Here is a 115,343-nt window from a genome sequence, read left to right on the forward strand (position 1 = left end):
CGTTGAAGATCAGCTCCCAGGCATCCGGATTGTGCGCGATATTCCAGTCGCCGGTCTGCCAGTTGCCGTCCATGGCGCAGTTCTCGAACGCGATCTTCACGCCCTTGTCGGCGGCACGCTTGGCAAGTTCGCTCCAGATCTCGCGGTAGCGCGGCAGGCTTTCCGTCAGGGGACGGTTGCGGATACGCCCGGTGAAACCGGCAACGCAGGTGGCGCCGAAGTGATGGGCATTGTCGATGCAGTCCTTCCATCCCTGCAGGGTCTGCAGGTCCATGTCGGTTTCTTCCAGCGGATTGCCGAACATGCCGAGCGTAGAGATGGTGATGTCGCGATCACCGATCGCCTCGACGCAGCGCTTGCCGAGATCGGCCAGATCCTGACCGTTCGTTGTTTGCCAGAAAAAGGGCTCGAAGCTCTCGAAGCCCATGTCGCCGATCTGGCCGATCCGCTCTGCCGCCTTGCCGCCGCTGGCGCTGACCATGGTACCGATACGAATGGATTTTGCTGGATTACTCACGGGTTCAATGTCCTTCGGATGAAATGCTGACGGGAAGGCCGGTGCGGGCGCTTTCGATCGCGCCGAACACCATGGAAAGGCTTTTGATATTGTCGTCGCTCGCGGTTTCCGGCCGGCGCCCTGTTTCGACCGCATCGACGAACTCCACGAGCACGCTCTCATGCCCATGGGTTTGATCCTCGTCGGGCGCCGGGGGGATGGAGACGTTCCGGTGACCGCGCAGCAGGCCGGGCTCATCACCCGCGACCGTCGCCTCGAACGCGTCTTCACCGTCCCAGGTGATCATGCCCTTGGAGCCAACGAGCCTCCAGGCACTCTCCCAGCTCGTGCGACGCCCCTCGGCGCACCAGGAGCCGCGATAGGTGAAGACGGCATCCCCCGAGAGCCGGAAAATCGCGTTTGCCGAAGCGCCATGGGCATACCAGGAGCCGGACGGATTGGTCTCGACACAGTAGGCGGAAAGCGGCTGCTTTCCGGAGACGAAGCGCGCGGCATCGAAGGTGTGGATTGCCATGTCCAGCAGGAGGACATTGTCCATCGCCTCACGAAAGCCGCCGAAATGCGGCCCGAGGAAGAAGTCGCAGTGGATGCCACTGAGGTCGCCGATCAGCCCCTCTTCCACGGCGCGGCGCAGGCGCCGGATGCCGGAGATGAAGCGGCGGTTCTGCACGACGGCATGCACCCGACCAGCTTCCTCGGCGAGCTTCAGCAAGGTGTTCGCTTCTTCCATGGTGGCCGCCAGCGGCTTTTCGGAAAGCACGTCGCAGCCAAGTTTGAGAGCGGTAGAGACGACGTTGAAGCGCGCGGCCGGGACCACCACGTCGAACACCATGTTGGCCTTGGTCGCCTCAATCATGGAAGCGAGATCCGTCCCGATGCGGGCGTCACCGAGACCGAACTCGGCAGCAAGCGCCTCCGCCACAGCCGGATCAAGATCGACCAGACCGACGATTTCCACCTCGTCCCGCAAGCGGGAGGCAGACTGAAGCGCTCGGAGCCAGCCTTTGGCCATAGCTCCGCACCCGCACAAAACGGCTCTTGATGTCACTGATATCCTCCTAAGGGATAAGCGAAACTCCTCTTCCGCAAATCCCGTAAACGTTTACGACACTATGAACGAGACGGCCCATGTGTCAATAGAGATTTCGTAAACGATTACGGCATGCGTTTCAGCGGAGGGGTTGATGAAGGGCATCCGGCAACTGGCCGAACATCTCGACATATCGATCGGGACCGTCTCCCGCGCCCTGAACGGCAAGCCGGACGTGAACGAGGAAACCCGCAGACGCGTGCTGGAAGCCGCCGAAAAGCTCGGCTATGTGGCAAACCAGGCGGGCCGCTCCCTGCGCAAGGGCGCTACCGGCATCATCGGCTTCATGATGCAGACCGGCCATGATATCACCGGTCAGGGTGACACCTTCTTCATGCGCGTTTTCGATGGCATGCAAACGGTCCTGGCCCGGCATAAACTCGATCTGGTCGCCCTGCTCTGCTCGTCCGAGGAAGATCCCGATGCCTATCTGAAGCGCATCGTCGCGCGCGGCTTTGCCGACGGGATCATCCTGTCGGCGACCCGTTATCAGGATCCCCGCTTCGAGCTCCTGCACAAGACCAAGATCCCCTTCATCACCCTTGGCCGAAGCCAGACGGATGTCGGCCAGCCCTGGTACGATCTGGATTTCGAGGGCATGGCGGAAGACGCGATCGAGCGTCTGGTGACGCGCGGTCACACGCGTATCGCGATCAGCAGGCCGCATGGCGACATCAACCTCGGCCACATCTTCGAGAACCACTGCCGCGTCGTGCTCGCGCGCCACGGCCTCGAACTAGATCCAGCGCATGTCTATCGCTCAGGTCCGAATGAGCCTGGCGGCTATCAGGTCGCCCAGCAGGTGATGAAGACCCGCGAGCGCCCTTCCGCAATCATCCTTCTGAATGAAGCGACGGTCGTCGGCTTCTACCGCGGCCTGCAGGAAGTCGGGCTGAAACCAGGCAAGGACATCGCCGTCATCGGGCAATACAGCCCTCAGGCGCAGTTCCTCAACCCGGTCCTCACCTGCTTCCGCCCTGACCTGAGAGCGCTGGGCATCGCTCTGGCGGAAAGCCTTCTGGCGACCATGCCGGACTTCGCACAGCATTATCCCGATGCGGCGCGCCGCCGTCTCTGGCCGATGATCTTGATCGAAGGCGAGAGCGGCTGATCGACGGCGTGCAAAGAGCCTAGGCCGACAGCGCTTCCTGCCGATACCCCGTGTCGATCGTCACCACGCCACCCACGGCCCGGGATACACAGGCGCACATCTTCTCGCCCTCGTGCCGCTCTTCCGGCGAGAAGAACACGTCGCGATGATCGATCTGAGCAGAGGCATCCACGATATTGACGGCACAGAGGCCGCATTCGCCCCGGCGACAGTCATAGACCATGTCGATCCCGGCTTCCATTAAGGCATCCAGCATGGTTTGGTCGGCCCGCACATCGATCGTTCGCCCATATTGCGGAACCGCGACCGAAAAGGGTTGCTCCGCGTAACGACCACTATCGCCGAAGACCTCGAAGCGCAGCCGGCTCATAGACCGGCCGCTGTCACGCCAGGTGTTGCGTGCAGCTTCCAGCAGGCCGTGCGGACCGCAGATATAGGCCTCGCCATCCACAGGAAGAGCGGCGAATTCGGCGACCAGATCGAACGCGCTGCCTTCGTCTTGAACAAAGGCCTCCAGCCCATCGCCGAGCAGCGCCTGCAACTCTTCCGAAAATGCCATCTGCGCACGGCTCTTGGCGCCATAGATCAGCCGCACGGATTGGCCGCGCGCAACAAGGGCTTTTGCCATGCCATAGATCGGCGTGATCCCTATCCCGCCGGCGATCAACAGATAGCGCGAGGCGCGCCAGGAGAGCTCGAACCGGTTCTCCGGTTCGGTCATCTCCGTCTCGTCGCCGATCCCCATGCTCCAGACAAAGGCCGACCCGCCACGACTGTTCGGATGGAGCTTCACCGCGATCTTCAGCGTGCCGGGAGCACTCGGCAAAACGGTGTAGGTGCGGATCGCCGGTTCGCCGCGGATGATGACCTTGATATTCGTATGCGACCCCGGATCGAATGCCTGCCGCAGGCCGTCGACAGCGAAGGTCACGGCCCGGACATCCTCGGCCGGGTTTTCGATCTGAATGACACGCGCAGGGCGCCATTCCAGCTTGGAACGCATGAAGTCTCCTCCCTAGACTGATATTTCTCGGCCGGTCAGCCCGCCATGAGGGCGAGCGCCAGCACCTTTCGCCGCAGATCCGGCTGCTCCTCCAGCACGAAATCCAGATTCTGACGCGCAAGCCGCGCATGCTCCCGCGCCAGGGCTTCGGCGCGCGCACCTTCCCGCAATTCGATCGCGGAAACGATCGCCTTGTGCTGTGCCTGCGCCACCACCAGCGTCCGATAAAAAGCCGGAGCATTGGACTCGGTGTTCACGAAGGCATTGGGGCTTGCAAACGGCAGACTGGTCATCCGCTCGATTTCCCGGCGCAGAACCTCGCTGCCCGCGAGATCCCAGAGCAGGCGATGGAACTTGCCGTTCAAGGCCTCGTAGCGCTCGAAATCCATCGCATGGGCTTCGGCCGCAAGCACTTCATCCAGTTGCACCACGACCTCGCGAATGGCCTTCGACCGCTGAGGCGTCACACCACGCTCGGCCGCCAGCCGCGCTGCGGTGCCTTCGAGAACGCCACGCAGCTCGATTGCATCGATCACTTCCTGCCGGCTAAACGAGCGGACCGCGTAACCGCCGGAGGGGATCAGCGTCACCAGCCCCTCCTGCTCGATCCGCTGAAGGGCTGCCCGAAGCGGTGTGCGGGAGACGGAGAGCCGCTCCGAGAGCGCCACCTCCGACAACCGCTCGCCGGGCTCGATCTCACCGGTCAGGATGAGATCGCGCAGCCCAAGCAGCGCTTTCGCGGTCTGCTGTTTCGGCGCCCGTTCCTGATCCATGCCCATCTGTTCACTCCGCCGCCACGGCATGAGGACCAGCCTGCGGCTTCAGCTCTGCATCGATCATCCGGTCGATCAGCTTGCGGGCCCACATCGAACCGGCGTCGATATTGAGATTGTAGAACTGATGATCCGGATTGGCATCGATCGCCTGCTGCTGTGCCTCGAGCACCACTTCGTCCTCCCGGAAGACACCTGCGACACCCTCGCGAAGCTCGTGCGTGCGGGCCTGATTGCCGAGGTCATAATTGCGCGCGAAGGCCCAGAAGTAGAGACAGGTCTTGTCCGTTGACGGCGTGATCGTGTTGAGCACGTAGCCGTTCACGCCCTTGGAGCGATCCCCCTGTTTGGCGCCGGTTCCCGCTTCGGCAACACCGACATCGATCGTCACCGTGCAGGGCGCCTCGAAGCGAATGATCTGCCAGCGGTCAACCTTCCCGGGACGGCCATACTGCTTGCGCCAGAAGGGCGGCGGATCGATATCCTCCATCCAGCGCGTGATATAGGCAAAGCGATCCGAATGGCTGGCTTCGAACGGGGCTTCGGCGACAGCGCGATTGCCGATGGAAGAACCATGCACGAAGGTCTCGTGCGTCAGGTCCATCAGGTTGTCGACAACGAGACGATAATCGCACTTCACCTCGATCAGCTTGCCATCGGCAGCCCAATCCGGGTCCTGGTTCCAATGCATGTCGGGGATGAGCGCGGGATCGGCCAATGCCGGATCGCCCGGCCAGATCCAGATGAAGCGGTGCTTCTCGGCAATCGGGTATGACTTCACACAGGCGGACGGATTGATGGTGTCCTGCGAGGGCATGTATACACAGCGCCCCGTCTCGTCGAATTCGAGACCGTGATAGCCGCAGATGACATTGTCACCCTCGAGCCGCCCGAGCGACAGCGGCACCAGCCTGTGCCAACAGGCATCGGCAAGCGCGACGGGCGTGCCATTCTCCTTGCGATACAGGACAACAGGCTTGTTACAGATGGTGCGCGGCAAAAGCTGGCGCTTCAGCTCCACATCATAGGCGGCAGCATACCAGGCATTTAGCGGAAAGGTGGGTTTGGACATGACAGCTCCTCCTCTATCGGGAAGCAGCAAGCCATACTGTATACAGGATGTCAATCTCAGGCCGAAAACACCGGCGATATCTCGCCTATCGCCTGGATGATGTCATCGGATGTATACAGCTGAGGCTGCGACTAGCTCGGCCACCGCTCCCCTTGTTTTGATCACAAATTCTGATACGAATTCACTATACGGGGAGAAACACATTGAGCAGCCGCTTTCTTATGATCACGCCGGACGACGGCAAGGACGTCCTGAAGTCCCTCTCCGCCCCGGCGCGGCTGGCCATCCTGGAGCTTTTGCACGCGCGCGGCCCGCTGAATGTCAACGAGATCGCCGAGGTCCTTGAGCTTCCCCAGTCGACCACATCGACCCATTTGAACCAGATGGAAGAGGCGGGCCTGATCCGCACGGAGGTCCAGAAGGCCCGCAAGGGCAGCCAGAAGATCTGTCACGCCGTTCATGACGAGATCGTTCTCACCTTCACGCGCCCGAATAAGGCAACCGACGAGGCAATCGAAGTCTCGATGCCGGTTGGACTCTACAGCGGTTACGACGTCTACGCCCCCTGCGGCATGTGTGGACCCGACGCGATCATCGGCTACCTCGACAACCCCGACACATTCCTCTCGCCGGACCGGATGAAGGCCGGGCTTCTCTGGTTCACGCGCGGCTATGTGGACTACCAGTTTCCCAACAATGCCAGGATCAAAGGCGCCCCAATCCGGGAACTGGAACTCTTGCTTGAGCTCTCCTCCGAGGTGCCCGGCACCTCCGAAAACTGGCCTTCTGACATCACCATCTCCATCAACGGAAAGCCGGTCGCCACCTGGACCTCGCCCGGCGATTTCGGAGACCGCCGCGGCAAGTTCACGCCCGATTGGTGGAAGCTTCGCGGCAGCCAATACGGCGTTCTGAAAAGCTTCCGCGTCACCGAAAGCGGCACCTTCATCGACGGCATGCGGGTGTCGGAAACCACGCTCAACGATCTGGAACTGCTCGATCATCGATCGATCCGCGTCCGGATCGAAGTGCCGGAAACAGCAGAACATCCCGGCGGCATCAACATATTCGGCCGCGGCTTCGGCAACTACGACCAGGACATCGTCCTGCGCATCAAGACCTGACAAGCCCTCGCAATTTCCCCTGCATATTGCCGGATTGACCTCCGGTCGATCCCGTGTATCATATCCTCAATCATGATAGATATCCGAAAAACGGATATAGTTGGAGGAAATGCTTATGCGGGCTGTCGGCACCGTTCACCGCGACTATAAAATCAGCACGATCGATCCGCGCCTCTACGGATCCTTCGTTGAGCATCTCGGTCGCGCTGTCTACTCCGGCATCTACGAACCCGATCATCCGACAGCCGACGAGAATGGCATGCGGCAGGACGTCATCGACCTCGTGCGCGAACTCGACGTGCCTGTAGTCCGGTATCCCGGCGGCAATTTCGTCTCGGCCTATAACTGGGAAGACGGCATCGGTCCGAAGGAAAATCGCCCGGTCCGCCTCGATCTCGCCTGGCACACCTCGGAATCAAACCAGGTCGGCATCCACGAATTCGCCGATTGGGCGAAGGCCGCGAATACCGAGATGATGCTCGCCGTCAACCTTGGTTCGCGGGGTCTCGACGAAGCCCGCGCCTTCCTGGAATACGTCAACCACCCCGGTGGCAGCTACTGGTCGGATCTGCGCCGCAAGAACGGCCGCGAGGAGCCTTGGAACGTCAAGCTCTGGTGCCTTGGTAACGAGATGGACGGCCCCTGGCAGATCGGCCAGAAGACGGCGGAAGAATATGGCCGCGTTGCCTTCGAGACCGCCAAGGCCATGCGCGCCTTCGACAAGTCGATCGAACTCGTCGTTTGCGGCTCCTCCTCACCCAAGATGCCGACCTATCCGGCCTGGGAAGCGACCGTTCTCGACTACACCTATGACAGCGTCGATTACATCAGCCTGCATATGTATTTCGAGAACCACGCCGGCGACACCGCCGCCTACCTTGCACAGAACGCACGCCTGGAAGACTACATCGAGACCATCGCCTCTGTCATCAAGGTGACCAAGGCAAAGAAGCGCTCGAAGAAGGACGTCTATATCAGCTTCGACGAGTGGAACGTCTGGTACCATTCCAATGAAGCTGACCGAAAGGTTCTCGAAGGCCGCGATGGCTGGCCGCATGCGCCGGAACTCTTGGAAGACATCTACAATTTCGAAGACGTGCTGCAGGTCGGCTGCATCCTCAACACCTTCATCCGCCGCGCCGATGTGGTGAAGGTCGGCTGCCTTGCGCAGCTCGTCAATGTCATCGCGCCGATCATGACCGTGCCCGGCGGTCCGGCCTGGCGCCAGACGACCTACTATCCCTATCTCTTCGCCTCGCGTTATGGCCGCGGCACATCCTACCAGCTGTCGATCGACAGCCCGAGCTATGCGACGGACTTTGCCGAGAAGGTTCCCTATCTCGACGTATCCGCCGTCGAGAGCGACACGGATGGCGCTCTCACCCTCTTCATCGTCAACCGCCATCAGACGGACGCCATAACCCTTGACGTCGCGCTCGAAGGCTTTGGCGACCGCAAGGTGATCATGGACAAGGTGATCGCAGGCCACGAGCTGAAAGCTGTGAATGGACCGGACGAACAGCCGGTTGCTCCGGCCGACGGCAGCGGACTGACTGTCGAGGAGGGGCGCCTCAAGGGAGAGATCGCGCCGCTCAGCTACCGGATGATCCGGCTCGGCCAATAACCAATCGACGACGGGGAGGAGAAACCATGTCGGCTTCGATTGAAATCGATAATGTCACCAAGCGCTACGGCGCACTGACCGTGCTCGATGACATCTCGCTGTCCATCGAGGCGGGCGAGTTCGTCGTCTTCCTCGGGCCCTCGGGCTGTGGCAAGTCGACCCTGCTGCGCATGATCGCCGGCCTGGAAGATGTCACATCAGGCACCATCTCGGTAAGCGGCAGCCGTGTTGACACCCTGCCGCCCGGCCAGCGTGGCGTCGCGATGGTGTTCCAGTCCTATGCGCTCTATCCGCATATGACCGTGAAGCAAAACATGTCGTTTGGCCTCGAAAACATCGGCATGCCCAGGGACGAGATCGAGAAGCGTGTCCTCGCCGCCGCCGAAACGCTCGAGATCGGGCACTTGCTCGACCGCAAGCCGCAAAAGCTGTCGGGCGGCCAGCGCCAGCGCGTCGCCATCGGTCGCGCCATCGTCAAGGAGCCCAAGGCTTTCCTCTTCGACGAGCCGCTCTCCAACCTTGATGCCGCACTTCGTGGCCGCACGCGTCTCGAACTCGCCCAGCTGCACCATCGCCTGGGCTCGACGATGATCTTCGTGACCCACGATCAGATCGAGGCGATGACCCTCGCCGATCGGATCGTGATCATGAATGCGCGCAAGATCGAGCAGATCGGCACGCCGATGGATGTCTACCAGCGGCCGGCCACCAAGTTTGTCGCGGGCTTCATCGGCTCTCCGCCAATGAACTTCCTGCCCGTATCCGAATGGAGCGGCACGAATAACGGGCTTTCCGTCAGTACCGCGGGTCTCGGCGCCGTCGAGACCGGGTTCAAGGTTCCGGCGGGCCTCAATCCCGAGGGCGCAACGCTGGGCATCCGTGCCGAGGACATAACAGTGCTGACGGACGGCACCTCAGGTGTGCCTTTGACGGCCGAGGTGGTCGAACGCCTGGGCGATCGCTCCCTCGTCTACGGCGTTCTCGATGACGGCAGCAAGCTCGTCGTCGAAGCGGATGGCCGCTCGCTGATCAAGGCGGGAGACCGCCTGATGATCTCGGCCGATCCGCATGCCTTCCACCTTTTCGGCGCAGACGGTCGCGCCTTCGGCAGGGAGGGGGACTGACATGGCGGAAAGTTATCGTCGCAGCCAGTGGAGCCACGGGCTATTCGTCCTGCCCTATCTGCTGGTCTTTATCGCCCTGCTCGTGTTTCCGCTCTTCTGGGGCATGTGGCTCAGCCTGCACAAGGTCGACCTCTTCGGCCCCGGCCGTTTCGTCGGGCTGGCGAATTACTTCCGGGTCGCAGGCGATGCGGTCTTCTTGCAGGCCCTGCGCAACACCATCATTTTCGTGCTGGTGAGTGTGCCGACGCTCGTTGCCCTCGGTCTTTTTCTGGCACTCGCGCTCAATCGCACGACCCGCACCACGAGTTTCTTCCGCGGCCTGTTCTTTTCGTCCTCCGTGCTGTCGGTCACCATTGTCACCTTGATCTGGCGCTTCGTCTTCATTCCCAGCGACGGCCTCCTGTCCGTGCTCTTCGCGCAGGCAGGCATCGACCAGATCAACTTCATCTCGACCAAAGGCTGGTCACTCTTTGCCGTTGGCGTCGCGACCGTCTGGTGGTGCATCGGCCTGCCGATGATGCTCTTCCTTGCCGCGCTCCAGCAGGTACCGCAGGACCTCTACGAAGCAGCAGCGCTCGACAATGCCAGCCGCTGGCGCGTGCTCACCCGCATCACCCTGCCCTCGATTGCCCGCACCATCATGCTGGTGACGATCATCCAGATCGTCTTCCAGTTCCAGCTCTTCGGCCAGGCGCAGCTGATGACCAATGGCGGCCCGAACGGCTCCTCGCGTCCGCTCGTGATGTACATCTACGAAGTCGGCTTCGTCCGCTGGGACGTCGGCCGTGCGGCAGCCGCCTCGCAGTATCTCTTCCTCATCATCCTCGTGGCGGCCATGGCGCAATATGTCGTGTCCTCGCGCAAGACGGAGGACGGCGCATGAACCGGTCGAACGACACCTACAAGCCGGAAGTCCTGACCGCCAACCGTTCGCTGCTTTGGGGCGCCGCCCTCTTGTCCGTCGTCATGATGGCGCCGGTGGCCTGGCTGGTCGGCCTCTCGATCAAGAGCAACCAGGATCTGATGATCGGCACGGATTCGGTTTTCCGCGCGCCCTATACGATCGCCAACTACCTGAACATCTGGCACTCATCCCAGGTCTTCGGCTGGTTCTTCAACAGCCTCGTCGTCGCGACCGGCCAGACGTTGCTGGTGCTGATCCTGTCTTCCCTCGCCGGCTATGGCTTTGCGCGCCTCGAGTTTCCGTTCCGCCGCACGCTGTTCATCATCGTGCTGTTCGGCCTCGCAGTACCCGAGCAGGCGGTGATCATCGCCCGCCACCAGATGTTCAACTGGTTCGGTCTGCACAACACCTATCTCGGCCTGATGCTGCCGGGTCTGTCGGGCGCCTTCGGGGTCTTTCTGATGACGCAGTTCTTCCGGGCGATCCCCAAGGAGATCGACGAAGCAGCTCTGCTCGATAACGCCTCACAATGGCGGATCTTCTGGAAGGTCATGCTGCCGCAGACGCTGCCTGCCCAGGCGACCCTCGGCATCTTCACCTTCCTGCATGGCTGGAACGACTACTGGTGGCCGCTGATCTCGGCGACCCGGAAGGAAATGTACACGCTGACGGTCGGCCTTGCCTCGTCGCAGTCGAACTTTGCCCAGAGCGAGGGCCTCGGCTTCCTCGCCGCGCAGGCTGTGTTTGCCAGCGTACCGGCGCTCATCGTCTACGTGATCTTCCAGAAACACATCGTGACCGCCGTTTCCGGTGGCGCGGTGAAGTGAAGCCTACCCGGCCGGAGAGGAGCCGGCCGGCTTTGTTCAACGGGGCAATCAGCCCGCCATAAGGGAGTGAGACATCATGAAACGCATTCTACTGACGACTGTCGCCATGATCGCGCTGAGCCAGGGCGCATCGGCACAAGAGCAGACGAAGATCGAGTTGCAGCGCTTCTTCGGCGCTTGCGAAGCGGAATATGGCAATGTCACGGATGTCTCGGCCGCGGTGGGCGAATGCGGCATCATCACCGCGCTCGTCAACAAGTTCGAAGCCGACAATCCGGATATCGACGTCAACGTGACCACGGTCGAATGGCCGGGTTATGACCAGCTGAACGCGCAGCTCGCCTCGGGCGCTGCACCCGACGTCGTCTCCATGCACTATTCTGCGATCTCCGACTACCAGAGCCGTGGCCTGATCGAGCCGATCGACGAAGTGCTCGCCGCCCAGGGCATCGCACCCGACAGCTTCACCGATGCGGGCCGCAACGGCGTGACCAAGGAAGGACAGCTCTTCGGCCTGCCCTTCGACAACTGGACCATGCTCTTCCACGTCAACCTGAACCTGATGAAGGAAGCCGGTCTGGTCAATGCGGATGGCACGCCGATCCTGCCGACCTCCGGCGAGGAGCTGATCGCGCAGGGCAAGCAGTTCACCGAAAAGACCGGCAAGCCCTACCTCATCCAGATCATGGCCAATGAGACGGCGTCCTACACGCGCATCCTCTATACGCTGCTGCAGCAGCAGAATGCCGATTTCTTCGCCGATCCGACATCGATCAAGCTGAACACGCCGGAAGCCAAGGCGGCGGTCGAGCTGATGAAGGCAACGAAGGACGAAGGCATCTCGACGACCGGTCTCGACTACGCCGCAGCCGTTTCGGGCTTCGCCAATGGCGAGGGCGGCATTGCCGTCAACGGCACCTGGTTGATCGGCGATTATGTCGCCCAGTCCGAAAAGGAAGGCACGGCCCTGTCGAACGGCTACACGGTCTATCCGGTCCCGCAACTCTTCCCGGCGCAGGACAGCACCTATGCGGATGGCCACAGCTGGGTCATGCCGAAGAAGGACCGCACGCCGGAACAGGTGGAAGCCATTGGCAAGCTCTTCAAGTTCCTGGCCGAGAACGACTTCCAGTGGGCCCGCACGGGTCACCTGCCGGCGGCCAAGGCTGTCTTCGACATGGCCGAGTTCAAGTCCCTGCCGCATCGCGACAACATCGCAGAGATCGCCCAGACCGGTCGCTCGCTGCCGGCTGAAGTCCAGCGTCAGTTCGCCATCCAGGACATCATCGGTGAGGAAGTCGGCGCGGCCGTCAATGGTGACAAACCGGTCGACGAAGCGCTGACATCGGCCGAAAGCCGCATCAACGATCTGCTCGCCGACATCTGATCGGAGATAAAACTCCCCCAAGGCCTCCCTGGCCTGCCCTGCACACTCCGGTGTGTGGGGCCTTTTTGGTGCGGAAGACGGGAGGAAACTCGGGTTAAGCGCCTGCCGGACCTTCAGCGGTCCCGCTCCGGCAGAAACGGCCCCTGCCCCCAGACGATCGACTTCTCGTGTCGCTCGATGACCTTCTTCAGATCGGTGAATTCACGGACGATGTGGTCCTGAAACTTCCGACGGGCCGGATTGGGAAAGGTCTTCCGCTTGGTGATGATGCCCAGCGTACGTTCGGGCTGCGGGATATCGACCGGCACGATCGAGATCTTGTTCTCACCCTTGAAGGAAAAGACCACCGAATGCGGCAGGATCGCCAGCGCATCGGTCGACGCGATATAGTTGACCACGGAAAGCAGCGATCCGCCGGAATAGCGGACGGACAATTCGCTGATCCCGAGCGTGATCAGGATGTTGTGCAGATCGAGCACCAGCGGCGAGCCCGGCAGCGGCGCGACCCAGGGGTAGGCGAGAATATCCTCTATGCTCAGGCGTCGCTTGCGCAAGAGCGGATGACCGACAGCACAGGTCAGAACGTTGCGACCCGGCAGGATTGGCTGAAACTCGAAGTCGGTCTTGAGATCCGTGCTGCCGATCGGCGTGATCGCGAGATCGATCTGGCTGGAATCGAGCTCGGTGAGCAGATCCGGCAGATTGCCGTAGGATTGCTCGACCATGATGTCGCGCTCACGAAGCTGGAAGGAGGCGATCATCTGCGAGATCACGGCATCCATGAAGAAGGGAACGCCACCGACCTTGATCCGCCCGGCAGTCCCCGACTGAAAACTTCTGACGATCTCCACCGCCTTGCGTGAGGCGCCGAGGATCGAGCGGCCCTGGATGGCAAGTTGCTGTCCCAGTGGCGTCAACTGCAGGGGCCGCTTGCCCGGAATGAACAGCGGCTCCCCCACCCGTCGCTCCAGCATCGAGAGGGTTCGCGATACTGCCGGCTGGGTCATGCCGAGCATGGCGGCACCTTCCGTCACGCCTCCGGTCTCGGCGACGGCGGCAAGCTGAACCAGATGGCGCTCATCTATCTTCATAGCGATCTGCTATATGGGACATAAGCAATTTTATCAACAGAAGGCCCGAGCGTCTATATAGTCTGATCATTGGGAAGGATCCGGTCTGACGCGAAAAGAACGGGAGCGGCAATTCAAACCGCTGGAGGACCTGTTCGTCAGGAAGCGGCACATCCCCTGCATTTGAAAATCTGGAGGAGAAGAAGCATGTCGTTCATCTCGGGTTACCATCACCTCACGCTGAGCACCGATGGTGCTCAGGAGGACTATGACTTTTATACAAAGACACTTGGCCTGCATTCCATCAAGCGCACAGTTCTCTTCGACGGCACCATTCCGGTCTACCACCTGTACTACGGTGCAAAGAGCGGCGACCCGTCGACGATCGTCACCACCTTTCCCTTCAAGAAGCCCGGCATTTACGGCAAGCGCGGCACCAACCAGTCGAAGATCATCCAGCTTTCGATCCCGGTCGGATCGGCCGACTTTTGGGTCGACCGCCTGAACGCACGCGGCATCCCCGCGACCAAGACCAGCCGCTTTGGCATTACCCGCGTGGCGCTCGCCCACCCTTGCGGCATCGATCACGAACTGGTCGAGAGCCCGGCGGACACGCGCCCGCCGATCACCAGCGAGGTGAATGGCGTTGGCCCCGCTCACGGCATCCGCGGCATCTATGGCGCCGCCGTCGCCGTCTTCGATCGCACCTCGATGGACGACTTCCTGACGATCGCCATGGGCATGAAGAAGGAAGCCGACAGCGACGAGGGCCTGATGTTCTCGGTTCCGAACAATGGTGGCCCGTCGAGCATGGTGGAAGTCCTGCACCAGCCAAACGGCCCGCAGGGCACCTGGACGCTCTCGGGTGGCACGATCCACCACCTCGCCCTCAACACGGTCAACGAAGAGAACCAGCTGAAGCTGAAGGCCCATATCGAGGGCCTCGGCTTTACCGATGTCTCCGACCAGAAGGACCGCAATTACTTCAAGTCCTGCTATGTCCGCTCGCCGGGTGGCGCGCTGTTCGAGATCGCCTGGTCGGTCGAAGGCGGCTGGGCGAAGGATGAGCCGGCCGACGCGATCGGTTCGACGCTCGTCTTCCCGCCATGGTTCGAGGATCGCCGCGAAGAGCTGATCGCCGGCCTCGAACCCGCGAACTTCTGATCCGGGGGCGATCATGGCCATTCATGGCGAACCGCTCACCGCAGGTGTCGCACCGGCGGAAGCCGATGTTCTTTGCGTCTTCATCCACGGGCGAACCCAGTCGCCCGAGGACATGATCGAGCAGGTCGTCGGCCGGCTGGCCGTTCCGGGCGTCGCCTATTGCCTTCCACGAGCAACGGGCAACTCCTGGTATGCAGCGCGCGCGACGGACGCACTGACGGACCCGACACGCAACGAATTGACGGCATCACTCGACTATCTCCACGGGCTGGCGGGGGCCCTGCGACAGGCGGGCGGCGCGGAAAAGCCCCTCCTCATCGGCGGCTTCAGCCAGGGCGCCTGCCTGTCGCTTGAATATGCCATGGCCTTCGGCCCCTGGAATGGGGCCATGGTCAATCTCACGGGCTGCCGTGTCGGACAGGCGCGCGATGAGCGCCCGTCGCGCGATCTCGACGGGATGCCCGTCTACCTCACCGGATCCGATCAGGATCCGTGGATCCCGGTCTCGGCTTTCGCGGAAGCCTCAGAAGCGCTTGGGAGGGCGCGCGCGAGGCTTCGCTGCGAATTGTTTCCGGGCCGGACACATCAGGCCTCCGACATGGAGGTCAAAGCGCTCGAAGCCATGCTTCGGGATCTTGCGGAGGGCAGCCGACCATTTCGCCGCGTCGCGGCCTAGGTCAGGACAACAAGGGAGGAGGACAGCATGATTACGCGCAGAAAACTGCTGAAGGCGGGCGCCGCGACCGGTCTCGCCTATGGGCTTGGCGGCCTCGCCGCGCCGGCAATCGCTCAAGGTGCCAAGATCAAGCTCGGCTATGTGAGCCCGCAGACGGGACCGCTGGCAAGTTTCGGCGAGAGCGACGCCTACAACATCGCCTCATTCCTCGCGACCGAGGCAGGCAAGAACTTCGAGATCATCGTCAAGGACAGCCAGTCCAACCCGAACCGGGCAGCTGACGTGGCGAAGGAACTCATCCTATCGGACGAGATCAACCTGATGCTGGTCGCCTCGACCCCGGAAAACACCAATCCGGTCGCCACGACCTGTGAGGCCGAAGGCATTCCCTGCATTTCCACCAAGGCCCCCTGGCAGCCCTGGTTCATCGGCCAGCAGGGCAATCCCGGCGATCCCGCAAGCTGGAAGCCGTTCGACTTCGCTTACCATTACTTCTGGGGCCTGGAAGACGTCATCGCCGTCTTCACCAACATGTGGGCCCAACTCGATACCAACAAGAAGGTCGGCGGGCTCTTCCCCAATGATGCCGATGGCAATGCCTGGGGCGATCCGAATGTCGGCCTGAAGCCGGGCCTTGCACAGGCCGGCTTCGAGCTCCTCGATCCGGGCCGCTACCAGAACCTGACCGACGACTTCACCGCACAGGTCAATGCCTTCAAGGACGGCCAGTGCGACATCATCACCGGCGTCGTCATCCCGCCTGACTTCACCACCTTCTGGAACCAGGCCAAGCAGCAGGGCTTCAATCCGAAGGCCGTCACCGTCGCCAAGGCGATCCTCTTCCCGCAATCGGTCGAGACCCTAGGCCCAGCCGGCCACAACCTCTCCTCGGAAGTCTGGTGGTCGGCGCAGCATCCGTTCAAGTCGTCGCTGACGGGCCAGAGTGCCGGCGAGCTCGCCGCCGACTTCACCGCCAAGACCGGTCGCCCCTGGACACAACCCATCGGCTTCATCCACTCGCTCTTCGAGATGGCAACCGATGTCATGGGGCGCGTCGACGACGTGACGGATCCCGAGGCGGTCGCTGCGGCCATCGCCGCCTCCAAGGTCGACACCATCGTCGGCCGCGTCGAATGGAACGGCCAGGGCGTGCCGCCCTTTGCGGCGAAGAACGTCACCAAGACCCCGCTCGTCGGCGGTCAGTGGCGGCGCAAGGACGATGGCACCTTCGATCTCGTCATTGTCGATAACAAGACGGCACCGAACATTCCAACCGCCGGCAAGATGGAAGCCTTGGCCTGAAGACACGACAGAGGCGGGCCCGCTTCTCAGCCGGGCCCGTCAGCTTCCCCAGACGACTGCCTCTTCATGGCGCTTGATCAGGTGGCGCAGGTTTTCAAAGCTCGACCGCACGAAGGATGAAAACTGCTCGACCGCCGGAGACCGCGGCGCATCGACACGCCGGAGGATGGCAAGCGCCCTCTCCGGATGCGGAATGTTGATCGGCAGGGCCGTGATCGTCTTTTCCTTGCGCTGGGCAAAGACCACGCTGTGCGGCATGACGGTCAGTGCATCTGCACCCTTCAGATAATTGACGACACTCGCCAGCGACCCGCCGGAATAGCGGATGCGGATTTCCGTCGCCCCGAAGGAGAGGAGCAGCGCTCTGAGGTCGGCCAAAAGCGGACTGCCCGGCGGCGGCGCCACCCAGGAATAGTCGAGAAGATGGGACGGCTGCACACGGCGCTTCAACAGAAGCGGATGGGTCACGCGACAGGCAATGACGTTACGACCCGGAAGGATTTGCTGGAAGGCAAGTCCCGAGCCTTCGTCGAGAATATCGATGGGGCAGATGGCCAGATCGATCTGATCGGCCTTCAGCGCCGCGCGAAGATCCGGGAAATAGCCATAGGACTGGTCGATCCGCACATCCGGATGTGTCGCCTGAAACTCCGCACACATGCCGGCAATCAGGGAATCCATGAAGAAGGGACTGCCGCCCACCCGGACGACGCCGCTTTTGCCGACGCGAAAGCTCTCCATGAGGTCGGAGGCCTTGCGGGAGGCGGCCAGCATCGCAAGGCCATGTTCGGCAAGCGCAATCCCAAGCGGGGTCGGCTGCAAGGGGCGCCGTCCCCGGATGAAGAGCGGTTCGCCGATCCTCTTTTCTAGCATCGACAGAGTGCGCGACACAGCCGGCTGCGCGAGCCCCAATAGGGCTGCGCCTTCGGTGACGCCGCCCGTCTTCACCACGGCAGCCAGCTGGATCAGGTGTCGCTCGTCGAACTTCATAACGGATTGTTATATTGTCTCCCAAACAAATCATCAATCATCCATCCAAGCCCTGCTAGCTTCCTCTCGACCAGCAATGCGGATTTGGGAGGAGATGCATGTCGCGGGCCGCAGACCTCATCACCTTCGACGAAGCGACGTCATCAGAGGCGTTCACGAGCCGCTTTGGCACGCCCGATGATGCAACCGCTCGCCTGCTCTCCGCCGTGGTCTGTCATGTCCATGAACTCATCAAGGAGTTCCGCCCCAGCCAGGAGCAGTGGCGCAAGGTTCTCGACTTCCTGACCGAGGTCGGCCACGCCTCGGACGAACGCCGCCAGGAATGGGTGCTGTTTTCGGATCTTGTTGGTGCATCGGCGCTTGTCGAAGAGATCAATTCCCGCCGTCCCTCGGGCGCTACCCCCAACACGGTCCGCGGCCCCTTCTTCCGGACCGACACCCCGGAACGGGCCTTGGGGAGCTCTATCTCGCTGGATGGCGCAGGTTTACCGCTGCTGGTCGAGGGCCGCGTCGAAGATCTGGACGGCCTGCCGGTCACCACCGCCGAGATCATCACCTGGCAGGCGAATGCCGAAGGTTACTACGAGAACCAGCAGCCGGATCTCCAGCCGGAATTCAATCTGCGGGGTCTTTTCCGTCCGGATCAGGATGGGAAATTCCACTATCGCACGGTCCGGCCCGCCGGCTACGGCGTACCGGGTGACGGGCCAGTCGGGAGGCTGTTCGCCCAGGCGGGCTATCCGCTTCACCGCCCTGCCCATCTGCACTTCGTCGTCCGCGCCCCGGGTTTCGAGACGATCACCACCCACATCTACGACGCGGATGATCCAAGGCTCGGCGAAGATGCGCTGTTCGGCGTCCGGCCGGAACTGGTGCATTCCTTCGAGCAGACGGTGATCGACGGCAAGCCGGCTGTTCGCGTCAACATCCGGTTCGTCATGGTCCGCGCCCGTCCCGGGAGGAACAAATGAAGAGCTTCATGTATGCCGGCAACCCGGCCCGCATTCTCTTTGGTTCCGGCCGCAGCGCTGAGCTCGGTAGCGCCGTTGAGGCGCTGGGCTGCCGCCGTGCGCTGGTCCTGTCGACGCCTCACCAGAAGGCGGATGCCGAAGTTCTGTCGGAGCGCCTGGGTGCCCTCTCCGTCGGCGTCTTCTCCGGTGCCGTCATGCATACCCCTGTCGATGTGACGGAGACCGCGCTGAAGGTCGTCAGGGAAACGGACGCCGACTGCGTCGTCTCACTCGGCGGCGGCTCCACCACTGGGCTCGGCAAGGCCATTGCCTATCGCACCGATATACCACAGGTCGTCATCCCCACGACCTATGCCGGCTCCGAAGTCACGCCGATCCTCGGCCAGACCGAAGGCGGCCGAAAGACCACAGTTCGAAACGCGAGCATCCTGCCGGAAGTCGTCATCTACGATCCGGATCTGACCCTTGGCCTGCCCGTCGGCATGAGCGTCACGAGCGGCCTCAACGCTATGGCCCATGCGGTCGAGGGTCTCTATGCCCAGGATCGCAACCCGGTCTCGACACTGATGGCGCTCGACGGTTTGCGCGCATTCCGGGACAGCCTTCCGATTTTGGTGAAGAGTCCTCATGACCCCGATGCGCGGGCAGAGGCGCTTTATGGCGCCTGGCTTTGCGGCACCGTGCTCGGCACAGTCGGCATGGCACTGCACCACAAGATCTGCCACACGCTGGGCGGCTCCTTCGATACGCCGCATGCCGAAACCCATGCAGTCATGCTGCCGCACACGGCCGCCTTCAATGCCGAGGCCGCGCAAGCGGAACTCTCAGGCGCCGCCGAACTGTTCGGCGGCTCGATCGGCGGCGGTCTCTGGGACTTTGCCAAGTCGATCGGCGCGCCGCTGTCACTCAAGGAATTCGGGCTCACTGAAGCCGATCTCGATCGCGCGGCCGATATCGCGGTCGAGAACCCCTATTGGAACCCGCGTCCGATTGATCGGACGTCGATCCGCATACTTCTGCGACAGGCCTGGGAGGGCGTCAGGCCCGACTGACCGAGACGACATCACGCGCGCTGCGCGCTCTTTGGGAGGAGAGACGATGATGGGAGGAAACATGATTACGCGACGGAAATTCCTGCAGACGACGGCAGCCGGCGGTGCCGTGCTGGCAACCTCGGGCCTTGCGGCCCCTGCGATTGCGCAGTCAGCGGCAGTCAAGCTCGGCTATGTCAGCCCGCAAACAGGACCGCTTGCGGCCTTCGGCGAAGCCGACAAATTCGTCATCGACAGCTTCCTCGCCACGACGAAGAAGATGGGCCTGAACTACGAGGTCGTGGTCAAGGACAGCCAGTCCAACCCGAACCGTGCCGCCGAAGTCGCCAAGGAACTGATCGTCGACGACGAAATCAACCTGATGCTCGTCTCCTCGACACCGGAAACCACCAATCCGGTCTCCACAACCTGCGAAGCCGAGCAGATCCCCTGCCTGTCCACGGTCGCTCCCTGGCAGCCCTGGTTCATCGGCCAGCAGGGTAATCCCGGCGACCCGGCCAGCTGGAAGCCGTTCAACTACGCCTACCACTTCTTCTGGGGTCTCGAGGACATCATTGCCGTCTTCACCGGCATGTGGGGCCAAGTCGAGACCAACAAGAAGGTCGGGGGTCTCTTCCCGAACGACGGCGACGGCAATGCCTGGGGCGACAAGGTCGTCGGATTCCCGCCGGTGCTCGAAAAGCTCGGTTACGGCCTGACTGACACCGGCCGCTATCAGAACCTGACGGATGATTTCTCCGCCCAGATCAACGCCTTCAAGCAGGCCGAAACCGAAATCCTGACCGGTGTGATGATCCCGCCTGACCTCACGACCTTCTGGAACCAGGCCAAGCAGCAGGGCCTCAAACCCAAGATCGCCTCGATCGGCAAGGCGCTGCTTTTCCCGCAGACCGTGGAAGCCCTGGGTGACGCCGGCCACAATCTCTCGACCGAAGTCTGGTGGACGCCGTCTCATCCCTTCAAGTCCTCGCTGACAGGCGAGACAGCTGCCGATGTGGCAACGGCCTTCACCACAGCGACCGGTCGCCCCTGGACACAGCCGATCGGCTTTGCCCATGCGCTGTTCGAACTCGCCGTCGACGTGATGAAACGGGCGGAAGACGTGACGGACGGCGATGCGGTAGCCAAGGCCATCGGCGAAACCAAGCTGGACACGCTGGTCGGCCCGATCGCCTGGAACAACGCCAACCTGCCGCCCTTCGCCCAGAAGAACGTCGCCAAGACCCCGCTCGTCGGCGGCCAGTGGCGCCTGAAATCCGGCGGCGGTTACGACCTCGTCGTCGTCGAGAACGGCCAGGCACCGAACATCCCGCTTGGCGGCAAGATGGAAGCGCTCAGCTGAACCCTGTGAACCCATGGCAGCGGCGTCCCGATCGTCGGGGCGACGCGAGCCTGACGGAGGAGTGTCCATGCCGATCCTGGAACTGAATGGAGTGTCGAAATCCTTCGGGGCCCTCGTGGTCGCCGAGGACATCTCCTTTTCCGTCGAACCCGGCGAGGCGCTTGGCGTCATCGGACCGAACGGCGCCGGCAAATCGACACTGTTCAACCTGATCACCGGCAACCTCTCGGTCGCCAAAGGCACGGTTCATTTCGATGGTCGTGACGTGACGAATGTCCCGCCGATGCAGCGCTGCTTTGCCGGCATGGGCCGCACCTTCCAGATCCCGCAGCCTTTCGAGCGGCTGACGGTCTATGAAAACCTGCTTGTTGCCGGCGCCTTCGGCAGTGAAAGCAGCGAAGCCGAGGTGTCCGATTTCTGCGCCGAAATTCTCGTCGAGACCGGCCTGATCGCCAAGGCCAACCGCCCCGCCGGCAGCCTGACGCTGCTCGAGCGCAAGCGGCTGGAACTCGCCCGGGCTCTTGCCACCCGGCCCAAGCTTTTGTTGCTTGACGAGATCGCCGGCGGGCTGACCGAAGGCGAGTGCCGGCAACTCGTTGCCACGATCAAGCGCGTCCACCAGCGCGGCATGGCGATCATCTGGATCGAGCACGTGTTGCATGCCTTGAACGCCGTCGCCGAGAATATCCTCGTCCTGAACTTCGGACGGGTCATCGGCCATGGCGATCCGCAGACCATCATGAATTCGCGCGAGGTGCGCGAAATCTATCTGGGCATGGAGGTCTGACTGTGAGCCTCATCGAAACAAAGAACCTCACCGCCTTCTACGGCGACTTTCAGGCCCTGTTCGGCGTCGATCTCGTCCTCAACCCCGGCGAGACGATTGCCGTGATCGGCGCCAATGGCGCGGGCAAGTCGACACTAATGCGATCCATTGCGGGCGTGTTGCGCAACCAACCGGATGCGATCCGCCACAAGAACGAACCGATCGGCGCGCTCGCCGCCCCCGACGTCATGGCCCGCGGCATTGCGCTGGTGCCGGAAGGCCGCCGGCTTTTCCCCTCGCTGACGGTCGAGGAAAACCTGCTCGTCGGTCGCCACGGCCGAAAGGTAAGCGGTCCCTGGTCGCTCGAAACGGTCTATGAGCTTTTCCCGATCCTGAGGGAGCGCCGTCGCAATCCCTCGACGGCCCTGTCCGGTGGGCAGCAGCAGATGGTTGCCATCGGCCGGGCGCTGATGTCGAATCCCGAAGTGCTGCTCTGCGACGAGTTGAGCCTCGGCCTTGCCCCCGTCGTCATCAAGGACATCTACGCTGCCTTCCCACGCATCCGGGAGACGGGTGCCGCCATCGTCATCGTCGAGCAGGATATCGCCCAAGCGCTGCAGGTTGCAGACCGCGTCTATTGCATGATGGAAGGTCGGGTCACGCTCGAAGGGCGCCCGGCAGAGCTCGACCGCGCCGACATCCACGCGGCCTATTTCGGAGCGGAGCCCCATGAACTGGCTTGATACCATTCTCCAGGGCATCCTGCTCGGCGGGCTCTACGCCCTCTTCGCCGCCGGCCTGTCGCTCGTTTTCGGCATCATGCGGCTGGTCAATCTCGCCCATGGCGACCTCATCGTCTTTGCCGCCTTCCTCATCCTGCTGCTCGTGTCGACGCTCGGGCTCAATCCATTCCTGGCGGCCCTGATCGCCGGTCCGCTGATGTTCGCGATCGGCTACCTGCTGCAATATCACCTGCTGAACCGCACACTCGGCAAGGACATCCTGCCGCCGCTGCTCGTCACCTTCGGCCTGTCGATCGTCATCCAGAACGGCTTACTCGAAGCCTTTACCGCGGACAGCCAGCGCATCCCGGCTGGCGCCCTGGAGCAGGCATCGCTCTCGCTCGGTGGCATCAATGCCGGCGTCATGCCGCTGCTGACCTTCACCTCAGCGATCCTGGTCATCGTCGGTCTCAACCAGCTGATCTACAAGACGGCGCTGGGCCGTGCCTTCCGCGCAACTTCCGACGACGTGGTGACGGCCGGCCTGATGGGCATCCGCCCGAACCAGATCTTTGCCATCGCAACAGGCCTTGCCATGGTGATCGTCACGATCGCCGCGCTTTATCTCGGCACCCGCGCCAATTTCGATCCGACCGCCGGTCCGGCACGCCTGATCTACGCCTTCGAAGCCGTTATCATCGGAGGCCTCGGCTCACTCTGGGGCACGCTTGCCGGGGGCATCATTCTGGGTGTCGCACAAACGTTCGGAGCCGCTATCAACCCGGAATGGCAGATCCTCTCGGGCCATATCGCCTTCCTGCTGGTCCTGCTGTTCCGCCCGCGGGGTCTCTTCCCGCGCGCTGTCGATTGAGGTGACGATGACCCCGAACCGAGACATCCTGTCGAACGTCATGCGCCCGACGCCTTCCTGGCGGGTCGAAACCCGCACCCGCCTCTCCACGCTGTTTTCAATCGCAGCCATCCTCTTCGTGCTGCTCCTGGCAGCCGCCCCCTTCGTCGTCTCGCGCGGCGTGGTGCAGGACCTCTTCTTTATCCTGACCATGCTGGCGCTCGCCCAAAGCTGGAACCTGCTTGCCGGCTACGCCGGGCTGATTTCCGTCGGCCAGCAGCTCTTCGTCGGCTGCGGTGCCTATGCCCTCTTCGGCTTCGTCATCCTTCTCGGCCTCGACCCGATCCTGGCCATACCGCTGGCCGGCCTCTTCGCAGTGCTGGTCTCGATACCGACGGCGTTCTTTGCCTTCCGCCTCTACGGTCCGTATTTTGCCATCGGCACCTGGGTCATCGCCGAAGTGGGCCGGCTGCTCTTTGCCCAGTGGAAGGCGCTTGGCGGCGGCACTGGTACGTCGCTCCCGCGCGAGGCAACGCGCGACATGTTCGGCGTCGCCCTGCTTGAAGACTGGTTCGGCATGCGGGCCGCAGCCGCAGCCGACGCCGTCGCCTTCTGGCTAGCATTGGTGGTTCTCGTCCTGACCATCGGCTTTGTCTATCGCCTGCTACGCTCCAAGCAGGGCTTGGGCCTTGCTGCCGTCCGCGACAACGAGACGGCCGCCCGTGCTCTCGGAGTCGATGCCCTCCGACTGAAGCTCGTGATCTACCTCTCGACCGCCTTCATCACCGGCATCGTCGGCGCGATCATCTATCTGCAGAAGGCCCGTATCTCACCCGATGCCGCCTTCTCGCTGACCGACTGGACGGCCTATGTGCTGTTCATCGTCATCATCGGCGGCATCGGCACCATCGAAGGGCCGATCGTCGGCGTCATCATCTTCTTCCTGATGCAGAATGCGCTGTCGAGCTATGGGTCCTGGTACCTGCTGCTGCTCGGGGCGATTGCCATTATCACCATGCTGTTTGCGCCGCGCGGGATCTGGGGCCTGATCACCGACCGCACCGGCATCGAACTCTTTCCGGTCCGCCGCACCTTGAGGGGCGGACCGCTCGAACAAACGACAAAGGGAGGGCCACATGGCTGACATCACAACCGACGTCCTGATCATCGGCACCGGGCCGGCCGGCTCGGCAACCGCCGCATTGCTTGCGAGCTACGGCCTCGAGCCCATGGTCATCAACCGCTATCGCTGGCTCGCCAACACGCCGCGCGCCCACATCACCAACCAGCGCACGATGGAGGTGCTGCGCGATCTCGGCCGCGACGTCGAGGACGAGGCCTATATGTTCGCGACCGAACAGGACCTGATGGGCCAGAACGTCTTCTGCACGGCGGTCGCCGGCGAAGAAATCGGCCGCATGCAGAGCTGGGGCAACCATCCGCTCTCGCGCGCCGAACACCTCCTGTCCTCGCCCGGCCGGATGAACGACCTGCCACAGACCTATATGGAGCCCCTGCTCTTCAAGACGGCCTGTTCGCGTGGCGCGCAGGCGCGCATGTCGACGGAATATGTGAGCCATGTGCAGGATGCCGACGGCGTCACCACCACTTGCCTTGACCGCCTGACCGGCAAGCAATTCACCGTGCGGTCGAAATTCCTGGTCGGCGCCGACGGCGGCAACTCCAAGGTGGCCGAACATGCCGGCCTCTCCTTCGAAGGCAAGATGGGCGTCGCCGGTTCGATGAACATCCTCTTCGAATGCGACCTCTCGCGCTACGTCGCCCACCGCCCCTCGGTGCTCTACTGGGTGCTGCAGCCGGGTGCGGATGTCGGCGGCATCGGCATGGGACTGGTGCGCATGGTCCGGCCGTGGAACGAGTGGCTGATCGTCTGGGGCTACGACATCAACCAGCCGGCACCCGCCGTCGATGATGCCTTCGCGACCAAGGTCGTGCGCGATCTCGTCGGCGTCCAGGACCTGCAGCCGAAGATCAAGTCGGTCTCGACCTGGACCGTCAACAACATGTACGCGACCACGATGTCGAACGGCCGCGTCTTCTGCATGGGCGACGCCACCCACCGCCATCCGCCATCCAACGGCCTGGGATCCAACACCTCGATCCAGGATGCATTTAATCTTGCCTGGAAGCTCGCCGCCGTTATCAGAGGCCAGGCCGGCATGGGCCTGCTCGAAAGCTACCAGGCCGAACGCGCACCGGTCGCCAAGCAGATCGTCACCCGCGCCAACAAGTCGATCGAGGAATTCGGCCCGATTTTCAAGGCGCTCGGCCTGCTCGACTCCGTCGATCCGGTGAAGATGCAGGAGAATATGGACGCCCGCTGCAACGACACGGACGATGCGGAAAAACAGCGTGAGGCGATCCGCCAGGCGATTGCCCACAAGGTCTACGAGTTCGACGCCCATGGCGTTGAGATGAATCAGCGCTACAAGTCCGGCGCGATCGTCACCGACGGGCAGCCGGAACCGGCCTTCGAGAAGGATGCCGAACTGCACTACCAGCCGACCACCTGGCCCGGCGCCCGCCTGCCGCATGTCTGGCTTTTCGGGCCGGAAGGCGAAAAGGTCTCCAGCCTTGATCTGACCGGCCATGGCGTCTTCACTGTTCTCACCGGCATCGGCGGCGATGGCTGGGTGGCGGCCGCGAAGTCTCTGTCGAAGGAGTTTGGCCTGCCGATCACGGTTCACAAGATCGGCCCCCGCCAGACCTGGCAGGACTTTTCCGGCGATTGGGCCCGCGCCCGCGAGATCCGCGATTCTGGCGCGCTTCTTGTGCGCCCTGACCACCACGTCGCCTGGCGCGCGGAAGCCGCCGTCAAGGACCCCGAAAGCGAGCTGCGGCGCGTCCTGAAAACCATTCTGGACCGGTGAGGAGCGATCATGGAAGCGCACGAGAAGGGCTATTTCACCGAGGAGACCTCCGTTGAGGTCGTGACCGGCCGCAACGCCAATGCCAAGGACGAACGTCTCAAGCAGGTGATGGAGGTGATCACCCGCAAGCTGCACGAGGCGGTCAAGGAACTGGAGCCGACCCAGGATGAATGGATGGAGGCGATCCTATTCCTCACCCGCACAGGCCAGATGTGCAACGAATGGCGGCAGGAGTTCATCCTGCTGTCAGACGTGCTCGGCGTCTCGATGCTCGTCGATGCGGTCAACAACCGCAAACCCTCGGGCGCCTCGGAAAGCACGGTGCTCGGCCCCTTCCATGTGGCCGACGCTCCCGAGCTGCCGATGGGCGCCAATATCTGCCTGGATTCTAAGGGCGAGGACATGGTCATCGAAGGCCGCATCCTCGACACCGAGGGCAAGCCAATCACCGATGCCGTGATCGATGTCTGGCAGGCCAATGACGAGGGCTTTTACGATGTGCAGCAGAAGGGCATTCAGCCCGATTTCAACCTGCGCGGCGTCTTCCGCACCGGACCGGACGGGCATTATTGGTTCCGGGCGGTGAAGCCGAAATTCTACCCGATCCCCGATGACGGCCCGGTCGGCCAACTGCTCGGCAAGCTCGGTCGCCACCCCTACCGTCCGGCACATCTGCACTACATCATCAAGGCAGAGGGATACGAAACGCTCGTGACGCATATCTTCGACCCCGATGATCCCTACATCCATTCCGATGCGGTCTTCGGCGTCAAGGAAAGCCTGCTTGCCAAGTTCGATCGTCGCAAGGATGCAAAGCGCGCCGCGGACTACGGCTTCACGGAAGAATTCTGGGAAGTGAAGCACGATTTCGTGCTGGTGCGCAGCCAGGCTTGATCATCAAGCCTGGTCCGTTCCACCTTCAGGCTTCGATCGCGACAGGCTGTTGAACACCAAGTCGAGATGGGCTTCCATGTAAGCCTCCAGATCCACGCGGCGCTTGCTGTCGTGGATCAGCGAGTCCATCATCAGGGACAGGATGGGCGAAACGACGATATCGGCGTTCGCCGCCGGGGCCTTGCGAAACTCGCCAGCCGCGATCCCCTCATCGAGAATGAGCTGTGTACGCTGAATGAGCGGCTCTATGACCTCTGCAAAATGCGCATCGATCACGTCTCGGAACCGACTCCCCTCGGCGATCACGAAGCGGAGCAGTTCGCGGCACCGCCTGTCCTGAGCAACGCGGTGATACGCGAGCATGAGCAGGGACCGCAGGCGCTGTTCATGTGAACCCTTCAGCTCCCCAGACTCTTTCAAGAGATCTTCGAGCGGCACGGAGATGTGCCGGATCATGGCGGCGAACAAGTCCTCCTTCGTTGGGAAGTAGACATAGATGGTCCCTTTCGTGACCCCGATCCGGTCCGCGATGTCCTCGACACGTGCGGCGCTGAAACCGTTCGCAACAAATTCGTCAAAGGCTGCATCTAGGATCTGGATCGGCCGCAGCGCTTTCTGCTCGGCTCTGGTGAGTTTGCGCGCATTCGTCATTCAAACACCCTCATCGGAATAGTCAAAATTCAATTCATTGACTTTCTAGTCATTCAATGATAGCGCTTCGGCTCCTTAGTTCAAGAGGCGATCATGCACCGGCTCAATTCCCTGCTCCTTGTGACCTGCTGCTGCACGGCCCTCGCCGCGTGTGCTCCCGCAGATGAGGCCACCCAGAAGGCTCCTCGGCTTGTCGAGACGGTAACGGTCGCGACAGAGCCATGGTCCGAAACGGTTTCCAGCACCGGTGAGATCCAGGCCCGTGTGCAATCCGAGCTGTCGTTCCGGGTCAGCGGCCGGATCACGGAGCGCCTGGCGGATGTGGGCGATCGGGTGGAAGCGGGGCAGGTTCTTGCGCGCATCGACGCAGAAGAACAGCAGGCCGACGTCCAGGTGGCTCAGGCCACCTTGCAATCGGCAGAGGCACAGCAGACGCAGGCGCAGCAGGCGCTCGACCGCCAGAACAGCCTCTTCACCACGGGCGTCAGCACACAGGCCGCCCTGGACGAGGCGCGCGAAGCGCTGTTGCGGGCGAATGCAACGGTTGCTTCCGCGCAAGCTCAACTGGATACGGCACGCGACACGCTGGCACAGACAGAGCTGAAAGCCGACGCCGACGGCATCATCACCGCGCGCAACGCTGAAGTAGGGCAAGTCGCACAGGCTGCCCAGGTGGTCTTCACGCTGGCCCAGGACGGGCCGCGCGACGCCGTCTTCAACATCGACGAATCCCTGCTTCTCGGCATGGGCCGGGAGTTCGAGCCGAAGGTCGAGATCGTGCCCTTGAGCGGTGGCACGCCCATGGCTGGCACGCTTCGAGAAGTCTCTCCGACGATCGACAGGAGCACAGGCACCATAAGGATCAAGTTCGCGGTTGAAGAAGGAGCGACCCCTGGCCTTGGAAGCCCGGTGATTGCCATCGCTCGTTACAAGCCGGAGCCGACGATCAGACTGCCCTGGTCTGCCATCACTTCAGACGGCGGCCAACCCGCCCTCTGGGTAGTCGACCCGCAGAGCGCAAAGGTCTCGCTCCGCCCGATCGAGGTTCAAACCTATGGCAGCGGATACTTTGCCGTGCGCTCTGGCGTGACGCCGGGAGAGGTTGTCGTGACCAACGGCACCAAGTTCATCAGCGAGGGCGAAGTCGTGGCACTGAAGGAAGCCGGTCAATGAAAACACTAGCCAAGCTCGCCATACTCCTTCTCGCCGGCACCACCCTTGCGGCATGCCAGGAGGAAGAAAACAGCCCGCAACTGCCACCCCGTCCGGTGCTCTCTCTTGTCGCCCAGCCCGAGCCCTCCTTGAGCCTTTCTCTTTCAGGCACGGTGGAGGCACGCGTCGAGACCGAATTTGGTTTCCGCATTCTCGGACGGATTGTCGCGCGCAATGTCCACACCGGCGATCTGGTCAAGAAGGGTGATGTTCTCGCAGCGCTGGATCCGCTCGCCCTCGAGCTGGCCGTCAAGAGCGCGCAGTCCGACCTCGCCAACAGCGAGGCGCAGCTTGCGAACGCCATCACCACCGAGCAGCGCCAGAAGACCCTCTTCGAAAGACAGTCGGGCGCGAAAGCCGCCTATGAGACTGCGGAACTGGAGCGCAAGACGGCTGAGGCCGCCGTCGCCAAGGCGAAGGCCAATCTCAGCAAGGCACAGGAACAGTTGGGATATTCCCGCCTCGTCGCAGAGTTCGACGGCGTGGTCACCTCGACGTCAGCAGAAATCGGCCAGGTGGTTGCGGCAGGTCAGGCGATCGCCACTGTGGCTCGTCCGGAAGTGCGCGACGCCGTTATCGACGTTCCCGAAGCAATCGGCGCAAACCTGAAACCCGGTGCCCCGTTCGAGGTTGCCTTGCAACTTGATCCGACGGTGCGCGCACAGGCGATTGTCCGCGAAATCGCTCCGCAGGCCGATGCGATCACGCGCACCTATCGCACGAAACTGGCACTGATCGATCCGCCGGAGGTCATGCGGCTTGGTTCCGTCATCACTGCCACCAGCAGCGATCGCAGCACACCCGTCATTCGCCTGCCTGGCTCGGCAATCAAGACCGGCGAGGGAGGCACCCTCGTCTGGATTGTCGATGAGACCTCAAGCACGGTCACCTCGCGCACCGTGACCATCGACGGAGACCCGTCGTCCGGCGGCAGCGTCGCCGTCATTTCGGGCGTCGAAGCCGGTGATCGCGTCGTCACCGCAGGCGTCAACAGTCTTGAAGAAGGCCAGACCATCCGCGTCGATCAGGAGATGACCAAGTGAAATCCTTCAACCTCTCGGATTGGGCGCTCGAACACCGTTCTCTCGTCTGGTACTTCATGCTGATCTTCGTGGTGGCAGGGACCCTGTCCTACATTAATCTCGGCCGCGAGGAAGATCCCGCGTTTACGATCAAGACCATGATCATCAACGCCCAGTGGCCCGGCGCCTCCGCTGAGGAGGTGACGCTGCAGGTGACGGACCGCATCGAGAAAAAGCTGCAGGAACTGGACGCTCTCGACTATACGCGCAGCGTCACCAAGGCCGGCCAGACCACCATTTTTGTCGAGCTTCTGTCCTCGACGAAGGCCAGCCAGGTCACGGACAATTGGGTGCGTGTCCGCAACATGGTGAACGACATCAAGGGCGAACTCCCGAGCGGTGTCCTCGGCCCCTTCTTCAACGACAACTTCGGCGACGTCTACGGCAACATCTATGCCTTCACCTCGGACGGCCTGAGCCAGCGGCAGATGCGCGACCTCGTGGAAGACGCGAGAGCCAAGCTCCTGACCGTGCCGAATGTCGGCAAGATTGACGTCATCGGGGCGCAGGATGAGGTGATCTACCTGGAGTTTTCGACCCGGAAGATCGCAGCGCTTGGCATCGATCAGCAATCCATTTTGGAGACGCTGCAGGCACAGAATGCGGTGACGCAGTCCGGCGTGGTCGAGGCTGGAGCCGAGCGCATCGCGCTGCGCGTCAGCGGCCAGTTCACCTCTGAGGAAAGCCTGAAGTCGATCAATCTGAGCGTCAACGACCGCTTCTTCCCGCTCACCGATATCGCGACCATCAAGCGCGGTTATGTCGACCCGCCGTCATCCCTCTTCCGGTTCAAGGGCAAACCGGCAATCGGTCTCGCCATAGGCATGAAAACGGGCGCAAACCTGCTGACTTTCGGAGAACAGCTCGACGCCGAACTCGACCGTGTGGTCGCGGACCTGCCGATCGGCGTGACCGTGGAGCGCGTGTCGGATCAGCCCGCTGTCGTCGAAGAAGCGGTCTCCGGCTTCACCAAAGCCCTCTTCGAGGCGATCGTGATTGTTCTCGCGATCAGCTTCATAAGCCTGGGCGTTCGCGCGGGATTGGTGGTTGCGATCTCCATTCCGCTGGTGCTCGCGATTACCTTCGTCTTCATGGAATATACCGGCATATCCCTGCAGCGCATCTCGCTTGGCGCCCTGATCATTGCGCTCGGCCTCCTGGTCGACGACGCCATGATCGCGGTCGAAATGATGGTCTCGCGGCTGGAAGCGGGAGATACGCTCCGCAGTGCTGCCACGCACGTCTACACCTCCACGGCCTTTCCGATGCTGACGGGCACCCTGGTCACGGTCGCCGGCTTCATTCCCATCGGTCTGAACAACAGCGCCGCCGGTGAATTCACCTTCACCCTGTTCGTGGTAATCGCTGTCTCGCTGATCGTCTCCTGGGTGGTTGCCGTGCTGTTCACGCCACTGCTCGGCGTGACGATCCTGCCGAAAACCATGAAGTCCCACCACGAGACCAAGGGACGGTTTGCCACGATCTTCGCCTCGCTGCTCGGCCTTGCCATGCGCTGGCGCTGGGTCACGATCGTCGCCACGGTCGCGGTCTTTGCCATGTCTGTGGGTGGATTGGGTCTTGTCCAGCAGCAATTCTTCCCGGCATCGGACCGCGTCGAACTGATCGTCGACTGGGAACTTCCGCAAAACAGCACGATTGCCGAAACCAACCGGCAGATCTCGCAATTCGAGCAGGACAAGCTGGTCGGCAATCCCGACATCGATCACTGGTCGACCTATGTCGGCGAGGGAGCACCGCGCTTCATCCTCTCCTATGACGTCTCCACCCCTGCCACCTGGATGGGTCAGGTCGTCATCGTCACCAAGGATCTCGAAGCGAGAAACCGGCTGCGCGCCGATCTGCAGGACTACCTGTCGAAGACATTTCCCGGCACCGACGCCTTTGTGAAGCTGCTCGACATCGGTCCTCCGGTCGGCAAGCCCGTGCAGTACCGCGTCTCGGGACCCGACATCCAGACGGTTCGCAAGCTCGCACGCGAGTTCGGCGGCGTCATCGGCAGCCATCCCCTGCTTAGCAACATGACCTTTGACTGGAACGAACCATCGCGCGTCGTGAAGGTTGACGTCCTCCAGGACAAGGCACGGCAGCTGGGCATTTCCTCCAGCGATATCGCAACCGGCCTCAACGGGATCGTAGAGGGTTCGACGGCAACCAAGGTCAGGGACGACATCTACCTCGTCGACGTCATCGGCCGCGCGCAGGATTCCGAACGGGGCGCCATCGAAACCTTGAAGAACCTGCAGCTCCCCAGCGCCAGCGGGAATTCCGTGCCGCTGTCGGCGGTTGCGAAGTTCCGCTATGAAGTCGAACAGCCGATGATTGCCCGCCGCGATCGGATCCCCACCATCACCGTGAAAGCGGCCGTGATCGGATCCACCCAGCCGGCAACCATCGTCGAGGACCTGAAGCCCGAGGTGGAGGCCTTCACGAAGACTATGCCGGTCGGCTATACGGTGGAAATCGGTGGTTCGGTCGAGTCGAGTGCCGAATCTCAAGGCCCGATCGTTGCGGTGGCGCCACTGATGCTCTTTGCCATGGCTACCATCCTAATGATCCAGCTTCAGAGCTTCAGCCGACTGTTCCTCGTCTTCGCGGTCGCTCCGCTGGCCTTGATCGGCGTCGTGGCCGCGCTGCTGCTCAGCAACGCGCCAATGGGCTTCGTCGCCATCCTGGGGATCCTCGCGCTGGTCGGCATCCTGATCCGAAACTCGGTCATCCTGGTCGTCCAGATCGAACAGCTGAGAAGCGAAGGAATGTCGCCCTGGCGCGCCGTCGTCGAAGCAACCGAGCACCGCATGCGTCCGATCATGCTGACTGCTGCCGCGGCCACACTGGCGCTCATCCCGATCTCTCGCGAGGTCTTCTGGGGCCCGATGGCCTACGCCATGATGGGCGGCATCGTGGTCGGCACCGTCCTCACCCTGCTCTTCCTGCCAGCCCTCTACGTGGCCTGGTTCAGGATCCCGCGCGAGGAGGAGGCATAACCGAGCTGCGTGTTGCCGCCCTCTACCCCTTCAACCCCGTCGCAGCAATGCTGGAGATGAAGGCGCGCTGCAGGAAGAGGTAGAAGACGAGCACCGGGACCGTGATGATCGACAGATAGGCCATCACTTCGCCCCAGGCGACGTTGAGCTGGATGAAATACTGAAGGAAAGCAGGATCGGCGCGAGGAAGATGTCGTCCTAATTGAGAAAATTAGTAAGCTAAGACTTACGCCTTCTCTGAAGCCTCAGACAGCCGCTCAGACTGCAGTCGCTCCGCACACTGGAGCATGTAGGCCTCGGCAAAAGCCATGTGATCGGCAGCGATCGCGCGCGCGTTATCCGCCCGCCCGTCCTTCAGCGCAGCCATCAGCCGGTACTGATAGGACAAGCCCTCTTCCCGCGAGCCGGGCGAAGGGTCTGCATAGATCTGCCGCGCAAGAGGCAATTCGCGCAGGAGATTGTGCATCAACCCACAGAGAAACCCGAGCAGAGGGTTGGGGCTGAACTGCGCAAGCAGGGAATGGAAGTCGAGCTCCGCGACACGCTGGCGATACTGCTCTTCCCGGTCGATCGGAGGATGATCGTAGATCCGGATAGTCCGTTCGAGCAGCGCGAGCTGTTCTGCTGAAACGTGTCCGGCAAGGAGTGCTGCCACCTCAGGCTCCAGCGCCTTGCGAATGGCGTAGATATCGGAAAGGGTCGGCGGGCTGAAGAAGAAGTGGGTCGAGAGGAGCTCCATCGCATGTTGCGCGGACGGCGCTGCAACGAAAGCTCCGCCGCCCGGACCGCTGCGCGTGAAGATGAGGCCCTGCGTTTCCAGCGCCTTCATGGCTTCGCGCACGGTCCCCTTGGCCGCCTTGAAACGATCGATCAACTCCCGCTCCTGTGGCAGGCGATCACCGGGCGCGAGCTTCTGTGATCGGATGAAATCCTTCATCAGATCGGCGATGGCTTCGGGGCGCCGCTTGGGCTTGCCGGCCGGCGTGAAAAGGCGCTTGCCGTCCTCGGCCCGTTTATCCGCCTTTTCGCTCATGTCGGTCATCGTCGGTCAGTCTCTCCGGATGCGAGGAGCACTCGCTACAAGCTGCCGTGTATAATCATGTTCAGGATCGGCAAAAAGCCTCGCCGCGGGTGCCGTCTCGACGATTTCACCCAAATGCATGACGGCAACCCGGTCGGAGATTGCCTCGACCACGGCGAGGTCGTGACTGATGAAGAGATAGGACAGGCCGAAGCGCTGCTTCAGATCGCTCAGAAGCAGCAAGACCTGCGCCTGAACGCCGACATCGAGCGCGCTGACCGGCTCGTCGAATACGAGGATTTCCGCCTCTGCCGCCAATGCCCGCGCAATGGCGATCCGCTGTGCCTGACCGCCGGAAAACTCGTGCGGATACCGTGACAGCGTGTTTTCCGGCATCTGCACGGCATCGAGAAGCTCCCGCATCCGCGCGCGTCGCCTGGAGTCTTCATAGCCACAAAGAAGCTTGAGCGGCGTCTCCAGGATGTTGCCGATTGTCTTGCGTGGATTGAGGGAGGCGACCGGATCCTGGAAGACATACTGGATCGTCTTGCCGAAAGCGCGCGGCCCCTCCCGACGCAGCGCGTCTGCATCCTTGCCACCGATCAGCATGCTGCCCGACGTTGGCGTCTCGAGCCCGACGAGCATGCGCGCAAGCGTGCTCTTGCCCGACCCACTCTCACCGACAACCGCAAGCGTTTCCCCGCGTGCGAGATCGAGCGAAACCGATTTGACCGCCTTGATCTCGTGGCGCTCTTTGCCGAACAGGCTTCGCCCGCCACCGAAAGATTTGGTCAGTTCGCGGACCTGGAGTGCATGACCTGTCATGACACCTCCGTTTTCTGTCGAGGAAAGAGTTTGGCGACCCGGTCGAGGAACGCCACGCCTGTGCCAAGCTCGGGTACGCAGGCGATCAGGCGCTTGGTGTAATCGTGCTGAGGCTTGGCGAGCACCGCGCGTGTCTCCCCCGTCTCGACGATTTGCCCATCCTTCATGACCGCCACGCGGTCGCAGATCTCCGAGACCACACCAAAGTCATGGGTGATGAAGAGAAGGGCCATCCCGCGTTCACGTTGCAGATCCCGCAGGAGCTCAAGAATGCGGGCCTGGACGGTGACGTCGAGTGCCGTCGTCGGTTCATCTGCGATGATGACGTCAGGATCGTTGGCAAGCGCCATGGCGATCCCGATGCGCTGCCGCTGACCGCCGGACAGCTGGTGTGGGTAATGCTTCGCCCGTTCCCTGGGATCCGGTATTCCCACCTTCTCCAGGAGTGCGATCGCCTTTTCGTGGCGTTCGGACGCCCCGAGCGACTGGTGCGCAGCGATCGCCTCTTCGACCTGCCGCCCCACGGGATACATCGGATGCAGAGTTGTCAGCGGATCCTGGAAGACATAGGCAACGCGGCTGCCGCGCAGGGAGATCAACCGTGTTTGCGGGATCGAAAGAACGTCTTCGTCACCGACATAGATCGCCCCGTTGCGAATGACGCCGGGTGGCGAGGCGACCAGTCCCATGACGGACAGAGCCGTGACACTCTTGCCAGATCCGCTCTCGCCGATCAGACCGAGACACTCGCCTCGCTTCACATGGAGAGAGACCCCGTTCACGGCAGGAGAGATCTCAGAACCGTTGCGGAAAACTGTCTCCAAGCCTTCGATGCAAAGGACCGCATCGCTCTGCGAGCGAGCCGGGATCGAGCGATCGGCTGCGACTTCCGTCACGGGTCCGGGACGCGCGAGCGCGCCGGAACGGAGCCGCGGATCGAGGATGTCGCGAATGCCGTCGCCCAGCACGTTCAGGCTGATGACGATGAGGAAAATCATCACGCCAGGCACGATCGAGACATGCGGTGCGGTGAAGAGCTGCGCCCTGCCCTCGCCCAGCATCGACCCGAGATCGGCCTGCGGCGGCTGTGCGCCGAGGCCGAGAAAGCTCAAGCCCGCCGTCTCCAGGATCATCCAGCCGGCCGTTGTCGACATGGTGATGACGATGACGGGCGCAACATTCGGCAGCACCTCGGTGAACATCACAGAAAGGTGCCCCTTGCCGGAGAGGCGCGCCGCGTCGACGAATTCCCGATGGGCGTAGCCGAGCGTCACGCCGCGCACGTTACGTGCAAAGAAGGGGATGTTGACGATGGCGATCGCATAAAGCGCGTTCATCAGGCCCGGACCCAAAGCGGCGACGATCGCCAGCGCAAGCAGGATGTATGGAAATGCCATCAACATATCGATGCCGCGCATGATGGCATTGTCGGTGCGCCCGCCGACATAGCCGGCGACGATGCCGATGGCGGACCCGAGAAGCGCCGCGATGAGCGTCGCCGTGAAGCCGACCGTCACTGAGAGGCGCGTCCCCCAGAGGAGCCGGCTCAAGATGTCGCGTCCAAGCTGGTCCGTGCCCAACAGATGGCCGGCACTGAAGACCGGCTTCAGTCTGTCCGCCGGCGCAGTGGCATCAGGGTCCGGCAAGGGCAGGACCGGGACGAGCAGGATCAGAACGGCGATCAGACCGATCAGCAGGAGACCTGCTGCCGCTAAGCGATTGTTGAGAAGAAGGCGCCAGGAGGTGATCCGACCGGAAGCGGCGGAAGGCGCGGATGTCTCTGAAACTGGAGTCACGTGCGTATCCTTGGGTCGAGCATGGATTGCAGCACATCGGCCACGAGGTTGAAGAGCACGTAGCTTGTCGCGACCACGAGGACGCCGCCTTGGACGAGCAGGATGTCACGGCTGGCAATTGCCTTGACCAGCATGGCGCCGATTCCGGGCCACTGGAACACCGTCTCGATGTAGACGGCGCCCCCGAGCACGAAGCCGGATTGGATGCCGATAACAGGGATGATGCTGACCAGAGCAGCCCGGAAGGCATGGCCATAGATCACCCGCCGTTCGGCGAGGCCCTTGGCGCGGGCCGTGCGCACATAGTCCTGCCGAAGAACCTCCAGCATGGCGGCCCGTGTCAGTCGCGCGATGACCCCGGCGGCAACGACGGCAAGCGTCACGGCCGGAAGGATGAGATGCAGGAGAAGATCCTGAAGATCGCCGCCACCATAGACGGCATACATGCCGGAGGCAGGCAGCATGCGCCAATGGACGGCAAAGAGGTAGATCAGCAGGAGCCCGAGCCAAAACGAGGGCATCGAGATGCCAGCCAGCACGAAGAAGGTGATTGCCCGATCCGCCCAGCCGAACTGCCTGACAGCCGATACCACTCCGGCAATGAGGCCGATGACAGTGCAGAGAACGAGTGCGACACCGGCAAGAACCAGTGTCGCCCCGAAGCGCTCGAGCACTTCGTCCAGCACGGGACGGTTCAAGGCATAGGACCTGCCGAAGTCACCCTGCAGGACATTGCTCATCCAGATCAGGTATTGCTGGACCAGCGGTTTGTCGAGCCCGAGCTCCCGGTTTATGCGCTCGACATTATCCGGCGTCGCATAGGCGCCAAGAATGGCTGTCGCCGTATCGCCGGGGATCAGCGCCATCACCAGAAAAACGATGATGGAGAGCCCGAAGAGCACGGGCACGAGTGCTGCCAGGCGTTTGAGGATATACCCCGCCACATTCACCTCCGAAAGGTATTTGGCCGGCGCAGACGACCTTGGGTCATCTGCACCGGCACTAGGAGGATTACTGCTTGGTCACGCCATGCAGGTTGAGGAGGAAGGACGGCTGCAGCTTGAAGCCCTGGACCGCCGCAGTCGTCACCGCATTCTGCTTCCAGTTGGCAACGAAGAGCCAGGGAGCATCATCATGGACGATCTCCTGAACCTGGGCGTAAAGCTTGCCGCGTTCGGCCTGGTCCGTGGAGGTGCGGGCTTTCTCCAGCAGAGCATCGACTTCGGGGTTCGAATAGTAGCCCGAGTTGAAACCGCCCTGGTCCGGCATCGCGTCGCTGCGCAGCGTCAGATACGGCACGGTGTCGGGATCATTGGTCATCCAGGCCATCTCGGCCATGTCGGCCTGCCCGTCGAGGCCCTGATTGACCCGACCAAGGAAGGTATTCCACTCGTAGGTCTCGATCTTCACGTCGAAGCCAACAGCCTGGAGATCAGCTTGGATCGCCGCCCCCATAGTCACCGGGTCGAGCATGCCCGAGCCACCCTCGGTCACGTAGAAGGTGACCTCTGGCTTCTCGACGCCTGCTTCGGCAAGCAGTGCCTTGGCCTTTTCAGGATCATGGGCATAGGGAGAGACGGAGCTTTCCACCCAGTTGAAGGCCGGCGGAATGGGACCGGCCGCAACCGTCGCGGTGCCCTGCAGGACATTGTCGACGAGGGTCTGCTTGTTGACCGCGTAGTTGGCGGCCTGGCGAACACGCTTGTCGGCGAAGGGGCCACTCTTGGTGTTGAGAATGCCGAACCAGACATGCGGGCCTGCCCGTTCGGCCACGGTAAATGCGGCATCCTGCTTGAAGGTCGCAAGATTGTCCGGTGGCACCTCGACCATCACGTCGATCCCGCCGGCCATCATTTCCGCCACGCGCGTATTGGCATCGGTGATCGGGCGAAACACGACAGCCTCAAGACCGGCAGCCCCTCCCCAGTAATCCGGGTTCGCCTCGATCACGACCCGCTGGTTCGACTGCCACTCGACGAACTTGAAGGGACCGGTGCCCGAGGGATTGCGCCCATAGTTCTTGTCATGCTGCTCAACCGAGGCAGGGGAAACGATCAGACCCGTCGGATAGGCAAGGTTCGAAAGAAACGGGGCAAACGCCTCCTTCAGCTTGAATTCGACCGTGAGCGGATCAATCACGTTGACGGAGTCGACCGACGCGAAGTTGAACGACAGCGGGAAAGGACCCGTGTCGTAGAAGGGATGGTCTTCCTTCAGCATGCGGTCGAAATTGAACTTCACGGCTTCGGCGTTGAAGTCCGAGCCGTCGTGGAATTTCACGCCCTCGCGCAGCTTGAATGTGTAGGTCTTCCCGTTTTCGGAGATGTCCCAGCTTTCCGCCAGAGCCGGCTCAACCTCGAGCGTGCCATCCTTGAACCGCACCAGGCCGTCATAGATGTTGACGAGGATCCGGAAGTCGTTGGTCGCCGTGACCGTATGGGGATCGAGCGACTTGGGTTCGGCGATCTGCCCGACGACAAGCACATTGGGCGGCGTTTGCGCCGCAACCTGTCCTGCGCCTGCAAGGAGTGAAACGAGCCCGACAGCCGCGAGGGCATTCCGGAACAGCCTCTTCATGGGGAAGTCCTTTCGATTTGGCGTATCTCAAGGGACTATTTATAATGATAAATTACATACACGCAATGATTTATCATTATTCGATTTGCGTGATGGGAAATCTCAGGCGATAACGGGGACCGCGCGCCGATAGTTTTCAGGCGTTCGATCTCCTGCATGAAGGTTGAAATGCGAAGATGGGCCCCTCCTCGCTACAGAGAGCAACCCTGGAGATGCACGCTTCAAGTCACCCTGCACTCCGCTTAAGCAACGAATGCACAAATCTTGCGCAACAAGCAGGCGCAGAGGACTGATTTCATAAATTTATGGGTTCATCACGCAATTAAACTTCACAAGCACAGGCTTCATGGGTAGGCTGTGCGAAATATCTGGCATTTGGGCCCCGTTCTGATCGCGTCTTCCGGCGCGCATCGTGCGGGGCTTTTGCATTGGAGCTTCCATGAAGCGGATCATCAACATCGGCCTACTGCTCTCCCGGGGAGGCATGTATGCGGCACTTGCAGGCGCGAGCCGCAATGGCGTGCTGACAGGCGTGGCAGAGGTCAATGCCGACCCGGATCTCGACTTGTCGTTCCACGTCGTCGAACGGGATCCCGATGGTCGCCTTGACCGCTACGCGCCGCTCTGCCGGGAAATTCTGCGAGGCTCCCAGGCTCGGCACATCTTCGGCTGCATCACCTCGGCAAGCCGCAAGGAAGTCATCCCTGAGCTCGAGCGGTTCGACGGGGTTCTGTGGTATCCGGTGCCCTATGAGGGGTTCGAGGCGTCGGAACGCGTCGCCTACATGCACTCCTGCCCCAACCAGCATCTCCTGCCACTGCTCGACTGGGCGCTCCCGGCACTGGGCTCGCGCGCTTACCTCATCGGCTCCAACTACATCTGGGGCTGGGAGATGGCGCAGATCGCGCGAGAGAAGATCACCGCCGCGGGCGGACAGGTTCTTGCAGATCGCTATCTGCCGCTGGGCGATACCGAGCTCGACCATATCATCAACGATATCAGGACCTTGAGGCCGAGCTTCATATTGAACTCGCTGGTGGGCGACAGCGCCTATGCGTTTCTCGAGCGTTTGGCGCAGCTGAAGCAGGAACTGGGAGCCACAGAAGGCATGACCGTCCTCTCCTGCAACTTCACCGAATGCGAAATCGATGCAGCCGGCGACGCGGCCGACGGGCTGATCTCTGCAGGCCCCTGGTTCGAGCCGGACGGCGGCCTCGGCGGCTCGTTTCAGGAGATGGCCCGCCAGTCGGTGCATGAGCTCGCCTGGCTGCTGAATGGCCGGCCGGGCGCCGAAGAGCTCTCTCTGGCCGAACTGCTGCACTCCGCCGTTCGCGGTCGGCGCAAGACGCGGCTGGACCCGGTACACCTCCATGCAAGCCAGCCGACGATCATCGCTCAACTGAAGGACCGCCGTTTCCACCAGATCAAGACACTGCCGGAAATGCGCGCCGATCCCTATCTCACGCAACGGTCGCAGCCGGCGCGACCGGGATCCCGCCTGCAGGTGGTTTCATGACACGGATCAGGACGGAGAATCTCGGCGGAGCAACGGCGTGGGTCCTGCACAGGCCCCACCCCTCCGTGCAAGGCCTCGTCCGCCAGCTCGGCGTCATCGGGCTGGACGTGCACGAAGCCTGGCCGGAGCTGCCGGCCGAAACGATCGAAGCGGACTTCATCTTCTACGATGCCGACATGGGGCACGACGAACAGTTCCCCTGGGCGGCGGGCCAATCTCCGATGCCCATGATCGCCTTGATCGGCTCGGAAGCACCCGGTCGCCTGCGATGGGCCATGCAGATGGGGGCGCATGCTCAGCTTCTTAAACCGATGAGCGACAAGGGCGTCTATGCCGCCCTCCTCGTCGCCCGCAGCAATTTCGACCGCGCCAAGGCATCCGAGGCGCTTATTGCCGATCTGCAGACTCGCCTTTCGGCGCGCCAGACCATCGTGCGTGCAGTGATGATCTTCATCATGAAGGGCAAGACGGAGGCAGAGGCCTATGAGTTCCTCCGCCAGACCGCGATGGCCTGGCGGGTGACGATCGAAGTGGCCGCCGAACGGCTCGTGGCAAACTACTCGAACGAGAAGGGCACTGACGATGTCAGAAACATCGACCCCGCCTAATCCGATAATCCTGTCGGAAAGCGGACCTTCCGTCCTCCAGCAGATCGCCCGGCGCAAGCTGGCGGTCCTGGGACTGATCATCATCCTGATCTGTGTCGGCGGCGCACTCTTTGCCCGATGGCTGGCGCCCTTCGATCCTTACGAGCAGTTCTTTGACGGTCTGACTATCGAAGGCGCGCCGATGCCGCCCAATGCAACCTTCTGGTTCGGCACCGACCTTCTCGGACGCGACCTGTTCTCACGCGTTCTCTACGGCGCACAGACGTCGCTCATCATCGGTCTGGCGGCAAACGGCGCGGCCCTGCTGATTGGCACGCTGGTCGGCGTCACCGCAGGTTACTTCCGCGGGATCATTGGTGCTGTCCTCATGCGCTTCACCGACCTTATGATGGCGTTTCCCGCTCTTCTGCTGGCCATCTGCCTTGCCGCCATCTTCTCCCCCTCCCTTTGGATCGTTGCGATGGTCATCGCCTTCGTCAACTGGGTGCAGACGGCACGGGTGATCTTCACGGAGACTTCCTCCTTGGCCGAGCGGGACTATATCGCTGCAGAAAAGACGCTGGGCGCGGGCCATGGCCGCATTCTGTTCAGACACATCCTGCCGCATCTCGTCCCGACCCTGATCGTCTGGGGGACCCTCGGCATCTCGACGACCGTGCTGCTGGAGGCGACCCTGTCTTTCCTCGGCATCGGCGTACAACCGCCAATGCCGTCTTGGGGCAACATCATTTTCGAGAACCAGACCTACTTCCAGTCGGCGCCCTGGCTCGTCTTCATCCCCGGCGCAGCCATCCTCTTGCTGGCTCTCGCCTTCAACCTCGTCGGAGACGCCTTGCGCGACATCCTCGACCCGACACAACAGGGGCGTGACTGATGGCCGCTTACATTTTGAGACGACTGGTCCAATCGGCACTGATCCTGCTTGGCGTGTCCTTCATCACCTTCGTGCTGCTCTACGTCCTGCCGGCCGACCCGGTCCGTCAGATCGCCGGACGTTCGGCAACGGCCGCGACAGTCGAGAGTATCCGCCAGCAGCTCGGCCTCGATCAGCCGTTCATTGTCCAGTATGGCAATTACCTCTGGAACCTGGTCCAAGGCGATTTTGGGCGGTCCTACCTGCAGAAGACCGAGGTTGCCGAACTCCTCTTCTCCCGCCTGCCGGCGACCCTGCTTCTGCTGGTCGCAGCGATCGCCTGCGAACTGCTGATCGGCTTGCCGCTCGGCATCATTGCGGCGCTGAATCGCGGCAAGGCGATCGACAACGGCCTGATGCTGACGAGCTTCCTGACCGTCTCTGCCCCGCAATTCGTGGTCGCCCTGCTGCTGCTCTTCGTCTTCGCCGTAAAGCTCGGCTGGTTTCCGATCGGCGGCTACGGCACCTTCGCCCATCTAGTGCTCCCCGCGATCACGCTCGGGATTCTCGGCTCCGGCTGGTACTCCCGCATCATGCGCTCATCGATGATCGATGTCCTGCGGGCAGATTTCATCCGCACCGCCCGAGCCAAGGGCCTCGGGCGCAGCAAGGTCATTCTCAATCACGCTTTGCCCAATGCGATCCTGCCGATCATCGCCATGGTTGGCATCGACATCGGCATCTTCATGTCTGGCATCGTCGTGGTCGAGAGCGTGTTCGGCTGGCCGGGCATAGGCCAGCTGGCCTGGCAGGCCATCCAGCGCGTCGACATCCCGATCATCATGGGCGTCACGCTGGTCTCGGCCTGCGGCATCGTCCTTGGCAACCTGATTGCCGACCTGATTTCGCCCCTCATCGATCCTCGCATCAAACTACGCTGAAACCTCAACCCACAGGAGTAAGGCCTATGAAGAAGCTCATTCTTTCGACTGCCCTCGCAACGCTCATGGCTCTGCCAGCCTTCGCGCCGGTCCAGGCTCAGGAGCCGAAGCACGGCGGCAACATGGTGGTGACCTACAAGGACGATGTCGCGACTCTCGATCCGGCGATCGGCTATGACTGGCAGAACTGGTCGATGATCAAGTCGGTCTTCGACGGCCTGATGGACTACGAGCCCGGCACCACGACCCTGCGCCCGGGCCTCGCTGAAAGCTATGAAATCTCCGAGGACGGGCTGACCTACACCTTCAAGCTGCGCCCCGGCGTCAAGTTCCACAACGGCCGCGAACTGGTTGCCGATGACGTCGTCTACTCGATCAACCGCGTGGTAAACCCGGCCACGCAGTCGCCCGGCCAGGGCTTCTTCTCGATGATCGAAGGCTATGACGCAGCCGCAGAAGGCAAGGCCGAAACCGTTACCGGCGTGACTGCCCAGGATGCAGGCACCGTGGTGTTCAAGCTCTCGCGCCCGGACGCGACGTTCCTGCACATCATGGCGCTCAACTTCTCCTTCATCGTGCCGAAGGAAGCCGTTGAGGAAGCCGGAGCAGACTTCGGCAAGAAGCCGGTCGGCACCGGCGCCTTCAAGCTGACGGAATGGACACTCGGCCAGCGTCTCGTCTTCGAAAAGAACCCTGACTACTGGATCTCCGGCGTGCCTTACCTCGACAGCTTCACGGTTGAAGTCGGTCAGGAGCCGGTGGTTGCCCTGCTCCGCGCCCAGAACGGCGAAGTCGACGTGCCCGGCGACGGCATCCCGCCGGCGAAGTTCGTGGAAGTCATGCAGGACGAGGCGCAGAAGAGCCTCGTGGTCGAAGGCGGTCAGCTGCACACCGGCTATATCACGATGAACGTCACCAAGGCGCCGTTCGACAAGGTCGAAGTCCGCCGCGCCGTCAACATGGCGATCAACAAGGACCGCATCGTTCAGGTCATCAACGGTCGCGCTGTCCCGGCAACCCAGCCGCTTCCGCCGTCCATGCCCGGCTACACCAAGGACTATGCCGGCTACAAGTTCGATCAGGAAGGGGCCAAGAAGCTCCTGGCGGACGCCGGCTATGCAGACGGCTTCGACACCGAACTGTTCGTCATGAACACGGACCCGAACCCGCGCATCGCCCAGGCGATCCAGCAGGATCTGAAAGCGATCGGCATCAACGCCTCGATCAAGTCTCTTGCCCAGGCCAACGTGATCGAAGCCGGCGGTGCCGGCAACGCGCCGATGATCTGGTCCGGCGGCATGGCCTGGATTGCAGACTTCCCGGATCCGGCTAACTTCTACGGTCCGATCCTCGGCTGCAGCGGCGCTGGCGAAGGCGGCTGGAACTGGGCGAAGTATTGCAACGCCGATCTCGACAAGGCGGCCGCCGAGGCCGATTCCATCGTGGATCCGGCCAAGACGGACGAGCGTCTGGCAAAATGGTCCGACATCTACATGAAGGTGATGGAAGACGCTCCCTGGGCGCCGGTCTTCAACGAGCAGCGTTACACGATGAAGTCGGCCCGTATGGGCGGCGATGACGCTCTCTATGTCGATCCGGTCTCGATCCCGGTCAACTACGACTACGTCTTCATCAAGGAGTGATGCAGCCATGTGCAAGCACTGCAACCACACGATCCATGCCCATCAGCACCATTTCGGCTGGGACAACGCGTTTGCCCCTGCCCTGACCGCTGCGCCGGGCGAGACGATCCTGTTCCAGTGCCTTGACAGTTCTGGGGGCCAGCTCGGCCCCCAGTCCACCGTCGAGGACGTGGTGGCGCTGGATTTCGCCAAGATCAACCCCGTATCCGGACCGATCTACGTCGATGGCGCCAAGCCCGGCGACGTGCTGAAGGTGACGATCGAGAGCTTCACCCCGCAGCTGCGCGATGGTGCGGGCTTCGGATGGACGGCGAACATTCCGGGCTTCGGGCTGCTGGCTGATCAGTTCACCGCCCCCGCGCTCAACGTCTGGAAATTCGACGCAACGAGCATGGAGCCTGCCCTCTTCGGCAAGAATGGCCGCGTGCCGCTGAAGCCGTTTGCCGGGACCATCGGCAACGCGCTGGCCGAGAAGGGCCATCACACCGTTGTGCCGCCGCGCCGCGTGGGCGGCAATCTCGATATTCGCGATCTCGCAGCTGGCACGACGCTCTACCTGCCGGTCGAGGTCGATGGCGCACTCTTTTCCGTCGGCGACACCCATGCCGCACAAGGTGACGGGGAAGTTTGCGGCACGGCCATCGAAAGCCCGTTCGACGTCGTGCTGACGCTCGACCTCATCAAGGACCAGCCGCTGAAGACCCCACGCTTCACGACACCGGGTCCGGTGACGCGTCACCTCGACGCCAAGGGCTATGAAGTGACGACGGGCATTGGCCCTGACCTGTGGACCGCGGCCAAGGATGCTGTCGCCGGGATGGTCGATCTGCTCGCCACCAACCAAAAAATGGATCCGGTGGACGCTTATATGCTCGTCTCGACCTGTGGCGATCTGCGGATCTCCGAAATCGTCGACATGCCCAATGTCGTTGTCAGCTTCTATTTCCCGAGGGCCGTCTTCGAATGACCGCAGCCATGCTTTCACCCGTGATCGACAAGACGGCGGATATCGTCCTGTCGGTTCGCGACCTGCAGGTCTCTGCCCGCTCCAATCAGGGGCTCGTTCCGCTTGTCGACGGACTGAGCTTCGATCTGCATCGCGGAGAAACACTGGCGATCGCGGGGGAAAGCGGCTCCGGCAAGTCCATCACCTCGCTCGCCTGCATGGGGCTTTTGCCGGCCCCTGCCGTAAGGGTGACGGGGGGCTCCATCCGCTTCGGCGAAACGGAGCTGACCACGCTTCCGGAAAAGACGATGCAGGCGATGCGCGGCGCGCGCATCGCCATGATCTTCCAGGAACCGATGACGGCGCTCAACCCGGTCATGAGCATCGGGCGCCAGTTGATCGAAGCAATCCGCGCCCATGAACCGCTTTCCCTTTCTCAAGCAAGGACCCGCGCGCTCGAGGCGGTGAAGGCTGTCCGGCTGTCCCAGCCGGAGAAGCGGCTGGAGCAATATCCCCACGAGCTTTCAGGCGGCATGCGTCAGCGTGTGATGATCGCCATGGCCATCGCCCTGCGCCCCGCCGTTCTCATCGCGGACGAACCGACGACGGCGCTCGACGTGACGGTACAGCGTGAGGTGCTCGACCTCCTGAGAGACCTGCAGCGGGAACTCGGGACGGCCGTCATTCTCATCACCCACGACATGGGCGTCGTTGCGGAGATGGCCGACCGGGTCATTGTGATGCGCAAGGGGAAAATGGTCGAGAGCGCCTCGACGGTCGATCTCTTCGATGCGCCCCAGGATCAGTATACCCGCGATCTCCTCGCAGCCGTTCCCCGCATCGGCACGGGGGCTTCCCGGGAAGAGCCGCAAAGCCGCGACGTGCTGGTCAGATATGACGACGTCTCGGTGACGTTTCCGATCCGCCAGGGCTTGCTCGGCCGCGTCGCCGCACGAGTGCACGCCGTCGAACATGTCTCGATGGAGATATTCCGGGGTGAGACCCTGTCATTGGTCGGGGAATCCGGCTGCGGCAAGTCGACCATGGCGAAGGCACTGGTGGGGCTTGTGCCGCATACCGGCCGCATCGAGATCAACGGCCAGGCTCTGCATGATCTGGGCAGCGCCGGGCGCAAGGCAGTCCGCCGCGATTTGCAGATCGTCTTCCAGGATCCGATGGCGGCTCTTGATGGGCGGATGACCGTTGGCGAACTGATCCGCGAGCCTCTGGTGATCCATGGGATCGGCACGCCAGACGAACAGAGGGCCCGCGTGCGCGAGCTGCTGGAGCGCGTGGAAATGTCGCCGAGCGTCTACAATCGCTATCCGCACCAGTTTTCGGGCGGCCAGCGCCAGCGCATCTGCATCGCCCGGGCGCTCGCCCTCAAGCCCAAGCTGATCGTGTGCGATGAGAGCGTCGCCGCTCTCGACGTTTCCATCCAGGCGAAGGTTCTCGACCTTCTCCGCGACCTGCAGAAGGAGAGCGGCGTTACCTACCTCTTCATCAGCCACGATATGGCTGTGGTCGAGAACATCTCCGACCGCGTGGCAGTCATGTATCTCGGCCAGATCGTCGAGATGGGGACGCGCGCCCAGCTCTTCGGCAATCCGCAGCATCCCTATACGCAGCGGCTACTGTCCGCCGTGCCAGTCCCCGACCCACGCCGCGAGCGCCAACCGGGGCTCAGAATGTCCGACGAGATCCCGAGCCCCGTCTGGAAGATCGGCACCCAGCCCGAACGCGTGAAGCTCGTTGATATCGGTGGCGGCCACCTTGTCGCAGAACAGGTCTAAGCGGGAACTGCGGCGATTGCAGCTCTCGCCTCTCGATCAATCCGTTTCCGTGATCAAGGTCGGCTTTTCGGACGCATCCGTCTTCGAGACTGCGTCGTTCTTCACCCGAAGGGGCGGCGCACCCCCGGCCTTGTCCTCGCCCATATAGAGGGTGACATGCGGGAATGGGATCTCGATCCCCCGCCTGTCGAAGACCTGCTTGATGAACTCGTTATAGGCGCGTCCCGTGGCCCAGTGACCGCCCGGAACGGTCTTGATGCGGGCGCGCACCATCACCGCACTGTCGGCGAAAGCGGTGACGCCATGCATGTCGAGTTTGTCGATGATCATGTCGCGCCATTCGCTCTGCATCAGAAGGTCGAAGGCCTCCTGCATCGCCTCCTTCACCTCATCGATGTTCTCGCGATAGGCAACCCCGATTTCCGCCACATGATAGCTGAAGCCCTTCATCATGTTGGAAACGGTGTCGACGGAAGAAAACGGGATCAGATGCAGCGTTCCATCGAGAGAGCGGATCGAAACGGAGCGGATCGTCAGCCTTTCCACGACCCCGCTAAGGCTGCCAAGGCTGACGACATCGCCTTCGTTCATGACATTTTCCAGCTGGATGAAGACGCCGGTGATGATGTCCTGAACGAGCTTCTGCGCGCCAAAGCCGATCGCCAGACCGAGAACACCGGCACCGGCCAGCAAGGGCGCGATATTGACGCCGATCTGCGCCAGCGCCAGCATCGAAACCAGGACGACGAGCGCAATGGTGAAGGCATTCTGGAAGAGGGAGAGCAGCGTTTTTTCACGGCTGGTCGGAATGCTGCCAAATTGCGGGTTGAGCCGATATTCCACCCAGGAAGACATGGCGAGATAGGCGACGAAGCCGAGCAACAGAATGACCAGCGCCGCCAGAGCCGAACCGCTGATCCGCTGACCTGCCTCGGAGGAAAGCCAGCCGAGGAAGTCGATGAGCCCCCAGGACTGCGCAATGGCGATGATCACACCGATCGTCACCACCGTCCGGATGATCTGCATGACCCGCGGCACGAAGGCCTTCAGTCGCGCCTCAAGCGCCGGCAGACGCGCCCGCACATCATCGGGAAGCCTCAGGCCCACATTCGCGAAGCGGCCGATAAAGGCAATCACCAATCCGCCCACGACGACAGCCACACCCGATTTCAGCGTCGCCGCCATCATGAAAGGCAGGGCATCCGTAGGATTGACCAGCCAGACGGCGAAGATGGCAATGAGATACGCGATGGCCAGGAGATGCCAGATGCCCGCGAGCAGGGCGCCGCTACGGCTGATGAAATCGGTCCGACCCGTTGCCGCCCGCGACGAGAAGACATGACGAACCCGCTCGCGGTTCTGCAGGATGACAACGATCCCGATCACCAGCGCCGTCAGCATGACCAGCACCCGCGCAGCCTGGGCCGCGGCTTCCGAAACGTTCGACGCCAGGATCGGCGCCACGAACATGAAGGTGTAGCCGATCAGTGAAACGACGCGCGCAAGCCAGAAATACCAATAGGCAGCCGTCAGGTCCGAGATCGGCAGGACCCTGAGGTTTGGAAAGCGCGCCTGCAGGAAGAGCCGCATCGCGACCTTGATCATCTCCACGACCAGGAAGGCATTCAGGAGCAGGGTCTGGTTGATGTCCATCTGCCCGGTTCTGCCGCCGACGAGCTGCAGAGCGATCAGATAGCCAGCACCCCAGGCCAGGGCCACGGTCAGGATGTCGATGATCGTTGCGACAAGTACGAGCGCCGTCCGGATCGACCAGTTGCGTCCGGCAGCACGGCGATCGAGCGAGCGCTGGAGAGGATGCGCCAGGAGCCTGAGCACGAGATAGGACGCAAACAGCCCCGCGCCGACCAGAATGACGTTGATCACCAGAGTGCGGAAATCCGCAAAATCAACCAGGCTAGGATCGGAGAACATCACGACGAGAGCCGCAAGCCCGCTCCAGACCGCCTCCGCCCCATCGACGATCTGCTCGGCTGCGGCCCGCGTTTGCTCGGCAACCTGCCGCGCGATCGTCGAGTTCGCGTCGCCCACCTCCCCGCTCTCCTGCGCGGCAGCCTCAGCCTTAAGCCTGTCGAGAAGCGCACCCCGCGCTTCCTCGCTCTCCAGGATCCGGATCAGATCATTGACGCTACTGGTCGGATTTGGGGCAGGCTCAGCACTCTCCTGCGCATGAGCGAGCGATGGAAGAATGATGAGGACCAGAAGAACCAGAAGGCTGGCGATACGATTTCGGCAATTCATGGGACACTTTCGACTGAGCAACTCCACCGGTCGACATGGCGCCGATGCCCGTGACGTCAACCCTCATCAACATCAAACACTTCTTCGATCCTCGCGGGTGCACCATCCCAGCGCGACCTCAGCCCCAGCTCAAAGATAAAGGCCCGATCCTTGTGAGGCGCGGGCCATGCATGGCGGGAATTGAAGGTATTTGAAGACGGCAACCGGTGAAGAACGGGCTGGATTATGGCCCGATCATCACCGGTGAAGCGGATAGTATCCGCCAAGAAGCGTTGGATGTCGCTCAGCCCAAACCAAAGAACGATAGGACCGCAATGACAACGACAACCAAGCCTACGAGATAGATTACATTATTCATCTTCACTCCCTTTCGCTCACCCGTTGAGAACGGAAAACGGAAGTGATTGTTCCACTTCGGTGGCTAGAACATCTCGGGTCAAATCTTGACCACCGCGCGACCGGTTTCGATCGGATCGTGTGAAATAGTGACCCCGGATGTGGCGCTGTGGACTACGCCGCCTCTCCTCTGCAGCGATGGGCGTGTGCATGGGAAGGTTCGTTCTCAACTCATGATCACAAAATCCTTGCCCGATCGGCTGTCGGGGGCAAGCGGCGCGTCGGTGAGGATGAGGATGGCGCCGGGATGCAGGACCTTTTGCATGGTGGAGACGAAAGGCGGGTCGGCCGAGATGCGGGAGATGATGTTGGCGGCCGTGCTGACAACCCCCGGATCTTCCTCGGAGTTCGCAAACGCGATCCAGCGCATGCCTTGGGCAGCCTGATCGAGACTGTCCAGCAGAAAGACATGGCTGCCGAGCTTGTCCCTGCCGCTGACGGTGATCTGGCCCTCTGCGCGGATCTCCGAATTCTCCACCAGGAGGGCACGCCCGTCATAGGTTGACATGATCACCGAAACCACCGGCTGCTTGCTCAGATCCGTCCAGTCGCTGGGGCGCTCCTTGCCGTGCAGGGCCGCGACCGCGCCCTCGAACTCGCGGGCCGCATAGGCGCCGAGCACCATGCCCGGATGGGTGATGTCATAGGGGTCGGTGGCGGCGCCCGAGATGATCACCGGTGTGCCGAGATGGGTGATGCCGAACAGGCGCTCCGAAAAGTCCATGGGCAGGCGCACGCAGCCATGCGAGGCCGGATAACCGGGCAGATTTCCGGCATGGAGCGCGATGCCGGACCAGGTGAGCCGGTTCATGTTCGGCATCGGCGCATCGTCATAGGTGCTGGACTTGTGATGCTTGTCCTTCTGCAGGACCACGAACACGCCGGTCGGCGTCTCATGACCCGGCTTTCCGGTCGAGCAGGTGGAAACGGCGATGCGGATGCCGTTGCGGTAGACATGGACGCGCTGCTCCGGCAGCGAGACGATGATCGCCACCGGCCCGATCCGCTGCCGCTCGGGATGCCAGGTGAACTCTCCCGGCTTCAAGGCCGCGACCTCCTTCATCACTTCCCCGGCCAGCAGTGCGACGGGACTGCCAAGAAGCGCGACCGCCGACATCCCCTTCACAAAAAGACGCCTGCCCTCGTCTGCCTTCCTCATGGTCGATCTCTCGTTCACAATTTCGACGGGAGAGAGCATTTCAGTGCCGACCGCGGGTGTCCAATGAGTTTCTCTCTTGAATTTTAAATAATCCTCATGAAACGTTAGTTTCAGGCGCATCCACTCTTGCCTGCGGCGGGGTAGAGTGCGCCGGATTTAGAGCTTGTTGCCGCCTCAAGGATCACGCGATGGATTTCAGGCATAACCTCAGGGCCTTGCACACGTTCGAAACGGTCTCTCGCCATCTCTCCGTCGCAGCGGCAGCGGAGGAACTCGGGGTGACCCAAAGCGCCGTCAGCCACCAGTTGCGTCTGCTCGGAGAAATCGTCGGAGAACGGCTGATCCAGAAACATGGCCGCGGCATCGCCTTGACGGATGCCGGGCGAGACCTCGCGCGACGCCTGCAGCCGGCCTTTGCCGAAATCGACCGCTCGCTGGCCGAGGCGATCGGCGGCACCCGCGATCGGGTGCGGCTTGCGATCTGCAGCAGTTTCGCCCAGGCCTGGCTCGTGCCGCGGCTTCAGTCCTTCTATCAGGCCCATCCGGATATCGATCTGCAGATCCTGATGTATGCGCAGGATCCGGAGCTCTCCGATGCCTCGGGCGATGCCTTCGTGACGACGCTGCCGAGGGATCGCGGTTACCATGCACAGCTGCTCTGGCCGGAAAATCTCGTTCCCATCGTGTCTTCATCTGTTGCGGCACGAAATAAGGGCTTCCGCTACATCACCACCGAGCTGCAACCCGGCAAGATCGGAAGCGACTGGCAGGCCTATGCCCGTTATACCGGAAGGGCCGATCTCCTGCCGCTCGACTGCCGATGGCTGTTTGCCTCGCATTATGTGATCGCGCTCGACATGGTGCGTCGGGATCTCGGCGCAGCGCTGGTTCCGGACTTCCTCGCACAACCCGAACTGGATGCTGGACAGCTGACACTTCTCGATCCCGCGAAGCTCCCGACACACGAGGACTACCACCTCTGCATCAAGGAGAGCCGCCGCACCGAGCCTGCTCTGGATGCGTTGATCCGCTGGTTCAGGCTGGAGCTCGGCAAATCCCAGCGATGCGCGCAGAAGGAGACCCTGAAACTGGTACAACCATGAGACTTTCTCATATTAGACTAATTTAATTCACTGGTTCGCAAGCTTTCAGCATGCCAGTCTGAAGACATCGGAAGGTTGCAAGGCAGGCATTCTAAGCCTTCCCAACGGGAGATGTCCGATGCGTCGGTGGCGTGCGTTCTTGGCTGGAGTGATTGCGGCGGCGCTTCTTGTCGTCGCCGATGCGGGGCCGCAAACGGCGGTCGCGCAAGAGCAAAATGTCCGCGTCGAATTCGGCCGAGGCCAGAGCTCGACGGTCATCCGTGGCACGGTCCGCGGCTATGAAGGCGCAAATTACCGGGTCAACGTCCGGGGCGGCCAGCGTCTCGCCGTCACGATGGATAGCTCCAACGGCAGCAACTACTTCAACATCCTCGGCCCCGGCGGCGGCGACGCGCTGTTCAACGGCTCGATCTCGGGCGATTTCGCCGACATCATCGTTCCCGACAGCGGCGACTATGTCGTCCAAGTCTACCTGATGCGCAATGCCGCGCGCCGCAACGAGCAGGCGCGGTTTACGCTCAGGATCGAAGTGACGGGCGGCCGACCGATCGCCCCGCCTCAGCCAGACTTTGCCGACGGCCTTTCGGGCGGCCCCGACTTCTTTCAGGTGGCCGGCATCTCACCAGGCGATGCCCTCAACATCAGAACGCGGCCCTCGGCACAGAGCCCGATCGTCACCCGGGTGGTCAACGGCGAGATCCTGCGCAACGGCGGATGCCGCATGACCGCCCAGACGCGCTGGTGCCGTGTTTCGCGCCCCGATGGCAGCGCATCCGGCTGGGCGGCCGGCCGGTTTCTGATCGAGGCGAGCAACTGAGAGGCTCGCAAACGGTAAGGCAGACACAACGACAAGAGGGGGAAAAAGGCATGAAGACGTTCCTGGTCACCACCAGCATGATCTGCATCGCAGCCGCAGTCCTGTCCGGCTGCACCTCGGACGGCAGCTCGGAAATGCCGCCGATGGCGTCGACCCAGCCCCTGATGGACGAGAGCGTTCCGCCAGCGGCCCGCAGTGCCTGCCTCGCCGCCGTGTCGAACACCACCAATAACGGCGATGTGCAGATCACGGAGATGATCTTCTCGGAAGCCAATTCGCAGGTGACCGTCGGCGTCGGTCCGACGCGGGCGCCTTGGCGCTGCCTGGTTTCGAACAGCGGCGTGGTCGCGAACGTGATGTCGCTGACGAACGAAGGTTCGCTCTGATCGGACCGATGACGGTGCCGGCCTCCCGGCATCGGCTTTACGCGCAAGAGGTGGCAAAGGCCACCGGATGGCATCTGTCATGCTCGACCGTAGAGGGAACTCCATGCTGCGCCTGACTTCGCTTGCCCTTCTGTCTCTGTCGGCATCCATCGCTGCATCGGCCGCGGAGCAGGTGCCGGTGCCGGACATCGGACCTGACCAGTTGTCGTTCTCGATCACGAACATGGATCCCTCCGTGGATCCGGGAACGGACTTCTACCGCTATGCCGCAGGCGGGTGGCTCGACCGCGTCGAGCGGCCGGCCGATCGCGTCAGCATCGATACCTTCGACTTCATGGGCCGAAGGCTGACTGCGCAGATGCAGAACCTGATGGCAGAGGCCGGCAAAAAATCGGTGACAGCAGAAAAAGGCAGCCCGCTGCAGCAGGTCGGCGCCTTCTACAACGCCTACATGGACACCCCAGCCCTTGACGCGAAAGGCATCACGCCGATCGAGCCGGAACTTGCCCGGATCGACGCCATTACCGGGATGGACGACCTCGCCACCTATCTCGGACGATACATTACAGTCGCCGGTGAGGTGGCTCTGATCGGCCTCGTTCCGTCGACCGACCAGGCCGACACAACGAAGATGGCCCTTTTCCTTGTCGAGGGATCCCTGATCTTCAATCAGGAAAACCTCTACGACACCCCGCCGGGCTCGGAACTCGACCTCGCGCTGCGCGGCAACCTGAGGCAGGTGCTGGAAACCGCCGGCTATGACGCAGAGCGCGCCGCGGCGGTGGTCGACATGATCGCCGATCTCGAACGGGAGCTGCATTCGGCCACGTTGACGCCGGTCGAGGCCATGAACCCCGCCAACAGCTATCAGCCGAAAAGCTTCGCGGATATCCAGGCGGAGATCCCAACCCTTGATCTCGGCAAGATGCTGGCCGCTGTCGACGTTGCGCCACCGGACAGGATTGTCCTCACCCAGCCGCGCTATCTGGCCGCCCTTGAAAAGATGCTCAAGGACCGTCCGATCGGGGACATCAAGGACTATCTGAAGGTGAAGGTGATCAACCACTTCAGGCCGTATCTCGGCACGCGCTTCGATGCGGCTGCGCGGGAGTGGAACAAGATCGTCTACGGCATTGATCGGCTTCCACCCCGGTCGGAACTGGTGCAATCGGCCCTGCAGTCCAATCTCGGCCATCCGGTTTCACGCCTGTATGTCGAGCGCCACTTCACCGAAGATACCAAGGCGAAAGCACGGGACATGGTGGAGCGCGTCCACCAGACCTTCCAGAACCGCATGCAGACGAGAGACTGGCTGGCACCGGAGACCAAGAAGGCAGCCCTCGAGAAGCTGGAGAAGCTGTCCTACAAGATCGGCTACCCGGAAAGCTGGATCGACTACGGCTCGGTGGAGATCCGCGCGGACGACCTTGTCGGCAACATCATGCGGCTCACCGCCTTCGATGCGGGCCGCACCTATGCCAAGCTCGGCAAACCCGCCGTCAGCGAAGACTTTTCCGACAGCCGCACGACGCTGCCTGTGATCATCAATGCCGGCTATAGCATGTCAAAGAATGGCTTCGAAGTTCCGGCGGCCATCCTTCAACCGGCCGCCTTCGAGGCGGAAAAGGACGCAGCCACTTACTTCTGCCGCATCGGCGCCGTGCTCGGCCACGAGATGACCCATGGCTTCGACAGCCGCGGTCGGCTCTACGATGCGAAGGGCAATCTAAATGACTGGTGGAAGCCTGAGGATGCTGCGGCCTTCGAAAAGGAGGCGCAGAAGCTGGTTGAGCAGGCCAGCGCCTACGAAGTGCTGCCGGGGCTGAAGCTCAATGGCGCGCTGAGCGTCGGCGAAAACATGGCCGATGTCGGCGGCATCAACTTCGCCTACGAGGCGCTGAAGGATTATCTGGCCGAACATCCGGAAGAAAACGTCAGCATCGATGGCCTCACCCCGGCACAGCGCTGCTTCATTTCGTGGGCGCAGTTCTGGGCGATGAAAGTGACGGATCAGGCGATCCGCAGCGTCTTCATGAGCAATGCCCATCCGCCAGGTTTCTATCGCGCCACCGCTGCCCTCAAGCATGTCGATGCCTTCTACGAAGCCTTCGATATCAGCGAGGGCGACAAGGAATGGCTCCCGCCGGAACGACGCGTGAGGGCCTGGTGAACCTGCAATCAGATCTTGAAGCAAATAGGTGCAAAGGAGAGTGACCATGAAACGCATCATCGCATTGTTTGCGGCGACCACACTGGCCTTCCAGGTTGGCATGCCCCAGGCCGAGGCCGGCATGAGCGACAAGGACAAGGCAGCCGCCGCCGCAGCGGCCATCGCCCTCCTCGGCATCGCCGCCCTGGCACACAACAAGCATCACTATCAGGAGGGCTACGAACCCGGGGATAGCGAGGAGATGGCCGAATTCGAACGCGGCTATCGGGATGGCGTCCATGGCTATCCCTATTGGGAGCAGAACCGCACCAGGGGATACGCCGAAGGCTATCAGGCCGGCAACACGGAGCGGGATCATTCGATGGCCCATCGCCAGCAGGCAACCGGAGCCAAGGCCCCGCCGATGGCCTATCAGGGCTGCGCCCAGATCGTGGCGCAGAACTTCGCTGTCGGCACGCATCAGGTCCACTTCACCAAGGCGCGCTCTCCAGGCAAGCACGAATGGCTGATCGAAGCCGCAGTCGGGCGGCAGTACATGACCTGCAAGATGCGGGACACAGGCGAACTGATCGATCTCACCGGCGGCCGCCTCTGAAATGCTTCACGGGTTGCAGCGCTTGATTGCTGCGGCCCATTTTCCCGATAGAAAATGCGTCAAAGAGGGGAGTTTCGATGGACTATACCGGCATACTGGCCTTGATCTCCTTCCTCACCGGCAACGCCGAGGAAGGTTTCGCCGATTTGAAGGCGGCTACGGCAGGAAACGCGCCGATCTCCCAGATCGTCTGCCCGCGCCCCCTTCCCGCCGACGAGATCGAAGGCAAGACCGTCTTTTGCGGAACGGTTCAGGTTCCAGAGGACCATGCGAAGCCTGATGGCAAGAAGATCAGCCTCGACTTCGCGATCCTCAAATCGCACTCGGTTTATCCGGAACGCGATCCGGTCGTCTATCTGCAGGGCGGCCCGGGTGGGAGTGCAATGGTGCAAATCCCGCTGCTCGCCCAGACCTTCGAACCCTTGCGGAAAACCCGCGACGTGGTGTTCTGGGACCAGCGCTCGGCCGGCCTATCAGGCCATTCGGTCAAATGCTTCAACGCGCTGGCGGCCAATGCCGCCATCATCGCCAAGAAACAATACACCTCCACTGCGATCGACGGATCGAATGTCGACAACAACACGATCGCCGATTGCCTGCGGGAGATCGAAGCTGCCGGCATCGACATCTCCAAATACAACACCACCGAGAACGCCAGGGATATCCCGACGATCGTCAAGACGCTCGGCTACGAGAGCTACAATCTCTACGGCATTTCCTACGGCACCAAGCTGGCGCTGGAAGCCATGCGGGTTGCGCCCGAGGGCATTCGATCGGTTGTCATCGACGGTGTAGCGCCGCCCTGGGTGAAGCTCTACGACACCTTCGCGCTGAAGGTCAGCGAGCCGATCGAACACGTGGTCGAACAGTGCAAGACGGATGAGACCTGCAACACGACCTTCCCGGAACTCGACAAGATCATCATCGAGACCCTGCACGCCGCCAAGGCCGGCAAGGTCATTCACCAGGGCAAGCCGATGGAGCCAAAGACGATCTTTCGTCCCTTCGAGGAGCGCAACGCGAAATACGGCAACCTGTCGATGACGCCCTATCTGCCCGCCTTCATCTACGAACTTCATCGCGGCAAGGAGATGCCGACCGTCGACCTGCTGGTCGGTCGCGACTTCGTCATGCCGATGCCGGGTGATGACGACGTTGCCAAGGCGTCCGCGACGCTGCCAAAGGCCCAGCGCGCCCTGATCGGCACCTTGGCCGACAATGCCGTGATTTCGGCCAGGCTAGACCGCTCGAACCAGAGCATCATGGAACAGTTGCGCGACGAAATCGATGCGGAAAAGAACTATGGCCGTGTCGCCACCCTCTTCGATATCGAATTGGAGAAAGCGCTGATTGCCGCACGCGGGAGCGATGACGCCAAGGCTGCCAGGATGGTCGCCGACTACGCTGCCCTGCAGAACATCAATCCGTCCAAGAAAGCGCTTGTCACCTTCGTCAAGACCCATACCAGCGGCGAGGCCTCAGGCCGGCTGACGGCCCTGATCGACAGCATGAGCGAAGCGGAAGTCGCCGGCTATTTCGCCATCATCCAGCGGGACATCGCCAAATCGGAAGAAGCCTTCTTCGGCGACCTCTACCTCTTCAACTATGCCTGCCAGGAAGACCTGCCCTTCAACAGTTTCGAGGGCTATCAAAAATTCACCGCTGCGCAGAAATACCCCTATATCGGCGATGATGCCGACGAGGCGGCCCGCTTCGTCTTCGGTTCCTGCATCCCCTTCAAGCAGGTTCAGCGCGACAACTGGCAGGTCCCGGTCAAAAGCGACATCCCGACGCTCTCGATCGGAAGTCTCTATGACAGCCAGACGCCGGCAAGCTGGGCGAAACTCGCGACCGAAGAACTGACGAATGCCCAGGTCTTCATGATCCCCGAGGCCGGCCATGGCGCGCTGCTCTACCAGCCCTGCGTGGCCGACATGGGCGTGGCCTTCATCAATCAGCCCAGCCGCAAACTATCGAACGACTGCGCGGACAGCATCAAGATCGAGTGGCACATGCCGGACTGGGCAAAGGCCGCGAAGTGAGGTCAGGCACTTGCCCCACCGGCAACAGACGAGGGATTTAGGGGATGCAACAGAGGGTCCTCGGCCACTCTGGCTCAGGATCCTGCAGTTTCCGCTGACACGCATCCTCCTGCTTGCCCCGGTGCTTTTTGTGCTGATGGGGATCAGCAACGGCTTCTGGGGCGGGCAGTTTGCCGACCGCCCGCTGCTTGCAATCGGAAGTGCGGCTCTGATGGCAGTATTCGCGATCGTCGTTTATTCAGCATTCGTCCGCTTCATCGAACGACGCCCGGTCAGCGAATTGGCGCGGGCACCGCTGGCGCGCGAACTGGGCCTTGGACTTCTGGGCGGCGCCGGTCTCTATACGCTGTGCGTGCTGATCCTGATGGTGCTCGGCGTCTATCGCGTCGACGGGGTCAACCCCGTTATCCTTGTTCTACCCTCCATCGCCATGGCGATCAGCTCCGGCGTCTTCGAGGAATTGCTGCATCGGGGCGTGATCTTCCGCAATGTCGAGGAACTCGCCGGCAGCTGGATCGCGCTCCTGGTCTCGGCCCTGATCTTCGGGCTGCGCCACCTCGGCAATCCGGATGCGAGCCTCTTGGGCGCCCTTGCGATCACCGTCGAGGCCGGCATTCTGCTCGCGGCGCTCTATCTGCTCACCCGGCGTCTCTGGCTCGGCATCGGCTTCCACATGGGCTGGAACTTCGTGCAGAGCGGGATCTATTCCGGCTCCGTCTCCGGTGCCTTCGAACAACCCGGCCTCATCAAGGCCAGCCTTGAAGGATCCGAATTCCTGACGGGCGGCAAGTTCGGCATGGAGGCAAGCGTGGTGGCATTCGGGTTTTGCACGGCCCTGGGTCTGGTCTTGCTGCGCATGGCGGCAAAACGGGGGAAGACGCTGCCGCCCTCATGGAGACACAACCCCTCATGACGAACAATCAGCCGGATCGCGATCGATACCGTCACCAGCAGCCCTTGAGAAAAGGCAAAACGACATGAACTACGCACACGGACGAGCCCGCCTCCCCTTCAGCCTGCTGGTCTATCTTCTCTGGGCCGCCATCACGATCTTCGGAGGGATGTGGCTGAGTGACGGCCAGAAGCAGTCGCTGATCGAAGGGCTGACGAAGGGACCGCTCTGGAATGTCATCGCCGCCTTCTTGTTTCTGGTGGCCGTCATCCTGGTAAGCGGATGGCGCGACCTCAAGTTCGGGGCACCACTACCGGGAACGCTCCGGCTCCTCTGGTTCCCGGCACTCTATATCGTCGGCTTCCTCAGCATCGCCGGCCTGCTCGGATGGCCGCCCTTGAGCCTGATGCTGATGATCCTCTTCAGCACTCTCTTCGTCGGCCTGTCGGAAGAGACCATGTTCCGGGGCGTGTTGTTTCAGGCCTTGCGAACGAGAGTGAAGCTCTGGCCCGCCATGATCTGGACCTCGGTCCTGTTCGGCTCCGTGCATATCCTTAACGCATTGACCACCGGCGAATTCCTGATGGCCCTGCTCCAGGCCTTCACAGCCACCCTGAGCGGTGTCGCCTTCATCGCGATCCTCGTCCGCACGGGCTCGCTCTGGCCGCCGATCCTCTATCACGCCCTGTGGGACTTCGGCACATTCACCATCTCCGCCAGTCAACAAGCGACCGGCGAAGCCGCGGCCGTGAATGTCGGCGGATGGAGCCTCCTCCTCCCCGTCGCACTCGTCCTGCCCAACTTCCTCTACGGGATCTTTCTGTTGAGGAACGTCCGCAACGAGGACACCTTCAAGCTCAAATGAGCCACCTTCGCCAAGCTCGATCCTCTCGTGACCCGTTTTGAGGACAAGGCTTCCGGTTTGCGCTTCGAAAGCGATGCGGATTTACTGACGGTTAAGCATCTTTGTTCATGCTGATGCCATATATTTCAGTCGCTTGCATCAAGCATTTCCGCAGCCGGGATTGGATAATGACATGCCCATTTTGACCTTCGCCAACACCAAGGGCGGTGCGGGGAAAACAACGGCCGTTCTTCTGGTTGCAACCGAACTGGCGCGAATGGGACTTCGGGTCGCGGTCCTGGATGCAGATCCACAACGCTGGATTTCCTGTTGGGCAGAGCAGCTGGGTCAACGCGGCAAGGAACGGCTGCTGGTGGTGCCTTATGTTTCTTCGTCCAACCTTGAACGGGAAATCAAGCGCTGGGAACCGCAGGTCGACATCGTGCTTCTCGATCTTCCCGGCGCCCGCAGTCCGCTGGTTGCCCAGGCCATGGGCCACTCGGATTATGTCCTGATACCGGCTCAAGGATCAGCGATGGACGCACAAGGTGCAGCCAACGTCATTGATCTGATCCAGTATCTTGAGGACAAGGCCGGGATGCGCATCCCGCATTCGGTCGTGCTCACCCGCATCAATCCGATCATCACGACGCGCGCACTACAGGGCGTAAAGACACTCCTGTCGCAAAAGCGGGTGCATCTTCTGGCGACCCCGATTGTCGAGCGTGCAGCGTTTCGCGATGTGTTCTCCTGTGGCGAGACACTCTACACGATCGATGCAACAACGGTCAGCAATCTCGATCGGGCACAAGAGAATGCACAAATGCTGGGTCGAGAGGTGCTTGCCCGGCTGATCAGATACGGCATCCTGAAAGCCAGGGCGAAAGAGCCGGTTCCTCAGTCTTCAGCACGTCTGGTGGCCTGACCTGGGGGCCCAGATCCGCAGCATGGGCTGCCATCAAAACAGCGCATCGTCAAAGAGCGCATCATCGCTTGAGAATTGCGGCTCTCTCGGACCCGCATCCGTCGCCTCCACGGCGGGCAAGGATGCAAAGACGGCTTGATGTATGTCGCGTTCCGATTTCATCGTGTAGCTGGCGAAGATATCCTCGGCGATGCCGACAAGCACGGTCTCCAGCCCATCAAGCGACGGAATGTCTTCAATTTGGCATTCGCTGCCTGCGAGTGACAGGCAGTCCCGCAGGATTACGGTCAGATCTTGATGGAAATTGAGCCCGCTCGTCGCTCGAGCGACCTGAAGGGCAATATCCTGCCCCCGCTGACGCAGATCCTCCAGTTTCTGCTCGAGCGTAACGGCTGCCTCGGTGACATGAGAAAGGGCGATGTCGATCCGAGAGACAAGATCCAACTCATCATCCCCGGCCTGCTCCATTCCAGGCATGCCAAGACCCGAGGCTTGTTCGTCGAGCGCCTTCAGATGAGCAAGCGCACGCTCCGTTACGTCGTCCAGCTGCGCGGAATACGTTCTCAGCTCGTTGGTCACGACGCTGATGGCGCGGCTTTCCTCTCCGAGCCTGCTGCAGCGAAGATTGGTGTTCAGAGCCATATACTGGATGTCGGCGCGCACCATCTGGATTGTCTCGACGCTGCTGACAAGCTGTTGGACGACGCCGCCGGTTGCTTCACTGAGGCTGCGCGCCTCCCTAGCCGTCCGGTCGATACCGGCGACCACTGAACGGGCAGCCTCCAGGCTTTTTCGAACCATCACCATCGCCGTTTCCTGTGCTGCAACGTCACTCGGCGGCAGCATTGAATACTGGAGATTGAGGAGATCGCTCACGTCGTTCGAAAAGTCGCCCATATTGCGAATGATCTTTTCGCATTCATTGTCGAAGTCTGCACTCGTTGCGACGAGCTGATCGCGGACCAGTCGTGAGACGAGAAGAAGAACACGATCTCGATCCTTATCTGTCAGCGCCTTCGCCTGCGGACGATGAAGATGATCTGAGACAATCCTGTAAGCCGCCTGACAATGCTCAAGGCGCTGGCGCGTCACATCACCGATCTGCAGGGCAGACAAGGTGTTGGCAAGCCTGTTTTGGACCCTCATACCGAGATCGGCGACCTGGCTTGCAAGGTCGGCCAGTGTACGGCGCTGCATTTCGATTGCTTGCGCATCGCGACCTAGGTCTTCGACGATGGAACCAATCGAAGAATCCTGCCCGTTCAGATTGACGAGATCGGCACTGGCCTGGCCAATCAGGTCCTCAAGCGCGCGAATGCGCTGTCCGAATCCCTTGACCTCTTCGCTGGCGATCTGAATGCGTTCGACGATTTCTTCTGCGAAGCCGGCGAAATCAGCGATACCCGCACCAGTGATCTTCGCCGTAACGGCGAATGTCCGGAGATAGCGAAGCGTTTCCTCCATGGCGACAACTTCTTCGCCAAGGATGCGACCCCGGCTACCGATGGCGTCAAAGCGCGTCTTGAGGTTTCGCTGTTGTGCCGGCAGCGCGGCAATCAGTGTGCCGGTGCGCAGCAACTCGCCCCTCGCCTGAGCCGCTTCTTCCTCCTTGAGTACATCTGAGATTGCAGCAATGGAGGTCATCAGACCGCCGAAGAGATCAAGGACGGCAACCAGCACTGTCCCGCCATCCAGAAAACGCTGCTCGATCTGGACTAGTGCTGTATCAAGTCGCTGGCAAATGACGTCCGTTGTCGAAGATAGATCTTCGGGCCGTTGCAGTTTCACAGTGTTCATCATTGAACCCTTCGTCCTCTTGTCTTGCCGGTGACAGCTGTGTCCATGTTCGCCGTGGTCACCCCATGTGCCGCCGGTCTGCAGCCATTATCTCGCGGGCGATATGCTCAAGCGGGGCGACACGATCGACACCGCCGCGCGCAATCGCCTCCTTCGGCATGCCGAATACGATCGAGGTGGCTTCGTCCTGGGCGACGGTGTAGGCGCCGCCCTTGTGCATTTCGTCCATGCCGCGTGCGCCATCGTCTCCCATGCCGGTCATGATGACCCCCATGGCGTTTGCACCTGCCGCGCGAGCAGCAGAGCGAAAAAGGACATCGACGGAAGGTCGGTGGCGCGAGACCAAAGGCCCTTGCTTGATCGCCACCTGGTAGCGAGCGCCCTGTCGCTCCAGGAGCATGTGCTGACCGCCTGGCGCGATCAACACATGGCCGCGCAGCACCGGATCGCCGTGTTTTGCTTCCTTGACCTCGACCTGACACAGCGTATTCAGCCTGGACGCGAAGGCCTTGGTGAAGTTTTCAGGCATGTGCTGCACGATGACGATGCCAGGTGCGTTCGCAGGCAAAGCCACCAGCAATTCACGCAGCGCCTCCGTTCCGCCGGTGGAAGCTCCCACGCAGACGACCATTTCAGTTGTTTTGGCCATTGGACGGCCGGTTGGCGGTGGCAAGACTGCATCTGCGGTCAGTTTAGCCTCTGTAGCGCCAGGAAATGGCGCCCGGCGGCGATCAGGCTTCACACGCGCTTGAGCCGCTCCCTTGACCGTCTGACGGATCATGGCGCCTGACTCGGACAGGTGATCGGCCGCGCCGATCTTCGGCTTCAAGATGATGTCGACTGCGCCAGCTTCCAGGGCCTGCATCAGCGTTTGCGACCCCGCCTCCGTCAGTGAAGAACACATCACGACCGGGATCGGATGCTGAGCCATCAGCTTGCGCAGAAAGGTTATGCCGTCCATCTTCGGCATTTCCACATCAAGCGTCACCACGTCGGGGACTTCTTCCTGGATACGACGCGCTGCGACGAAGGGATCGGAAGCCACGCCCATCACCTCGATATCGCCATCGACCTCCAGGACCTGGGTCAGTGCCTGACGGACGCTGGCGGAGTCATCGACGATCAATACCCGTATCTTTTTGGCCATCGCGCGGTCAGACCTTCTGAAAGACGGTGTTGGCCACCTGCCGGACCGGCAGGGCAAAACCGGTGATGGTTTCGGAGTGACCGACATAGAGATAGCCGCCCGGTGCGAGCTTGTCGCAGAGCCGGGAAAGAACCTTCTCCTGCGTCTTCTTGTCGAAGTAGATCAGGACGTTGCGGCAGAAGATGACATGCATCGCATTGCCGACATTGTAGGACGGATCCATCAGGTTCAGCCGGGCAAACCCTACCTTGGCGCGCAGCTTGGGATGGATCCGAACCTCGCTGCGGCTGGGATCGCGAGGCTCCATGACGTAACGCTTGCGCCGCTCCCGATCGACCGGCTCGATCATGGCGCTGGAATAGATTCCCTGCTTGGCGACCTGCAAAACATCGGTAGAGAGATCGGTGGCCAGTATCTGATAATCCGGGCCACCTTCTGCCTGGAGGAAATCCTCGATAACCATGGCAAGCGTGTAGGGCTCGGCGCCGATGGAGCAGGCAGAACTCCAGACGCGCAGGCGTCGGTGGCCTTGGGCAGCGAGATCCGGCAGGGCCTTGCTGGTCAGGTGATCAAAATGTGCCGGCTCGCGAAAGAAGTCGGTTTTGTTCGTCGTCACCACGTCGATGAGATGGATGGCCTCTCTCTCGAGACCGCCACCGTTGAACAGGAAGTCGCAATACTGATTCAACCCCTCGACACCGACGACGCGCAAGCGGCGGCGCAGTCTGCCCTCGAGCATGGTCTTCTTCGTGATGGGCATCTTGATGCCGCTGTAGTCGTATATGTAGCGCGCGAGCTGTTCGAAATTGCGGGCGCTCAGGCCATCCCCGGCTGCAGAAGCCGGCCGGAAGCGCTCCTGGCCAAGGGATGCAACGGGTTTCGTACTCAAGGCGTTCATGCGGGTTCCACGGCTGCGCCCGCGACTGAGCCCAGCGAGCGGGCATCTGCGGCAGAGAAGAGCTTGACGAGATCAACGATGACCACGAAATCACCCGCGCGCCGGACAACGCCGGCGATATAGTCGGACCGCCAGCGTATGCCGATATCGGGAGCCGCCTCGATTGCGTCGTGGCGGAAAGCCGTGACCTCGAAGACCCTGTCGGCGACCAGGCCGAGTGACAGTGGCCTTCCCTCGATCGGAACATCGATCACAAGGATCCTGGTATGCGGCGTCTTCTGCGTTCGTGACATGCCCAGTCTGAGGCGCAGATCGATCACCGGCACACCTTGACCGCGCACGTCGCGCAGTCCCAGAAGATATTCGGGACCATGGGGAATCCGGAAGGCATCCTCGTGATCGAGGATTTCGCGCACGACCTCCACGGGTACGGCGAAGCATTCGTTTTCGAGGCTGAAGGTCACGTATTGTGATTCAGTTGCAGCGTTGGCCATTTGGCACACTCCTTGGAATTCGACACCGCGGCCGGACCTTTGTCGGTGCAAGTTTTGCAGCTCTGGATCCGGCTGAGGGAACCGACCCGCCATAGTGTGGCGGGCCGCTGATGAGGTCTCGCTGAGGTGTCGCCTCAGGCGCTCTGGCGAAAGTCGTTATCGTCGCCGTCAGGCCCCCCCATGCTCATGTCGAGCGCAAAACCATGCGGCTTGGCCTGAGGACGAGGTGCTACTGCGGAGCGCTTCTGTGGCGTCTCGGCTGCCATCTTGCGCGCGATCGTCTGCAGTTGCTTGGCCGCATTGCTGCCCGCCCGTCCAGTCGCCCCGTCGACCTTGAAGAAGGCAATGGAGGCCTGGAGTTCTTCGGCCTGGGCAGCGAGCTCTTCCGAGGTGGCCGACATCTCTTCCGAGGCGCCAGCATTTTGCTGGGTGACCTTGTCGAGCTGTTGGATCGCTTCGTTGATCTGGCTCGAACCGATATCCTGTTCGCGGCAGGCAGCCGAGATTTCCGAGACCAGTTCTGCGGTCTTACGGATATCCGGTACCAGGCGGGTCAGCATCTCGCCGGCCTGTGTGGCGACGGCAACCGTCTCGCCGGAAAGCCCGGAGATTTCGGCGGCTGCCGCCTGGCTGCGTTCGGCAAGCTTGCGCACTTCGGATGCGACGACGGCAAAACCACGGCCATGTTCGCCGGCGCGTGCCGCTTCGACCGCTGCGTTGAGCGCGAGCAGGTCGGTCTGACGGGCAATTTCCTGCACGATCGAGATCTTCTCGGCGATCGTGCGCATGGCGGTCACCGCCTTCTCGACGGCCTTGCCGCTTTCTTCAGCGTCGGCGGCCGACTGACGGGCGATCTTTTCGGTCTGGGCGGCATTGTCGGCATTCTGCTTGATGTTGGCCGCCATCTCTTCCATCGAGGCAGAGGCTTCCTCAGCCGACGAGGCCTGTTCGGTCGCGCCCTGCGAGAGCTGTTCCGAACCCGACGACAACTGCTGGCTGCCGGCCGAAACATTCTCCGATGCGGCAAGCGCGTCGCTGACAACGCCGCGAAGACGCTCGACCATGCTCTCCAGGGATTGGCCAAGGATGTCCTTGTCCGAAAGCGGCTTCGGCGTGACGGTCAAGTCGCCATTGGCAATCTGGTCTGCCACGGCAGCCGTCGCCCGCAGGTTACCGGACATGACATTGACCGTGTCGACCAAGTCCTTGATCTCATCATTCGTCTTGACTTCAATATCCTGATCGAGATCGCCAATCGCGACCGCGCTCACAGCGGCCTGGATCTTCTTCAAGCCGTTATTGATGCCCAGCGCAATCCACAGAGCCACACCTGTCGACATGACGAACATCAGGACGAGCGAGGCAATCAGAAGGTTGCGCGACCAGCTATACTGCTCGTTGGTCGCGTCATCGGTTGCTTTGAGATCGAGAGCAATCTGGTCATTCAGTTCAGCAAGCGAAGCGAGGAGTGCATTGGCTGCATTTCGGCCTTCGCCCATATTTATATCGGCAGCACGCGCATTGCTGAAGTCGGTGTTTTCGATTGCAAGCGTCAGCACGTTATCCTGCAGGCTCTTCCATGCAGGTACAAGCTCGAGGAACTGCTTGATCTTGGCGTTGATTGCCGGGTCGCGGTCTTTGGCAATTTCCGCGGCAAGCGCCTGAATCTTCGCCTGATTCTCAGACACTTCCTCAACGAATCCCTGGATCAGCTTCGGATCCTTGTTCAGCACAGCACTTTTCTCGCTACCGATCGCGTTCAAGACTGCATCGGACAAGTCACTGGAATTGCGCAGATTGCTGGCGGGGCCCTGAATGATGTCGGTGATCGCCGTATTCAGCGAGGAAAGGTTCAAAATTGCCATTGTCGACATTCCGGTCGACAGAAGAATGAGGAGACCGAAAGCAATGGCCAGTTTCGACTTGATGGTGACGCGCATGAACAATCGTCCTTGATAAGGGTAAAGCGCTTGATGGATTTCATTCGACGCTCCGTCGTCGCACGTCGGAAGATTAAGATGCTCAAACTTCCGAAGACCTCATCGGTCGAAGATCCGGCAGCGTCATTTGCCGGAGGTGCTTAGCGCCCGTTCACGTGGCGCTAAACTTCTCTCATGTCCCGCGTTGGTTCTTCACGCGCTCTGCCGAAAATCGTTATCGTCGCTGTCGGGGCCGCCCATGCTCATGTCGAGGGAGAAGCCCTGGCCTTTGGATGTACCAGCGCTCGGCCGTGCAGCAGGACGCTTTGCCGGGGCGTGGCTTGCCATCTTCGCGGCGACTGCCTTCAACTGCTTGGCCTGATTGCTGCTCTGGGCGCTCGACGGCTTTGCCGACGTATCCACCTTGAAGAAGGCGATGGAGGCTTGGAGTTCTTCGGCCTGGGCAGCGAGCTCTTCCGAGGTGGCCGACATCTCTTCCGAGGCGCCAGCATTTTGCTGGGTAACCTTGTCGAGCTGTTGGATCGCTTCGTTGATCTGGCTCGAACCGATATCCTGCTCGCGGCAGGCAGCCGAGATTTCCGAGACTAATTCTGCGGTCTTGCGGATATCCGGCACCAGACGGGTCAGCATCTCGCCGGCCTGTGTGGCGACGGCAACCGTCTCGCCGGAAAGCCCGGAGATTTCGGCGGCTGCCGCCTGGCTGCGTTCAGCAAGCTTGCGCACTTCGGATGCGACGACGGCAAAACCACGGCCATGTTCGCCGGCGCGTGCCGCTTCGACCGCTGCGTTGAGCGCGAGCAGGTCGGTCTGACGGGCAATTTCCTGGACGATCGAGATCTTCTCGGCGATCGTGCGCATGGCGGTCACGGCCTTGTCGACGGCCTTGCCGCTCTCTTCAGCGTCGGCGGCCGACTGGCGGGCAATCTTTTCGGTCTGGGCGGCATTGTCGGCATTCTGCTTGATGTTGGCCGCCATCTCTTCCATCGAGGCAGAGGCTTCCTCAGCCGACGAGGCCTGTTCGGTCGCGCCCTGCGAGAGCTGTTCCGAACCCGACGACAACTGCTGGCTGCCGGCCGACACATTCTCCGATGCGGCAAGCGCGTCGCTGACAACGCCGCGAAGACGCTCGACCATGGCGTTGACGTGACCGAGAAGCATACCGATCTCGTCACGGGTGCGGATATCTGCGAACTTGGTCAGGTCGCCTTCAGAGACGCGCTGTACCGTGGTAACGGCGGAGCTGATGCCGCGGCTGATGGAGATGATGATCCAGAGAGCGGCGCCAAGGGCTGTGACCGAAGCGACTGCGGCCAAACCGATCACGATCGATCGGATTGAGACATATTGTTCCTGAGCATTGGTGCTGGCGGCAACGAGCCGTTCGCGCTCCAGTTCGAAAACTTCCGCCAGAAGCTGGTCGATGGCGGTGTTTGTGTCTCGGGCAGTCGTCGACGAAACACGGGATGCGGCCTCCGTATTGCCGGCCAGCATGAAGGCTCGGATCTGGTCATCGTGCTTGCGGAAATCAGCAGTCAATCCCTTAAGCTTGTTCCAGAATACCATACCTTTTTCAGTCGCCTTGCTCAGGATCACTTCAAAAGTTCGATCGAACGTGGCCCGCGCTTCGTCGCTTTTTGCCATGTACTTCTCAATCTCGACGGACGAGGCCGCCGATAGCATGTTCTTCTGCTGTCGGACCTGTTGAAGCTGAGCAATGTTGAGATCCTGAGCGAAACTCAGACGAGCGGCGGGACCGTTCAGTGTTTCAGTCCAATGAGTGTTGACATCTGCAATGCTCGACACGCTGTAGATCGCGGTGCCGACCAGCATCGTTATGATGAAGCCGAATGCCAGAAGTAATTTGAGTTTGATGGTGAAGCGCATGGCCCCCTCGCTTTCTATCAAGCTGTCGCTAACAAGCTGTCGCTAAAATGTTGACTCCGCGCTGCGAGGCGAAGATTGCCTGCAGGTTGGGAAGTATGATGAACTCGCCGTCCCTCTTGACGAGTGCGTGGATGTAATCTGGACGCCAGCGCATGCCGACGATCGGCGGAGGTTCGCTGGCGGAGGCCGGAAGACGAGTGACTTCATGCACCTTGTCGGTTCGGATACCGATCAGAGACAACTCGCCGTCGAGATCGAGCTCGGTCACCACGATGCGGCTGTCGATCGTCACGTCGCCTGCTTCCATGCCAAAGGCGACACGGATATCGGCCAAGGGAATGACCTTGCCGCGGAAATTGATGACGCTGCCGACGAAGGGCAGACTGCCGGGCACATTGGTCTCGGGCAGGAGATCGAGGATCTCCTGCACGATCGTTGCCTCGATGGCGAAGGTTTCGCCATTCAGGGTGAAGGTGAGAACGGAGAGGTCTTCCGCGCCCATGAACACCGCGCGATGGTCGGATTTCAAATGGTGTTCGCTCATCCTGCAGCCCGCATTTGCGCCTCCTGTTGCTGGCCTGCCGCAATCAGGTGCCCGACGTCGAGGATCAGAGCGACATTGCCATCACCGAGGATGGTTGCGCCGGAGAAGGACGACACCTGATCATGCAGCTTCGACATGGATTTGATGACCGTCTGGTGATCCCCGATGATCTGATCGACGACGAGGCCAACCCGTTCCCGACCCGTCGAGATGACGACCACCTTCTGGTGCGGATCCGGTTGGCTGCCGGTGCGAAACAGCTCACGCAAGCGAAGGAACGGCACGAGATTGTCCCGCAGCGAGATGAAGCTGCGGCCCCTTGAGCGCAGGTCTTCTTCAACCGAGAGCTCCAGGCATTCTTCAACGGCAGACAGCGGAATGACATATCGGCCAGTCCCCACCCGCACGAGAAGACCGTCGATGATGGCGAGTGTCAGCGGAATGCGCAGCGCGATTTCCGAGCCGGATCCTTCGTCGCTCTTCACATCGATCGAGCCGCGAAGGGCTTCGATGGTTTTCTTGACCACATCCATCCCGACGCCACGGCCGGAAAGGTTGGTGACTTTCTCGGCGGTCGAGAAGCCCGGCTGGAAGATCTGCTGCAACAACTCCTGATCCGACAAGGCCTGGCCCGGCTGGATCAGGCCATTGGCTTCTGCTTTCGCACGAACGCGTGCCCTGGCGATCCCGCGACCGTCATCCTTGATGGTAATCACCACCTCGCTGCCGGTCTGGTGGGCCGAGAGACTAACCTGTCCGACGGCCGGCTTGCCCGCAGCTACACGATCCTGTGGCAGCTCCAGACCGTGATCGATGGAATTGCGCACAAGGTGCACCAATGGGTCCGCCAGGCGGTCAATGACGGTCTTGTCGACCTCTGTGCCCTCGCCGGAGGTCACAAGCTCGATCTCCTTGCCGGTTTCCCGTGCCAGGTCGTGGACCAGCCGGCGGAAGCGGCTGAACAGACTGGCCACGGGCATCATGCGCAGGACCATCATCGTGTCCCGCAACTCGCCGGCAAGCCGTTCGATTTCCTCCGAGACCGAGCGCAGGCCAAGATCCACGACCGTGCCGGCCATCTGGCTCAACCGCGACTGGGCGATCACCAGTTCACCGACACGATCCATCATCTCGTCAAGTCGAAGCGCTGGAACGCGCACGTTATCTGCCTGCCGCTGAGACTTCGCATCACCTGCCGGCGCGCGATTGTCGTCGCGCGCAGGCGAAGGCTCATTGGCCGAACCTTCCGGAGCAACGGCAGCCTCATTCAACTCCGGCTCGGCGGCCGGGGTCACGTCGGAAAGCTCCATGCTCATCTCATCCATGACGAAGATGAAGACATCTTCGATTTCCGAGCGAGCCTTGTCGGTGACGATGGTCGCACTCCAACCGAGATAGAGCTGTGTGGGATCCATTGCCTCAAGGGAGGGCAAGCCATCGGTGATAACCTTGAGCCGGCAATCTCCCAGTTCGCGAAGTTCGTCGATCAAGCCGAGCGGATTGGTTCCATTGACCATCGTGTCGGCAGGAAGACGAAAGTTGAGCTGCCATATCCGGTGACCAGGATTGGCACTTTTTTCAGCGGGCAAGATTGCCACAGGCGCGCTGCTCGCCGCAACGCCGCCGCTGACGGCGCGTTGCAATTGTTCGAGCAACTTCACGCTCATGGCGTCATGGTCGCCATTTGGCTGCTCGAGCAGGGCCTGCATGTGTCCCTGGGCATCGAGCACGGCGGCAATCAGCTCACGTGTAGCGGGAGCCTCACCCTTGCGCACCTGATCAAAGGCACTTTCGCAATGGTGGGTAAAGGCCGCAAGCTGGTCGAAGCCGAACATCGAGCCTGACCCCTTGAGCGTGTGCAAACCACGGAACACGGCGTCGATCTGTGCCTTGTCGTCAAGATTGCGGGTGAGATCCAGAAGGCCGGCTTCGATCAACTCGAGCTGCTCGACCGCCTCCACTCGAAAGACCGCGATGGGGTCGAGGTTGTTCATCGGCCAAGAACCTTGCGTGCGATCTTGGTGAGATTGTCCGCGTCGAAAGGCTTGGTCAGCCAGCCCGTCGCACCGGCCGCCTTAGCCTGCTGCTTGATGTCGCCATCGGATTCCGTCGTGAGGAAAATGACGGGGGTTCCCATATAGGCCGGCATCTGCCGCAGATTGCGGATCATGGTCAGCCCGTCCATATTGGGCATGTTCAGATCGGTGACGATGAGATCAAAGCTGCCGGTCTTCATCTTCTGAAGACCGTCTATGCCGTCGACTGCTTCGGTGACTTTGTAGCCGGCATTGGTCAGTGCAATCCGGGTGGTCATTCGGATGCTGGCGGAATCGTCTACGGTGAGAATGTTGGCACTCATCACTGGTCTCCGTTCATGGTGAGTAGGGTGCCGCTCTTGATTTCGGCGGGGATGCCCGCGCGCTCGAGCGTGGTGAAGATCCCACTCTCGCGGCTGGCAAGAATGGAAAGGTCGATTGCTTGCTCAGCAGCCGATAGCTGCGCGGAAAGCAAAAGCTGCGGAAGTGTGAGATCGCACTCACAGTCATCGGCGATCTCAACCTCGATAGACCCGCCTTCGCTGCGCGCTCTCTCGAGCGCCAGGCGCAGTCGAGAATGGGTCTCCCGGACCGTCTTGATCGTCAAAACGCCCTCAAGGCGAAGCTGCGTCACCTGCTCAGTCATGCTGCTGTTTCCGCTGTCTTGTTGATCTGCATTGGCGAGGGCGCCGACTGGTTGCTCAGCGCTGAGCCTTTCTCTTGAGCCGAATAGATCGCTCGGATCTCCGGCCATCTGCGCTCGAAGGCTTCGACGCAACGAGGGTCGAAATGCGCACCAGTTCCTCGCCCGATTTCCTCACGCGCCTTGTCCACGTGCCACGCCCTTTTGTAGGGACGCTCCGAGCACAAGGCGTCGAACACATCGGCAATGGCGACAATACGCCCTTCGATTGGGATATCAGTGCCGGCCAGCCCGTTGGGATATCCTGATCCGTCCCATTTCTCATGGTGGCTCCCGGCAATCCTTTCGGCAGTCTTGATCAGGTCGGAATCGCTTCCTGACAGGATCTCTGCCCCAAAAGCCGCGTGAGAACGCATCTCCTCCATTTGGCGGGTATCGAGGGGACCGGGCTTCAGAAGGATGGCATCGGAAACGCCAATCTTGCCGACATCGTGAAGCGGGCTTGCCAGCGCAATCATCTCGCAGGTGGCGGCACTGAGACCCAATTCCTGGGCGATCATGCGCGCGACGACCGCAACGCGTTCAAGATGAAGGGCAGTTTCTCCGTCCCGACACGCCATGGCTTTGCAAAGCCGCCATATCAGTTCCTTTTCCTGAGCCGCGATACGCGCGCAGGCGGTGGCCACATCTTGTTCCAGTGATCGTGCATGCTGCGCCAAAGATTGCTGGGCCTCCCGCAGGGCCAGGAGGTTGCGCAGACGTATCGTCAACTCCACCTTGTCGATTGGCTTGGTGAGAAACTCCGTGGCGCCAGCTTCGATGGCCGACATCTTGATCGAGGGCGCCGTCTCCGATGTCAGCATGATGACGGGAACGTCTCGGCCACTCGGCAACCGGCGCAGATGTGAGATCAATTCGATGCCGTTCATGCCTGGCATGGTATAGTCAACCAGGACAAGATCAGCCGGAACGGTGCTCATCACGTTGAGCGCAGCAGCGGGATCCAGAAATGAAAGAATTTCATAGGATCCGATCGATTCGATGGCCTGAGCCAGAAAAGACAATACTGAGGGACTGTCGTCTACAGCAAATATTCGCATGAATAGCCTCACGATCCCGACGCACCCGCCTGGTTCGTTGATACTTCAGATTATATTGGATTGTTTCGCATCATGCGTCGCTAAATTAAGCTTCTCTACTAGCTTAAAGCGTATAGGCACACTGGATCTGCGCCTGTTAATGCGAACTTAAACTTGAATTTATTTTCGTATTACATGGGAACAAATGCGCGCCACCGACTGTTTTGCGCATTTGTGATCTCAATCGCGCCTGACATCGGGTCTTTGCCGGCGGGTCTCGGACGGTGACCTGCCATATGCGACGCGGTAACGGGCGGCGAAATAGCCCATGTGGCCAAAACCCCAACGGGAAGCGATAGCCTCGATACTGTCGTTGGCGGGACCGTGCATGAGATCCTCATGCGCTCGCGCGAGGCGAAGCTGAAGGACATAGGCATTCGGCGTGGTCGACAGATGAAGGCGAAAAGAGTTTTGCAAGGTCCGCACGCTCGCCCCGGCCAAGCGCGCCAGTCTTTCGATTGAAATCTCTTCATCTGCATGGCGTTGAAGCCAGTCGATGGCACGCTCCAGATGTCGCGGCAACGCTTCTTTTCGGTCGGACTCCGCTGCCTCACCCCGAGGCCAGAGGCCGACAAACATCATGATCAAGGCATCCCCTATTAAAGAGGGGGCCCCCTCGACGTCGCTAGCCGGATCGGGCGGATTGACCTCATCCATCAGGTGCGTAGCGATACGGTGCAACGTTTCTATGCCAGTCACGTCGGTTCGGATATGGGACCGAAAACCGGCAAGTCCCGTGCCTGCAGAACCCTGGCCTCTCTGAATATGCGGGGCAAGCTTGTCATAGGGGATGACCATCGCAAGCTTCCGGGCACCTGGGCTGGCCGCAATTTCCACTTTGCGTGTGTCTTTCAGCAAGACGGCACTGCCGACAGGGGCTTCGATGTCGTGCCCCTGCGTGTGAAAGCGATAACTGCCCTCCTCGATAAAATGCAACTCGACCTGATGGTGTTTCGGGCAGCCATAACGCGCCCTGTATCCCGAGCGGCTATGACTTCTCCATAGCGTCACTTTTTCAACGGAGGTGATGTGCGCGCTCATATCGAAGGGCGCATCATCCATTAAGCGGTTGAATTCGCAAGGACGGAAAACCGCTTCTGCGATCTGACGGATTTCCACTTCGTCCTCGGAACGGACATAGTGCTTTACAAGGCGAGCCATAGTTATGGTCTACATCGGAATCGCTTGTCTCTGCAACTCTAACGATAGGTCCGACCTCTCGTTATGGCGCTCTTGTGCACATCAAGTGGCGCGTTGAGATGCAGCGGCAGAGAGCCCCCCTCTCTTCGCTGTCGCTGTCAGTGGATGTAATGCTCTTATTCTTTGCGGCGTCCTCTCCTGCAGCGGCACACAAAAAATCGCACCCGATCTGATTCTTGGACATTTGGTTCGATTTAGCCTGGTGTTTCAGCGCTAAGCGGAGCGCTTATACTTCTTTCGCGACGTAGCAGCATTCACGATTGAGCAGGGGCAAGTGTCGGCGTTCGGTGAACCATGTATCACTTTCGTCAGCGTGATCGAATTGGGGACAGCACGGCCAGAGAACTGTAGCCAAATTCGGCCTGCCCCAGCAGGTCAGTCGCATAAGGCCCAGCGTCAAACGTCTAGTCGGCTATCACTGCCGTTTCCGTGGGGACGGCAAAAGATCGATCCCTACAAATCCATCAAACAGCTCTTTAGCCTCGGCGGCAACGAACGCCTTTCCAGACCGAAGAGCTTGCCGACTGGGCGGATTTGTTTCGGTACCCAGCGCCATGGCCCCGACGGCTGGCATGCCACCCAGAACGGAGATTTCATGTTCACCCTCCTGGTGCATGGCCGCGACGGTCGCCGGATTTGGCTCGCCCTTCTGCGGCGGCGCTGCAAGACCGAACGGCAGCTTATCGCCATCATTCGGCAAATGATCCAGAAAATCGTCACTGCCAGCAAAGCGGGCCGTCAATCGCCGGCGTTGGAAGTCTATGGTCGCATTGCATAGGTACTCGCTGCTATGGAGACAGGGCAAGTGCTGGAAGCGAAGTTCAACGCGATGGTGGATCAGGACGTCCTTGCCCGCGAACTTTGTCGAAATCGACGAGGAGGACAAAAAGCAAAAGCTCCTCGCGGGTTATGCAGAGGAGCTTTCAAGGAAGCGAGTTGAGTGGCAGGAGATTCAAGTCTCATTGGTTGCGGGGGCCTGATTGCACGGAGACTTGTACAAAACCCGAGTCTAGAGCTCGGGACCCGAGCATTTGCGGGGTAAGCTGAATTATGGAATTCGTTTTCCGATGTCTGCGGGGGGACGCGCCGATGCGCCGGCTCTGAGCCCCGCGCAACATAGCGAAGCTTCGCAGCTCATTGCCTTCGCCATCCTCGCACGGTAAGAAAGTTGATAGCATCGATCATATTAAGCCCATTTCGACCATGAGCGAACGGACCTCGAACCAGATCGCGGTTTTCCTCGAACACCGACCGGCCTTGGTAAAACACGCCGCTCAGCTGCTGGGATCGCGTGACCAGGCGGAGGATGTCGTGCAGGACGCATTTCTTCGACTTAAATCGGTCGACGCAAATGAATATGCGCCGCAACAGATTTTGTCTTATCTCTATAGCATCGTGCGCAATCTCGCCCTTGATCAGTTGAAGCGCCGCAAAGTCGAGACGCGGGGACGCGAGTTGGACCCACCGTTCTGGATTCTACCACAGAACCCAGGCTCGCCGGAAGAATCGGTACTTCTGGCAGATCAGGCACGGGTTGCATCGGAGACGCTGGACGCATTGCCGCCCGAGACCCGCCGGGCCATCGAGCTCTACCGCATCGAAGGCTGGACGCTGGAGGCGATTGCCTCCGAGCTCAACATCTCGATCGCGACAACACACCGGATGATCCGCAGTGGCATGGTGAAGATCGCCCTGTCACTCGATCACGCGAGCCATTGAAAAATGTCGGGGGCACATGAAAAAACATCTCGATCCAATCGTATATCCTGCAGGCAGTGATGAGTTCGCCGCCGGGGCGGGTCACGCTCGCGCCCGCATCGCGCGCTGCCTCGGGGTGGCGGCGAGCCAGAGCCAACAGGAGACGGCCACGCGGTGAGTGTCACGGATCAGCCAGAACAGCACGACGCCATGCTTCTCGAAGAGGCGATGGATTGGTTCATGTTGCTGCGTGATGCGCCAGCGGACCCTGCGCTGACTGCCGCCTGGGGAGCTTGGCTGCACGCTTCGGACGACCATACAGCAGCCTGGGGGCGGATCTGTCGCACCTGGACGGCGCTCGGCGAAACGCCGGCTGCGTCGCCTGAGATCGCGCCGAAGGCTTCTCGTCCTTCGCCGGCAACGCAGGTCCCAATGCGGAACTCGACCTTCCTGCGGCGCGGTCTTGGCATTGCCAGTGCAAGTCTGATGTCGCTTGCGCTGATTGGCGGTTTATTTGGACCGGCGCTGCAGATCAGGCTGGAGGCGGATTTCCGCACGGGCGCCGACGAGACGGAAATCGTCACGCTTGCCGATGGATCGCGGGTGACGCTCGCGCCGGAAACCGCGCTGGCCGATGACTTCAACGGCACGTCCCGCCATGTCCGGCTGCTTTCGGGCGAAGCCTTTTTCGAGGTGGAGCGGGATACTGCCCGCCCCTTCGTGGTCGATGCGCAGGATGCTTCCATGCGGGTGCTCGGCACGGCGTTCAGCGTGCGTGACACGGGCCACGGCACGCGGGTGGAACTGGCGCATGGGTCGATTGCGCTTAGACCGCAGGGCGCGCCAGACACCGAAGAACTCGCGCTCGTGCCCGGCGACGTGGTGACCGTGGATCGCAAGGGTGGCAAGGCGGAATTGAGCAGGATCGAGCCCTCAGATATTGCGCTCTGGCGCGAGGGACGACTTGCAGTAACCGATCAGCCGCTCGGCGATGTCGTGGCGCTCATCCAGCGCCAGCATCCGGCCTGGATCATGCTGCCGGAAGGCGAACTGGCCGCGCTCAGGGTCACCGGTCTCTATGACCTCAGCGATCCCGACAAGGCGCTGATGGCGCTGGCGGCGGCGTTCGGTCTGCAGGTGCGGACGGCGTCTCCCTATCTCCGCATCGTCACCAGCCGCTGAAATAACACCAATAATTCAGTAGCTTAATCATCATTTCGCGAACCAATCGCAAAAAGACGAATGCTGCCTGAAAAACTTGTCTCTTTCACTCGTATTTAATCTCGAACACGGCGTTGAGCCGGTTTGAGTATGGGGACGAGTATGACTGTGACGAGACTTTCTGCAAATCGCGACGCCTTGATCGGGGCTGCGTCGCGCCGGCTTCTGACCACAACGGCCTGCGCGCTGGCGCTTCTTGCGGGGCCATTCAGCCTGCCAGTGATGGCGCAGACGGCGCCTGTGTATGCGGCGGCCCGCGCCTACGACATTCCGGCGCAGCCGCTGGCCAATGCGCTGAGAGCCTTTGGCCGTCAGTCCGGCCTGCAGGTTTCCCTTCCGGCAGAGGCGGCCCGTGGCGCGAACTCCGCCGCCGTCTCCGGGACGCTTTCGACCGAGGCTGCGCTGTCGCAGCTCTTGTCCGGCACCGGACTTTCCTATCGCATCAGCAATGGCACAGTCGTCGTCGGCGATCAGTCTTCCGCGGTTACCGTTGGTGCGCCCGAAGCCGATGGCTCAACCGTGATCGGCGAAATCAACGTCACTGGCCAGCGGGCCGAGACCAGCGTCAGCTCCGTCAATATCGGCGCCGAAGAGCTCGCGGCGCGCAATCCGACCAGCGTCGCCGACGTCTTCCGCGACGAAGCGGGGGTCAGCGTCGGAAGCTCGATCCCGACCTCGCAGAAGGTCTATGTCAACGGGTTAGAGGAAACGACGCTTGCCGTCAGCATTGACGGCAGCCGCCAGAACAACCGCGTCTTCCACCACAATGCCACCAACCTGATCGACCCGTCGCTCTTGAAGGCCGTCGACGTCGATGCAGGCATCGCGCCGGCCGATGCAGGTCCGGGCGCGCTTGCAGGCTCGATTGCCTACGAGACGAAGGACGTGAAGGACCTGCTCACCGCAGACGGCTTCGGCGGCATGGTGTCGGAAACCTACAATTCGAACAGCAACACCTTCACCACCGGCCTCGGTGGCTGGGCGATGCAGGATGGCTTCGAATTCCTCGGCTTCCTGAACTATGGCAAAGGTGACAACTACGAAGCGGGCAATGGCGACGAGGTCCGCGGGACCGAGACGAACCTCCTCAGCGGGCTCGGCAAGTTTGCCTATGAGGCCGAGAGCGGCGATCGGTTCGAGTTCAGCCATGAGCGGGTGCGCGACGATGCGGAGCGGCCTTACCGTGCAAACGCCAGCGTCGTCGACACTGGCCGTGCTTGGGAACCCAAGTACAGGAACTACAAGATCGACCGCGACAACACGGTCTTCACCTATACGGACACGACGCCTGAAGGCTGGTGGGACCCGACGGTGCGGCTGGCCTACAGCCATAGCTCGGTCGAGACGCCGATTTTCTACAATGCCGGCGGTGGCGTCGGCGCTTCGTATGACGGACAGGGCGAGAGCGGCAGCCTGAACGGCAAGTTCGAGAACAAGTTCGCGCTCGACAATGGCAATATCATCGCTGGTGTTGATTTCTACAGCGACAAGATCGAGCTCGAGACAGCCAGCGAGCCTCTCGGATACTCCGAGGACGCGTCCGAGCAGGCACAGAACATAGGCATATACACCCAGGCGCGGGTCGAGCCGCTCGACGCCATGCGGCTTTCCTTCGGCGGGCGTGCCGACAAGCAGTGGTTCGAGGGTACGACCGGTGCGGAATGGGATCATGCGGGCCTGAGCGGCAACGCCTCGGTCGAATACGACCTGACGAGCTTCCTGACGGCCAAAGCCGGCGTCTCGCATGTCTGGGCTGGCATTCCGCTCGCCGAGGCCTTCATCATGAACCCTGGCTGGAACTATGGCGTCGATGGGCCTGAAGTCACGACATCCAACAACGCCACAGCAGGGCTAGAATTCCATCATCAGGGCTTCACGCTTGAGGGGAGCCTCTTCCGCAGCATGATCCAGGACGCACGCGTAGCCAAGTATACCGCGACCCGTGCCAATCTGAATTACGACGTCGAAACGCAGGGCTTCGAACTCGGTGCCGGCTACGACTGGGACGAGGGTTTCATCAAGGTGAAATACGCCCACGTCGACGCGAAGATCGATGGCAAGCCAGCTGATTCCGATACCGGCAACTACCTGACCACGCCGGTTGGCGACATCATTACGGTGTCGGCCGCCCATACCTTCAGCGATTGGGGCCTGACTGTCGGGACAGACATGGAATTCGCGCCGGAATACAAGGAAGGCACGATCACTTATGCCTCCTACGAAGTGGTCAACATCTACACCGAATGGAAGCCGGAGCAGCTCTCTCACATGACCTTCCGCGCAGAGGTGCAGAACCTCTTCAACGAGACCTATGCGAGCCGCGCCACTTACGGCCAGGAGTTCGGCAATGTAACCCCGCTCTACGAGCAAGGCCGGACTTTCCTGCTCTCGGTCAAGGCGACCTTCTGATCGGCCAAGACAGCCCTTCGCCGGGAGACCGGCGGAGGGCTTTTCTGTATCGAGTGACGAGGACAACCTCGATGAGCGAGTTGGAACCCAAGCGGGATTTCCGCCACGGGCTTCGCGGACCGGATATTCGGCCGACCGGAGCGTGGTTATGATGGCGCGCGCCCAAACCCCGGCACAGGCCCAAGCTCAATCCTGGCACGATCCGTATGCGATCGCAGCTGCCACTACATTCCAGAGCTTTGCCAATTGTTACATCCGCGAGATCGATGCCGGCTGCGCGGGTTGCATGGCGCTCGATGGCTGCGAACGGCGCTGCCTCGACTGGTATCTCACAGAACAGCGGCTGCATCTGCGCGCGGTTCTTGAGGCCGAAAGCCAGGTAGGCCCGAAGGCCTTCGGGCCGCTCTTCAGCCGCCAGCAGGGGGAAACTGCCTGGCAGCCGATCGATCCGCTCTGGGCCGTGCAATGCCTAGTGCAGGATCTCACCGAAAAGACCAAAAGTGAAAGCCGCCCGGGCGCTGGCCTCGAGCTGATGCTCAGGACGCTACAGAGCTGCGCGCGGATCGCGACGTTGGCAAACGCGGCGCAGGATCGGCGCGACAACCAGCCCGAGGGTTTCCTCGAAAGCGAGCAATCGCTCACCTTCGGGCACTGGATGCACCCCACGCCGAAGAGCCTCACCGGCATGAGCGACTGGCAGTCGGAGGTCTATGCCCCCGAGGGTGGCGGGCGGTTTGCGCTCAGCTATTTCGCCGCACCGCGCGATATGGTGCGGGCCTGCTCAGTCGCGGGCGACCTCAATGCAATAGTCGGCGCAATGGCGGGCGATCTGCTCGATGCGAGGACGCTCGACGAGGAGGAGATGCTCTTGCCGATGCATCCGCTGCAGGCCGAGGCACTGATGCTTCAGCCACGCATCCAGGCGTTGATCGAGGCAGGTCTTCTGCGTCCGCTCGGCAGTGGCGGGGTTCTCTTTACCGCGACCTCTTCGGTGCGCACCATCGCCTCCGACGACTGCGACTGGATGCTGAAATTCTCGCTGCCGGTGAAGATCACCAATTCGCTGAGGCTCAACCGCCGCCATGAGCTGGAGGCCGGCGTCGTCATGGCGCAGCTGGTCGACCTGCTCGACCTTGAGACCCGGCTGCCGAAGCTCGGCTTCCTCCGAGATCCCGCTTATCTCACGCTCGATCTGCCGGGATCGAGCGAAAGCGGCTTCGAGGTGATCCTGCGGGAGAACCCCTATCGCGGCGACAGGGGCGAGGGCGTGGTGAGCCTTGCGGCGCTGACGGCACCGGCCCTTCCCGGGCGGCGCCAGCGGCTTGCGGCACTCATCGAGCGGCTCGCGGGTGAGGCGGGCCTAGCGAGGACCGAGGCCGCGCATCAGTGGTTCGATCGCTATCTCGACTGCGCCATGACCGCGCTTGTCCGGCTTTATGACGAGACCGGCATCGCGCTCGAAGCGCATCAGCAGAACATGCTGGTCGAGGTGTCCCAGGGCTGGCCGACGAAGGTGATCTATCGCGACAGCCAGGGCTTCTATCTCTCGAAGAGGCATCGCCCGACACTCACCTCTGCCCTGCCCGCGCTCACCGAAGTCGCCGACCTCTTCTATCCCGACGCGGAGATCCGCCGCCGCTTCGGCTACTACCTTGTCGTCAACCAGGTCTTTGCCGTGATCCACCGGATGGGGACGGAAGGCCTTGCCGACGAGGTCTGCCTGCTCACCCGGCTGCGCAGCCACCTCATGGCGCTAGCCAAGACCTTGCGCGGCAGCGGGCTCGATTTCGTCCGGCACCTTCTCGACGACAGCACGATCACCACCAAGGCCAATCTCGGCGTGCGCGTCGCCGGCATCGACGAGCTCGAAGGTGGGGCGGGAGCCTCGCTTTACCGGGAAATGCCGAACCCGCTGCATCCGACCCATATCCAGAACGGGAGGCTCACCGATGCCCTTGCCTCTTGATCTTCCCGGCCAGCCGGAAGACCGCGTGCTCCGGCAACTCGTCTCGGCCCTGCTTTTCGAAGGGGTGGCAGAGGTCGACGATCCCGGTTCGAACGACGGCACGACACGGCTTGTCATCGGCCACGGCGAGGCACGCGCGCAGCTGCATCAGGGGCCGTTTGGACGCACGCGCATGGCGCCAGGCTCGCTGCAGCTGCGATGCCCGCAAACGCGCGCCTGGACGGTCGGCGCGCTCGATCAATTGGTCGATCTGGTCCCGGCACCGGAGACGGCGCGGCTGACGCTGCTCAAGGAATTGCAAAGCACGATCGTCTTTCTGGCGCAGGACAGCACCCTGCCGCAGCCCGGTGACCGCCGGTTGCTGCCCTTCGACCGGCTGGATTGCGCGCTTTCCGAGGCGCATCCCTATCATCCCTGCTTCAAGTCCCGCACCGGCTTCACGCTGGAGGATAACGCCCTTTTCGGCCCGGAGGCCGCCCGGCCCTTCCGGCTGCATTGGCTGGCGGTCGCACGCGCGCATGTGCGCGAGGCCCTGCCGACTGCCGTGGAAACCTTCTGGCGGAACGAACTGGGCGAGGCACATGCGGCCCGGCTGTTCTCGCGGATGAAGCGCAAGGGCGTCTCGCTTGAGAGCCATGCGCTTGTCCCTCTGCACCCCTGGCAGTGGCGGCATCTGAAGGACGGGCTGCTTGCCGACTGGATCGCGGACGGGCGTGTCGCCTCGCTCGGAGAAAACGGCGATCCCTATCGGGCAACGCAATCGATCCGGACGCTCATCAACCATGCCGATCCGGCCCGCGCGCATGTGAAGCTGCCGCTCGACATCGTCAACACCTCCTCCATGCGCGTGCTGGAGCCACATTCGATCGTCACCGCACCGCATCTCAGCCGCTGGCTTGCCGGGCTTGTTGCTGACGATCAAGATTTTCGCAGCCGCTATCCGCTCGACATCCTGCAGGAATATGCCGGCATCCGCGTCGATGCGCATGGCGCGCTCGACGGCAAGCTCGGTCTGATGCTGCGCGAAAGCCCGAAGCTCCTGCCCGGCGAACAGGCGGTGCCCTTCAACGCGCTGATGATGCTGGAGGCGGACGGCAAGCCGTTCATCGCGCCTTTCATCGCACGGCACGGGCTCCTGCCCTGGCTGCACCGCATGCTGGAAGTCGCGGTTCTGCCGGTCTGGCATCTGATGGTGCATCACGGCGTGGCACTTGAGGCGCATGGGCAGAACATGATCCTCGTCTTGCGCAATGGCTGGCCGGAGCGGCTGATCCTGCGCGACTTCCACGAGAGCGTCGAATTCTGCCCGGCACTTCTGAGACGCCCGCAAGACCTGCCGGATTTCGCCGCCATCGATCCCGTTTATGACGGGGCGCCGTCGGATGCCTATTACTGGACCGACCATGCCAACGAGCTGCGCGAGCTGGTGATGGACTGCCTGTTCATCTACTGCCTGACGGAGGTCTCGCTGTTGATCGAGACGGCCTATGGCCTTTCCGAACAGGCCTTCTGGGACCTCGTGAGCGACCTGCTCGACAGGTATGGCGAGCAATATCCCGACAAGGCGCGGCTTGCACTCTTTGCCCATGACAGCACGGAAATTTCGACGGAATCGCTGTTGTCGCGCAAGCTTTTCCGCGACCGCAGCCTCTATCGCCACCGGGTGCCCAATCCGCTTGGGCTCAAAGAAAGGAGCGACCAGCCATGATCCTGATCGACGGAACCTTCCATAGCCAGACCGAGATCGACGCCAAGGGCAAAGCCTTCCTCGCCGCAACCGGGATCGCGGACCCGCGCCTCAGCGTCGCCGTCTGCCTGCCCGAAACCATCGACTGGCTCTCGGCCTTCTTCGCCATCAAGCGGCTCGGGGCAAGCATCCTGCCGCTTCTGCCCAGCACGCCGCTCGCGACTGCCCGGAAGCTTGCCAACGAGGCCGGCTGCCACCGGCTTTATCATGGCGGAACCACTGCCGAATGGCTGGGCGAACCCGAAGACGAGAGCCCGCGCGGGCGGCTGTTGCAGATGAGCTCGGGCACCACGGGGGCGGCGAAATGCGTGGCGCGCGGATGGGACGATATCGAGCGGGAGCTGGAAGACTATGTCGGCTTCTTCCGCGAGCCTCAGGACATGACGCCCGTCGTCGCCTGCCCGACCACCCATTCTTACGGGCTGATTTGCGGGCTTCTGGTCGGCTTGAAGCGCGGGCGCGTGCCGCATGTGGTGAACACCGCCAATCCCAAGCATCTGATCAAACTGCTGCGCGAAACCGAGCGACCGATCCTCTATTCGTCTCCCGCCATGCTGCACACGCTGGCGCGGCTCCTGCCAACAGGCGAAAAAGTGCATGCGATCATGACCTCGGGCACGCTGTTGCCGGAGAGCTGGTTTTCCACCATCCGCGCCAAGGCCGAGCGCTTCTATCAGCAATATGGCTGCTCGGAAGCCGGCTGCGTGGCGATCAACAGCGACCTCACCCATCCCGCCGACATGGGCCGCATCCTGCCGCGTTTTACGCTTGCCGAAGAGGGCAGCGCGGATGCGCCCGTCGAGATCGTGCTGAATGGGATCAGCAGGATCGAGACCAAGGACCTCGGCTATGTCAGAGCCGACGGCATACTGGTCTTCATCTCGCGGCTCGATGACACGGTGAATGTCTCGGGCCTCAACGTCTATCCCCGCGATGTCGAAGACCAAGCGATTGCCGTGGACGATGTCACCGATGCGGTGGCCTTCCGCGTGCCCGACAGTTTTGCCGGCGAGCGGGTGGCGCTTGTCTATTCGGCGAACCGGATGATGCCGTCATCAGAGCTGCGCGAGCGGCTGATCGCCGCTTTGCAACCGCATCAGGTGCCGATGCATCTCGTGCAGGTGGCCGAGGTGCCGCGCCAGGCGAATGGCAAGATCAGCCGCCGCGAGATCGCGAGGCGCTTCTTGGACGGAGAATTCAACGATCAGAAGGAGCGCGCCTCGTGACCCGAAGCGACATCATCGACGCCATCGCCCAGGTGCTGGCCGGGCCCATGCAGCATCGGCATATGGAGGCGTTTTCTCCCACGGCACGGCTCAACCAGGACCTCTATCTCGATTCCGTCCTGATCCTGCAGATCTTCCTCAATCTCGAGCTCGAACACGGGCTGATGGTCGATGATGCCGTGATCAGCCGCAAGGACGTGGTGACGGTCGCCGATCTCGCCGATCTCTTCCTGCCCGAGGACGACGCGGCACCCGCCGAACCGGCGCAACCCGCAGAGCCGATGGCAGAATTCGAAGGCGGAGTGCATGGCGAGGAATATTACGACATCAAGGTCCACTGCTTCGTCAGCTGCCTTTGCGATGGCTTGAAGCGGCGCGGCATCGACCACCGGCCCTTCTATTTCGGCATATGGGATGCGCCCTTCGGGATCAGCCCGCGCCACGAACTGCTCTATCACGACGCCACCGTCAGCCATGAGCCCTTCCGTCTCTGGTTCGAGCGCCTCTACCGCGCGCCCGTGACGCCCTGGTACGACCATTCGCGCTCCAAGGACGAGAACATCGCGACCTTCCTCGATCTGCTCGAAAAGCGACGGGAAACCGAGGGCGTGATGGTGATGCTCGACCTCTTCCACCTGCCGGAGCGGGAAAACAAGTTCAACCAGAACCCCTTCCCGCATTATCTGATGCCGGAAATGACCGAAGACCCCGATGTCTGGTTCATCCGCGACCCCGACTATCGCTGGGAAGGGCCGATCGAACGCGCGAAGGTCTTGAACGCGATTGCCCAGCCGTCCGTCGCCGGCGGCTATCATTTCGATCGCGCCGCCTTCCAGCCGGCTGCCGATACCGATGTCGCGGCCTATCTGGATACCTGCCTGATCCGCGACCGCAACCCGCTGATCGACGCGCTGCGATCGATCCTCGCCGCCCATGTCGAAGGGCGCGACGGGCTGACGCTCTCGGATCTGACATCCGGGCTTCGCGAACTGCCGGTGCTCGCCATCCGCAAATATGCCTATGAGCATGGCTTTGCCTTCATCTGGCGGGCGGCAAAGCTTGCCAACAGCGAGTTCGAGCACTGGTGCACCGAGATCGAGGCGCTGCATCAGGAGCTGAAGAACATCCACTTTGCCGCGATGAAGCTCGCCCAGACGGGCGACCGGCGGCTGATCGAGGACGTGACGCGACGGCTCGACCGCGCCGATCGCTTCGAGACCTCCATCAAGACCCGGCTGGGCGCTGCCTTCGACGCCTGGAGTGCCGGTTTTCAAGACACAGCGGCTCCGCGCCTGAAGGCGCTGGGCTGATCCATGACCATCTGACGTTTGGGAGAAACGACCATGACCATCCGCCCCTTCACCCGCCCCCTCATCCGATGGGCGCTGCTTGCCGCCGGCCTCACCCTTGCCGCCCTGCCGGCACTCGCGCTCGATGTCGAGACCTACGCCGGCAAGGTGACCGTCGAGGGCACGCCGTCCAAGGTTGCCGTCTTCGACATTGCCGCCCTTGATACGCTGCTCGCCATCGGCGTGATGCCGGCGGGCATTCCGGAAAACCTCTATCTCTCCGAATTATCGGATCTGAAGGGCAAGGCCGAGATTGTCGGCGATATCTTCGAGCCCAATCTCGAAGCCTTGAGCGCGCTTGCCCCTGACCTGATCATCGTCGGCGGTCGCTCCTCCGGCAAGGAGAAGGAAACGGGCAAGGTCGCGCCCTCACTCGACATGACCATGGACGGTGTCGCCGTGGTCGATCAGGCGCGCGAGCGGGCCTTCACCTATGGCGCGATCCTCGGCAAGCAGGCAGAGGCCGAAAAGGCCGTTGCCGATTTCGACGCAGCGCTCGCCCGCGCCAAGGCCGCCGTTCAGGGCAAGGGCAAAGGGCTTATCCTGATGACCAACGGGCCGAAGATCACTGCTTACGGGATCGATTCCCGCTTCGGCTGGGTCCACAAGGCGCTCGACCTGCCGCCGGCCGTCGAAGACGTCGAGGCCGCCACCCATGGCGAGCCGGTATCCTTCGAATTCATCGCCAAGGCCAATCCCGACTGGCTGCTGGTGCTCGACCGGGCCGCCGCCATCGGCGCCAACGACCAGAACGCCAAGGCAACGCTCGACAATGCCCTGGTCGCAGAGACCAAGGCCTGGAAAAGCGGACAGGTGATCTATCTGCCCTCGGCGGACTTCTACATTGCAGCCGGCGGCCTCAAGGCCACCAAACGGGTGCTGGCCGCGATCGAGGCCGGTTTCTCCGCCAGCCAGTGATGTCTGCCATCGCTGATAGACCACATCGTCGCGCAATGATTGGCGCCGGGCTCTGCCTGGCGCTTCTCGTCGTGTTGAGCCTTGCCATCGGCGTGCAGGAGTTATCGCTCTCCGGTACGCAGGGGGCGATGCCCTTTGCCGATCTCATGGCCATAAGCCGTCTGCCGCGGGCGCTCGCCGCCGTGCTCTGCGGCGCGGGGCTTGCTGTTGCAGGCCAGATCATGCAGACGCTGACGCGCAACCGCTTCGTCGAGCCCTCGACGGCAGGTACTGCCCAGAGTGCAGCCCTTGGCATCCTGATCGTGACGCTGTTTCTGCCGGCCGCCGGCCTTGGCGTGAAGGCCCTGGTCGCCAGCGGCTGTGCGCTCGCCGGCACCGCACTGTTCCTTGCCACCGCCCATCGCCTGCCGCCGGAACAGCCGCATCTCGTGCCGCTCTTCGGCCTCGTCTATGGCGGCGTGGTGGGGGCGGCCGTTACCTATGTCGCCTGGCAGACCGATCTCCTGCAATATCTCGACATCTGGACCAATGGCGAATTCTCCGGCGTGCTGAAGGGCCGCTACGAGCTGCTCTTCGTTGCCGTCGTCATCGTCGCGGCGGCGATGCTGATTGCCGACCGGCTGACGATCATGGCGCTTGGCGAGGATCAGGCGACCAGCCTCGGCATCGATTATCGCCGCATGACCCAGATCGGATTGGTGCTTGTCTCGGTCATGTCGGCGCTCTCGGTCGTCGTCGTCGGGCTGATCCCCTTTGTCGGCCTTGTGGTGCCCAATCTCGTCTCGCGCCTCTCGGGCGACAATCTGCGCGGCACGCTGCCGCTCGTGGCGCTCGGCGGGGCAATCCTCGTTCTCGCCTCCGATATCGCGGGGCGCGTCATACGCTTTCCTTACGAGATCCCCGTCGGGACCGTGATGGGGGTGATCGGACCTGCCGTCTTCCTCTGGTTCATCCTTCGGGAGCGCCGCGATGCGTGACCGGATCGTCATCGGCCTTCTCCTCTGTCTTGCGCTCTTGGCCATCACCGCCTTCATGACGGTCAACCTGCGCGGCAATATCGCCTTTGCGCTGGAGCTGCGCGGTGTCAGGCTTGCGGCGCTGGTGACCGTTGCTGTTGCCATCGCGCTTTCGACCGTCACCTTCCAGACGATCACCGGCAACCGCATCCTCACACCTTCGATCATGGGGCTCGACGCGCTCTACCAGTTCGGTCAGGCGGCGCTCGTCTTTGCGCTTGGCGGGCTGGGTTATGTCTCACTCTCGCCGCATCTGAAATTCGGCATGGAAACATCCGCCCTGATGCTGCTCGCCATGCTCATCCTCTGGCCAGCGCTCAAAAGCCGGATGGACCTCACGCTGATGCTGCTCGCCGGCGTCGTCATCGGCGGGCTTTTCCGCAGCCTGACCAATCTGCTGGCGCGGCTGATCGATCCGCAGGAATTCGCCGTGGCGCAGCGGGCGATGTATGCGAACTTCTCCGCGCCGAATACGGACCTGCTCGCCATCGCAGCCCTCGTCACGATGCTGGCCGGCGGCTTCCTCTTTTCGCGCCGCCATCTGCTCGACATCGCCGCACTTGGACGCGACACGGCGATCGGCCTCGGTCTCGACTGGAACCGGGTGGTGCTGGTGCAGCTCATCACCGTGTCACTGCTGGTCGCCGTCTCCACAGCACTCGTCGGCCCCGTCACCTTTTTCGGCCTGCTGATCGCAGCGCTTGCCGAACGGCTCACGACGTCGCGCCGGCACGCTTCCGTCTTCGTCGTGGCCATGCTTCTCGGCGTCATCGTGCTGGTCGGCGGACAGACGCTGTTGCAGCACGGGCTTGGCCAGGCCGGCACGCTTTCTGTCGTCGTCGATTTCCTCGGCGGCCTTGTCTTCATCCTGCTTCTGTTTGCGAGGCGCGCACGATGATCGAAATCCAATCCGTCAGCCTCACTCGCGAGGGCCAGCGCGTGCTCGACGGCATAGACCTTGTTCTGCCGAGGGGTGGCCTCACCGCCCTGGTTGGCCCGAACGGGGCGGGCAAATCCACCCTGCTCTCGCTCGCCGCCCGGCTGTTGCCGCTGCAGCAGGGATCCGTCACCATCGACGGGCTTCCGGTCGGCTCGACACCCGGCAAGGTGCTGGCCAAAAAGCTTGCGATTCTGAGGCAGGACTCTGGCCCGCCGCCGCGTGTGACCGTGCGCGAAATGGTCGGCTTTGGCCGGTTTCCGCATAGCGGCGGGCGGATGACGGCGGAGGACAAGGCTGTGGTCGAGGAGGCACTTACCCGCTTCGAGCTCGAAGGGCTTGCCAACCGCTCGCTCGACCGCCTCTCCGGCGGCCAGCGGCAGCGCGTCATGGTGGCGATGACCTATGCGCAAGGAACCAACTACATCTTCCTCGACGAACCCCTTAACAATCTCGACATGTATCACGCCCGCCAGCTGATGCTGGAGTTGCGCCGCTTGGTCGACGAGACCGGCCACACGATCGTCATCGTGTTGCACGACATCAACCACGCATCGGCGAGCGCCGACCGCATCATCGCGATGAAGGACGGGCGGATCGCCGCCGACGGACCCCCTGATGCAATCATGCAGACCGGGGTGCTGGAGAAGGTTTACGGTTTTCCGGTCAGTGTAGCGGATGTAGAAGGCATCCGGGTTGCTCTGCCTTATTCGCGATAAGACGATCTGCGGCGAGCAGCGGGGCGATTACTGAGCACTTTTGGCGAAGAAACTCGCGGCAGTTGAACAGATTCGAACTGTCTCCCCGCCATGAGTTCGGATGCAAGCGGGAAGATAAACGAGGAATATCGAGCAGTTGATCTATTTGGAACTCCCGGAACAGGGCCGTATGGGGACAGTCCGCTTCTATTTGGGTGATAGAAGTGGACATGACAACTCCTCGGTAGGTAGCTGAGGCTGGCGGGACACGCGGCATAGCGGTCGGATCTCCACACGACCGTTGTTATCTAACATTGCGTCAGTCTTTGGAACCTCCTCAAATTTCTGGCTCGAACGTCTACGGGACATGCGAGCCTTCCGCGCATGTAACCAAGTGCTGTCGATAGTGGCGATCGAGGGAAATTGATGTTGAGAGTAAATGATGAGCGGGGCCAGAGCCAAGTCGGTACGAGTGCACCATCAACTCGGCGCCTGCGGCCTCTTCTTTCCAGGCTCGCCCGTGGGTTTGCCGCAGCGTTTACCTCTCTTTCACTCGCATTGCCGGTTGTCGCCCAGGCGGCCATGAAAGAGGTAACGACCGACAAGGGCACGGTCTCAATACCCGTGAATCCTGAACGTGTTGTGGCGAACTACTCGACGGATCTCGATTATGCACTCGTCCTTGGATTGCCGGTGGTTGGGGGTGGCCCTTTGCGGGGCGAGATCGGTTATCCCTTTGCCGCCCATCAGAAGACCTATGACCTCGAGGGGATTACCCCTTTGGCCATCTTCCCGCAGATCAATTTCGAGAGCCTCATCGGCCTGAAGCCGGACGTCATTATCGCGAACTACACAATGGAGCCGAATGGCTACGAGCTGCTATCGGCCATTGCGCCGACGATCTGGCTCAATCCGGACATCAACGGCGGCTGGCGAGGCCTTCTGCGCCGGTATGGCGACGCGTTCGGTCGATCGGATGTGGCCGAGACCTTCATCGCGGATTACGAAAAGCGCAAGGACGAGGTTCGCAAAGGGCTGCCGCCCGGGCTGAAGGTGGCGCTCGTCAACAATCTCGGAGACGGCACCTTCGTTCTGATGCAGGCGAACCAGCTCGGGGTCCTCTATAAAGACCTCGGTTTCGAGCCATCGGCACACGTGCCACCGACTTATCCTGAACGGCAAGCATTTTCCGAGGAAAGGATAGACCTCTTGGAGGACGCGGACGTCCTGTTCCTCTGGCGTAACCTTCGACCAGACGGGACGCGTGACACCCAGGCCTATGATCGCATGAGGTCAATCCCCGGCTGGGATGACCTGCCAGCGGTAAAGGCCGGGCAAGTCCATGATTTTCCCGTCGAGCTCTTCTACACCTCGCCCCTGACAGACCGGGCCGTTCTCGACCTCGTCGACGATCTCTTCAAAGGGCATTGAGGTGGCGTCAGGAAGTTCAGGACAGCTCCATGGCGTCCGGTTGACCTTTGGAATCGCGGTTCTCCTCTTCGGCCTTATGGTCATCGCCTGCCTGTCACTTGCCTTGGGCTCGCGCTTAATCGCGTGGCCGACAACCCTTGGGGCCCTGTTTGCCTATGATGGATCGACGGAACACCGGATTATCTGGGAACTCAGAATGGAACGCACCTTGCCTGGACTCCTCGCGGGCTTTGCCATGGGTGTCGCCGGGGCGGTCATGCAATCGGTGACCCGCAACCCGATCGCCGACCCAGGACTGCTCGGCATAAACGCAGGTGCTTCCCTGGGCGTCGTGATCGCCATCTCCGTCTTCTCCCTGTCGAGCTACGAGGAGTTCGTCTGGTTCGCGATGGGTGGTACAGGCGTCGTCAGTTTCGGCGTTTTCCTCCTGGGTGGTATCGGCAACGGCGGCGTGACCCCGATCCGGCTTACCCTTGCCGGCGCTGCGGTCAACGCGCTCCTCTATGCCTTCGTCCGCCTTCTGCTTCTTCTGGATGGCAAAACGCTCGATACCTTTCGTTTCTGGGGCGCCGGCTCGCTGGCCGGATCGGATGCCGATCTTCTTCTTGTACTCTGGCCGTTCCTGGCCATGGGAGTTGCATTAGCGCTCGTCATCGGTCGGGCGCTCAATGCGATTGCGCTCGCGCCAGAATTCATCCAGTTCAGCGACCACAAGATCGCGCCGGAGAGGGCTGATCACTACCACCTCTACTGGGCAATGATCGCGCGGCTCTTTTGAACGAAGTGACCAATTGGCCGACTTACTACCCGTCGTAGCTGACGCCCGATCAGATCGTCAGCGAGATGAAAGCGCACTGATCGCGCCGCGCCGACCGATGCCGATCGTACGTGACCTCATCCAGACCGTCGTCATCGGCAAGACGCGTGGCCACCAGCCGGCAAGCCTGCAGGTGCACGGCGACATCGCCCACATCATGGCATCCATGGACGCGATCGATGTCATGCAGCAGCAGTTCTTCGCTGCTGCCCAGAACGACCTGATGACGCGTATGGCTTCAGGAGAGATCGACACTGAGGCCAAAAAGAACAAGCTTATCGAAGCTTATATCGATGAACTGTCACGCAAATTGCCGGAGTGGGAGAATTTGCAAGTCTCGTTGGTTGCGGGGGCCTGATTGCACGGAGACTTGTACAAAACCCGAGTCTAGAGCTCGGGACCCGAGCATTTGCGGGGTAAGCAGAATTATGGAACCTAAATTGCTCAACGTGGAGAATTCCTCTCCCACCGCGGATGCCCATTTCCAGCAGGGAGCCCAATTGATGCTTTTCAACCCAGCTGGGGAGGTCCATAAAGCTGCGACGGCATAGTTGAAGGCCAATTTGGGTACTGCCTCCAGTCCAAGCAAAAGGTTCCAGCGGCAGAATGCATTGTCGTTTGTAATCCGCAGGCGTTTCGCATTCTGGGAACGCTCAATACAACCACGTTTCTGCTAAAGTTCGAATGAATGCGTTAGTGGCGCAGTCAGAACTATGTGTGACAGTCAACGCCAACGCCCGTGTATATACGCGCACGATGTTCTGGTCTGGAGGAAACAGATGCTGTTTAACAAGTTGGCCACTACGGTCTGTCTCGCCTTTGCTGTTTCGGCCGCACCCATTGCACAATTCTCAGACGGGGCAGGTATCGGCGCGCCTGCCGCCTTCGCCAAGGACAAGGGCGGCGGCAATGGCAATGGCGGCGGTAACGGCGGTGGCAAGAGCGGCGAAAACGGGGGCGGCAAGAGCGGGGGCAACGGTGGCAAAGAAAGCGGGAAAGGCAGCGGCAAGAGCGGTGGAAACAACCGTGGCTCACAGACCCGGGACGCCCGCAACGTCGACCGCAGCCAGAAGGGCAACTTCTTCACCGATGTCTTCGCCACCATCGCCGGTAAGAAGACCAGCCCTGGCAAAGGCCAAGTCTCTGAACAAAGGGCCAAGCGGCCTGCGGCCAAATCAAGCGTAAGCCGGCCAGTCGAACCCGTAACGACGCTGGCATCCGTTCCGCGGGGAAAGCCGAAGACCAGACCACTTGAAGCAAAGCTCGCTGGTTTGAACTCGCTCAACCGCAACTATCACGCATATCTCAGTTCGTCGGATCCCCGCATGGCCGCCATCCGCGACTATGCCGTGGCCTATGCGACCTATGAACTCGCCAACGGCGTCGACACCTTGCCCACCGATGCTGCGCTTGATGACGAAGCGCTACGTGCAGCACTCGAAGCGGCTTCCAAGCCAGGCACAGTGATCGATGATGAGATGCTCGGATGGGCAAAGACAACGCTTGGAGTCGGTTCAGCCATTGGCAAGATTGACGAGATCCGGGACGAGCTCGCGGCAGCTGCGCCAGCCGAACCCGTCGTCGATCCGGTAGTGGATCCCGTGGTCGATTCGGTAACCGATCCGTCAGCCGATCTCGGTGACGAGGTCGTGACTGCGCCGGATCCGACAGAGCTCTCACCTGAAGATGACGTGGTCCTGCCCTCAGATACCACCGATACAGCGAGCGTTACGCCTTAAGACGAAGAAGCGCTGAGACCGCGATCCACTGCTCGACATTTTGCTGCAGACCGATCAGAAGCTGAGCGAGATTGATCGGCGATTTTTTGGTATTGCCAGAGAAGCCCTTTGCGGGTTGATAGGGATGCGGGCGGGGTTCTACCTCCGACCTCGAAACGGACCACCGACGCCCCCAGCCGAACCGTGGCCGCCCGCACCTCACGTCCTAACGGGTTCTTCCGGCAATTCTACATAACGCCATCGAAGCCTACGCCTGTTAGGCTGCCCAGTTTGATCCCCTCTCGCTCAGCGTTGCTCCGCATAGGCGGGTTCATCGGGTGGAGGCGACCCGGCGCTCAAGGAAGTCGACTGCGGCGTCGGCTCCCGGATCCGTCTTTATGGCATCTGACAAGCTTTGCGCCCTTCTCCGCATCTTGGAATCTTCCAATGCGGTCAGCGCCTTTGCCAGCGTTTCAGCAGTCAAATTGGCGCGTTTCAATGGAGGCGGACCTGCACCGAGCTCTGCCACGCGTCTGCCCCAGAAGGGCTGATCACCGAAGAACGGAATGATCTGGGTCGGAAGACCAGCCCGGAGCCCCGCCGCTGTTGTCCCGGCACCACCATGATGAACGATCGCACTCATTTCGGGGAGAAGTCGATCATGAGGCGCGCTGTCGAGAAAGAAGACTGGTCCCTCGGCTCGACCCGTGCTGATAGCCCCACCACCACGTGCAAGCACACCTCTATCTCCGGTCATAGAGAGAGCCTGAAGTATCATCTCGGTCACTGCCTCCGGGTTCAACCCTGGCATGCTTCCAAACCCGAAATAGACGGGCGGAGGCCCGTCATCGAGAAAGCGGGCAAGTGCCGGATCCGGCGTCCAATCAGGCTCATTCAGAAACCAGTTGCCGCTCACCAGAATATCAGGACCCCAATCATACGGCTTGGGAAGTATCGCCGGGCTATAGGCATAGATCGTTCCTGCCCGCGGCGCAGGCCTGTCGGCAGATGTTCCCAAGGCTCGTTCTCGCCAAGCCTTCAAATCCCGACCAAAGAGCAGATCAACGGCTTTCAGCGCAAATGTGTGGCTCAGCCGATTGAAAGGACCGAGTGACAAAAATGGAAGGAGCGGGCTCGGGAAGGCCTGTGTTGGCGTCAAGCCCGGCACTGGCGAGGCAAGAACATGCGGGATCCCGAGCGCTGTGGCGATAAAAGGAGAAACGAGTGACTTGGGGTGGTAGACGATGATGTCTGGCGCGAAGCTCTGGACTGCCTGCCATTCTCGGTCAAACAGCTCCATCATCAACGGGCGAATATGCTTGAGGAGCTTCAGCCCACCGCTAAACCCTTGGCCACCTGCAATGGCGGCATTTCCCTCCGGCGTATCAAGCAGTGTAAGAAACTGGCCTGGAAGAGCGACATAGGGAATGTTGTGACGCTCCACGAAACCTTGGAACTGCGCCGGGGCTGCGACCTGTACGTCGTGTCCGCGTGACAGAAGAGCCAAGGCAAGGGCGACATACGGCTGGACATCACCACGGGATCCGAGCGTCTCGATTGCAACACGCATGTTCCCTCCATGCAAAGATTATGGGCTGAAGTGAATGATAAGAGAAGTGACCGCCGCCGATCTTCCGGAGATCAAGATCCTCATCGATGCAACTGAGCTCTTTCCGTCTTCGATGTTGGATGAGATGGTCCAACAATTTCTCAGTGGCAACGAGGCGAAAGAGTTATGGCTCGTGCTCACGAACCCCCAGCCGGTTGGTGTCGCCTATGTTGCGCCGGAGAAGCTGACTGACGGCACTTTCAATCTGCTCCTGATCGCAGTCCACCCCGAGCAACAGGGAAAGGGTTCCGGAACTCAGTTGATTGCAGAGGTAGAGAAACGTCTCAGCGAGCTTGGCGCCCGCATTCTTCTCGTCGAGACTTCTGGTCTTGAAGGTTTCGAGCTCACACGGCGCTTCTACCTCAAGAACGGCTATGTTGAGGAAGGCCGCATCCGCGATTTCTACCAGGACGGCGACGACAAGGTGATCTTCAGGAAGGTCCTCACTTGAAACACTTCGGCCCGGCTGAGCTGATGACAGAGCAGCCGGGCGCCAGCACATGATCACGATAGAGCATTGCCCAGGTCTAGCATTCAATTAGACCGGCAAAACGGCTCGCGGGGGCGCGCATCTTACTTAGAGCAGCACTCCCTGTGTCGAGAAGAAGCTTATACAAACAGCCCGCTTCTCGGCCCAATCCGTGGAGCCGGCAGATTGGTCTGCCGGCGTCCTCGTTTCGTCTGATGCCACTCTGTCACATTTGATGTCCTGGCATGATCCCGGAGTAGGCCAATGCCATCCAGACAGCCATCGCGATCATCATCAAGTTCTCGGTCAGAGAGATGAAACCGAGCGGCACGTTGCTCGATCCACCGACGCAGGCGCATTTCAGCTCACGCTTGTCGATGTAAACGGCCTTGAAGACCGAGGCTGCGCCAATGCCACCAATGAACAGAGCCACGGGAACGGACAGCCAGTTCGCAACGCCTGCCACCATCAGAACGCCTGCAAGTCCTTCCGCGTAGGGGTAGATGTAGCTGTATGGCACCCACCGCTTCGCGAGAAGATCATAGTTCAGGAACATCGTCGCGAAGGTTTCGACATTTTGAAGCTTGAGCATGGCCAGAACGACCATCGAGAAGGCGATGAACCACTCCAAGGCCCGGATGGTGAACGGCGTGCCGAGGACGGCGTAGCTGACACCGATTGCCATCAGTGCAGTCATCGCAAACAGCACGATGACGGGGCGATAGGTGGTTGCCTTCGGATCGGCCACAGGCTTTCCAAAGTAGCGCCGCAGATCGTCATAGCCGCCGACACGGGCACCGTCGATGAACACCTGCGGAGTCGTCTTCACGCCGTGCTCTTCCTTGAACGCATCCGTTTGCGCGCGGGTTGTCAGGTGACGATCATCCACCTCATATCCCAAACGCTTCAGCAGATCCTTGGCTTTAAGGCCGTACGGGCAGATATGCTCCGCAGTTACCATCCGGTAGAGAGCGGCCTTCTTCGCTGTGTTCATTGGGCTGGTGCTGTCCAACATTTCACGTCTCCTTTGGCTTGTGAAACAGTTGGCAAGACCATACGTTCCGTACCATGGTACGGAGTCAAGCCCATGGACATGACAATCGGAAAATTCGCGTCAGCCGGTGGCGTCGGCGTGGAGACCGTCAGGTTCTACCAGCGCAAGGGTCTCCTCAAGACTCCCAAGCGTCTTGAGGGTGCCAGGCGTTACGGCTCTGAGGATCTGAGGCGGCTGCAGTTTATCCGTCAGGCCCAGACCGCTGGATTTACGCTGGAGGAGATAGGGGAATTGCTCGAACTCGACGCCGGGGACGAAAGGGAGCGGGCACGCGAGGTGGCCAAGGCGCGGCTGATCGCGCTGGAGGCGCGGATCGCCGAACTCAATCGGACCCGCGACGCGCTGGAGCGCCTGGTTTCGGAATGCTCATCCGGCAAAAGCGACCCCTGCCCTATTCTCAAGTCCTTTGGACTGTAGACTGCAAAAGCAGCAGTTCCTGTCAGCCCGGCTTGAATGACAGATAGACATACATGTCACCGCCATCGCGCGGGATAGCCATGACGTCGTATGGTTCCGGCGAACCACCCATGCCGAGCGACCCCAATGGCATTCCTGGGACTGCGAGCCCCGCCAGGGGAGGCCGTTCATCGAGCAGCCTTCTCACGGCGTCGATCGGAACATGGCCCTCGATGAAATAGCCGTCGACCTCTGCAGTGTGGCAGGCTTGAACGGACGGCGGCACCTTGAGGCGTTGCTTGACCTGATCCATGTCCAGTTCCTCGACAGTACGAACCGAGAAACCCACCTTGCTGAAAGCATCGCCCCATGACGAGCAGCAGCCACAGTTGGGATCCTTATGCAGGATGACCGATGGCACTGCGGCGAAGCCCGTGGCGGGTGTCAGAGCCACCGTGGCGGCCACAGCCAGAAATTCTCTGCGTCTCATACTCTCTCCTGCGACATTCAGTTAGCCCGTCAAAGAATGAAGGGAGATACCCTGCAGGGCTCCAGACAATTGATGACCTGATCTTGACACGGCGATGGCGTGTCATCTTTGCCAAAAGTCAAGGATCCTACCACTCTCCCTCGCGCGCTTCCAAGATCAGAACTTCCCTTGCGCGGCGGTCCCGGCTGGGGTGATCACCTGGATCTCACCCTTGAATCCAGATTTGAGGATTGATGTCGGTCAACCGAAAACGAAGCTTGCAGCTTCCCATAATGGGAAGGTCAAGTGCTCCGAAGCGCAAGCTTGCGGGAACAAAGAATATAGGGCAGCCCCCTATGTTATGAGCCATACAGTTAAACACAAAGACAAGCTGCTCGCCCGCGTTCGGCGGCTTAGGGGACAAATCGAGGCGGTCGAACGATCGCTGGAGAGCGACGCCTCTTGCGGTGAGGTCTTAAATCTGGTCGCGTCTATTCGGGGTGCTGTCACTGGGTTGACCGGAGAACTGATCGAAGACCACATCCGCGAGCACGTTTCGAACCCGCAGACGGATCCGGATCAGGCTCGAGCACAGGGTGCGACTGAACTCATCGATGCCATCAGGACCTATCTGAAATGACCCCGGACACTCACCTTCAGTCCCCTCATGAGCACGTTTTCCTCGGTGACGACCACGCACGCAACGAGCGCCGTACCTGGCTCGTGATCGTGATCACTGCGACCATGATGGTGATCGAGATCACCGCCGGCTCGGTGTACGGATCGATGGCGCTGGTGGCCGATGGCTGGCACATGTCAACACACGCGGCCGCGATGCTGATTGCAGCCCTTGCCTACATGTTCGCGCGCAAGAATGCGCGTAACGCTAGGTTCACCTTCGGCACAGGCAAACTTGGCGACCTTGCGGCATTCGGCAGTGCGGTGGTCCTGGCATTGATTGCACTGCTTATCGGCTGGGAGAGTTTGACGCGCCTCTACAGTCCTGTGGCGATCGATTTCCCGCAGGCGATTACGGTGGCGGTGGTCGGCCTTGGCGTAAATCTGCTCTGCGCCTGGCTTCTGCGCGACGATCACACGCATCACCACCACGGACATGACCATCATCATACCCACGACCATAGCGACGGCAGCCGTGGGCACCATCATGCCGCTGCCACAGACAACAATCTCCGTGCTGCCTATCTTCACGTGTTAGCAGATGCCCTGACCTCGGTTCTCGCGATCGCGGCACTGATTTTTGGAAGCCTCTACGGCTGGAATTGGATGGACCCTGCTATGGGCATCGTTGGCGGTCTGGTCATTGCGCGCTGGTCCTGGGGTTTGATGCGGGATACGGGCGCTGTCCTGCTTGACTATCTTCCGCCGCATGAGGACCTATCGCAGCAAATTCGGGACATCATCGAGGCCGAAGGGGATGAGATAGTCGATCTTCATGTATGGCGGCTCGGCCCAGGACATCATGGAGTTATCGTCGCACTCCGTTCACCTGCGCCGCTACCGGTTGCGGCCTACAAAGCCAAGCTATCCGTTATTAGACAACTTGCCCACGTCACCATTGAGGTTCAATCAGTCAGTTGAGAGCCGCTAACGGTCATCTGCTAGTGCAAATGTAACGGCGTCATTTGCTCCCCGACTTCCCATTGCCCTTTCCGCCTCCCTTGCCGTTCGAATTTCCCCCACCACTGCTGCCGGAGTTCCCACCGCTACTGGCGCCGGAGTGACCGTTACCATTGCTACCGGAATTGCCATTGCTGCCAGAGTGTCCGCTGGACTGTTTGCTCGACTTGCCTCTGTCAGATTTCGTGCCCGTTCCCTTTGAGGGATGAGCGCCGCGCTCACTTTTGGCCCCCCTTCCAGCGTTGGCGGCCTTGACGCTCTTGCTTATGGTGGCATCGATCGCCTGTGCCGCCCTCGCCCCCTTTGCCGTCGCATCGACGGGAGCATCGCGAAGCGCCAAGCCGGCTTTGAACGATTGAAGAGAGAACAAGGCGCGCGTTACCGCAGGCTGCTGTGTACGGCCGTCCACGGACATTCCTGCTTCAGTGACTGCAGCCTTCTGCCCAGCCGTCAGATTGCTTCGCTCGCGGCTCTTAAAGCCGGTAACCTCCACGACGCCTCGGTCAACCGATACTGCTGCGTTGGCGGACCCGACATCGACAGTGAACTGCGTACCTTTAACGACGGCAGCAAGGAAAGGTGTCTGGACCGTCGTGTGTGGCTTCTGGCGTTTTTCTATCTCCAGCACAATTTGTCCAACATGCTGGTTGACCTCCGTCTTGCGGCTTTTACCGGACCCGCGAGTCACAACGGAAGCCAGGGTGTTGGGATGAAACGCAATGCTTTCGGTCCCGCGCACGAGCTGCAAGCGTCCGCGCGATCCTGTGGAAATCCAGGCTCTGTTTGGAACGACCATCCCCTTGCGGAGGGGTGACCAGGTCTTGTTGTCGAGCGTGTAGCTTACCTGATCGGTCGCTCTGGCGGCGACCCAGGCTTCATCTGCCGCCGCAGGAGCGGCAGAAAAGCAGGCGATAAACAAGCAGAACAAAGCTGGTAGGATCGTGCGCATGTAAGGACTCCTTCAACGGCAGTCTTGCGCATGCCGACCTAAAACTTCCCTCAGGCAATTGCTAAGATTTGTTGCATCCGCCGTTTCTGCATCCAGAAGGGCAATGTAGACCGCGAGTAGTAGTACCCGTACGCCACGAGGTAGCACGACCTAAACCGTCATTCATTCTTGAGGGGCTCAGGATGCTGCTTACTGCGAGCAGGTCGCAAATGCTTGTCGGTTCTAGGCTTACGATCTTGACCTGTGTGGATCTCGGTATGCCCGACAGACATCGCGGAGCTGAATTTCTAGGCTCAGATGTCTGCCGACATCCACCTCAAGCCTCCAATCAGGAAACGGATAGCGCCCGAAAGGCGTGTTGTCGATTGCTCAACGGTCGAGTACGGTCAAAGCAAACGCATAGCGCCTTCAGCCTGCGTACGGCATGGAGAGCGCGATAAGCGGGACGGACAAAGCGGCAATAGAAGCGATGGCAGACACCGCCATCTTGATCCGACGAATTCTGCGCGTGCGCGTTCCGGTCCAGTCATAGGCCATAGCTACATCCCTTGGCTGGCCGTCATGGCCGCCTCTGCAGCAAAGCTGAGACAATAAGCTTGTGTGAAGCTTTTCATTTGACCTGACTTATGTGGAGCCAGGAGAATAATGGTGCAGCGCTGAGTTGGCGAGATCGTACCGATCGCCGGTCGGCGTGGGTTTGATTGATAGGCAGCCGTGTGCTCGCTCGTAGCTGTCGCCTTGAAGGGACATGAACCATCGACCTGCGAGTCAGTCCGTTAACCGATTGAAAATCCATTCGTTTCATGCAAGCGGGGCGTGGGCTGTAGCGTAACGTTAGATTATGGAACACATAAGACCATCACCCTGCGGCCTCCAGCCGAGCCCCTGGGAACGCTTCGACAAGGAGTTCCATCCGGTCAACGTCCTCCAGAAGGCATGCTGTCGTCGAGAGCGCGTCCGCAACCGCCGCCGTGGGCGCTGAGATCGACACAGTGCGCCACATCGCCGGTGCTGGTGTTCCGCTCGCGGGATCAAGAATGTGCCCGTGCCTCCCTGCAGCGTCGAATGTCGTTCCAAGTGGCGACGATGTAGCGAGAGCACGTTGCCGCAAATCGACAGACCCGCCAGCTTCCAGCCGAACAGACCAGTCTGCCCCGCGGGGATTGCCGCCGAGAGCGCGGAATTCTCCTGTGTCGATAAGTATGTCTGACAGGCCTTCTGCCTCCAGCAATTCCGCCACCCGATCCGCAACATAGCCTTGGCCAATACCGTTTAACGTGAGTGCCATGCCCGGCCGAAGATCGACTCGCGCCGAATCCAGCTCGACCTTGTCCCACCCGACCAACGCTTTCGCCGCAGCGATCGCTCGCGCATCCGGATGCCCGCCGCGCGCGGCGGCTTCGGCCCAGACCGCCCACAAAGGTTGAACGGTCGGATCAAACCTCCCCCCGCTGGCGTGGTTCACCGCGCCAGCGATCGACAAGCATTCAAGCAGTTCGAACGGTGGCTCAGTCAGGAAGCCCTGCCGGTTGAGCCGCGCCAGCGCACTATCCGTGCGATAGAGGCTCAGAATGCCCTCCAGCCGATTAATTTCAGTCAATACGCGGGCGACAACAGCCTCAGCGTCAGGATAGTCGATCCGAATAGAAGCTCGCGCTCCAAGTGCCTGCCCGGTCCATAATTTCAAACCTTGGGGCGCGGCTCGTGTCACCGCAGGCAAAAGGGCACAGGCAGCGGAAATGGTGATCAGGCGGCGGCGTGTTAGTGGCATGGCTCAGCCTCCCGCACTTTTTGGCATGGCGCGCAGGCGATTCTCGAACTCGGCATCCTCACCGTGCAGGTGAGGGTCGGCACCGTCTTCCACCGGCGTCAACACCATGTCGTCAGTGATCTCTGCGAAGGATAAGACACGGCCGCCTTCTCCGCGTGCGAACTCCTCGGCTTTTTGGCGACTCGAAAAGGGGATAGTTTCCGGCGCACCCATGCCACCTTCGCGGCGCGATCCCACGACGAATACCGCTTTGTCTATAGCGACCCAATTGCCATCGCCTGGCTTATCCCAAGTAGCCCCCGCCGCCCCCATATCGTTCACATAAACGATGAGAATTGGAGCCATCTGCTCAGGTCTCCGCATGTAGGCGATGGCATCACGCACTTGGCTGAAGAACAACGGGGCCGCCATGCCCTCGAGAAATACCTGACCCTTAGGTCCCGGATGCTCAAGCAGGTTCATCTGGCAATAGTGGCCGAGCGTTTCGGCAGTCATGTCCTGAGGTGTCAAGTCTTGAGCGGTCTTTTCCTGGCAGGCAGCGAGCAGTGCCAGAAGACCGACGATCAGGAAGGAGCGGAGCGGATTTCGCATATGCCGTCTCATGGGGTTACCTTTCGAAATGCGGCGAGTGCTAGGGTGATGGCCAGCAACGGCGAGAGGAACAGCGAGGCAGCCGATTGCCACAGCGGAATTGCTCCCGCTGCCCCGCCAATGCCGCCGGCGGCTGCAACAGCCTGACCGGCTGACAGATTGAAAACGCGAAACGCATCGGCGGGGTTGGCGAGCAGAGCGATGGGTAAGGCTTGCGTGGTGAAGGCGCCACCTTGATCAGTGACGATCAATGCCAGAAGCGCAAGGTCGTAAAGCACCACGGCGACGAGCCAGAGCGCGATCGCAAGTCCCGCAGCACCAGAGGGGCGCCGCGCCAGTGCCGAAAGTGCATATCCGGCGCCAAGAAAGGTGGCGCCCAGCAGAACGGAGGACCAGATCAGCCGCACCAGGGCAGTAATGCCCATAATCGCGCTTGGATCAGACCACACCGCCACCACGAGTGCCGCGCCATAGCCGAGGGTTACCGCGAGTGCAAGGATCGCAATATGTGCCAGTAGCTTGCCCACCAGGATCTGCAGGCGTGACACTGGATAGGTGAGAAGCAGAGTCAGCGTGCCACGCTCCACCTCCCCCGCTATGGCGTCGAAACTCATCAAAAGCGCAAGAAGCGGCACGAGATAGACGGCCAGTGACGTCAGCGAGGCAACCGTGACTGACAACCTATCCACGCCGACATCGCCCGTAGGCGCGGATCCGGCAGCCGCCAACACGAGCGCAAACAGCACCATCATGCCGGTGGCAATTAGCACCCAGCGATTGCGGAAGGCGATGCGGAACTCGCTGATGGCGGTGGCAAGGATTTGGCTCATTGGCCGTCCCTCCTACTGAAATAGCTGTAGATGTCCTCGAGGCTCGGCGGGAGCACATCAAGGTCTGCGACTTGCGGTCCCCATGCTGTGATCCGAGCGAGGAACGGCAACTTCTCTCCTTGTGCACAGGGTATGCGCAGCAGCCCATCGGCGCCGACGGATGCCTCCGGAAAGGCGGCCACAAGCGCTTCCAAGTGGCCCTCTGCTGGGCGGACAAGGAGCATGGTCGGCAGGGCAGCGCGGGCGCGAAGATCGGCAAGCGAGCCCTCCGCCACCAATTGCCCGCCAGATAGTATCAGGATGCTGTCGGTGCGTGCCTCGACCTCGGTCAGCGCGTGCGAAGACAACAGGATCGCCGTTCCGTCGGACGAAAGACCATCCAGCAGGTCGTAGAAGTCGCGCCGCGACACCGGATCGAGACCAGAGGTGGGCTCATCGAGCACAAGAAGGCGGGGACGACCGATCAGGGTCTGGGCGAGGCCGACACGCTGACGCATGCCCTTCGAATAGGTGCCGATCCGCCTGCGCGCCGCCTGGGCAAGCCCCACACGCGCCAGAAGCTCAGGTGCAGTACGGGGGTCACCCCCACGCAGCGCCAGATAGTGACGGATCTGTTCCTCGCCAGTAAGCGCGGGATGAAAGGCAACGTTTTCCGGCAAATAAGCCACCTGCCTGCGCGCAGCGGCCGATCCTGGCGTTTCGCCACACACTGATACTTTCCCGCTGTCGAATGGGATCAGGCCCAGAATGATCTTCATCATTGTAGACTTGCCGGCGCCATTGTGTCCCAGCAGCGCGGCACGCCTTCCGGGCTGCAGGGTCAGCGAGACCTGCTTCAGCGCCTCAACGGACTGGAAGCGCTTAGTGAGCTGAGAAATTGTCAGGGTCGGTGTCATCAAAATTTCCTGTCGCCCATCGGCCGGCGGCCTGAGCTTCGTAGCGGAGAATGTCTTCCGGCACCGGGAGCGTCAGCGGGCGCATCAAGGGAGCGCTGTCTCGAACCCCTCCGGGCAGTGTCGCGGGGAAGTCCCGCTGGCTCCAGCGGACCAGTTGTATGGCCGGCGATCCGATCAGAAGGCTCGCCGCAGGCTGCGACCATAGAACCTGGTCCATCACGTCGTTCGGGCGGTAGAAACCGTCGGCGATGCCGTCGCCATTTAGATCGAAAGCGGGATGATCTGACCAGAAATTTCCCCGGCCCTCATGGCTCCATTCCATGTTGCGGGTCCCGACATATTTGACCTGTTCACGATTGGCGATGAAGGCATTGCCGCTCAGTACGTTCTTCTCCGAACCGGCGGTGAAGTGAATGCCGATGCCGCAGCCCTCGAAGCGGTTGTTCCAGATCAGGTTCTTGTGGGCATTGTAGATAAACAAGCACTTTTTCGTGCCCCCACGCACCAGATTGCCGGTGACGTCGGCATTGTTGGCATAGTTCAGCATCAGCCCGTGCTCGCGGTCGCCGAGGCTCAAGTTGTTCAGGATTTTCGCCTGGTTCGAGAACATGATGGCAAAGCCGAGATGGTTCCCGATAGAGGTGTTTCCGGAAACCTCGGTATTGCGGGTGTACATAAAATGCACGGCAAAACGCAGGTCGCGCATAACATTGCCGCGATAGATGCTGTTGGAGCTGGCATTGGAGAAGATGCCGTCGCGACCAAAACGGATGACATTGTTCTCTAGCAGCGTGCCCGGGCTGTTCCACACATAGATGCCATTGCCGCGCTCGTTCATGCGCGGACTGTCGGTGCCGGTGATTTCGTTGCCAGTCACCACCGCGTCGCGGCCCCCATGCACGTCGATACCATGCATGTTTCCCGTGACGCTCAGCTTTTCGATACGAGTGCGATCGGCCCCTTTTTCGATTTTGACGCCGGCGTCCAGGTTCTGGTTGATCCGGCCCGAGCCAGTCACGGTGAACCCGCTCAGGCGAACATCGGGCGCGGTAATCGTCATCACGCTGCCTGAGCCCTGGCCATCAACGACTGCGCGACGCGGGCCGATGATGGCCAGGGGCCGGTCAATGGTGACGGGGCCGAGATAGGCCCCGTCGGTCAGTTTCAAGACATCGCCAGGTGCTGCTGCGGCGATGGCGGCTGCGAGAGTGCCCGTGCCCGGCGCGACTATGCGCTCCCCAGCCGCAAGCGGCGAGGAGAGAACAAGAGCGATGAGGACAACGGGCAGCCGCATGGTTCAGGCGCCCTTCGGCTCAACGAACATGCGTCCGCGCATTTCCATGTGCAGAGCATGGCAGAACCACTGGCAGTAGTACCAGTAGACGCCCGGATTGGCGGCGACGAAGGTGACGGAACTCGTCTGTTGCGGGCCGATCTCCATGGCCACGCCGTGGTTACCCATGGTGAAGCCGTGTGTCAGATCGTCGATGTCGTCGAGATTGGTGACGATCACCGTCACTTCATCGCCTTCCTTGACCGTGAAGCTCTCCTGGCTGAAGGCCGGTGCGACCGAGGTCATGTAGACACGCACCTTGTTGCCATCGCGGATCACCGCATCGGTCCACTCGTCGATGTTGACGCCATCGGCCTCGGCCTGCTTCCGGGTTTCGGCCCACATCGGATCCTTGCGGTCCCAAGTCGAGCGGATGTTGGGCAGGATTGACGGTGCGACCGCGATCGCGTCGTGCGGCTCGGCGAAGTTCGGACCGTCATGCACCAGCTTCATCTTGTCGCCGGAGATATCGATCAACTGGTCGTTTTCCGGCTTCAGCGGGCCCACATTCAGGAAGCGGTCCTTGGAGAACTTGCAAAGGCAAACCAGCCAGTCGCTCGTAGCGTCGAGGGTTTCACCCATAACCGTCTTGAGATGGCCCGGCTGATACTGAACGTCGATCTTGTCCTTGATCGGATTGACCTTCTCGCCGGCATAGGCCTTGATCGCGTCTTCGATGTTCCACTTCGCCACCTGGCTGTCGAGGAAGAGGGACGTATAGGCGTTGCCGCGACCGTCAAACGCCGTGTGCAGAGGCCCAAGACCAAGTTCCGGTTCGGCGACGACCGCGCTGCGCGGCTCGGCGTTGTCGTAAAACAGCGCGTCGAACTTGGTCACGTCCAGCACGGTGACGGTCGGTGAAAGCTTGCCGCCGATGCAAAGGTGCTTCTTATCCGGTGCCATATTGCAGCCATGCGGATTGTTGGCGATCGGGATATAGCGGGTAAAGAGCGATTTGGCTTCCTTGCGGCCGTCGAGGACCTTGACGCCGTTCACCTCCTCATACTGCCCCGCGGCAATGGCCTTTTCGATCTCGGCAATATTGAAGACAACGACGTGGTCCATCTCGGACTTGGTCATTTCCTCAAGGGTCATCCCCATTTCGGAGTTGTAGCTGGTCGAGAAGGCCCACTTTCCTTCGTAGTCTGCGTCACAATTGTCGAGGTTGCCGGAGACCTTGACCTGCCAAGCGACGTCCCACTTTTCGGCGTCAACAGCCGTAAAGATGTTCACATAGGTCGAGACGTCCGTCATCGTCGAGCCGTCGTTGTTGAGCGGCGCTTCGTCTTCGCCATTGCAGAAGACATAATTGGTCTTCGGCCATTTCTGCGGGCGCATGCCATGGATGCCCTTGGCATTCGGGATCTCCAGAATGGCGTCGGTCTTCATCACATCGCAGCGGACGCGGGCAACTCGGGTGTTGGCCTTGTCGTTCATGAACAGGTAGCGGCCGTCATACTTGCCCTCGGTGAAGGACATGTGGACATGGTGCAAGTCGCCATTGTCATGGATCTTCTTTCCATTTGCGGCGAGCTGCTTCTTTGTCTTCTCGGACATGGTCCGCTGATGGACCCGGATCGACTCATTGGTCTGGCCCCAGCCGGTGGCTGAGCAGCGGTTGAACACCGGAACGCGCATCAGCTCGCGCATCGAGGGGATGCCGAGAATCCGCATCTCACCGGTCTGGCCCGAGGACCAGAAACCGTAATAATCATCAAGCTTGCCTGGTGCTACGGAGCCGTCGCCTTCGGCGGCAGCGAGCGCCGGCGTCGCTATGACGGCGGCGCCGAGGCCAAGCGCGCCGGCCCCCATGCTTCCGGCCAGTACTGCGGTACCGGCTGTGGCGCTAAACAGCTCTCGCCGGCTCAGGCCCTTCTTTTCTTTCGTTTCCATCGTCGATGTCCTTCTTCGGTTAGACTTTGGCTGCGGATTGGCGGATCGGCGCTCCGCCCGGGCTTGCCGCAAGCTTGGCCCGCGACTTCATCTTCTTGATCACGACCGGACAGACGGTTTCGGACTGGTAGAGCACCTGACAGTGCAGGCAGTTGATGCACTCGTTCGGATTGATCTCGCCGGTCTTGTGGATGGCCTGCACCGGGCATTGGTTCGAGCAGGTCTGGCAGGGGTTTCCGCACTCGTGATAGCGCTTCAGCCAGTCGAACATGCGTATGCGGGCCGGGATCGCGAGTGCCGCACCAAGCGGGCAGAGATAGCGGCAATAGAAGCGCTCGACGAACAGCCCGGCGACAAGAAGGGCGACGGCATAGGCGACGAACGGCCAGGCGCGAATGAACTTGAGGATGATGGCCGTCTTGAACGGCTCGATCTCGGCCAGATGCTCGGCCTGCTCGACGCTCATCAGGGAGACCCCGAATAGGCCGAGGAAGATCATGTACTTGAGCGGCCAGAGGCGCTCATGCAGCCCCCAGGGCAGGGTCCACTGCGGGATATGCAACTTGCGGGCGATCTGGTTGGTCAGTTCCTGCAGCGCCCCGAATGGGCAGAGCCAGCCGCAATAGGCGCCCCGCCCCCAGAACAACAGCGCCGCAGCCACCGAGAACCAGAGGATGAAGGTCAGCGGGTCGAGCAGGAAGGCCTGCCAGCTGAAGCCGGTGACCAGGCTGCCGAACAGAGCCATTAGGTTGACCACGGAGAGCTGGGCATTGGCATACCAGCCGAGGAAAACCAAGGTCACTGTGAGGAAGACGATGCGGAAGATGTAGAAGTTCCGGGCGTTTCGGACCACATAGGTCTGGAAGAAGAATGCCGCCGTCAGCACGAACAGCATGGTGCCAAGAACCGCGATCTCCAGCGTCTTTTCCCGCCAGATGCGCTTCCAGAGATCCGCCTGGGCGGAACCCTCGTCGCGATCGGCGACGGCGGCGACCTCGACGGGAGGAGCGGCAACGGGCTTCAGGTATTTCTGCGGCAGTTGGTAGCCGAGGTCGAAGGTATGGAACACCTTCTCGATCGGCCCGACCTCGCGATGCGCCAGAAGCTGGATGCGGAACGGCTTGGCCGGATCGAAGCCGACATTGGCGGGTATGCGAAAAAGGTCCATCTCGGTGAAATCGGGCGCGCCGGAGAGCACGATGTCCCCAAGTCGGCGATGATCGCGGTCGCGGAAACGTACCGACACGTCGTCCTGGATCAGCACGATGCGGTCGAAAATGCCGCCGCGCACATAGCCGGAACCCTTGAACGAATAGAGCCCCCTGCCGACGATGGCGATGGCGCTTTCGCCCTCCTTCAGCCAAGCCGTCAGATTGGCCTCCTCCGCCGGCCCCAGCAGGGCCTTGCCAATGGCCGGCACCGAGACCAGCGCCGCATGCATGTCGATGAAGGTCGTTTCCGGCGGCTCGGTCAGCGCACGCTCGCGGGCACGCGCATCGGCATGTTCGGCAAAGGCCGCATTGACTTGAGCGACATCGAGCGACAGTCGCCGGATTGTACCGTCCCCTTCTGCTTCCATCCATTCGGCCGGCGCGGCGGCCTCCGCATCTAGCGTTAAACGCGTGCCCGCCTGTTCGCTTTCGGGGGTCAGTCCGCCAAGCCCAAGCGCCCGCGCCACCTTTAAGCCGGAGCGGACAATTGAGTCGTCGATAACCATGACGGTGACAGTGGCTCCGGAGATGATATCCACCTCATGTGCGGTGCCACCGGATTTCGCTTCAGCAACAAGGTCAAGCCCGGTATAGCCTGAGACCAGTGCCGTGACCTTGGCTTCCGGGATCCCGATCAGGACAATCGGTTCGGAATGCTTGAGCAGTTGAACACCAATAATCTTGGCGTCGAGGCCCACCGCCACCAGAGCATGGATCGGCTTGCCCGAATAGCCCGTGGTGCCGACAAAATCCGAGGTGACGAAGACCCAGGCTGCCGTCTCGCCACCCTTAAGCACAGGGGCGACGGCCAGATCCGGGCGCATGGGGCCGAAACCGTCCGCGCCCGGGACCAGTTCGGACGCGTTTGTGGCAGGCAAATACTGCTGCAGCACCGGTGCAGCGCTGGCCGAGACCGCGAAGCACAAGGAGGCACAGAACAGAAGAACCAGACGGAAGAGTTTCATCCCAACATTCCCGCAAATCGTGCAGGAGCATTGGCGGCTTCTGGAAGAAGGATCGTTGCGCTAGATCAACCAGATGGACGTTTCCTGAAGGATGCTGCTGTCTCAGCCGCTAAGGTCACAGAGGGATTACGGAACCACACAGCCCGTTGACATTTTGATTTCTATCAAGTTCACGGTAACGCTGGTTGCCGATCATCGGCAACGAATCGCGTGGGGCGATCCTTCACCCGTATGCGGGTCCAAAAGCGCGGTCAGACATTTTGAGTTCATTCATCGATATGGCAATTCCAAGATCGAACACCAGCCACCAAGTCACCGCCGCCGGCGCCTATGCAGTCCCGGTTGCCGGAACAGCGGTCATCTTCGGGGTTTTACTGTTGATGATCGACAACGTCGCTCTTCCAACAGCGTGTCTCTTTCTTCTCATTCCAGTTCTCGCCACAGCTCTCATCGGCGGTGCGGGGCCAGCATTGGTCGCCGCCCTTGTCGGCTTCATGTTTTTTATACTCCGCAGTTACGACAGACTGCCGGAAGGGCTCTCCCCCGCGACGGGCGCGGCCGCCCTGGCGGTCCTCCTCGTCATCCTCCTTGCAAGGTCGCGGGACCGTTTGCACCAAGAGCTTGAAGAGCAAAGAGAGGCTCTTGAGGATCGAGAAGCGCGGTTGACGTCGATCCTCGACACCGTTCTCGATGCGACCATTGTCAGCGACGAGAACGGGGTCATCATTTCGTTCAATTCTGCGGCCGTACGCCAGTTCGGTTATTCAGAGGCTGAGGCCATCGGTCAAAACCTGAAGCTGCTTATGCCTCAACCCTACCGTAAAGAACACGACGGCTACATGCAGCGTTACATGCAGACCGGGGAGAAGCGGATCATCGGGGTTGACCGAGTGGTCGTCGGACAGCGGAAGGACGGCTCAACCTTCCCCATGAAACTTGCAGTCGGAGAAATCAGACGCGGTGACAGACGTTTCTTCACCGGCTTTGTGCGGGATTTGACGGAGCGTGAGGAATCGGCCGCCCGGCTTCAGGAGGTTCAAGCTGAACTCGCACGACTGGCACGCCTGAACGAAATGGGCGAGATGGCATCGACACTTGCTCACGAGCTCAATCAGCCGCTTTCTGCAATAGCAAATTATGTTCATGGCTGCGCCCGTCTGATGCAGGACGCAACAAGCGAGCGGGATCTCCAGATCAAGGACGCGCTGAAGGATGCCGGTGAGCAAAGCGTTCGCGCCGGCCAGATCATCCGCCACCTTCGCGAATTCGTCACGAAAGGCGAAACGCATAAAACATCCGAGAGCCTCAGACAGCTTGTCGAAGAGGCCGGGGCTCTTGCCCTCGTGGGGTCGCGAGAAAAAGGCGTTCGGACGATCTTCAACTTCGCTCCCGGCGACGACCGCGTGCTTGTTGACCGGATCCAGATCCAGCAGGTCCTGACGAACCTGATGCGCAACGCCATCGAAGCGATGAAGGAGACAGCCGCAAAGGAGATCCGGGTGACCGTGGCATACACGTCAGGACAAACCTTGTCCGTTACCGTCGAAGATTCTGGACCAGGTATTTCGCCAGAGATCGCCGGGAATGTTTTCAAGCCGTTCACTACGACGAAAGCCGGGGGCATGGGGATCGGACTGTCCATCTCGCGCCGGATCGTGGAAGCGCATGGCGGGGAAATGACGGTGTCGAGAAGTGAGTTGGGCGGAGCGTGCTTCAGTTTCACCCTGCCCCAAGACGACGAGGATTAAGATGCACACTGATGACTTCACCGTACACATCGTCGACGATGAGGATGCCGTTCGAAAGTCGCTGTGCTTCATGCTGACGGTGAACGGTTTTGCCGTGCGGCTGCATCCCTCGGCAACTCAGTTCACCGAAGTGGCACCAGGTCTGCGCGACGCCGTCCTAATAACCGACATGCGAATGCCGGATATGAGCGGCCTTGATCTGATCCAAAAACTGTCTTCCATTGCCCCCTCCATTCCGTCGATCGTCATTACCGGGCATGGCGACATTCCCATGGCCGTGGAAGCGATGAAGGCTGGAGCCTGCGACTTCATCGAGAAACCGTTCGAAGATGCGACCATTATCGAAGCCATACGACGAACCGCTCAACGTCTGGGCGATGCTGCAGCCGGGACAGTCAGCGCAGATGACATCCGAAGTCGATTGGCGAGCCTGAGCGACCGGGAGCGGCAGATCCTCACAGCCGTTGTCGCCGGCCAGCCCAACAAGGCGATCGCTTTCAATCTTGATATCAGTCCGCGCACCGTGGAGGTCCATCGGGCCAATGTCATGACCAAAATGAAGGCCCGGAGCCTTCCTGACCTCGTGCGCATGTCATTGCTGGTCGGCGTTTAGGATATCGGCACAATCGGCCTTCCTGTTGATCTAGGACAAGGCCTTTAAGATCAGAAAGTGGCAAGCGGGGTGAGAGTTAAGCTTGAACTTCTGGTGTCGTCTTGTCCGATCCTACCACTGTCGTTGCCATCGTCAAAGATCCGGCGCTGCTCCGGTCGATCGGCTTTGCTCTCAACGCGCATGGACAGGTCGTCGAAGAGTTTAGCGACTGGGCCACTGCCGCGGCGGCACTGAAACGCGCGGACTGCGTGATCATTGACGCCTGCTTGCCCCAGGCGACCGTGAAAGACGGATTCAAGCTGACGCAGCACGGCGTCAAACTGGTCATCTTGGCGGAGGACGATACGGATTATGGCGCCGACGCCAGTGTCCATGTGCTGCCAAAACCACTCACGGGATTAGACATTGCCAACGCGGTCGAAGCTCTACGTAAACACACGTAGTGGAACGACCCAATAGCGGCACCACCCCTTGGTGGGCATGATAACCCCATCAAAAGGGGATTTTCCAATGCCAGCCACCGCCGCACTCAAGCACGATGCCTACAGACCGACCTCGGCCCGCAGTGCAGGCGCGCCTCACCTGCGCCCAGTCACCTTCCACGCGCCAGAAACAGTGATTTACGCGCAGGGCGATGATGCCCGATTGCTTTACCGCATTCAGTACGGAGCCGTTCGCGTGTTTCGGCTTCTCGCAGATGGGCGACGGCAGATTGTCGCCTTCTATCTGACGGGCGAGACATTCGGCTTCGAGATCGGCGCCGTCCACGGTTTCTACGCCGAGGCAATGGTGAACACAGGTTTGACAGCGGTGGAACGTTGCTCGGCCGGGACACTGCCTCGCGAACTAGTGGAAATAGCCCTGAAAGCCATGATCCGCGCCCAGGAGCACCTGCTTGTCGTCGGGCGCCAAAGCTCGCTTGAGAAAATCGCGGTGTTCCTGCTCGACCTCGCCAAGCGCCAAGAATGCGAAGCCGTCATTGACCTGCCGATGAGCCGCGCAGACATAGGCGACTACCTCGGCCTCACTATCGAGACAGTATCGCGCACGATCTCGAAGCTGCGTGCAGCGGGGATCATCCGGCTGCATAGCGCCCGCAGCCTTGAGATCGTCAAGCCTGACAGGCTCCGGATGATGAGCGTCTAGTAATAAAGAGGCCGCGGGAGGCTGTCGAACGCCATCTGCAGGTTCGCGTATCGCGCCTCGATACGGAACTGGCGACGGGGTCGTCGGTTTGGTGGCGATGAGTTGTAATTCGTCAGTGATTGGACCGTCCATGTGCGCGACCAACAGCACTCTCTCGAACTTAGCTACTATCGGTGCCTTGTCCGTGCTTTTGTCCATTGTGGGCACGGGATCAACAACTTCTGCGCAGGAGAATGTGCACTCAGCACCGGCATCGGCGCAGCCTCCGCCAAATGACGTCATTCGCGAGAATGCTAAGAGAGCGCAGGGTAAAGAAGCGTTTATACGCGTCATTGCCATCAATGTCGACTTCTTCGAGCTTTTGCCAGGCGTTTCGCAAGGTGAAGCCGATCGCACCTCGCAAACTTACCCCGCAACCGCGCCGGCTCCGACGGTGACCGGCACCGAACAGTCGCCTCATTCTGCGGCCAGCGGAGCAATAAAACTGGGGCCTGATGGTCTTCCGCAGCACTTGGTCGTCCGGTTGTCCTTGACGGAGCTGGACGGCGCCCCGATGCTGGAAGGGCGCTAGGATACGCCTCAAAAACATCGCGTTAATCAACTAAGATTGACACCTTTGTGATCGTTTTGCAGACTGCTATGCGCGGAGGAGGAGCGTCATTGGAAACGAACAATCAGTACAATCCGACGCTGTCGGCGACAGAGGTTCGGTCCGCGCGCCGGGCAGAACTGACCACCTTCGTGATATTGGCTTTCGGAATCTGGCCAATCCTCGCGGTCGCAGCGGTCGGCAGCTTTGGTTTTCTGGTATGGATGTACCAGATTGTTGCTGGCCCACCGGGTCCGCCTGCGTAGGGAGGACGGGATGGTGACCTCGCTCTCACGACGGGCCTTCCTTCGCGGGCGAGTGCGTAAAGAAGAACGCATCTACCCCCCAGGTCTCGTGCGTCCCATTGCAGAGATCTGCGAGCAATGCAGGGCATGTGTTGATCACTGTCCGACATCAATCATCTCGATGCAGGCTGGCTTGCCGGCGCTCGATTTTTCCCACGATGGATGCAATTTCTGCGGCGAGTGTCGCGATAACTGTCCACGTTCCGACGTCTTTTTCAGCGCCGAGCTTTCCTTCCCGTACAATGCGCAAGTCTTGTCGCACTGTCTGGCGCTCAACGGCGTCGACTGTCAATCATGTCGTGACCACTGTCCGACCGACGCTATCAGGTTTCGTCCGCGAGCCGGCGGGCCATGGCAGCCGGACGTTGCAGTAGACGACTGCACCGGCTGCGGCGCCTGTGTCGGCCGCTGTCCGACCAACGCAATTTCCATGTCGAGCAGGAGTGGACCAGATGCAGACGCGCAACCCTGAACGCTTCCATGTTTCAAGTGCCGTGATACTAACCTCGCCGGCGACAGCTGGTGGCGTTCTAGAAGCATTGGCGGAGGTGCCGAACGTCGAGGTACATGCCGCCGAGCAAGGCAAGATCATCATCGTGATCGAAGGCAAGTCCAGCGGCGAAATGGGCGCGACATTGGCCGCAATATCAGGTCTTCCGGACGTCATGGCGGCAAACATGGTTTTCGAGCAT

103 protein-coding genes and 2 pseudogenes (2 of these 105 only partly in view) are annotated in these 115,343 nt (G+C 61.2%); 66 read left to right on the plus strand and 39 right to left on the minus strand.

The window, feature by feature from the left end; genetic code table 11:
* Together M1E12_RS15180 and M1E12_RS15185 are read right to left on the minus strand one after the other, a co-directional pair.
* Window positions 1–517, minus strand: the 5' portion of a protein-coding gene (locus M1E12_RS15180; protein ID WP_479562391.1) for a sugar phosphate isomerase/epimerase family protein. The gene continues 386 nt to the left of window position 1, outside the view; 517 of the gene's 903 nt are visible here — the first part of the coding sequence; the start codon lies at window positions 515–517; its stop codon lies off the left edge, out of view.
* Window positions 518–521: 4 nt separating this feature from the next.
* The gene (locus tag M1E12_RS15185; RefSeq protein ID WP_479562392.1) at window positions 522–1,565 is read right to left on the minus strand and encodes a Gfo/Idh/MocA family protein; all 1,044 of its coding nucleotides are present in this window, start codon (window positions 1,563–1,565) and stop codon (window positions 522–524) included.
* Window positions 1,566–1,701: 136 nt separating this feature from the next.
* Here M1E12_RS15185 and M1E12_RS15190 point away from each other — a divergent pair, with 136 nt between their 5' ends.
* Window positions 1,702–2,718, plus strand: a complete 1,017-nt coding sequence (locus M1E12_RS15190; protein WP_479562393.1) for a LacI family DNA-binding transcriptional regulator — start codon at window positions 1,702–1,704, stop codon at window positions 2,716–2,718.
* Between the two features lie 19 nt (window positions 2,719–2,737).
* On the opposite strand, the gene M1E12_RS15195 is transcribed toward M1E12_RS15190, so the two are convergent.
* Genes M1E12_RS15195 through M1E12_RS15205 form a run of 3 tightly spaced genes read right to left on the minus strand, consistent with a single transcriptional unit; the run spans window position 2,738 to window position 5,566 of the window.
* On the minus strand, window positions 2,738–3,721 hold the full coding sequence (locus M1E12_RS15195) for a PDR/VanB family oxidoreductase (RefSeq protein WP_479562394.1): 984 nt from the start codon (window positions 3,719–3,721) through the stop codon (window positions 2,738–2,740).
* 35 nt (window positions 3,722–3,756) lie between these two features.
* Complete coding sequence (locus tag M1E12_RS15200) at window positions 3,757–4,500, minus strand: GntR family transcriptional regulator (protein ID WP_479562395.1); 744 nt, start codon at window positions 4,498–4,500, stop codon at window positions 3,757–3,759.
* Window positions 4,501–4,504: 4 nt separating this feature from the next.
* Window positions 4,505–5,566, minus strand: coding sequence for an aromatic ring-hydroxylating dioxygenase subunit alpha (locus tag M1E12_RS15205; RefSeq protein ID WP_113458619.1), 1,062 nt, complete (start codon window positions 5,564–5,566; stop codon window positions 4,505–4,507).
* 203 nt (window positions 5,567–5,769) lie between these two features.
* Between M1E12_RS15205 and M1E12_RS15210 the strand changes: the two genes are divergently transcribed.
* The 6 genes from M1E12_RS15210 to M1E12_RS15235 all read left to right on the plus strand — a co-directional run bounded on the left by M1E12_RS15210 (window position 5,770) and on the right by M1E12_RS15235 (window position 12,556).
* Window positions 5,770–6,690: an ArsR/SmtB family transcription factor gene (locus M1E12_RS15210; protein WP_479562396.1), complete on the plus strand. Its 921-nt coding sequence runs from the start codon at window positions 5,770–5,772 to the stop codon at window positions 6,688–6,690.
* Window positions 6,691–6,805: 115 nt separating this feature from the next.
* Complete coding sequence (gene arfA / locus M1E12_RS15215; protein WP_479562397.1) at window positions 6,806–8,314, plus strand: arabinosylfuranosidase ArfA; 1,509 nt, start codon at window positions 6,806–6,808, stop codon at window positions 8,312–8,314.
* Window positions 8,315–8,340: 26 nt separating this feature from the next.
* Entirely contained in the window at window positions 8,341–9,438 is a 1,098-nt protein-coding gene (locus M1E12_RS15220) for an ABC transporter ATP-binding protein (protein ID WP_479562398.1), read from the plus strand.
* A gap of 1 nt (window position 9,439) precedes the next feature.
* Window positions 9,440–10,321, plus strand: a complete 882-nt coding sequence (locus M1E12_RS15225; protein ID WP_136537837.1) for a carbohydrate ABC transporter permease — start codon at window positions 9,440–9,442, stop codon at window positions 10,319–10,321.
* The gene (locus M1E12_RS15230) at window positions 10,318–11,169 is read left to right on the plus strand and encodes a carbohydrate ABC transporter permease (RefSeq protein WP_102018738.1); all 852 of its coding nucleotides are present in this window, start codon (window positions 10,318–10,320) and stop codon (window positions 11,167–11,169) included. The genes M1E12_RS15225 and M1E12_RS15230 overlap by 4 nt, the downstream gene beginning before the upstream one ends.
* A 76-nt stretch (window positions 11,170–11,245) precedes the next feature.
* Window positions 11,246–12,556 carry an extracellular solute-binding protein gene (locus M1E12_RS15235; RefSeq protein WP_102018739.1) on the plus strand — a complete coding sequence of 437 codons (1,311 nt, stop codon included), beginning with the start codon at window positions 11,246–11,248 and terminating at the stop codon, window positions 12,554–12,556.
* Window positions 12,557–12,669: 113 nt separating this feature from the next.
* Here M1E12_RS15235 and M1E12_RS15240 read toward each other — a convergent pair whose 3' ends face one another.
* Window positions 12,670–13,647 (minus strand): LysR family transcriptional regulator, encoded by a 978-nt coding sequence (locus tag M1E12_RS15240; protein ID WP_310243535.1) that lies wholly within the window; start codon window positions 13,645–13,647, stop codon window positions 12,670–12,672.
* Between the two features lie 186 nt (window positions 13,648–13,833).
* Here M1E12_RS15240 and M1E12_RS15245 point away from each other — a divergent pair, with 186 nt between their 5' ends.
* The 3 genes from M1E12_RS15245 to M1E12_RS15255 are packed head-to-tail and all read left to right on the plus strand — an operon-like array spanning window position 13,834 to window position 16,768.
* On the plus strand, window positions 13,834–14,790 hold the full coding sequence (locus M1E12_RS15245) for a VOC family protein (RefSeq protein ID WP_479562399.1): 957 nt from the start codon (window positions 13,834–13,836) through the stop codon (window positions 14,788–14,790).
* Window positions 14,791–14,803: 13 nt separating this feature from the next.
* Complete coding sequence (locus M1E12_RS15250) at window positions 14,804–15,466, plus strand: alpha/beta hydrolase (RefSeq protein WP_479562400.1); 663 nt, start codon at window positions 14,804–14,806, stop codon at window positions 15,464–15,466.
* Window positions 15,467–15,493: 27 nt separating this feature from the next.
* Window positions 15,494–16,768, plus strand: a complete 1,275-nt coding sequence (locus M1E12_RS15255; RefSeq protein WP_136537834.1) for an ABC transporter substrate-binding protein — start codon at window positions 15,494–15,496, stop codon at window positions 16,766–16,768.
* A 39-nt stretch (window positions 16,769–16,807) separates the two neighbouring features.
* Here M1E12_RS15255 and M1E12_RS15260 read toward each other — a convergent pair whose 3' ends face one another.
* Window positions 16,808–17,758 carry a LysR family transcriptional regulator gene (locus M1E12_RS15260; RefSeq protein WP_479562401.1) on the minus strand — a complete coding sequence of 317 codons (951 nt, stop codon included), beginning with the start codon at window positions 17,756–17,758 and terminating at the stop codon, window positions 16,808–16,810.
* Window positions 17,759–17,856: 98 nt separating this feature from the next.
* Between M1E12_RS15260 and M1E12_RS15265 the strand changes: the two genes are divergently transcribed.
* The 9 genes from M1E12_RS15265 (at window position 17,857) to M1E12_RS15305 (ending at window position 27,246) form a co-directional block, all read left to right on the plus strand.
* Window positions 17,857–18,729, plus strand: coding sequence for a dioxygenase family protein (locus M1E12_RS15265; RefSeq protein WP_479562402.1), 873 nt, complete (start codon window positions 17,857–17,859; stop codon window positions 18,727–18,729).
* Window positions 18,726–19,781: a maleylacetate reductase gene (locus tag M1E12_RS15270; RefSeq protein WP_479562403.1), complete on the plus strand. Its 1,056-nt coding sequence runs from the start codon at window positions 18,726–18,728 to the stop codon at window positions 19,779–19,781. Before M1E12_RS15265 ends, M1E12_RS15270 begins: the two co-directional genes overlap by 4 nt.
* A 61-nt stretch (window positions 19,782–19,842) precedes the next feature.
* Window positions 19,843–21,123, plus strand: coding sequence for an ABC transporter substrate-binding protein (locus M1E12_RS15275; RefSeq protein WP_479562404.1), 1,281 nt, complete (start codon window positions 19,843–19,845; stop codon window positions 21,121–21,123).
* A 67-nt stretch (window positions 21,124–21,190) separates the two neighbouring features.
* Window positions 21,191–21,910 (plus strand): ABC transporter ATP-binding protein, encoded by a 720-nt coding sequence (locus M1E12_RS15280; protein ID WP_479562405.1) that lies wholly within the window; start codon window positions 21,191–21,193, stop codon window positions 21,908–21,910.
* A 2-nt stretch (window positions 21,911–21,912) separates the two neighbouring features.
* Window positions 21,913–22,632 carry an ABC transporter ATP-binding protein gene (locus M1E12_RS15285; RefSeq protein ID WP_479562406.1) on the plus strand — a complete coding sequence of 240 codons (720 nt, stop codon included), beginning with the start codon at window positions 21,913–21,915 and terminating at the stop codon, window positions 22,630–22,632.
* Window positions 22,619–23,482, plus strand: coding sequence for a branched-chain amino acid ABC transporter permease (locus M1E12_RS15290; protein WP_136537827.1), 864 nt, complete (start codon window positions 22,619–22,621; stop codon window positions 23,480–23,482). Before M1E12_RS15285 ends, M1E12_RS15290 begins: the two co-directional genes overlap by 14 nt.
* A gap of 7 nt (window positions 23,483–23,489) precedes the next feature.
* Window positions 23,490–24,605 (plus strand): branched-chain amino acid ABC transporter permease, encoded by a 1,116-nt coding sequence (locus M1E12_RS15295; protein WP_479562407.1) that lies wholly within the window; start codon window positions 23,490–23,492, stop codon window positions 24,603–24,605.
* Entirely contained in the window at window positions 24,598–26,352 is a 1,755-nt protein-coding gene (locus tag M1E12_RS15300; RefSeq protein WP_479562408.1) for an FAD-dependent oxidoreductase, read from the plus strand. The genes M1E12_RS15295 and M1E12_RS15300 overlap by 8 nt, the downstream gene beginning before the upstream one ends.
* Before the next feature lie 9 nt (window positions 26,353–26,361).
* Entirely contained in the window at window positions 26,362–27,246 is an 885-nt protein-coding gene (locus M1E12_RS15305; protein WP_479562409.1) for an intradiol ring-cleavage dioxygenase, read from the plus strand.
* 3 nt (window positions 27,247–27,249) lie between these two features.
* On the opposite strand, the gene M1E12_RS15310 is transcribed toward M1E12_RS15305, so the two are convergent.
* Window positions 27,250–27,897 (minus strand): TetR/AcrR family transcriptional regulator, encoded by a 648-nt coding sequence (locus M1E12_RS15310; protein WP_479562410.1) that lies wholly within the window; start codon window positions 27,895–27,897, stop codon window positions 27,250–27,252.
* 93 nt (window positions 27,898–27,990) lie between these two features.
* Here M1E12_RS15310 and M1E12_RS15315 point away from each other — a divergent pair, with 93 nt between their 5' ends.
* Genes M1E12_RS15315 through M1E12_RS15325 form a run of 3 tightly spaced genes read left to right on the plus strand, consistent with a single transcriptional unit; the run spans window position 27,991 to window position 33,196 of the window.
* Window positions 27,991–29,070, plus strand: coding sequence for an efflux RND transporter periplasmic adaptor subunit (locus tag M1E12_RS15315; RefSeq protein ID WP_479562411.1), 1,080 nt, complete (start codon window positions 27,991–27,993; stop codon window positions 29,068–29,070).
* Window positions 29,067–30,152 carry an efflux RND transporter periplasmic adaptor subunit gene (locus M1E12_RS15320; RefSeq protein ID WP_479562412.1) on the plus strand — a complete coding sequence of 362 codons (1,086 nt, stop codon included), beginning with the start codon at window positions 29,067–29,069 and terminating at the stop codon, window positions 30,150–30,152. The genes M1E12_RS15315 and M1E12_RS15320 overlap by 4 nt, the downstream gene beginning before the upstream one ends.
* The gene (locus tag M1E12_RS15325) at window positions 30,149–33,196 is read left to right on the plus strand and encodes an efflux RND transporter permease subunit (RefSeq protein ID WP_479562413.1); all 3,048 of its coding nucleotides are present in this window, start codon (window positions 30,149–30,151) and stop codon (window positions 33,194–33,196) included. Before M1E12_RS15320 ends, M1E12_RS15325 begins: the two co-directional genes overlap by 4 nt.
* A 226-nt stretch (window positions 33,197–33,422) precedes the next feature.
* On the opposite strand, the gene M1E12_RS15330 is transcribed toward M1E12_RS15325, so the two are convergent.
* The 5 genes from M1E12_RS15330 to M1E12_RS15350 all read right to left on the minus strand — a co-directional run bounded on the left by M1E12_RS15330 (window position 33,423) and on the right by M1E12_RS15350 (window position 39,415).
* On the minus strand, window positions 33,423–34,229 hold the full coding sequence (locus M1E12_RS15330; protein WP_479564894.1) for a FadR/GntR family transcriptional regulator: 807 nt from the start codon (window positions 34,227–34,229) through the stop codon (window positions 33,423–33,425).
* A gap of 15 nt (window positions 34,230–34,244) precedes the next feature.
* Complete coding sequence (locus M1E12_RS15335; protein WP_479562414.1) at window positions 34,245–35,042, minus strand: ATP-binding cassette domain-containing protein; 798 nt, start codon at window positions 35,040–35,042, stop codon at window positions 34,245–34,247.
* Window positions 35,039–36,838: a dipeptide/oligopeptide/nickel ABC transporter permease/ATP-binding protein gene (locus tag M1E12_RS15340; RefSeq protein ID WP_479562415.1), complete on the minus strand. Its 1,800-nt coding sequence runs from the start codon at window positions 36,836–36,838 to the stop codon at window positions 35,039–35,041. Before M1E12_RS15340 ends, M1E12_RS15335 begins: the two co-directional genes overlap by 4 nt.
* Window positions 36,835–37,782: an ABC transporter permease gene (locus M1E12_RS15345; RefSeq protein WP_479562416.1), complete on the minus strand. Its 948-nt coding sequence runs from the start codon at window positions 37,780–37,782 to the stop codon at window positions 36,835–36,837. The genes M1E12_RS15340 and M1E12_RS15345 overlap by 4 nt, the downstream gene beginning before the upstream one ends.
* A 67-nt stretch (window positions 37,783–37,849) precedes the next feature.
* Complete coding sequence (locus M1E12_RS15350; protein WP_479562417.1) at window positions 37,850–39,415, minus strand: ABC transporter substrate-binding protein; 1,566 nt, start codon at window positions 39,413–39,415, stop codon at window positions 37,850–37,852.
* 439 nt (window positions 39,416–39,854) lie between these two features.
* On the opposite strand from M1E12_RS15350, the gene M1E12_RS15355 reads away from it, so the two are divergent.
* The 7 genes from M1E12_RS15355 to M1E12_RS15385 are packed head-to-tail and all read left to right on the plus strand — an operon-like array spanning window position 39,855 to window position 47,715.
* Window positions 39,855–40,931, plus strand: a complete 1,077-nt coding sequence (locus M1E12_RS15355) for a transporter substrate-binding protein (protein ID WP_136537814.1) — start codon at window positions 39,855–39,857, stop codon at window positions 40,929–40,931.
* Complete coding sequence (locus M1E12_RS15360) at window positions 40,928–41,539, plus strand: ANTAR domain-containing response regulator (RefSeq protein WP_136537813.1); 612 nt, start codon at window positions 40,928–40,930, stop codon at window positions 41,537–41,539. The genes M1E12_RS15355 and M1E12_RS15360 overlap by 4 nt, the downstream gene beginning before the upstream one ends.
* Window positions 41,514–42,413, plus strand: coding sequence for an ABC transporter permease (locus M1E12_RS15365; RefSeq protein WP_136537812.1), 900 nt, complete (start codon window positions 41,514–41,516; stop codon window positions 42,411–42,413). The genes M1E12_RS15360 and M1E12_RS15365 overlap by 26 nt, the downstream gene beginning before the upstream one ends.
* Window positions 42,413–43,333, plus strand: a complete 921-nt coding sequence (locus M1E12_RS15370) for an ABC transporter permease (RefSeq protein ID WP_479562418.1) — start codon at window positions 42,413–42,415, stop codon at window positions 43,331–43,333. The genes M1E12_RS15365 and M1E12_RS15370 overlap by 1 nt, the downstream gene beginning before the upstream one ends.
* Window positions 43,334–43,359: 26 nt before the next feature.
* Window positions 43,360–44,976 carry an ABC transporter substrate-binding protein gene (locus M1E12_RS15375; RefSeq protein WP_479562419.1) on the plus strand — a complete coding sequence of 539 codons (1,617 nt, stop codon included), beginning with the start codon at window positions 43,360–43,362 and terminating at the stop codon, window positions 44,974–44,976.
* A gap of 7 nt (window positions 44,977–44,983) precedes the next feature.
* Window positions 44,984–45,943, plus strand: a complete 960-nt coding sequence (locus M1E12_RS15380) for an acetamidase/formamidase family protein (protein ID WP_479562420.1) — start codon at window positions 44,984–44,986, stop codon at window positions 45,941–45,943.
* Window positions 45,940–47,715 carry an ABC transporter ATP-binding protein gene (locus M1E12_RS15385; protein WP_479562421.1) on the plus strand — a complete coding sequence of 592 codons (1,776 nt, stop codon included), beginning with the start codon at window positions 45,940–45,942 and terminating at the stop codon, window positions 47,713–47,715. Before M1E12_RS15380 ends, M1E12_RS15385 begins: the two co-directional genes overlap by 4 nt.
* A 36-nt stretch (window positions 47,716–47,751) precedes the next feature.
* On the opposite strand, the gene M1E12_RS15390 is transcribed toward M1E12_RS15385, so the two are convergent.
* Both M1E12_RS15390 and M1E12_RS15395 read right to left on the minus strand, forming a co-directional pair.
* Window positions 47,752–49,974, minus strand: coding sequence for a mechanosensitive ion channel domain-containing protein (locus M1E12_RS15390; RefSeq protein ID WP_479562422.1), 2,223 nt, complete (start codon window positions 49,972–49,974; stop codon window positions 47,752–47,754).
* Between the two features lie 562 nt (window positions 49,975–50,536).
* Window positions 50,537–51,529, minus strand: coding sequence for a L,D-transpeptidase (locus M1E12_RS15395; RefSeq protein WP_479562423.1), 993 nt, complete (start codon window positions 51,527–51,529; stop codon window positions 50,537–50,539).
* A gap of 188 nt (window positions 51,530–51,717) precedes the next feature.
* Between M1E12_RS15395 and M1E12_RS15400 the strand changes: the two genes are divergently transcribed.
* From M1E12_RS15400 to M1E12_RS15440, 9 genes are all read left to right on the plus strand, one after another.
* The gene (locus M1E12_RS15400; RefSeq protein ID WP_479562424.1) at window positions 51,718–52,632 is read left to right on the plus strand and encodes a LysR family transcriptional regulator; all 915 of its coding nucleotides are present in this window, start codon (window positions 51,718–51,720) and stop codon (window positions 52,630–52,632) included.
* A 118-nt stretch (window positions 52,633–52,750) separates the two neighbouring features.
* Entirely contained in the window at window positions 52,751–53,449 is a 699-nt protein-coding gene (locus M1E12_RS15405) for an SH3 domain-containing protein (RefSeq protein ID WP_479562425.1), read from the plus strand.
* A gap of 50 nt (window positions 53,450–53,499) precedes the next feature.
* Window positions 53,500–53,835, plus strand: coding sequence for a putative periplasmic lipoprotein (locus tag M1E12_RS15410; RefSeq protein ID WP_479562426.1), 336 nt, complete (start codon window positions 53,500–53,502; stop codon window positions 53,833–53,835).
* Window positions 53,836–53,938: 103 nt separating this feature from the next.
* A complete protein-coding gene (locus M1E12_RS15415) occupies window positions 53,939–56,005 on the plus strand; it encodes a M13 family metallopeptidase (protein ID WP_479562427.1) in 2,067 nt (688 codons plus the stop codon).
* Between the two features lie 46 nt (window positions 56,006–56,051).
* Window positions 56,052–56,600: a hypothetical protein gene (locus tag M1E12_RS15420; RefSeq protein WP_479562428.1), complete on the plus strand. Its 549-nt coding sequence runs from the start codon at window positions 56,052–56,054 to the stop codon at window positions 56,598–56,600.
* Window positions 56,601–56,677: 77 nt separating this feature from the next.
* Window positions 56,678–58,642, plus strand: coding sequence for an alpha/beta hydrolase (locus M1E12_RS15425; protein WP_479562429.1), 1,965 nt, complete (start codon window positions 56,678–56,680; stop codon window positions 58,640–58,642).
* Between the two features lie 136 nt (window positions 58,643–58,778).
* Window positions 58,779–59,555, plus strand: coding sequence for a lysostaphin resistance A-like protein (locus tag M1E12_RS15430; protein ID WP_479562430.1), 777 nt, complete (start codon window positions 58,779–58,781; stop codon window positions 59,553–59,555).
* A 64-nt stretch (window positions 59,556–59,619) separates the two neighbouring features.
* Window positions 59,620–60,399 (plus strand): lysostaphin resistance A-like protein, encoded by a 780-nt coding sequence (locus tag M1E12_RS15435; RefSeq protein ID WP_479562431.1) that lies wholly within the window; start codon window positions 59,620–59,622, stop codon window positions 60,397–60,399.
* Between the two features lie 172 nt (window positions 60,400–60,571).
* A complete protein-coding gene (locus M1E12_RS15440; protein ID WP_479564895.1) occupies window positions 60,572–61,303 on the plus strand; it encodes a ParA family protein in 732 nt (243 codons plus the stop codon).
* A gap of 33 nt (window positions 61,304–61,336) precedes the next feature.
* Here the strand turns inward: M1E12_RS15440 and M1E12_RS15445 are convergent, their stop codons facing one another.
* From M1E12_RS15445 to M1E12_RS15505, 13 genes are all read right to left on the minus strand, one after another.
* Window positions 61,337–63,103, minus strand: coding sequence for a hypothetical protein (locus M1E12_RS15445; RefSeq protein WP_479562432.1), 1,767 nt, complete (start codon window positions 63,101–63,103; stop codon window positions 61,337–61,339).
* Between the two features lie 55 nt (window positions 63,104–63,158).
* Window positions 63,159–64,247, minus strand: coding sequence for a protein-glutamate methylesterase/protein-glutamine glutaminase (locus M1E12_RS15450; protein ID WP_479562433.1), 1,089 nt, complete (start codon window positions 64,245–64,247; stop codon window positions 63,159–63,161).
* Between the two features lie 7 nt (window positions 64,248–64,254).
* On the minus strand, window positions 64,255–65,145 hold the full coding sequence (locus M1E12_RS15455; RefSeq protein ID WP_479562434.1) for a CheR family methyltransferase: 891 nt from the start codon (window positions 65,143–65,145) through the stop codon (window positions 64,255–64,257).
* Window positions 65,142–65,639, minus strand: coding sequence for a chemotaxis protein CheW (locus M1E12_RS15460; protein ID WP_479562435.1), 498 nt, complete (start codon window positions 65,637–65,639; stop codon window positions 65,142–65,144). Before M1E12_RS15460 ends, M1E12_RS15455 begins: the two co-directional genes overlap by 4 nt.
* 134 nt (window positions 65,640–65,773) lie before the next feature.
* Window positions 65,774–67,579, minus strand: coding sequence for a methyl-accepting chemotaxis protein (locus tag M1E12_RS15465; RefSeq protein ID WP_479562436.1), 1,806 nt, complete (start codon window positions 67,577–67,579; stop codon window positions 65,774–65,776).
* Between the two features lie 192 nt (window positions 67,580–67,771).
* Window positions 67,772–69,463, minus strand: coding sequence for a methyl-accepting chemotaxis protein (locus M1E12_RS15470; RefSeq protein WP_479562437.1), 1,692 nt, complete (start codon window positions 69,461–69,463; stop codon window positions 67,772–67,774).
* Window positions 69,464–69,491: 28 nt separating this feature from the next.
* Window positions 69,492–70,007, minus strand: a complete 516-nt coding sequence (locus tag M1E12_RS15475) for a chemotaxis protein CheW (RefSeq protein ID WP_479562438.1) — start codon at window positions 70,005–70,007, stop codon at window positions 69,492–69,494.
* A complete protein-coding gene (locus M1E12_RS15480) occupies window positions 70,004–72,001 on the minus strand; it encodes a chemotaxis protein CheA (RefSeq protein WP_479562439.1) in 1,998 nt (665 codons plus the stop codon). The genes M1E12_RS15475 and M1E12_RS15480 overlap by 4 nt, the downstream gene beginning before the upstream one ends.
* Entirely contained in the window at window positions 71,998–72,366 is a 369-nt protein-coding gene (locus tag M1E12_RS15485) for a response regulator (protein WP_479562440.1), read from the minus strand. The genes M1E12_RS15480 and M1E12_RS15485 overlap by 4 nt, the downstream gene beginning before the upstream one ends.
* A complete protein-coding gene (locus M1E12_RS15490) occupies window positions 72,366–72,689 on the minus strand; it encodes a hypothetical protein (RefSeq protein ID WP_479562441.1) in 324 nt (107 codons plus the stop codon). The genes M1E12_RS15485 and M1E12_RS15490 overlap by 1 nt, the downstream gene beginning before the upstream one ends.
* Window positions 72,686–73,786 (minus strand): HD domain-containing phosphohydrolase, encoded by a 1,101-nt coding sequence (locus M1E12_RS15495; RefSeq protein ID WP_479562442.1) that lies wholly within the window; start codon window positions 73,784–73,786, stop codon window positions 72,686–72,688. The genes M1E12_RS15490 and M1E12_RS15495 overlap by 4 nt, the downstream gene beginning before the upstream one ends.
* Window positions 73,787–74,005: 219 nt before the next feature.
* A complete protein-coding gene (locus M1E12_RS15500; RefSeq protein ID WP_479562443.1) occupies window positions 74,006–74,986 on the minus strand; it encodes a helix-turn-helix domain-containing protein in 981 nt (326 codons plus the stop codon).
* Between the two features lie 454 nt (window positions 74,987–75,440).
* Window positions 75,441–75,911, minus strand: a complete 471-nt coding sequence (locus M1E12_RS15505; protein WP_479562444.1) for a histidinol dehydrogenase — start codon at window positions 75,909–75,911, stop codon at window positions 75,441–75,443.
* Window positions 75,912–76,162: 251 nt separating this feature from the next.
* On the opposite strand from M1E12_RS15505, the gene M1E12_RS15510 reads away from it, so the two are divergent.
* The 16 genes and pseudogenes from M1E12_RS15510 to M1E12_RS15585 all read left to right on the plus strand — a co-directional run bounded on the left by M1E12_RS15510 (window position 76,163) and on the right by M1E12_RS15585 (window position 94,197).
* Entirely contained in the window at window positions 76,163–76,744 is a 582-nt protein-coding gene (locus M1E12_RS15510) for a sigma-70 family RNA polymerase sigma factor (protein ID WP_310243626.1), read from the plus strand.
* A 153-nt stretch (window positions 76,745–76,897) separates the two neighbouring features.
* A complete protein-coding gene (locus M1E12_RS15515; RefSeq protein ID WP_479562445.1) occupies window positions 76,898–77,905 on the plus strand; it encodes a FecR family protein in 1,008 nt (335 codons plus the stop codon).
* Window positions 77,906–78,046: 141 nt separating this feature from the next.
* The gene (locus M1E12_RS15520) at window positions 78,047–80,353 is read left to right on the plus strand and encodes a TonB-dependent receptor (protein ID WP_310243630.1); all 2,307 of its coding nucleotides are present in this window, start codon (window positions 78,047–78,049) and stop codon (window positions 80,351–80,353) included.
* A gap of 148 nt (window positions 80,354–80,501) precedes the next feature.
* Window positions 80,502–82,319, plus strand: coding sequence for an IucA/IucC family protein (locus M1E12_RS15525; RefSeq protein ID WP_479562446.1), 1,818 nt, complete (start codon window positions 80,502–80,504; stop codon window positions 82,317–82,319).
* Window positions 82,303–84,027, plus strand: coding sequence for an IucA/IucC family protein (locus tag M1E12_RS15530; protein WP_479562447.1), 1,725 nt, complete (start codon window positions 82,303–82,305; stop codon window positions 84,025–84,027). Before M1E12_RS15525 ends, M1E12_RS15530 begins: the two co-directional genes overlap by 17 nt.
* Window positions 84,024–85,292 (plus strand): AMP-binding protein, encoded by a 1,269-nt coding sequence (locus M1E12_RS15535; RefSeq protein WP_479562448.1) that lies wholly within the window; start codon window positions 84,024–84,026, stop codon window positions 85,290–85,292. Before M1E12_RS15530 ends, M1E12_RS15535 begins: the two co-directional genes overlap by 4 nt.
* Window positions 85,289–86,602 (plus strand): DUF6005 family protein, encoded by a 1,314-nt coding sequence (locus M1E12_RS15540; protein WP_479562449.1) that lies wholly within the window; start codon window positions 85,289–85,291, stop codon window positions 86,600–86,602. Before M1E12_RS15535 ends, M1E12_RS15540 begins: the two co-directional genes overlap by 4 nt.
* A gap of 33 nt (window positions 86,603–86,635) precedes the next feature.
* Complete coding sequence (locus M1E12_RS15545) at window positions 86,636–87,559, plus strand: siderophore ABC transporter substrate-binding protein (protein WP_479562450.1); 924 nt, start codon at window positions 86,636–86,638, stop codon at window positions 87,557–87,559.
* Window positions 87,559–88,536 carry an ABC transporter permease gene (locus tag M1E12_RS15550; RefSeq protein WP_479562451.1) on the plus strand — a complete coding sequence of 326 codons (978 nt, stop codon included), beginning with the start codon at window positions 87,559–87,561 and terminating at the stop codon, window positions 88,534–88,536. The genes M1E12_RS15545 and M1E12_RS15550 overlap by 1 nt, the downstream gene beginning before the upstream one ends.
* Complete coding sequence (locus tag M1E12_RS15555) at window positions 88,529–89,473, plus strand: iron chelate uptake ABC transporter family permease subunit (RefSeq protein ID WP_479562452.1); 945 nt, start codon at window positions 88,529–88,531, stop codon at window positions 89,471–89,473. The genes M1E12_RS15550 and M1E12_RS15555 overlap by 8 nt, the downstream gene beginning before the upstream one ends.
* Entirely contained in the window at window positions 89,470–90,231 is a 762-nt protein-coding gene (locus tag M1E12_RS15560) for an iron ABC transporter ATP-binding protein (protein WP_479562453.1), read from the plus strand. The genes M1E12_RS15555 and M1E12_RS15560 overlap by 4 nt, the downstream gene beginning before the upstream one ends.
* A 561-nt stretch (window positions 90,232–90,792) precedes the next feature.
* A complete protein-coding gene (locus tag M1E12_RS15565) occupies window positions 90,793–91,641 on the plus strand; it encodes an ABC transporter substrate-binding protein (protein ID WP_310243653.1) in 849 nt (282 codons plus the stop codon).
* A gap of 76 nt (window positions 91,642–91,717) precedes the next feature.
* Window positions 91,718–92,263 (plus strand): annotated as a pseudogene (locus tag M1E12_RS15570) (FecCD family ABC transporter permease); the annotation flags it as partial.
* Between the two features lie 60 nt (window positions 92,264–92,323).
* Window positions 92,324–92,457 (plus strand): annotated as a pseudogene (locus M1E12_RS15575) (ZinT/AdcA family metal-binding protein); the annotation flags it as partial.
* Window positions 92,433–92,816, plus strand: coding sequence for a hypothetical protein (locus M1E12_RS15580; RefSeq protein ID WP_479562454.1), 384 nt, complete (start codon window positions 92,433–92,435; stop codon window positions 92,814–92,816). The pseudogene M1E12_RS15575 and the gene M1E12_RS15580, both read left to right, overlap by 25 nt.
* 421 nt (window positions 92,817–93,237) lie before the next feature.
* Window positions 93,238–94,197, plus strand: coding sequence for a hypothetical protein (locus M1E12_RS15585; protein WP_479562455.1), 960 nt, complete (start codon window positions 93,238–93,240; stop codon window positions 94,195–94,197).
* 310 nt (window positions 94,198–94,507) lie between these two features.
* Here the strand turns inward: M1E12_RS15585 and M1E12_RS15590 are convergent, their stop codons facing one another.
* Window positions 94,508–95,746, minus strand: coding sequence for a glycosyltransferase (locus M1E12_RS15590; RefSeq protein WP_479562456.1), 1,239 nt, complete (start codon window positions 95,744–95,746; stop codon window positions 94,508–94,510).
* Between the two features lie 46 nt (window positions 95,747–95,792).
* On the opposite strand from M1E12_RS15590, the gene M1E12_RS15595 reads away from it, so the two are divergent.
* Window positions 95,793–96,236 (plus strand): GNAT family N-acetyltransferase, encoded by a 444-nt coding sequence (locus M1E12_RS15595; protein WP_479562457.1) that lies wholly within the window; start codon window positions 95,793–95,795, stop codon window positions 96,234–96,236.
* 244 nt (window positions 96,237–96,480) lie between these two features.
* Here M1E12_RS15595 and M1E12_RS15600 read toward each other — a convergent pair whose 3' ends face one another.
* Window positions 96,481–97,269 (minus strand): MauE/DoxX family redox-associated membrane protein, encoded by a 789-nt coding sequence (locus M1E12_RS15600; protein ID WP_479562458.1) that lies wholly within the window; start codon window positions 97,267–97,269, stop codon window positions 96,481–96,483.
* 72 nt (window positions 97,270–97,341) lie between these two features.
* Here M1E12_RS15600 and M1E12_RS15605 point away from each other — a divergent pair, with 72 nt between their 5' ends.
* Window positions 97,342–97,725: a MerR family transcriptional regulator gene (locus M1E12_RS15605; RefSeq protein WP_479562459.1), complete on the plus strand. Its 384-nt coding sequence runs from the start codon at window positions 97,342–97,344 to the stop codon at window positions 97,723–97,725.
* Window positions 97,726–97,747: 22 nt separating this feature from the next.
* Here M1E12_RS15605 and M1E12_RS15610 read toward each other — a convergent pair whose 3' ends face one another.
* Complete coding sequence (locus tag M1E12_RS15610; RefSeq protein ID WP_479562460.1) at window positions 97,748–98,194, minus strand: DUF411 domain-containing protein; 447 nt, start codon at window positions 98,192–98,194, stop codon at window positions 97,748–97,750.
* A 340-nt stretch (window positions 98,195–98,534) separates the two neighbouring features.
* On the opposite strand from M1E12_RS15610, the gene M1E12_RS15615 reads away from it, so the two are divergent.
* Together M1E12_RS15615 and dmeF are read left to right on the plus strand one after the other, a co-directional pair.
* Entirely contained in the window at window positions 98,535–98,813 is a 279-nt protein-coding gene (locus M1E12_RS15615) for a metal/formaldehyde-sensitive transcriptional repressor (protein ID WP_479564896.1), read from the plus strand.
* A complete protein-coding gene (gene dmeF, locus M1E12_RS15620; RefSeq protein WP_479562461.1) occupies window positions 98,810–99,772 on the plus strand; it encodes a CDF family Co(II)/Ni(II) efflux transporter DmeF in 963 nt (320 codons plus the stop codon). Before M1E12_RS15615 ends, dmeF begins: the two co-directional genes overlap by 4 nt.
* Before the next feature lie 40 nt (window positions 99,773–99,812).
* Here the strand turns inward: dmeF and M1E12_RS15625 are convergent, their stop codons facing one another.
* The 8 genes from M1E12_RS15625 to M1E12_RS15660 form a co-directional block, all read right to left on the minus strand.
* Window positions 99,813–100,760 (minus strand): FecR domain-containing protein, encoded by a 948-nt coding sequence (locus M1E12_RS15625; protein WP_479562462.1) that lies wholly within the window; start codon window positions 100,758–100,760, stop codon window positions 99,813–99,815.
* A gap of 859 nt (window positions 100,761–101,619) precedes the next feature.
* Window positions 101,620–102,531: an FAD:protein FMN transferase gene (locus tag M1E12_RS15630; RefSeq protein WP_479562463.1), complete on the minus strand. Its 912-nt coding sequence runs from the start codon at window positions 102,529–102,531 to the stop codon at window positions 101,620–101,622.
* A gap of 3 nt (window positions 102,532–102,534) precedes the next feature.
* Complete coding sequence (locus M1E12_RS15635) at window positions 102,535–103,122, minus strand: nitrous oxide reductase accessory protein NosL (RefSeq protein WP_479562464.1); 588 nt, start codon at window positions 103,120–103,122, stop codon at window positions 102,535–102,537.
* A gap of 8 nt (window positions 103,123–103,130) precedes the next feature.
* Window positions 103,131–103,952: an ABC transporter permease gene (locus M1E12_RS15640; RefSeq protein WP_252755093.1), complete on the minus strand. Its 822-nt coding sequence runs from the start codon at window positions 103,950–103,952 to the stop codon at window positions 103,131–103,133.
* On the minus strand, window positions 103,949–104,848 hold the full coding sequence (locus tag M1E12_RS15645) for an ABC transporter ATP-binding protein (RefSeq protein ID WP_479562465.1): 900 nt from the start codon (window positions 104,846–104,848) through the stop codon (window positions 103,949–103,951). The genes M1E12_RS15640 and M1E12_RS15645 overlap by 4 nt, the downstream gene beginning before the upstream one ends.
* A complete protein-coding gene (locus M1E12_RS15650) occupies window positions 104,814–106,142 on the minus strand; it encodes a nitrous oxide reductase family maturation protein NosD (protein ID WP_479562466.1) in 1,329 nt (442 codons plus the stop codon). The genes M1E12_RS15645 and M1E12_RS15650 overlap by 35 nt, the downstream gene beginning before the upstream one ends.
* 3 nt (window positions 106,143–106,145) lie before the next feature.
* Entirely contained in the window at window positions 106,146–108,074 is a 1,929-nt protein-coding gene (nosZ, locus tag M1E12_RS15655; RefSeq protein WP_479562467.1) for a TAT-dependent nitrous-oxide reductase, read from the minus strand.
* Between the two features lie 19 nt (window positions 108,075–108,093).
* On the minus strand, window positions 108,094–110,250 hold the full coding sequence (locus M1E12_RS15660) for a 4Fe-4S binding protein (protein WP_479562468.1): 2,157 nt from the start codon (window positions 110,248–110,250) through the stop codon (window positions 108,094–108,096).
* A gap of 278 nt (window positions 110,251–110,528) precedes the next feature.
* On the opposite strand from M1E12_RS15660, the gene M1E12_RS15665 reads away from it, so the two are divergent.
* The 8 genes from M1E12_RS15665 to M1E12_RS15700 form a co-directional block, all read left to right on the plus strand.
* Window positions 110,529–111,998: a PAS domain S-box protein gene (locus M1E12_RS15665; RefSeq protein WP_479564897.1), complete on the plus strand. Its 1,470-nt coding sequence runs from the start codon at window positions 110,529–110,531 to the stop codon at window positions 111,996–111,998.
* Between the two features lies 1 nt (window position 111,999).
* Window positions 112,000–112,611: a response regulator FixJ gene (gene fixJ, locus M1E12_RS15670; RefSeq protein WP_479562469.1), complete on the plus strand. Its 612-nt coding sequence runs from the start codon at window positions 112,000–112,002 to the stop codon at window positions 112,609–112,611.
* A 101-nt stretch (window positions 112,612–112,712) separates the two neighbouring features.
* Window positions 112,713–113,054 carry a hypothetical protein gene (locus M1E12_RS15675; protein WP_479562470.1) on the plus strand — a complete coding sequence of 114 codons (342 nt, stop codon included), beginning with the start codon at window positions 112,713–112,715 and terminating at the stop codon, window positions 113,052–113,054.
* A 67-nt stretch (window positions 113,055–113,121) separates the two neighbouring features.
* Window positions 113,122–113,757: a helix-turn-helix domain-containing protein gene (locus M1E12_RS15680; RefSeq protein ID WP_479562471.1), complete on the plus strand. Its 636-nt coding sequence runs from the start codon at window positions 113,122–113,124 to the stop codon at window positions 113,755–113,757.
* 130 nt (window positions 113,758–113,887) lie between these two features.
* The gene (locus tag M1E12_RS15685; protein ID WP_479562472.1) at window positions 113,888–114,328 is read left to right on the plus strand and encodes a hypothetical protein; all 441 of its coding nucleotides are present in this window, start codon (window positions 113,888–113,890) and stop codon (window positions 114,326–114,328) included.
* Between the two features lie 89 nt (window positions 114,329–114,417).
* Complete coding sequence (napE, locus tag M1E12_RS15690; protein WP_479562473.1) at window positions 114,418–114,612, plus strand: periplasmic nitrate reductase, NapE protein; 195 nt, start codon at window positions 114,418–114,420, stop codon at window positions 114,610–114,612.
* Window positions 114,613–114,772: 160 nt separating this feature from the next.
* Window positions 114,773–115,123 carry a 4Fe-4S binding protein gene (locus M1E12_RS15695; RefSeq protein WP_479564898.1) on the plus strand — a complete coding sequence of 117 codons (351 nt, stop codon included), beginning with the start codon at window positions 114,773–114,775 and terminating at the stop codon, window positions 115,121–115,123.
* A protein-coding gene (locus M1E12_RS15700) for a chaperone NapD (protein ID WP_479562474.1) crosses the window boundary here: on the plus strand, window positions 115,104–115,343 show its 5' portion. 54 nt of this gene lie beyond the right edge of the window; 240 of the gene's 294 nt are visible here — the first part of the coding sequence; the start codon lies at window positions 115,104–115,106; the stop codon falls past the right edge of the window. The genes M1E12_RS15695 and M1E12_RS15700 overlap by 20 nt, the downstream gene beginning before the upstream one ends.

Source organism: Rhizobium sp. K33, from assembly GCF_056501445.1.

What these genes read in the sequence shown, in the direction of transcription:
- M1E12_RS15190 (WP_479562393.1), top strand. Translation starts at nt 1,702, where the DNA reads ATGAAGGGCATCCGGCAACTGGCCGAACATCTCGACATATCGATCGGG.
- M1E12_RS15195 (WP_479562394.1), bottom strand. Translation starts at nt 3,721, where the DNA reads ATGCGTTCCAAGCTGGAATGGCGCCCTGCGCGTGTCATTCAGATCGAA.
- M1E12_RS15200 (WP_479562395.1), bottom strand. Translation starts at nt 4,500, where the DNA reads ATGGGCATGGATCAGGAACGGGCGCCGAAACAGCAGACCGCGAAAGCG.
- M1E12_RS15205 (WP_113458619.1), bottom strand. Translation starts at nt 5,566, where the DNA reads ATGTCCAAACCCACCTTTCCGCTAAATGCCTGGTATGCTGCCGCCTAT.
- arfA (WP_479562397.1), top strand. Translation starts at nt 6,806, where the DNA reads ATGCGGGCTGTCGGCACCGTTCACCGCGACTATAAAATCAGCACGATC.
- M1E12_RS15220 (WP_479562398.1), top strand. Translation starts at nt 8,341, where the DNA reads ATGTCGGCTTCGATTGAAATCGATAATGTCACCAAGCGCTACGGCGCA.
- M1E12_RS15225 (WP_136537837.1), top strand. Translation starts at nt 9,440, where the DNA reads ATGGCGGAAAGTTATCGTCGCAGCCAGTGGAGCCACGGGCTATTCGTC.
- M1E12_RS15230 (WP_102018738.1), top strand. Translation starts at nt 10,318, where the DNA reads ATGAACCGGTCGAACGACACCTACAAGCCGGAAGTCCTGACCGCCAAC.
- M1E12_RS15235 (WP_102018739.1), top strand. Translation starts at nt 11,246, where the DNA reads ATGAAACGCATTCTACTGACGACTGTCGCCATGATCGCGCTGAGCCAG.
- M1E12_RS15240 (WP_310243535.1), bottom strand. Translation starts at nt 13,647, where the DNA reads ATGAAGATAGATGAGCGCCATCTGGTTCAGCTTGCCGCCGTCGCCGAG.
- M1E12_RS15245 (WP_479562399.1), top strand. Translation starts at nt 13,834, where the DNA reads ATGTCGTTCATCTCGGGTTACCATCACCTCACGCTGAGCACCGATGGT.
- M1E12_RS15250 (WP_479562400.1), top strand. Translation starts at nt 14,804, where the DNA reads ATGGCCATTCATGGCGAACCGCTCACCGCAGGTGTCGCACCGGCGGAA.
- M1E12_RS15255 (WP_136537834.1), top strand. Translation starts at nt 15,494, where the DNA reads ATGATTACGCGCAGAAAACTGCTGAAGGCGGGCGCCGCGACCGGTCTC.
- M1E12_RS15260 (WP_479562401.1), bottom strand. Translation starts at nt 17,758, where the DNA reads ATGAAGTTCGACGAGCGACACCTGATCCAGCTGGCTGCCGTGGTGAAG.
- M1E12_RS15265 (WP_479562402.1), top strand. Translation starts at nt 17,857, where the DNA reads ATGTCGCGGGCCGCAGACCTCATCACCTTCGACGAAGCGACGTCATCA.
- M1E12_RS15270 (WP_479562403.1), top strand. Translation starts at nt 18,726, where the DNA reads ATGAAGAGCTTCATGTATGCCGGCAACCCGGCCCGCATTCTCTTTGGT.
- M1E12_RS15275 (WP_479562404.1), top strand. Translation starts at nt 19,843, where the DNA reads ATGATTACGCGACGGAAATTCCTGCAGACGACGGCAGCCGGCGGTGCC.
- M1E12_RS15280 (WP_479562405.1), top strand. Translation starts at nt 21,191, where the DNA reads ATGCCGATCCTGGAACTGAATGGAGTGTCGAAATCCTTCGGGGCCCTC.
- M1E12_RS15290 (WP_136537827.1), top strand. Translation starts at nt 22,619, where the DNA reads ATGAACTGGCTTGATACCATTCTCCAGGGCATCCTGCTCGGCGGGCTC.
- M1E12_RS15295 (WP_479562407.1), top strand. Translation starts at nt 23,490, where the DNA reads ATGACCCCGAACCGAGACATCCTGTCGAACGTCATGCGCCCGACGCCT.
- M1E12_RS15300 (WP_479562408.1), top strand. Translation starts at nt 24,598, where the DNA reads ATGGCTGACATCACAACCGACGTCCTGATCATCGGCACCGGGCCGGCC.
- M1E12_RS15305 (WP_479562409.1), top strand. Translation starts at nt 26,362, where the DNA reads ATGGAAGCGCACGAGAAGGGCTATTTCACCGAGGAGACCTCCGTTGAG.
- M1E12_RS15310 (WP_479562410.1), bottom strand. Translation starts at nt 27,897, where the DNA reads ATGACGAATGCGCGCAAACTCACCAGAGCCGAGCAGAAAGCGCTGCGG.
- M1E12_RS15315 (WP_479562411.1), top strand. Translation starts at nt 27,991, where the DNA reads ATGCACCGGCTCAATTCCCTGCTCCTTGTGACCTGCTGCTGCACGGCC.
- M1E12_RS15320 (WP_479562412.1), top strand. Translation starts at nt 29,067, where the DNA reads ATGAAAACACTAGCCAAGCTCGCCATACTCCTTCTCGCCGGCACCACC.
- M1E12_RS15330 (WP_479564894.1), bottom strand. Translation starts at nt 34,229, where the DNA reads ATGAGCGAAAAGGCGGATAAACGGGCCGAGGACGGCAAGCGCCTTTTC.
- M1E12_RS15335 (WP_479562414.1), bottom strand. Translation starts at nt 35,042, where the DNA reads ATGACAGGTCATGCACTCCAGGTCCGCGAACTGACCAAATCTTTCGGT.
- M1E12_RS15350 (WP_479562417.1), bottom strand. Translation starts at nt 39,415, where the DNA reads ATGAAGAGGCTGTTCCGGAATGCCCTCGCGGCTGTCGGGCTCGTTTCA.
- M1E12_RS15355 (WP_136537814.1), top strand. Translation starts at nt 39,855, where the DNA reads ATGAAGCGGATCATCAACATCGGCCTACTGCTCTCCCGGGGAGGCATG.
- M1E12_RS15360 (WP_136537813.1), top strand. Translation starts at nt 40,928, where the DNA reads ATGACACGGATCAGGACGGAGAATCTCGGCGGAGCAACGGCGTGGGTC.
- M1E12_RS15365 (WP_136537812.1), top strand. Translation starts at nt 41,514, where the DNA reads ATGTCAGAAACATCGACCCCGCCTAATCCGATAATCCTGTCGGAAAGC.
- M1E12_RS15370 (WP_479562418.1), top strand. Translation starts at nt 42,413, where the DNA reads ATGGCCGCTTACATTTTGAGACGACTGGTCCAATCGGCACTGATCCTG.
- M1E12_RS15375 (WP_479562419.1), top strand. Translation starts at nt 43,360, where the DNA reads ATGAAGAAGCTCATTCTTTCGACTGCCCTCGCAACGCTCATGGCTCTG.
- M1E12_RS15380 (WP_479562420.1), top strand. Translation starts at nt 44,984, where the DNA reads ATGTGCAAGCACTGCAACCACACGATCCATGCCCATCAGCACCATTTC.
- M1E12_RS15385 (WP_479562421.1), top strand. Translation starts at nt 45,940, where the DNA reads ATGACCGCAGCCATGCTTTCACCCGTGATCGACAAGACGGCGGATATC.
- M1E12_RS15390 (WP_479562422.1), bottom strand. Translation starts at nt 49,974, where the DNA reads ATGAATTGCCGAAATCGTATCGCCAGCCTTCTGGTTCTTCTGGTCCTC.
- M1E12_RS15395 (WP_479562423.1), bottom strand. Translation starts at nt 51,529, where the DNA reads ATGAGGAAGGCAGACGAGGGCAGGCGTCTTTTTGTGAAGGGGATGTCG.
- M1E12_RS15400 (WP_479562424.1), top strand. Translation starts at nt 51,718, where the DNA reads ATGGATTTCAGGCATAACCTCAGGGCCTTGCACACGTTCGAAACGGTC.
- M1E12_RS15405 (WP_479562425.1), top strand. Translation starts at nt 52,751, where the DNA reads ATGCGTCGGTGGCGTGCGTTCTTGGCTGGAGTGATTGCGGCGGCGCTT.
- M1E12_RS15410 (WP_479562426.1), top strand. Translation starts at nt 53,500, where the DNA reads ATGAAGACGTTCCTGGTCACCACCAGCATGATCTGCATCGCAGCCGCA.
- M1E12_RS15415 (WP_479562427.1), top strand. Translation starts at nt 53,939, where the DNA reads ATGCTGCGCCTGACTTCGCTTGCCCTTCTGTCTCTGTCGGCATCCATC.
- M1E12_RS15420 (WP_479562428.1), top strand. Translation starts at nt 56,052, where the DNA reads ATGAAACGCATCATCGCATTGTTTGCGGCGACCACACTGGCCTTCCAG.
- M1E12_RS15425 (WP_479562429.1), top strand. Translation starts at nt 56,678, where the DNA reads ATGGACTATACCGGCATACTGGCCTTGATCTCCTTCCTCACCGGCAAC.
- M1E12_RS15430 (WP_479562430.1), top strand. Translation starts at nt 58,779, where the DNA reads ATGGGGATCAGCAACGGCTTCTGGGGCGGGCAGTTTGCCGACCGCCCG.
- M1E12_RS15435 (WP_479562431.1), top strand. Translation starts at nt 59,620, where the DNA reads ATGAACTACGCACACGGACGAGCCCGCCTCCCCTTCAGCCTGCTGGTC.
- M1E12_RS15440 (WP_479564895.1), top strand. Translation starts at nt 60,572, where the DNA reads ATGCCCATTTTGACCTTCGCCAACACCAAGGGCGGTGCGGGGAAAACA.
- M1E12_RS15445 (WP_479562432.1), bottom strand. Translation starts at nt 63,103, where the DNA reads ATGATGAACACTGTGAAACTGCAACGGCCCGAAGATCTATCTTCGACA.
- M1E12_RS15450 (WP_479562433.1), bottom strand. Translation starts at nt 64,247, where the DNA reads ATGGCCAAAAAGATACGGGTATTGATCGTCGATGACTCCGCCAGCGTC.
- M1E12_RS15455 (WP_479562434.1), bottom strand. Translation starts at nt 65,145, where the DNA reads ATGAACGCCTTGAGTACGAAACCCGTTGCATCCCTTGGCCAGGAGCGC.
- M1E12_RS15460 (WP_479562435.1), bottom strand. Translation starts at nt 65,639, where the DNA reads ATGGCCAACGCTGCAACTGAATCACAATACGTGACCTTCAGCCTCGAA.
- M1E12_RS15465 (WP_479562436.1), bottom strand. Translation starts at nt 67,579, where the DNA reads ATGCGCGTCACCATCAAGTCGAAACTGGCCATTGCTTTCGGTCTCCTC.
- M1E12_RS15470 (WP_479562437.1), bottom strand. Translation starts at nt 69,463, where the DNA reads ATGCGCTTCACCATCAAACTCAAATTACTTCTGGCATTCGGCTTCATC.
- M1E12_RS15475 (WP_479562438.1), bottom strand. Translation starts at nt 70,007, where the DNA reads ATGAGCGAACACCATTTGAAATCCGACCATCGCGCGGTGTTCATGGGC.
- M1E12_RS15480 (WP_479562439.1), bottom strand. Translation starts at nt 72,001, where the DNA reads ATGAACAACCTCGACCCCATCGCGGTCTTTCGAGTGGAGGCGGTCGAG.
- M1E12_RS15485 (WP_479562440.1), bottom strand. Translation starts at nt 72,366, where the DNA reads ATGAGTGCCAACATTCTCACCGTAGACGATTCCGCCAGCATCCGAATG.
- M1E12_RS15490 (WP_479562441.1), bottom strand. Translation starts at nt 72,689, where the DNA reads ATGACTGAGCAGGTGACGCAGCTTCGCCTTGAGGGCGTTTTGACGATC.
- M1E12_RS15495 (WP_479562442.1), bottom strand. Translation starts at nt 73,786, where the DNA reads ATGCGAATATTTGCTGTAGACGACAGTCCCTCAGTATTGTCTTTTCTG.
- M1E12_RS15500 (WP_479562443.1), bottom strand. Translation starts at nt 74,986, where the DNA reads ATGGCTCGCCTTGTAAAGCACTATGTCCGTTCCGAGGACGAAGTGGAA.
- M1E12_RS15520 (WP_310243630.1), top strand. Translation starts at nt 78,047, where the DNA reads ATGACTGTGACGAGACTTTCTGCAAATCGCGACGCCTTGATCGGGGCT.
- M1E12_RS15525 (WP_479562446.1), top strand. Translation starts at nt 80,502, where the DNA reads ATGATGGCGCGCGCCCAAACCCCGGCACAGGCCCAAGCTCAATCCTGG.
- M1E12_RS15530 (WP_479562447.1), top strand. Translation starts at nt 82,303, where the DNA reads ATGCCCTTGCCTCTTGATCTTCCCGGCCAGCCGGAAGACCGCGTGCTC.
- M1E12_RS15535 (WP_479562448.1), top strand. Translation starts at nt 84,024, where the DNA reads ATGATCCTGATCGACGGAACCTTCCATAGCCAGACCGAGATCGACGCC.
- M1E12_RS15545 (WP_479562450.1), top strand. Translation starts at nt 86,636, where the DNA reads ATGACCATCCGCCCCTTCACCCGCCCCCTCATCCGATGGGCGCTGCTT.
- M1E12_RS15550 (WP_479562451.1), top strand. Translation starts at nt 87,559, where the DNA reads ATGTCTGCCATCGCTGATAGACCACATCGTCGCGCAATGATTGGCGCC.
- M1E12_RS15555 (WP_479562452.1), top strand. Translation starts at nt 88,529, where the DNA reads ATGCGTGACCGGATCGTCATCGGCCTTCTCCTCTGTCTTGCGCTCTTG.
- M1E12_RS15560 (WP_479562453.1), top strand. Translation starts at nt 89,470, where the DNA reads ATGATCGAAATCCAATCCGTCAGCCTCACTCGCGAGGGCCAGCGCGTG.
- M1E12_RS15565 (WP_310243653.1), top strand. Translation starts at nt 90,793, where the DNA reads ATGAAAGAGGTAACGACCGACAAGGGCACGGTCTCAATACCCGTGAAT.
- M1E12_RS15585 (WP_479562455.1), top strand. Translation starts at nt 93,238, where the DNA reads ATGCTGTTTAACAAGTTGGCCACTACGGTCTGTCTCGCCTTTGCTGTT.
- M1E12_RS15590 (WP_479562456.1), bottom strand. Translation starts at nt 95,746, where the DNA reads ATGCGTGTTGCAATCGAGACGCTCGGATCCCGTGGTGATGTCCAGCCG.
- M1E12_RS15600 (WP_479562458.1), bottom strand. Translation starts at nt 97,269, where the DNA reads ATGTTGGACAGCACCAGCCCAATGAACACAGCGAAGAAGGCCGCTCTC.
- M1E12_RS15605 (WP_479562459.1), top strand. Translation starts at nt 97,342, where the DNA reads ATGGACATGACAATCGGAAAATTCGCGTCAGCCGGTGGCGTCGGCGTG.
- M1E12_RS15610 (WP_479562460.1), bottom strand. Translation starts at nt 98,194, where the DNA reads ATGAGACGCAGAGAATTTCTGGCTGTGGCCGCCACGGTGGCTCTGACA.
- M1E12_RS15615 (WP_479564896.1), top strand. Translation starts at nt 98,535, where the DNA reads ATGAGCCATACAGTTAAACACAAAGACAAGCTGCTCGCCCGCGTTCGG.
- dmeF (WP_479562461.1), top strand. Translation starts at nt 98,810, where the DNA reads ATGACCCCGGACACTCACCTTCAGTCCCCTCATGAGCACGTTTTCCTC.
- M1E12_RS15625 (WP_479562462.1), bottom strand. Translation starts at nt 100,760, where the DNA reads ATGCGCACGATCCTACCAGCTTTGTTCTGCTTGTTTATCGCCTGCTTT.
- M1E12_RS15630 (WP_479562463.1), bottom strand. Translation starts at nt 102,531, where the DNA reads ATGCCACTAACACGCCGCCGCCTGATCACCATTTCCGCTGCCTGTGCC.
- M1E12_RS15635 (WP_479562464.1), bottom strand. Translation starts at nt 103,122, where the DNA reads ATGCGAAATCCGCTCCGCTCCTTCCTGATCGTCGGTCTTCTGGCACTG.
- M1E12_RS15640 (WP_252755093.1), bottom strand. Translation starts at nt 103,952, where the DNA reads ATGAGCCAAATCCTTGCCACCGCCATCAGCGAGTTCCGCATCGCCTTC.
- M1E12_RS15645 (WP_479562465.1), bottom strand. Translation starts at nt 104,848, where the DNA reads ATGACACCGACCCTGACAATTTCTCAGCTCACTAAGCGCTTCCAGTCC.
- M1E12_RS15650 (WP_479562466.1), bottom strand. Translation starts at nt 106,142, where the DNA reads ATGCGGCTGCCCGTTGTCCTCATCGCTCTTGTTCTCTCCTCGCCGCTT.
- nosZ (WP_479562467.1), bottom strand. Translation starts at nt 108,074, where the DNA reads ATGGAAACGAAAGAAAAGAAGGGCCTGAGCCGGCGAGAGCTGTTTAGC.
- M1E12_RS15660 (WP_479562468.1), bottom strand. Translation starts at nt 110,250, where the DNA reads ATGAAACTCTTCCGTCTGGTTCTTCTGTTCTGTGCCTCCTTGTGCTTC.
- M1E12_RS15665 (WP_479564897.1), top strand. Translation starts at nt 110,529, where the DNA reads ATGGCAATTCCAAGATCGAACACCAGCCACCAAGTCACCGCCGCCGGC.
- fixJ (WP_479562469.1), top strand. Translation starts at nt 112,000, where the DNA reads ATGCACACTGATGACTTCACCGTACACATCGTCGACGATGAGGATGCC.
- M1E12_RS15680 (WP_479562471.1), top strand. Translation starts at nt 113,122, where the DNA reads ATGCCAGCCACCGCCGCACTCAAGCACGATGCCTACAGACCGACCTCG.
- M1E12_RS15685 (WP_479562472.1), top strand. Translation starts at nt 113,888, where the DNA reads ATGTGCGCGACCAACAGCACTCTCTCGAACTTAGCTACTATCGGTGCC.
- M1E12_RS15695 (WP_479564898.1), top strand. Translation starts at nt 114,773, where the DNA reads ATGCAGGCTGGCTTGCCGGCGCTCGATTTTTCCCACGATGGATGCAAT.